The sequence below is a fragment of the Xanthomonas sp. WHRI 6108 genome, assembly GCF_040202385.2.
In the GTDB taxonomy this organism is placed as follows: Bacteria; Pseudomonadota; Gammaproteobacteria; order Xanthomonadales; family Xanthomonadaceae; genus Xanthomonas; species Xanthomonas arboricola.
Genome location: NZ_CP168198.1, coordinates 2,341,574 through 2,456,916 on the forward strand (window position 1 = coordinate 2,341,574; position 115,343 = coordinate 2,456,916).

At 64.7% G+C, this 115,343-nt stretch carries 46 protein-coding genes, 4 tRNA genes and 3 pseudogenes (2 of these 53 running past the window's edge); 15 read left to right on the forward strand and 38 right to left on the reverse strand.

What is annotated here, in order from left to right; genetic code table 11:
* Positions 1–117, reverse strand: partial view of an NmrA family NAD(P)-binding protein gene (locus tag ABQ039_RS10010; protein ID WP_349777797.1) — the start only. The gene continues 753 nt to the left of window position 1, outside the view; only the first 117 of its 870 coding nucleotides appear in the window; the start codon lies at positions 115–117; the stop codon falls past the left edge of the window.
* A 142-nt stretch (positions 118–259) separates the two neighbouring features.
* On the opposite strand from ABQ039_RS10010, the gene ABQ039_RS10015 reads away from it, so the two are divergent.
* Positions 260–1,135 carry a LysR family transcriptional regulator gene (locus tag ABQ039_RS10015; protein WP_184611964.1) on the forward strand — a complete coding sequence of 292 codons (876 nt, stop codon included), beginning with the start codon at positions 260–262 and terminating at the stop codon, positions 1,133–1,135.
* Positions 1,136–1,442: 307 nt separating this feature from the next.
* Here ABQ039_RS10015 and ABQ039_RS10020 read toward each other — a convergent pair whose 3' ends face one another.
* Positions 1,443–2,357 (reverse strand): universal stress protein, encoded by a 915-nt coding sequence (locus tag ABQ039_RS10020; RefSeq protein ID WP_046342773.1) that lies wholly within the window; start codon positions 2,355–2,357, stop codon positions 1,443–1,445.
* A gap of 14 nt (positions 2,358–2,371) precedes the next feature.
* Positions 2,372–3,313, reverse strand: a complete 942-nt coding sequence (locus ABQ039_RS10025) for a bestrophin family protein (RefSeq protein ID WP_226427848.1) — start codon at positions 3,311–3,313, stop codon at positions 2,372–2,374.
* A 184-nt stretch (positions 3,314–3,497) separates the two neighbouring features.
* Here ABQ039_RS10025 and ABQ039_RS10030 point away from each other — a divergent pair, with 184 nt between their 5' ends.
* From ABQ039_RS10030 to ABQ039_RS10050, 5 genes are all read left to right on the forward strand, one after another.
* Positions 3,498–4,937, forward strand: a complete 1,440-nt coding sequence (locus tag ABQ039_RS10030) for an ATP-binding protein (RefSeq protein ID WP_184611962.1) — start codon at positions 3,498–3,500, stop codon at positions 4,935–4,937.
* Positions 4,930–5,574 carry a response regulator transcription factor gene (locus ABQ039_RS10035; protein WP_065031359.1) on the forward strand — a complete coding sequence of 215 codons (645 nt, stop codon included), beginning with the start codon at positions 4,930–4,932 and terminating at the stop codon, positions 5,572–5,574. Before ABQ039_RS10030 ends, ABQ039_RS10035 begins: the two co-directional genes overlap by 8 nt.
* 282 nt (positions 5,575–5,856) lie before the next feature.
* Positions 5,857–7,215, forward strand: coding sequence for an alpha/beta hydrolase (locus tag ABQ039_RS10040; protein WP_184612047.1), 1,359 nt, complete (start codon positions 5,857–5,859; stop codon positions 7,213–7,215).
* Positions 7,212–8,741, forward strand: a complete 1,530-nt coding sequence (locus tag ABQ039_RS10045; RefSeq protein WP_184611961.1) for a GMC family oxidoreductase — start codon at positions 7,212–7,214, stop codon at positions 8,739–8,741. Before ABQ039_RS10040 ends, ABQ039_RS10045 begins: the two co-directional genes overlap by 4 nt.
* Positions 8,742–8,784: 43 nt before the next feature.
* Positions 8,785–9,588, forward strand: a complete 804-nt coding sequence (locus ABQ039_RS10050) for an SDR family NAD(P)-dependent oxidoreductase (RefSeq protein WP_184611959.1) — start codon at positions 8,785–8,787, stop codon at positions 9,586–9,588.
* A 283-nt stretch (positions 9,589–9,871) separates the two neighbouring features.
* On the opposite strand, the gene ABQ039_RS10055 is transcribed toward ABQ039_RS10050, so the two are convergent.
* On the reverse strand, positions 9,872–10,834 hold the full coding sequence (locus ABQ039_RS10055) for an RDD family protein (protein ID WP_349777796.1): 963 nt from the start codon (positions 10,832–10,834) through the stop codon (positions 9,872–9,874).
* Between the two features lie 1,252 nt (positions 10,835–12,086).
* Here ABQ039_RS10055 and ABQ039_RS10060 point away from each other — a divergent pair.
* Positions 12,087–13,295: a Shedu immune nuclease family protein gene (locus ABQ039_RS10060; protein ID WP_349777795.1), complete on the forward strand. Its 1,209-nt coding sequence runs from the start codon at positions 12,087–12,089 to the stop codon at positions 13,293–13,295.
* A 172-nt stretch (positions 13,296–13,467) separates the two neighbouring features.
* Here the strand turns inward: ABQ039_RS10060 and ABQ039_RS10065 are convergent, their stop codons facing one another.
* The 5 genes and pseudogenes from ABQ039_RS10065 to ABQ039_RS10085 form a co-directional block, all read right to left on the reverse strand.
* The gene (locus tag ABQ039_RS10065) at positions 13,468–14,097 is read right to left on the reverse strand and encodes an abortive infection family protein (protein ID WP_374057851.1); all 630 of its coding nucleotides are present in this window, start codon (positions 14,095–14,097) and stop codon (positions 13,468–13,470) included.
* Positions 14,098–14,311: 214 nt separating this feature from the next.
* Complete coding sequence (locus ABQ039_RS10070) at positions 14,312–16,105, reverse strand: hypothetical protein (protein ID WP_349777794.1); 1,794 nt, start codon at positions 16,103–16,105, stop codon at positions 14,312–14,314.
* Positions 16,106–16,151: 46 nt separating this feature from the next.
* Entirely contained in the window at positions 16,152–16,664 is a 513-nt protein-coding gene (locus tag ABQ039_RS10075) for an ABC-three component system middle component 2 (protein ID WP_349777793.1), read from the reverse strand.
* A complete protein-coding gene (locus ABQ039_RS10080) occupies positions 16,661–17,794 on the reverse strand; it encodes an ABC-three component system protein (RefSeq protein ID WP_349777792.1) in 1,134 nt (377 codons plus the stop codon). The genes ABQ039_RS10075 and ABQ039_RS10080 overlap by 4 nt, the downstream gene beginning before the upstream one ends.
* Positions 17,795–17,901: 107 nt before the next feature.
* Positions 17,902–18,579: pseudogene (locus ABQ039_RS10085) on the reverse strand (site-specific integrase); the annotation flags it as partial.
* 200 nt (positions 18,580–18,779) lie between these two features.
* On the opposite strand from ABQ039_RS10085, the gene ABQ039_RS10090 reads away from it, so the two are divergent.
* Positions 18,780–19,373: an integrase gene (locus ABQ039_RS10090; protein ID WP_349777791.1), complete on the forward strand. Its 594-nt coding sequence runs from the start codon at positions 18,780–18,782 to the stop codon at positions 19,371–19,373.
* A gap of 578 nt (positions 19,374–19,951) precedes the next feature.
* On the opposite strand, the gene ABQ039_RS10095 is transcribed toward ABQ039_RS10090, so the two are convergent.
* From ABQ039_RS10095 to ABQ039_RS10180, 18 genes and pseudogenes are all read right to left on the reverse strand, one after another.
* Positions 19,952–21,562, reverse strand: coding sequence for an MBL fold metallo-hydrolase (locus ABQ039_RS10095; RefSeq protein WP_349777790.1), 1,611 nt, complete (start codon positions 21,560–21,562; stop codon positions 19,952–19,954).
* The gene (locus ABQ039_RS10100; RefSeq protein ID WP_184627815.1) at positions 21,555–22,439 is read right to left on the reverse strand and encodes a thioesterase II family protein; all 885 of its coding nucleotides are present in this window, start codon (positions 22,437–22,439) and stop codon (positions 21,555–21,557) included. Before ABQ039_RS10100 ends, ABQ039_RS10095 begins: the two co-directional genes overlap by 8 nt.
* Positions 22,436–23,413, reverse strand: coding sequence for a TauD/TfdA family dioxygenase (locus ABQ039_RS10105; protein ID WP_349777789.1), 978 nt, complete (start codon positions 23,411–23,413; stop codon positions 22,436–22,438). Before ABQ039_RS10105 ends, ABQ039_RS10100 begins: the two co-directional genes overlap by 4 nt.
* 114 nt (positions 23,414–23,527) lie before the next feature.
* On the reverse strand, positions 23,528–36,916 hold the full coding sequence (locus ABQ039_RS10110; protein ID WP_374057852.1) for an amino acid adenylation domain-containing protein: 13,389 nt from the start codon (positions 36,914–36,916) through the stop codon (positions 23,528–23,530).
* A 92-nt stretch (positions 36,917–37,008) separates the two neighbouring features.
* Complete coding sequence (locus ABQ039_RS10115; protein ID WP_349777921.1) at positions 37,009–52,551, reverse strand: amino acid adenylation domain-containing protein; 15,543 nt, start codon at positions 52,549–52,551, stop codon at positions 37,009–37,011.
* Positions 52,552–52,553: 2 nt separating this feature from the next.
* Positions 52,554–63,626 carry an amino acid adenylation domain-containing protein gene (locus ABQ039_RS10120; protein ID WP_349777787.1) on the reverse strand — a complete coding sequence of 3,691 codons (11,073 nt, stop codon included), beginning with the start codon at positions 63,624–63,626 and terminating at the stop codon, positions 52,554–52,556.
* 19 nt (positions 63,627–63,645) lie between these two features.
* Positions 63,646–79,623 carry an amino acid adenylation domain-containing protein gene (locus ABQ039_RS10125; protein ID WP_349777786.1) on the reverse strand — a complete coding sequence of 5,326 codons (15,978 nt, stop codon included), beginning with the start codon at positions 79,621–79,623 and terminating at the stop codon, positions 63,646–63,648.
* Positions 79,616–82,828, reverse strand: coding sequence for an amino acid adenylation domain-containing protein (locus tag ABQ039_RS10130; protein ID WP_349777785.1), 3,213 nt, complete (start codon positions 82,826–82,828; stop codon positions 79,616–79,618). The genes ABQ039_RS10125 and ABQ039_RS10130 overlap by 8 nt, the downstream gene beginning before the upstream one ends.
* Positions 82,829–82,932: 104 nt before the next feature.
* Entirely contained in the window at positions 82,933–84,633 is a 1,701-nt protein-coding gene (locus ABQ039_RS10135) for a cyclic peptide export ABC transporter (RefSeq protein ID WP_184609495.1), read from the reverse strand.
* 3 nt (positions 84,634–84,636) lie between these two features.
* Positions 84,637–87,120 carry a penicillin acylase family protein gene (locus ABQ039_RS10140; RefSeq protein WP_184609493.1) on the reverse strand — a complete coding sequence of 828 codons (2,484 nt, stop codon included), beginning with the start codon at positions 87,118–87,120 and terminating at the stop codon, positions 84,637–84,639.
* 450 nt (positions 87,121–87,570) lie between these two features.
* Positions 87,571–90,735 carry an efflux RND transporter permease subunit gene (locus ABQ039_RS10145; RefSeq protein WP_102256596.1) on the reverse strand — a complete coding sequence of 1,055 codons (3,165 nt, stop codon included), beginning with the start codon at positions 90,733–90,735 and terminating at the stop codon, positions 87,571–87,573.
* Positions 90,736–90,793: 58 nt separating this feature from the next.
* Entirely contained in the window at positions 90,794–94,015 is a 3,222-nt protein-coding gene (locus ABQ039_RS10150) for an efflux RND transporter permease subunit (protein ID WP_349777784.1), read from the reverse strand.
* 22 nt (positions 94,016–94,037) lie between these two features.
* Positions 94,038–94,382 carry a hypothetical protein gene (locus ABQ039_RS10155; protein WP_184609488.1) on the reverse strand — a complete coding sequence of 115 codons (345 nt, stop codon included), beginning with the start codon at positions 94,380–94,382 and terminating at the stop codon, positions 94,038–94,040.
* 243 nt (positions 94,383–94,625) lie between these two features.
* Entirely contained in the window at positions 94,626–94,982 is a 357-nt protein-coding gene (locus ABQ039_RS10160; protein WP_260297275.1) for a 4'-phosphopantetheinyl transferase, read from the reverse strand.
* A gap of 84 nt (positions 94,983–95,066) precedes the next feature.
* Positions 95,067–95,387: pseudogene (locus ABQ039_RS10165) on the reverse strand (hypothetical protein); the annotation flags it as partial.
* A 435-nt stretch (positions 95,388–95,822) separates the two neighbouring features.
* A pseudogene (locus ABQ039_RS10170) lies at positions 95,823–95,969 on the reverse strand (SDR family oxidoreductase); the annotation flags it as partial.
* Between the two features lie 142 nt (positions 95,970–96,111).
* Positions 96,112–97,917, reverse strand: coding sequence for a transmembrane repetitive protein (locus ABQ039_RS10175; protein ID WP_184609484.1), 1,806 nt, complete (start codon positions 97,915–97,917; stop codon positions 96,112–96,114).
* A 13-nt stretch (positions 97,918–97,930) separates the two neighbouring features.
* A complete protein-coding gene (locus ABQ039_RS10180; RefSeq protein WP_024938663.1) occupies positions 97,931–98,530 on the reverse strand; it encodes an NfuA family Fe-S biogenesis protein in 600 nt (199 codons plus the stop codon).
* Positions 98,531–98,619: 89 nt separating this feature from the next.
* On the opposite strand from ABQ039_RS10180, the gene ABQ039_RS10185 reads away from it, so the two are divergent.
* The 3 genes from ABQ039_RS10185 (at position 98,620) to zupT (ending at position 100,485) form a co-directional block, all read left to right on the forward strand.
* Complete coding sequence (locus tag ABQ039_RS10185) at positions 98,620–98,976, forward strand: 4a-hydroxytetrahydrobiopterin dehydratase (protein WP_184609482.1); 357 nt, start codon at positions 98,620–98,622, stop codon at positions 98,974–98,976.
* Positions 98,973–99,395 (forward strand): energy transducer TonB, encoded by a 423-nt coding sequence (locus ABQ039_RS10190; protein WP_184378186.1) that lies wholly within the window; start codon positions 98,973–98,975, stop codon positions 99,393–99,395. Before ABQ039_RS10185 ends, ABQ039_RS10190 begins: the two co-directional genes overlap by 4 nt.
* 271 nt (positions 99,396–99,666) lie before the next feature.
* Complete coding sequence (zupT, locus tag ABQ039_RS10195) at positions 99,667–100,485, forward strand: zinc transporter ZupT (protein ID WP_016904561.1); 819 nt, start codon at positions 99,667–99,669, stop codon at positions 100,483–100,485.
* A 120-nt stretch (positions 100,486–100,605) separates the two neighbouring features.
* On the opposite strand, the gene ABQ039_RS10200 is transcribed toward zupT, so the two are convergent.
* Positions 100,606–101,592: an RluA family pseudouridine synthase gene (locus ABQ039_RS10200; RefSeq protein WP_046342788.1), complete on the reverse strand. Its 987-nt coding sequence runs from the start codon at positions 101,590–101,592 to the stop codon at positions 100,606–100,608.
* A gap of 410 nt (positions 101,593–102,002) precedes the next feature.
* On the opposite strand from ABQ039_RS10200, the gene ABQ039_RS10205 reads away from it, so the two are divergent.
* Positions 102,003–105,734 carry an Rne/Rng family ribonuclease gene (locus ABQ039_RS10205; protein WP_349777920.1) on the forward strand — a complete coding sequence of 1,244 codons (3,732 nt, stop codon included), beginning with the start codon at positions 102,003–102,005 and terminating at the stop codon, positions 105,732–105,734.
* A 587-nt stretch (positions 105,735–106,321) separates the two neighbouring features.
* On the opposite strand, the gene ABQ039_RS10210 is transcribed toward ABQ039_RS10205, so the two are convergent.
* The 3 genes from ABQ039_RS10210 to ABQ039_RS10220 all read right to left on the reverse strand — a co-directional run bounded on the left by ABQ039_RS10210 (position 106,322) and on the right by ABQ039_RS10220 (position 108,341).
* Positions 106,322–106,969 carry a response regulator gene (locus ABQ039_RS10210; RefSeq protein WP_024938667.1) on the reverse strand — a complete coding sequence of 216 codons (648 nt, stop codon included), beginning with the start codon at positions 106,967–106,969 and terminating at the stop codon, positions 106,322–106,324.
* A 209-nt stretch (positions 106,970–107,178) separates the two neighbouring features.
* A complete protein-coding gene (locus ABQ039_RS10215) occupies positions 107,179–107,940 on the reverse strand; it encodes a sulfurtransferase (protein WP_349777783.1) in 762 nt (253 codons plus the stop codon).
* A gap of 35 nt (positions 107,941–107,975) precedes the next feature.
* Positions 107,976–108,341 carry a DUF6164 family protein gene (locus ABQ039_RS10220; RefSeq protein ID WP_065031449.1) on the reverse strand — a complete coding sequence of 122 codons (366 nt, stop codon included), beginning with the start codon at positions 108,339–108,341 and terminating at the stop codon, positions 107,976–107,978.
* A 61-nt stretch (positions 108,342–108,402) separates the two neighbouring features.
* Between ABQ039_RS10220 and ABQ039_RS10225 the strand changes: the two genes are divergently transcribed.
* Complete coding sequence (locus ABQ039_RS10225) at positions 108,403–108,834, forward strand: FKBP-type peptidyl-prolyl cis-trans isomerase (protein WP_184609480.1); 432 nt, start codon at positions 108,403–108,405, stop codon at positions 108,832–108,834.
* Between the two features lie 11 nt (positions 108,835–108,845).
* Entirely contained in the window at positions 108,846–110,105 is a 1,260-nt protein-coding gene (locus tag ABQ039_RS10230; protein ID WP_184609478.1) for a TIGR03862 family flavoprotein, read from the forward strand.
* Here ABQ039_RS10230 and ABQ039_RS10235 read toward each other — a convergent pair.
* Positions 110,089–111,381: a nucleotide sugar dehydrogenase gene (locus ABQ039_RS10235; RefSeq protein WP_054592961.1), complete on the reverse strand. Its 1,293-nt coding sequence runs from the start codon at positions 111,379–111,381 to the stop codon at positions 110,089–110,091. The two genes, ABQ039_RS10230 and ABQ039_RS10235, sit on opposite strands and share 17 nt — an antisense overlap.
* Before the next feature lie 142 nt (positions 111,382–111,523).
* On the opposite strand from ABQ039_RS10235, the gene ABQ039_RS10240 reads away from it, so the two are divergent.
* Positions 111,524–111,607 (forward strand) — tRNA-Leu (locus ABQ039_RS10240).
* A gap of 538 nt (positions 111,608–112,145) precedes the next feature.
* On the opposite strand, the gene ABQ039_RS10245 is transcribed toward ABQ039_RS10240, so the two are convergent.
* From ABQ039_RS10245 to ABQ039_RS10270, 6 genes are all read right to left on the reverse strand, one after another.
* A tRNA-Gly gene (locus ABQ039_RS10245) sits at positions 112,146–112,221 on the reverse strand.
* 81 nt (positions 112,222–112,302) lie between these two features.
* Positions 112,303–112,376 (reverse strand) — tRNA-Cys (locus ABQ039_RS10250).
* A 68-nt stretch (positions 112,377–112,444) separates the two neighbouring features.
* A tRNA-Gly gene (locus tag ABQ039_RS10255) sits at positions 112,445–112,520 on the reverse strand.
* Between the two features lie 36 nt (positions 112,521–112,556).
* Positions 112,557–113,189 (reverse strand): CDP-diacylglycerol--glycerol-3-phosphate 3-phosphatidyltransferase, encoded by a 633-nt coding sequence (gene pgsA / locus ABQ039_RS10260; RefSeq protein ID WP_024938673.1) that lies wholly within the window; start codon positions 113,187–113,189, stop codon positions 112,557–112,559.
* Positions 113,189–115,045, reverse strand: coding sequence for an excinuclease ABC subunit UvrC (gene uvrC / locus ABQ039_RS10265; RefSeq protein WP_054592960.1), 1,857 nt, complete (start codon positions 115,043–115,045; stop codon positions 113,189–113,191). The genes pgsA and uvrC overlap by 1 nt, the downstream gene beginning before the upstream one ends.
* A protein-coding gene (locus tag ABQ039_RS10270) for a hypothetical protein (protein ID WP_167764190.1) crosses the window boundary here: on the reverse strand, positions 115,042–115,343 show its final stretch. Its footprint extends 1,117 nt past the window's final position; 302 of the gene's 1,419 nt are visible here — the last part of the coding sequence; its start codon lies beyond the right edge, outside the window; the stop codon is at positions 115,042–115,044. The genes uvrC and ABQ039_RS10270 overlap by 4 nt, the downstream gene beginning before the upstream one ends.

Consider the following 115,343-nt stretch of genomic DNA (forward strand, 5'->3'; position numbering starts at 1 on the left):
GAAAGTGCGCTTGCCGGGTTGGCGAACCAGTGCCTTGACCTTGGCGCCTGCGTCGGCCAGGCCCTGGGTGATCAGAGAACCGATGGTGCCGGTGGCACCGGCAACGAGAATGCTCATGTGAATCTCCTGCTATGGATGGAAGAGGTGTCAGTGCGACATGTCCGCCGCGACTGACGTTGCGGTGACGAGACGATAGGCCGTTGCACCCACAATACGAAGACGCGAAAATGTAGACGCCCAGTTTCAAATGTGGAACACCATGGATCTCAATGCATTGATCGATTTCGCGCTGGTCGCGGCGAACCAGGGCCTGGGAAAGGCGAGCCGTGCCAGTGGTAGATCCAAGGCGACCCTGTCGCGTCGCATCGCCGAGCTGGAGGAGCAGTTGGGAGTGCGACTGGTCGAGCGCAGCGCACGTGGCCTCAGGCTCACCGATGCCGGGCAGCTGCTGATGGAGCGCACCGAAGTGCCGTTGAGCGAGGTGGCCGAGGCCATGGCAGCCGCACGCGAGGGGCTCTCGAGCCCGCGCGGACGCTTGCGGGTGGCATCGCCGGTGCTGTTCTCGCAACTGGCGATGGGGCGCATCGGCGCAGAGTTCTGCGCCGCCTATCCGGAGATCGCGCTGGAGGTGGTGGCCGAGGACCGCACGGTCGATCTGGTGGAAGAGCAGTTCGATGTGGCCATCCGCATCAATCCCAGCCCGGACAGCAGCCTGGTCGGGCGCTGCTTCGCCAGAGATCGGCTGGTGGTCGTGGCCGCCCCCGGCATCGCCATGCCGACCGGCGGCGCGGTCACATCCATGCCCGCTGTGGTGATGTCGAGCTTCCAGCCGACCACATGGACGCTCGATGACGGGAGTCTGGTCCTGGAACCCATTCCACGACTGCGGTTTTCCTCGTTCCTGATGGTCCGCGACGCGGCGATGGCAGGCGGTGGCGTCGCGCTCATTCCGCAGTCGATCGCCTGGAATCAGCTCGCGCGTGGCGAACTGGTGCAGTGGGGCACCATCGCTGGCGCGGAGCCGGCGCTGTGGGTGTTGCACACGTCCAGGCGCCTGGCTGCCCCGAAGGTGCGCGCCTTCGTGGACTTCATGTGCGAGAGGTATCCGGACGCCTCGCTTGTGCTGAAGGGGTAGGGCGCTGCATCCAGCTTGTGCGCGCCACCATGTGTGGCAGCCAGCCTGGACGCGTTATCGCCTGGAAAGATCCACCACCGAGGTGCAGACAACGCTGCGAAAGTGCTGATCGATAAACCGATCAACACATGGATGGCAGGCGCGTTTGCGCGTCCTCGAACACGCCGGTGCGGGCACGCGCCGCCGCGTCGTGACGTCGGTAGAACCGCCTCGCGCTCAGGGATGCATGCCGCGATGAGGCAAGCCCTCCCTTGCACAGCTGACCACTGCAGATGCCCAGCCAGCCGCTCGCCGAGCACCCGGTCCCTCACACGCGCAAGAGCCGCCTGGCCAGGCTGCGGCCGGGCGCGGCGTCGGCGTGGTCGCCGCCAGCGCCCAGGATCGGGCGGCGCAGGTGGGGCGGCGGCAGGCAGATCAGCACACACGGCGTCTTTGCCAGTGCCGACTGCAGCGAGGAACGCCAGACGCCGCGGCGGACGACGGCGTCGTGTTCGACCACCAGCACATCGGCGCAGGCGCGTTTGAGCAGGCCGGCGATCTCGCGCCGCGGATTGCCGACGGCCACGTGGATGCGCACGCGCAGGTCCTCGTCGGGCAGCTGCTGGACCAGGTCGCCGAGCCAGCTGGCAGCCGCGTCTTCGCTCAGCGGCTTGTCGTTGAACAGGCTATCCACCAGCAGGCCTTCGCTGACTTCCGGCACGACGTGCAGCAGATGCAGGTCGGCGCCGCGGCGACGCGCCAGGGCGGCGGCATCGCGCAGCGATTCCAGGCTGGTTTCGCGGCCGGTGATCCAGCAGGCCACGTGACCGCCGACAGCACCATCGCGCGGGATCGCATCGGCATAGGGCAGGGTGAGCATGGGCGTGGCCACGCGTTGCAGCACCCGCGCGCGCAGCGACACATGCAGCGGGCGCGGCAGGCCGGTGCGCTCGGACGGCGGCATGATCAGCAGCGCGTCGTCGCGGCTGCGGCAGAATGAGACGATGCCGGCGGCGGCCGGGCCGCCGGCAAGTGCGCGCTCGCAGCCCGGGTAATTGGAGGCCTCGGCAAAAAACGCGTCCAGCGACTGCTGGGCCTGCGCACGCTTGCCCTTGGCGTGCACGTGCAGGATGGTCAGGCGTGCGCGCAGGCGGTCCACCAGTTGCGCCACGGTCGGGATGGCGGCATGGCAGGTCTCGGAAAAATTGGTGGCAAAGATCAGGTGGGTGGGGGTGGTCTGCATGGCTGGCTCCGTGGTCAGTAGATGAAACCGTCGATGGCGCGCACTTCGCGCAGCGGTACGCGCTGACCCAGCATTTCGCGCAGGGTGAGTTCGATGCCGCGCGACAGTGCGGTCATCGGGGTGTCGTGCACGGTGTTCTCGAACGGGTCTTCGATGGCGCTGCTGGCGCTGTCGATGGCGATCAGGGTGAAGCTGATCAGCACCGAGGCGATCGGCATGGCCAGGCCCATGCCGGCGATCAGGCCCAGCGGCACCAGCCAGCAATACATGTTCACCAGCGTGCGCGGCAGCGAGGAGAACTGCCGCGGCAGCGGGGTGTTCTTGATGCGCTCGCAGGCGCCCTGGATATTGGCCAGCGTGGTGAGGTTGGCGTCCAGCGACGACCAGCGCAGGCTGTCGAGCATGCCCCAGTCGCGCGCTTGCTGCAGTTGCTGGCCCAGCCGCAGGGTCAGCGCGTTGGGGATGTTGGCGTAGCCGCGCAGGTCGTCGGCGCGTGCCTGGCCGAGCAGCCCGGCCAACTCGGGAAACGGGTTCTGCCGGCGCAGGTGACAGCGCAAGGCGTGCACGAAGGCGACCTGGTGCACCACGATATCGTCGCGCAGTGCGGCTTGGCGTGGGTCGGCCGGGTCCACATCCAGCGCGGTCAGGGCCTGGCGTGCGATGGCGCGCGAGGTGTTCACCAGCGCGCCCCAGAGTTGGCGCGCTTCCCACCAGCGGCCATAGGCCGCATTGGCGCGGAACGCCAGGAAGATGGTGAGCGCCGAGCCGAGCTGGGCCAGCGGCAAGGCTTCGATCGACAGCCACTGCCAGCCGAAGAAGGTGTAGAGCACGGCCACGGCGCAGTCGAACGCCAGCAACACCAGCAGGCGCTTGTAGGTCTTGGGCCAGATGCGTCGCAACGGAAACGTATCGCGGGTGATCATGGGAGAGGCAACATCGACGTGGGGTGGATGCATTACACCCAGCCTCCACGGTCGTGTCTGCCATCCTTGCGCCAGCGTTGGACAGTGCGCGCACCGTCCGAACGATGCGGCCGGCCTATCTTTCGATAGGGTGAAATCCGCAGCCCTGGCCACGATGCTTTGACATTAACCATCGCAAGAGAGAAGCGGCATTGCAGCGCAGGTGCATGGGTAGGCAATGGACAGACTGAGGCTGCCATTCAAGTGGCGCGGACAGGTGGTCAAGCTCAATCGCGGCCCGACGCTATGGGCGTCGCTGGCGATGCTGGCCTCGCTGGTGTGGGCGGAGTGGTACTCGCACCTGGGCGTATCGCTGGGGCTGCTGTACATCCTGCCGGTGGTGCTGGCGGCCACGGTGCTATCGCGACGCGACATCGTCATCGCGGCGATTGCCTGTGCGGTGCTGCGCGGCCTGTTCGTCACCGACGAAACCCTGGTCGAACAGGCACTGCGCTTTTTCATGGCGACGGTTGCCTATGCCGGCTGCGGGTTGCTCGTGGCTGAAATCAGCCGCACCCGCCGGGTGATCCTGGCCCATTACGTGCAGCTGCGCGCCGAACAGCGGCTGCGCCGGCGGCTGGAGCGGCAATTGCGGCTGCTTGCCGAGAGCAGCCCGGCGGCCTTGCTGACCGTGGCCGGCGACGGCCGCATCGTGGCAGCTAACCGCGCCGCGCACGAGATCCTGGACATGGCCGAGGAGGGCGGGCTGGAAGGCCGCGCGGTGCGCGAGTTCCTGCCGCTGCTGGACGATGCGCTGAGCATGAGCGCCAACCTGGATGGCATGCGCACCTCCGCCAGCACCTGGGGCTGCCGCAGCGACGGCACCCGCTTCCCGGCCACAACCTGGTTCTCGGTCTACGAAGACAGCGCCGAGCGTCACCTGGCCGCGATCCTGGTCGACACCAGCGAGGAAGTGCGCGCGCGCGAATCGGCGCACTTCGACGATGTGCTGAAGAACAATCGCCTGCTGGCCGGCGCGGTGTCGCACGAGATCCGCAACCTGTGTTCGGCCGCGGGCGTGGTCACTTCCAACCTGGCGCGGCATCCTGCGATTGGCGCTGATCCGGATCTGGCCGCATTGCGTAGCCTGGTGGCGGCATTGATGGAGCTGGCGTCCTTCAACCTGCGGCGGCAGCTGCCCGACGACGCGCATGAAACGCGGCTGCAGACGCTCTGCAGCGAGCTGGATGTGATCATCCGTTCGGACTGGGAGGACGTCGAGGGCCAACTGGTGATCCAGATCGCGGCCGACTTCCCCTCGGTGCACGGCGACCGCCACGCGCTGTTGCAGGTATTGCTCAATCTGGCGCGCAATTCGCTGCGCGCGGTGCAGGCGCTGCCACCGCAACGCCGCCAGTTGATCGTCAGTGCGCGCCTGGAACAGGAGCGCGCGGTGCTGAGCGTGCGCGACACCGGGCCCGGCATCGCCGAGCCGGGCCGCCTGTTCCAGCCGTTCCGCAGCGACAGCGATGGCTCCGGGCTGGGGCTGTACATCTCGCGTGCGCTGATGGCCAACCAGGGCGGTCTGCTGCGTTACGCGCCCGGCGGCGAAGGCGCCTGTTTCGAGCTGCATCTGCCGCTGGCGCACGCAGCATATGCGGAGGCGCCGGATGGATGAGTCGCGGCGCGCACCGGTGCGCCTCTATCTGCTGGACGACCACACGCTGTTCCGCGAGGGCCTGCTGCGCCTGCTCGGTGCCGATGCCCGTTTCGAGGTGGTCGGGCAGTCCGGCGCATTGGCGCAGGCCATCGTACAGATCGCCTCGCTGATGCCGGACGTGGTCATCCTCGACTACGACATGGGCGAGTACAACGCGCTGGACTACATGCGGCGCCAGGCCGAGCAGGCGCGCCGTCCGGCCACGTTGGTCGTCACCGCCGGCCTGCCCGAGCGCGACGCACTGGCCTTGATCCGGCTCGGGGTGTCCGGCATCTGCCGCAAGGATGTTTCCACCGATGAACTGATCGACAGCATCCATGCGGTGGCGATGGGCCGGGTGCTGATCGACCAGCGTTATCTGCAATCGCTGGTCGCCCAGGGCACCCAGGAAAGCCGGCCCAGTTTTACCGACCGTGAGCGCGAAGTGCTGCGTGGCCTGCTGCGCGGGCAGTCCAACAAGTTGATCGCACGCCAGCTCGGCAGTTCGGAAAGCGCGATCAAGGCCACCTTCCAGCAGCTGTTCAACAAGCTCGACGTGCGCTCGCGCAGCCAGTTGGTGATGGTGATCCTGCAGGATTATCGCGACCTGGTGTGAGGCGTCTTGTTCCTTTGAAAGACATCGGGCCAGCGATGCAGGTGCACACGCTTATCCGTTGAACCCGATGCAGTTGCAACGGCACGCTGACAGATAGGGCGTGCGACAAGGCCGCATGTGTGACGCTGATCTGCCGCCTTGCAGGCATGCCGATCGGGATGCGATGGGTGGTGTTCCCGGACAAGCGACGAGCCTCACGTCATCACACGATGTCGGACTCATCTGCACGAGGCATGGACAAAGCGCCGGTCATCATGCGCGCCTGATGGAGAGAGGTGTTACATGGCGAAGCCGACGCTGTTCTTCCTGCACGCGCTTGGGTCCAGCAGCAACGAGTGGTCTGGCGTGATTGAGCGACTGGAGGCGCGTTTCGACTGTGTGGCGCTCGATATTCCCGGCTTTGGAGACGCGCCGCCGCTGCAGTCTGTCGACACCGCCGCACTGGTTACCTGGTTTGTCGATGAGGTGATCCGGCGGCAACCGACCTGCTGGTTTGCGGTCGGACACAGCATGGGCGGAAAGATTGCCACCCTGGCAGCGGCGCAGGCACGCGATGGCGTGGCCGGGCTTGCCGGCCTGGCCGGCGTGATCCTGGTCGCGGCATCGCCGCCAGCGCCCGAGCCGATGGAGGAGTCACGCCGGCAGACCATGCTGGCGTGGTTCGAAAAGGGCCATCCCACCCGACAAGAGGCCGAGCAGTTCCTCGACGACAACTGTGCGGCGAGGTTGCCTGCGCCTGTGAGGAACGCGGCTGTAAACGATGTGCTGCGAACCAGTGCAAAAGCATGGATCGCCTGGCTCTCATACGCCAGTCGTGAGGACTGCAGCGCGCAGGCCGGCTGCATGCACGTGCCGGCGTTGATCCTCGCCGGCAGCGAGGATGGCGACCTCGGCGAAGCCGCGCAAAGCACGTTGAACGCGCCGCATTATCACGCTGCGCAGCTCGCCGTCGTGGCCGACGCCGCGCACCTGATCCCCTACGAGCAACCGCAACACCTGGCGCAGCTGATCGCAGCGCATGTGGAGCGCAGCATGGACACGTGCCTGCCCGATGACTTCGTCAGGCTGCTCAATGCAGACCGGGTTGCCCCGCGCATGCGCAAGCTGCTGCTCAGCCGGCATGCCGGCCCACCCGCAGATGCGCAAGGCGTGCTGAGCCAGCATCAACTGGAGATACTCGGCGCAGTCGTTGCGCGCGTATTGGATGGTGAAAGCGATGCGCGCGCGATTGCACGGCGGATCGACGTCCAGCTTGCCGAAGGCGCAGGAGATGGTTGGCGCCATGCCGCGTTGCCACCCGATCGGCTAGCGATGCCGCTGGGGCTCGACACGCTCGACGCGCTGAGCAACGGCTTCGCTGGCCTGCCTGCGGAAACCCAGGACCATTGGCTGCGCGAGGTGTCGCGCGCGACGGCTGGCGATTCCTCGGCACATGGGCTGGATGCAGCGCAGCTGGCGCACTGGTTCGAGGATGTGCGCGCCGAAGCCGTGCGGACCTGGGTCAGCCTTCCCGCCACGATGGCGGCATTGGGATACGATGGCTTTGCGGTTGGCGGTGTCGGTATCGACAGCCTGGGCTATCAGCACACTGCAGCCGACCGGCAGGAAGCCTGGCAGCTTCCCGCCGAAGGCCTGCGATGAGCCGGGGCATCAACGACGCTGCGGTCGATGTGGTGGTGGTAGGCAGCGGAGCAGGCGGCGGCCCGCTGGCCGCACGGCTTGCACAGGCAGGTCTGTCGGTGGTGGTGCTGGAGGCGGGTGCGGCCTTCAGCCCCGCGGCCCATCTGCCCGATGAGCTGACCACCGGCATCTACTGGATGGAGGAGCGCCTGAGCGGCGGGCAGACGCCCACCGCATTCGGCGCCAACAATTCCGGTTCTGGCCTGGGTGGTTCGACGCTGCACTGGGGCGCCTTCTGCCCGCGTCCGGACAAGCGCGATCTGAGCCTGTCGACGCACACTGGGCAGCGCAGCATGGACTGGCCGATCGCGCATGAAGAGCTACTGTCCTATATCCGACGCGTCGAGGAGTTCATCGGCGTGTCCGGGCCGGCGCACTATCCGTGGGATCCCGAGCGCAACTACGCCTATGCGCCGCCGCAGCGCAATGCGTCGGCCAACGCGATGGAGCTCGGTTGCCGCACGCTCGGCATCACCGCCACCGACGCGCCTGCCGCGTTGGTGACCAGGGCGCATGCGCAGCCGCACCACGGCATGCGCGCGGCCTGCAACAACTGCGGCGCCTGTCATCAAGGTTGCAGCAATGGCGCCAAGGTGAGCGTCGATACCACCTGGCTACCGCTGGCGCGCGCGCACGGTGCCCAGTTGCGACCCGGCTGCCGGGTCATCGATGTCGAGCGCGATGCGCGTGGCATGGTCAGCGCGGTGGTCTATCAACAGGACGGACGCGAACTGCGCCAGCGTTGCACAAGCCTGTTCCTGTGCGCAGGCGGCGTGGAAACACCGCGCTTGCTGCTCAACCTGGGGCTGGCCAACTCCAGCGGTCAGGTCGGGCGCAATTTCATGGCGCATGTGGCCACCCAGGTGTGGGGGGAGTTCGATGCGGACATGCGCATGAACCGTGGCTACCCCTCGTCGCTGATCACCGAGGACATGCTGCGCCCGACCAATGCCGATTTCATCGGCGGCTATCTGGTGCAGAGCCTGGGCGTGCAGCCGATCACCCTGGCCAACACCCTGGCACGTGGCGCAGGCCTGTGGGGGAGGGAGCTCGTCTCGACCATGGCGCGCTACAACCGCCTGGCCGGCATCGGCATCAATGGCGAATGCCTGCCGCAAGATGCCAACCGGCTAAGCCTGTCCGACGAGTGCGATGCTTTCGGCCAGCGCAAGGCGCGTATCGACTTCAGCTACGGACCCAATGAACGCGCGATCGATGCCCACGCGCGCGCATCGCTGCACGCAATCTGGGAGGCGGCAGGTGCCCAACGCATCTTCGCCGCCGCCCGCTCCGCACACACATTGGGTACCTGCCGCATGGGCACCGATCCGGAGCAGGCCGTGGTCGACCCGGACGGCCGCGCATTCGACATCGCCAACCTCTACATCTGCGACAACTCGATTTTTCCAAGTGCGCTGGCAGCCAATCCCGCGCTGACGCAGATGGCACTTGGCCTGCGCACGGCGGAGCGTTTTCTCGCCCGCTAGTTGCGTGCCTACCACCACCTCTCTCTACCACCAGGAGTTCAGCATGGATCTCGGAATCAACAATCGGATCGCCCTCATCAGTGGCGGCGACTCGGGAATGGGCAAGGAGACTGCGCGGCAGCTGCTCGAAGCCGGCGTGCGCGTGGCGATCACCGATCTTCCGGACGGTACGCTCGACCAGGCAGTGGCCGAGCTATCGGCCCTGGGGCAGATCATCGCCATCGAGGGCGACGTCACGCGCGAGCAGGACGTCGCCGCCATCTGGACGCAGGTGCGCGAACAACTGGGCGACCCCGACATCTACATCAACGCGGCGGGCGTCACCGGCGCAACCGGCGACTTCCTGGAGGTCAGCGACGCTGGCTGGCTCGAAACGCTGGACATCAACCTGATGGGCGCAGTGCGCATGTGCCGCCAGGCCATTCCCGCGATGCGCCGCAATCAATGGGGCCGGATCGTGCTGTTCGCTTCGGAAGACGCCGTGCAGCCTTACGTGGACGAGCTGGCCTACTGCGCATCGAAGGCAGGAATCCTGAGCCTGGCCAAGGGCCTGTCCAAGGCCTACGGACCGGACAACGTGCTGGTCAATACGGTGTCGCCCGCCTTCATCGCAACCCCGATGACCGACAAGATGATGCAAAAGCGCGCCAGCGAAAACGGAACCACGTTCGAGCAGGCGATTGATTCGTTCCTGGACGAAGAGCGTCCCGGCATGGTGCTCAAGCGACGTGGCCGCCCGGAAGAAGTGGCCTCGGCGGTTGCCTTCCTGTGCTCCGAGCGCGCCAGCTTCATCAACGGTGCCGGGATCCGGGTGGATTCGGGATCGGTCTTTACCATCGCGGGTTGAGGCGGGCGTCGTTCCGAGATGCGGTGAGCTACTAAGCTGCCGCGTCCTTTCTCTGCGCGCGTTACCAGGTGCCGGTAAGTGGGCGCATGCGTAATCGGCTGTAGGAATACTGCAGCCACGTTGCCCGGGAAACCAGCTCGTTTCAGCGGAGTGGGGCGCCCACGTTCACGGCGACGCGTAGCCTGCAGGCTGGACTACCACCGGCGGCGCGCGGCCGCTCGAAGCCCCTCGATACCCCTCACACACCGCATCGCAGACATCGCCTTCGGCAAGGCAGAAGGCGCTACTTTCTGCTTCTCGCTGCGGCATCGCTTTCACCGGCCGCCGCCAACGCTTTCGGCGCGAACTGATACCCCATCGAGCGCCAGGACGATGCGATGCCCAGGTCATAGCCATAGACCAGCGTGACGTGGATGGCCGACATGGTGGCCGCCTTCTTGTCGTTGGCGAGGACGACCCTGGCAAGGTGCTCCGCCAACGCTTTGTCGTCGATGCGCCGTTCGGACAGGTTGACCTGCACAACCACAGATTCGACATTCGGCGTGCCAAACACCGTGTTGTGCACGATGCGCGCGGACTGCACGCCCGGCTCGGCACTGACGGCTTCATGGGCCGCCAGCAAGTCCTTGAAGTAGTCGCTCTGCGCCAGTTGCTCGGTAAACGCCGGAACTGCTGCGGCTGCGATCATCAACACAGCGACCACCACCAAGTGCACAGGCCACACCGGCATCGGCCTGACAGCGGCGAGCGGTGTCTGCGCAGTGACCACCGTGCTTCCCACCGCAAGGTCGTGCAACGACCGGCGGCCGCGGCGATTGAACAGATACAGATAAAGGATCGAGAGCGTCCCGCCGAAGATCAGCAGCGTCAACACATACTGCAGCGGCGAGAGCAACACATCGCGATCGAACTGTGCGCCGTTGAGGAAGAACGGGACACCCAATACCGAGTAACGCAGCAGCGATTGCGGAAGTGCCAGCAGGGCATCGTCCTTGCCAGCAACGCGCACGCCCAGCAGGCGCTTGCCCAGGGTCTGCCCCTTGCAAAGCACGCTGTTCATGACACCAAAGTAAGTCAGTGCAACGAAGAATCCGAACAAACGCCCATAACCCCCCATCCGCACGAACAGATCCAGCAACGCCCAGCCAACCAACGCGCCGGCCACGCCAAGCACCAGGCAATCGACCAAGAACGCAGCAGACCGCCGCCAAAAACCCGCCGCGCCAGGCGCAGTATCAACTTCCATGTAGTTCCCCGTAAGGTGTTCTCCCGGACGCGATGATGCCATGGTGCAGTCAAGGAGACCACGAGTCGGCAGCTTTACCTGGTGATTCCCCGACAGTAAACGGGCGTAGCTGAGGAGGACAGCTTGGGAGAAAATGTGGCTGTCGATTAGGAAGATTTATCGGTGGTAGGGCGGATGTCCGGGTTTGACTCATCCCCAACGAAGACGGAGCGACTAGAACCCCGAGCTCCGCGCCGCGCAACGTCATGGGCGCATGGAGCGGCCGCGGGGGTCAGAGGACGGAATTGGCGCCGCACGAGAGGCAGCCCAAAGGGTGGGAGCGCCGCTAACCCCGCTCCGAAGCCTCCGTGGCAAGATGCCCCCAAGGAAATGAGGGTTGGGATGCTGGGACGGAGAGTGAGAAGAATCCCTGATGTTCGTTGCGCTGACATGGCTCATCGGGACTATGCTCGGCAAAAGACGCCCAAGTCTTAGGTCCTAGTCGATCCGATGACGGAGGAGGCGCGCGCAAGCGCTGCGGCCTGGCAGGCAGCCCTCGATGAGAGGCACAAGAAATGGATCGAAGACGCGCTGGCCTTTGCCGGCCGGAGGGTTGGATTTCGGCATCCGCCGGCGAGTTAACATAAATGCTAAGGAGAGCAGGATGGCAATAAGACACACACAACGCGACGTCCACTGGAACTACTTTCTAGCGCTCGAAGAGGACCTCTTCACTGTCGCGCGATACGTCGAGTTTTCGTCGCGCAACATGGGGACCTACTCCCTGGAGTTCGCTAGACTGCTACTTACCGCTGCCTCTGAGGCGGACGTTATTGCCAAGCAGTTGGTCAAGCAGATCTCACCAGACGCCCGGGTCCGCAATATCGACGACTATCGAGCAGCGATTGTGCGGTGGTCGCCAAAGTTCACAAGGCAGCAGGTGACTTTGCCGCGCTATGGCCTATCCCTAAAGCCATGGACAAGCTGGAGCCGTGGGGCTTCGCCAGACTGGTGGCTTGCCAATAATGCAATCAAACACGATCGAGCTGTCAGCTTTCAGTCCGCGACACTCAAGAATGTGATCAACGCAATGGCGGGACTCTACCTACTCTTGCTGCACAACACTAGACAGGCGGGAGTCGGCGAGCTAAGGCCCGCTCCTCGACTTTTCGTGCCATCAGGCACGCTCGCGATGATTTCCACGTATCCAGACGGTCAAGTGCTACGCTTCGTGTAGGCGCACAGTCCGACGATTGCCTATGAGGCTGCGGTCATGTCAGATGACGAAGCAAACTATGTTGCAAACAAAGTGCCGGCCCGAATCTACGGCTCGCGCTCATTCGACGTGAGTGCATACACAATGGTCGATGGGAAGCCAGAGCGCGTAGTTCGTACCGCAAGATATCTTGACCGCGTCTTTCCTGATGTCGAAGGTGAGGTCCTCGCAATCGTGAAGGAGGAGCTCGTCCTCCGCGCTACGCCTACAGGCAAGAGGCAAGTAAAGCTGTTGGTTGTGGAAGATCCACGAAAGGTCCGATCGCTCTACCTCCAGTCTTTCGATATGAGTGACGGCAAAGATGTTCCGAGCCGGCGTAGTCACTTCGTGCTGAACGGAGCAGAGATCGATGATCTGTTAGAGATCGCAGCTTTGGCGGCAGAGGGCGACTTCCAAGTTAGCGGGAAGTTCCGAATCGGCGTAAACCAACTGCAACGTCTGGACTTGACTCCTGACGCCATTCGCGCCCTCGTCGGGAGCAACTCTGCTTTGATGGAAGAGGTGCTGCGAACGGAAGTCACGCAGCATGACATGGTCGCCGTTGCGTTTCGCCGCGCCCAGATAAGGCGATTTGAGCGCCTTCTCGTTGATGAATCGTACTTCGACAGCGAGAAAGAGCGTACGGGCTTAAGTGACGAGCGCGTGTGGCAAGCCTTCTTCGAAGAGAATCGGTGGATCTTCGGCGGCGCGCTCTTTCTTTCCTCAACGGGCGCTCTTGATGAGGGTAAGCTTGAGCGAACCGTAGCGGGTGCATCGGTGGCGGGCCCCGGAAAGCGTGCGGACGCGCTCCTTAACTCCAGAGGCAGAATCGGCGCACTTTGCTTCGTAGAGCTCAAAACTCACAAGACCCCGTTGCTTAAAGCAGGTCGTCCTTATCGGCCTGGAACGTGGCCTGTCTCAGATGAGCTCAGTGCCGCAGTGACTCAGGCACACAGAACGGTCCAGCTGGCTGAGCAATCAATCCAGAAACAGCTCAAGATTGTTGACGAGTTCGGCAATCCGACCTCCTGCGATGTTTTCCTGATACGCCCCCGATCCGTCGTTGTCTGCGGGGATCTCGCGGAGTTCAGGGGTGAGCACGGGATCAACTATGACAAGTACAGCTCGTACGAGCTTTATAGGAGACACCTGGAGCGGCCAGAAATAGTAACCTTCGACGAGCTCTTAGAACGCGCCAAGCTGCTTGTCGACGTGTCGCTAGCGTGACGCGGATGAGCGCGAGAACATGCCGATGATGTGGCGATCGCAGTGCTCGAGGGCAACGTGCTCTCTAAAGCTGGCGTGTCGCGCTCACTCATCACGTATCGGGCAGCTAAGCGCGCACGCCACTTTATTCGTCGCGGCTTGCGGTGAGGTACTTGTGGGAACTGTCTTCGGGCTACAGCGCATCAAGCATGAGCGCAGCAATGTTTCCCATCGACTCCACCGGGAAGCGCGCTTGAGCCTGTGTAACCGTGCTCAGCCAGGGGCGGCCGTGCCCGGTTCCTTGCTTGTTTCTTAGTGCGTTCAAAGCGCAGCCGAGTTCATAAGCGGCCCGCTCGACGCGCCTTTGCACTGGCTCGCCTGGAACTACTGGATCGCTGGGCGTAGCTAGCCCTAAGGCCGTGAATGCCTGTCCAAGCAGAGTAGGGAAGTTGGCTGTTTCTACGTACGAACCCCAGCGCTGCACCAAGGCATGCCCGGCGGTCGCCTCTAATAAGTCCTTAGCAGTACCGGCAACTAGGGGGCTATCAAGAGCGCCGCTACGGGCCCGCTCCGCGTGAGCCCGAAGTGCCACGGTTAGTTCCTTCGCGGTCAGCGATGATAGAACTTTGGGCTGGAGCGAGCCATCAGCCCCCAACTGCCAGCCCTCTAGGTCGAAAGCGGCTGACAGGTTGGCAATTGCATCCGCGCCACAATAGTTCGCGGAAGCTAGGCGAAAGCCTCCGTAGCCCTGAACCGTAGATAGCAGTCCGGTGACAAGAACCTCTCCGGAAGGCCTGTCGTGTGACAGCGCCCAGCTCAGCACTGCGCGAACTCGCTTTGACTTCCCGACAGGCTTTGATTGTCTGCCGGGATCTACCGAAGCCAGCCTTGCCTTATCGATCTGAAACTCGATGTCCGAGTGGCTTGGCTCGCGCTTATCGGTCTGCGAGTCATCTATTAGACGTGCGGCGGCTACGAGGATTGCGTCGTTTAGTGGGGGCGGTTCGACATGGGGTGGGCTTCTCCGATCGAGGCTGTTACCGAGGAATCAGTCCCACGCGCTCGCCCGGCTTGGCGGCGTCACCCGCAAACCACTGATAGTGGACCTTCTCGGCCACGTCTTTAGGGGGCTCCTTATTCTCGACGATGATCACTTGGATTCCGTCGTCGAGGTGCGTGAGCGATTCCCAAAAGGAGGCCTCGATTCCGGGATCAACTGGGCCATCGCCGGTAGAGCTAGACTTGCCCTTCTTGTAGCTCGTCAGCGGTGAATCAATAATCACCATGCCTGGGTGGGGCTTGCCCTTATTCTTGCAGTAGCGAAGAAGCCCTATCGCGAAAGCTGCATAGAGGACCGCGCGAACGCCCTTGCCATGCGATTGGCGCGATTGACCATCCACAACAATGTCGTATTCCTTCTGGTCAAAATCCACTCGCCCCGGACCGTTCCAGCTCCACTCGCCCAGAATGGTCTCAATCTCGGAGCAGAGGTCTCGCAGTGCCTTTGCGGGCAACTGTTCCCAGGCTCCCTTCTCTTGCTTGGTGTCCAACGCGGTCTCGATCTGTCGCTTGCGCTCGCTGAGGTTGCGAATCTGATCTCGCTCGCTACTGGCGCGCTCAAGTTCAATTCTCTGATTAACCAAATTGTCGAGACGGGCGGCGACTTCGGTGAAGGATGGAAGGACGGCCTCAGAAAGCCTATCTTCGATTCGCGATACGCTTGCCTTAGCCGCAGCGGCTTGCATGACCCGCTCTTGCATGCGTGAAGCCACGGCCTCAATAGTCGCCGCCAAGTCCGCGCGATGCCCGAGAATCTTTCCCGCTTCCGCCCGCGCTGACTGGTGGACGCTCTCTGCGGATGCTTCGGCGGAGTGTTCATGAACGCCGGCCATGACCTGATCGCAAAGAGGGCAACGCGTCTCCTGCAACTCCTTGAAGTAGTGAGCGCCCTCGGCCACGAAATCAAGGCGCTCCAAGTCCGAGGCATAGCGGCCATCAAGTAAGTGGTACCGCGACAGCAGCTCATCCAAGGCAATGATTTGGGACTCAGCCCGGTTCAGCTGGTCGGTGGACGCCTCTCGCTCTAAATGGAGATTTGTCCTTTCCTCGGTGATCAACGCGAGCTGGTCACTAATGCTGCTAATTACTTCCTCAATCTCGTCGGAAGTAGCGGGCCCCATAAGCTGGCGCTTCGCCGCGCGCTCTTCAAGAGGCGCTAGAAGTTCCGTGATAACGCCAAGTTGCGCAGTAGAGCGCGCCTTTACAAGCACCTGTTCTTCGCTGGTTACAATTCCTGCGTCATCTTTCCCTGAAAGCATGAAGGAAAAGGTGCGCTTGTGTGCGGTTTCACTAAAGCCACTCTTTCCAAGGACCGGCGAGCGTTCATCAATTACAGCGATCTCGTCGACCAAGAGAACGGGAAGGAACATGCGCATGGAAAGGCGCTGAGTCACTCCGCGATCATTCTTGCGGAGCACGGCCTCAGGGATCCCGGCGAAAGGAAAGAGGACAGACGAGATGTCTTTGCCGCCTTTGCCCGTTCCGCGTTTCGAAGTCGCGACTTCGGGTTGGGTTGCGCCAATGGATTCGAACTCGGATCGGTAGACGGCGATCCTTCCTCCGGCCAAGCTGCGTTTGAGTGTCAGGAAGTGTCCGGCGGAGTTCTCAAGCTCGACAAAAATATCCGAGTATGCCTCTGCCTCGGGGATTCGTTTCCTCAGTTCATCTGCACCGAAGACGTAGTCAATGCAGTGAAGCAGGTAGCTCTTTCCGGTATCAGACTCGCCCGCAATAATGTTTCCGCCCGGTTCAAAAGTTTCCGTGGCATCCATTAGGCCAGCGCCACGCAGTACGAGCTTTCGTAGCTGAAACATCGTTCTACAACTCCAAATCGCGTAGCGCCGTGAGCCGCTCAAACTCGGCTCCCCATTTGCCAACATTGGCCGACATGAAGGCGTTTAGCTCTTCGTCCGAATGGCTTCCGAAGTTCGATACGATCCACTCGGATCTATGGCGAAGTGCTTTGGCGTAGTCGGACTTGAGTAGATCCACAAATGCTGTGGTTAGCGCGGTCGCTCGGTACATGATTCCCGTGCGGTCGAAGCTCTTTATGAGCAACTCACGGGAGAACATCTGATTCAATCCGGCGCGCACCAAGTCACGTTTGACCAGTAGCTCTGTTCCACGAAGAGGCACAGCTGGATGCAGGCTGGGCGGCCCATCGAGTATGTCGCCAGAGTGAACAAGGAGATAGTCATATGAAACGAGCCGCTGGAGATCTGACGGCGCTCCATTGGTGGCGTTCAGAACAAAGAGCGTTCGAAGCCCGCACTCCAAGGGCGTGTTGAAAGGACGGGGGGATCGTGGTGAGGCTCGATTGTTGTTCATCATGTGCCGCACCACTTCAGCATGCCCTCGTTCGCCATCTGGTGACACATGCCCTCGCGGTCCTTTGCTTGCACATGAGGGGCCAACACGTGCCCACCAAGCTGAAGCGACTGCGCCGCCTTCACAGTGTCTTTGAGGCGATCTAATCCGGCCTGACCGGTTGTCGTGTACATGTAGTACAGGCCCTCACGGAACTCGACGAGCAGGGTTTCAAAGAACGCTGGATCGGCCATCTGATCGCGGGCCAGCTCTTTAAGGCCCTCAGCGCAATAGAAGGTAATGCGGGAGCGCTCAAAAATCCCCTTATAAGGCGCCAAATGTAAGAAGTCGCTGGGGTCGCTGATAGTTGTTTCCATGGCTTCCCCGATAACTTCGAACAACTGGGTGATGTAGCCGGACTCTGTCGGTACAACAGATGAAGGGGGCTCCGGCGGAGCCGGCCTTTCAATCAGCGGCGCACCGAATACGGTCAAGTGGTACCTGGTTTGTGCATGCTCGGAGATGAGTTCAAGCGGCTGCTTCGCTTTGAAGATGCTGAAATCAAACGAGGCAATGTGGTCTTTCATCTCTTCAGTGAGATCCACCGTCGCTTTGGAGGTGATTTCGCCCGCGCAGTGTTTGTCCCAATTCTCAGTTACGAAATCGCACAGCTTCTTTGGATCATCCAAGAGGTCCTGAAGAGTAGAAGTCGTGCCCTTATGCGTGACAAACCAATACTCTTCAGGCGATGTGTAGTCGCCCTTGAGCGTGTAATAGAGAACTTTGGCGATCTCACCGGCTGCGACGCCGGGTCCCAGACGGTCGCCGTAGTGCTTGCACTGATATAGCTTCCAGCGGCGCGGCTCTGTCACCGAGGGATCAAGCCACACGACCACGTCTCGTCCCTTGTCGCCGGCACCGCCGCGCTGCTGAACTTCAACGACCTCGACTTGCGTCGAGAGGTAGTCAGAGGCCCATTCAAGTGTGAAGCGCTCGAAATCTGCCGCGCTGAACTGAGCTAGCCGATCCAGCGGTTGTACGGGTAGTCCCGCTCCCACGCCAAGAAGGCGAGCATTGGCATTAGGCCAAGGGGTTGGCGGCGGTAGCGCTGATAGCGTCGCACCGGCTCCCTTGCCCGATTTACTTGAGGCCACGCCCCCCTCCCTTGGCCGTAGTACAAGTCCAGCAGCCAGAGGATAAGCCATTGAAGGAGCCAGGGTGCACATCAGTTAACGCGGGGCCCATAGTCCTCTCAGGGCAGTCAATCTTCCAAAAGCCGAGCAACGGGATTCGTCGTAGCGCCACCCGTCTGGAAGTAACCGATCACACTCGCAACCGCTCGGTGCTCGGTCATCGCCATGATGGCGGGCAGGGGTACGCCCTGACGACTGGCTTCGGTAACGAACCCGGACCGCAGGCTGTGCCCGCCAAAATCTCCCTCCAGCCCGGCCAGGCGCGCCCGCCGCTGCACGATCTCACCCACGGCGGCAGGGGACAGGGCAGGACCGACCCGCTGTTTCCACAGCCGCCGAAAGATCATCGCCCCCTCGATGATCCCGGCTGCGTCCAGCCAGTCCTGCAGGGCGAGGGCGGCCCGATCGAGGACCGGCTTGTCCGGCGCCGAGCTCGCGGTGACACCGGCCTACTGGGTCTTGCTGTGCTCCAGGCGGTAGATGTAGCCCGCCTCACCGATCCGGCGCAGGTCGCGCAGGTCGGCCGCGGCGATCTCGTTGCGCCGGCGCCCACCGCTGGCAAACCCAAAACAGAGCAGGGCGCGGTCGCGAATCCCTTCCAGACTGTCGTCGCAGGTGGCCAGCATCGCTTCCAGCTCGGCCAGGGTGATCGCGGTCTTCCTGCGCGGACGCTCACCACGTTTGACTGCGGCCCGAGTGGCACGGCTGAGTACGGTGCGGATCGCCGGTTGCTCGCAGGGGGTGGCAGGGTTTGGGTCCTCGCTTGGCAACAAACCGTCAGATCCGGATCACAACGGCCAACGTGCCTGAAGCAGTCGCGTCCTTGGCAGGGCAGTGGTGGACGTTGGCGCTGGACCACGCCCAAGTGCACGCTGATAAGACATTGGCTGCTGATCGTGCATACCTCCTAGACGCCCGAGAAACCTTAGAGCGAGATCGGCACACCATGCAGACCGACTTTGCCCGGCTGAAAAGCTCGACCCACGAGGCTCAGCAAGCGGAACAGCTCGCTGCCGCAAGGACCTCGGAGCTGGAGCGTCTTGTCGAGCAGCTTCACCGTCAGCTGGCCGAACTTGGCCAGCAGCGCGACGCCTTAGCTTTGCGTGCCACCGATGCAGAAGGCGCTAGTGAAATGCTACGGATCCAGCTCCAGGAATTGCAGGATGCGGCGCGTGCCGAGCGCGACACTTTGAGCCAACACATGCGCACCACTGAAGACCGGGCACATGCTGAGATCGACCGTGCGCGTCAGGAGTCCAAGCAGGCCAAGCAGCAGCTAGCTGCGAGCCGGCGAGAAGCGGCGCTGACTGAGCGCCAACTTGAGCAGGCGCTAGAGCGCGCACAAGGCAATGTTTCCGAGCTCCGCCAAGACCTCACGATCCAACAGGCACGCGCCGATGCGCTTGAGGCACAACTGGCCAAATTGAACGATCTGCCGGCAGCACTCGAAGCAGCTTGGCAGCAACATGTTGGACGGAGTCAGCCCAAGCAACCAGAACCTGTGCGCTCTAAGCGAAGTCGCGGCAAAGCGGCTCCCTGATGCCAAGCAAGGCATGGTGTCGTGCTGACTGCGCGGGGGAGCATCCAGGCCTTACTTAGGATCGTGTACCGCGAGAGAGAAAAACTCCTTACAACTCAATGAGTTGCATGATCCTAGCAAAAAGACACGAATTTAAAAAACTGACAAAATCAAAAGGGGCACAGTACGAGCAAAGACACAAATGCCGCCTTGAATACAATTTCGCATAATGTATATTATGTCATATTCTATTTCGTGTCTGGGCTTTGGTTGCTGCCGTAACCACGCAGCAATGTCCGCGGATCCAGCAAATCTAAGTCCCTTCTGACCCCCATATCCACTGGCAAGCGCGGTCCGCACCTGGCTTAGGAGCTGGCGGTGACGACGGGTTCATCTGTTGGCGATAGTCCTGGCCGACAAAGCCAGTCTTGCTTGAACTACGGTCACAGCACCCCTGCGCCGCTTCACAGGGCCTGGTGGCTCGATCAACCTGAAGAAAGCTCCTTCTTGCTTAATAGGCTAAGTGCGGTCGCTCAAATCCGATAAGGAAGTCATGATCTGAGAGCACCGGCGGCAGAAGCCTCCCGCGCGGACCTCGATCAACCGAGACCGAGATGGACGGTCTTCTTGCCGTACAAGCGTTCGGCCGGAATTCCCCTCCCCTCGCAAGCTTCGAGCATGCGTCCTGTTTCGACCATCTGCGCGGAATGCTCGTCGTACTCGATCCCCATGAAGTACTTGTACCAGGGCTCCAGCCCCAGCGCGTAGAGAAAAATCCGTGACGGCTGAAGCATGTCGGCGATACGTGCGGCTTGTTCGTAGCCAGAACCGTTGAGGCGACGCGACTCCTTGATCTTGCGGCTGACCAGTTTGGTGTGCAAGGCGCCGTACAGCCAAGTGTACGGGGCGCCGACACATTCCATGCCAATCGCCATGATATCCAGCGCGCCAAGTTGATCGGCGATGTGTCGGTACATGCGCGGCTCCAGGTTGGACGAATCGGCCGCCAACAGTATTCGCTTTCCGCCAAGCTCGACGAACCACGCGGCTTTGGTGCGCACGTTGAGGTCACCGTGCTCGCCCAGGAACGGGATGCTGACGATGCGTCCGCCCCGAACCGATAGTTCCTCCATGTCATCCATCTCGACTGCGTCGAAGCCAAATTGACGCAGCAGCAGGCGTAGCGAGGGATCGGCCAAGGTGCCGCCATTATTTCGCGGGACCAGCACCTTGCCGGTCTTGTGGCGCAGCTGCAGCAGCGTCTCCAAGTTGGCGTGGTCCTGATGATGGTGGGTGATGCAGATATAGTCGATGTGCGGCGGCAACTCACTAAAGCTGATGACGTCGTCGGCGAAGGATTCGCCACGTGAGGCGATCACCGGGTCGATCAAGATCGACACCTCGGCGGTTTCGATCAGAAAGCCGGCGTGGCCGAGATACTGCACACGTACGCCCTCTGCAACTGCCTGATGTTTCCGCTGTGGGGCTTGCGCGGTAAACAGCTCGCGATAATCGAGCCCGCCGCGCGTTGGACGATCGGCGAACAGTGCATCGACCTCCGCCGGGCCTAACGCTTCGGTACGTGCGCGGAACAGCTTATCGATCAGTGGATCGTTGTAGTCGGCTGCGAGCTGCAGATTGTCGCCGGCCGGCAACCTCGGCGTGCTCATTACGAACGGGCGATCGCCCTTGGCGTCGAGACGACCGAACAACAGATTCTGGAGTTGCGGTTTGTAATACCGGCTACGGTACAACAGGCCCTCGATCAACCGATAGGAGGGGCGGTGTTCCAGATCCATGGTCAGTTCAACGTAGCCCTTCAGCGATTCGGGTACACGCTCGTAGAGCGGCTCGACCGACTCGCCGCTGGTGTGTTCGCGCAACATCTCGTCCAGCTGACGCACGGCGTCAGACAGTTCGACTAAGTCGGCATGATCATTGTCGATTGTATCCACCATTGCGCGGATAGCGGGGAGCTGATCCTCGCTGCAGTCCAGGTACTCGGAGCCGGCCATCCCCGGCTGCTTGACTGCCATCATGTGCAGCTTATGGTTCTTGACGAACGAGTTCATGATTCGGCGATGGGTGTGGACCATGTGCCGCGCGCCAGTCACTGGCGGCAGCAGGTAGGGCCATGCATACCAGCCGTTGATCAGCGGTTCGAAATAAACGTCCTCGCGCAGGTACAGCGAGTCGGATGAATCAGACATGGGCATTGCCTTCCTGATGTTCTGACTGGTGTTCGAGCTTGTTTTCCTGCCGGTGCTCCGGCGTGCGGTGCGGGTTGTGCGATGCTGGATCGGGCGAGAGTCGTTCAGCGCCTGCGATCTGCTCACCGCGCAGCGTGCGTCCGACGAGCGCGATCAGTTCGTGCATGTACCTGTGAATGAAGAAATGACCGCCGGGCATGCGATGCAGAGTTGCCGGTCGCAACAGCTTCTGTTGCCAGGCGCGCGTGCGCTCGATCTCGAAACTATCCTCTTTGCCGTGCACCAGCGTCGTTGCGACATCCAACGGGACCGGGTGCTCGAACCGGTAGCTCTGGCCTTGAGCAAAGTCTGCGCGCAAGCCAGGCATTACCACCTTCAATAGCTCACGGTCGGCCAACACCTCTTCAGACGTGCCCTGCAGCTCGCGCAGCACCTGCACGAACGCTTCGTCGGGTATCCGAAGATAGTCACGTTCTTGGATGCGCGTCCATGGCGCGGGACTGCCGGTCAGGATCAGGTGCCGTGGCATGGGCAGGCCACGTTGCTGCAAACGGCACGCCAGTTCGAATGCGATCACCGCGCCGTTGCTGTGGCCGTAGAAGCTAAAGCTACGCTGCGCCAGCATCGGTTCGATTACCGGCATCAGCCCGTCTATCAGCGCCGCGATCGTCTGGCATGGAGGCTCGAGGATTCGTGCCCCCTTGCCTGGCGCCTGCAAGGCGAAGAGCTCGTAAGCATGGTCCAGCAGGGCTGGCCATTCGCGGAACAGATAAGGGTTGCCGCCGGCATACGGGAAGCAAAACAGCCGTTCCCCTGCGCTGGGTGCTGAGCACCGCACCAGCCAGGATCCGGGAGCGCGATTGGCTACCGCGTTCATGCGGCCGCCTCGTGCGGACGGGCCATGCCGACTAGAACCTGGCGGTTGCCGGCGAAGGTGCCGCGACCATGCGAATAAAGCATATTGTCGAGCAGGAGCAGATCGTTGCGTTGCCATTCGAACGCGATCTGGTGCCGCTGGTAGACCCCGCGCACTTGGTCCAGGGTCGCCGGGTCGATCGGCTCGCCGTCGCCGTAGTAGGTATTGCGTGGCAGCTCGCTCTCGTCCATGACGCTCAGCAGGCTGGCGCGCAGTTCCGGTTCCAAGTTGGTGACGTGGAACAGATGCGCCTGATTGAACCAGACCTGTTCTCCACTGTGCGGATGTGTCGCAGTGGCCTGATTGATCTGCCGTGTACGCAACCGTTCTTCATCGAGCCATTCCCATTGCAGACCGTTGGCTGCGCAGAAGGTCTCGACCTCGGTGCGGCTACTGGTCTGGAACACCTCGCTCCACGGGATGTCGATGTCCGAGTAGTTGCGTACATACATCACCCCATCGCGCTCGAAACGCACGCGCACGTCATCGGGAATATCAGCCAGTACCTTGCGGCTATCGCAGATTGGCGTTGCGCCGCCGTGGCTGGCCGGCATCGTGCAGAGAAAACCGATCCGCATCGCCCAGCGGTTCGAGTACGAGTTCTCGTTATGCTGGGGAATCACTTGATCAGGATGATACTCGGTTGCCGTATAGACACTGCCGCGTAGCTCGGTGCGCGGGGTGGACCGGTATGAGTATTGGATCAACTCTTCGCCAAACAGCGTCGTCAACACAGTACCGAACTGCTGGCTACCCAGAAAACGGAGCCCGCGGATCAGCAGCGCGCCATTCGCCTGGAGCAGGCGTTCGATCTGGCTTTGATTGTGCTCGGCCCAGTCGGTCACCCGCACCGTGCCGGTATCGACTTCCAGCAACAACCGGGTGCCCTGGATTGACTTCAGATCCTCGCATCCCACCTGACTCAGGTCTTGCATGTCTCTTTCCCCTAGCGGCCAGTTCCAAGTATCCAGTCCAGTGCGATACGCCAGCCGGAATTGTCGACGACGTCATTGCAGACAGCCAAAGCGCGGATAGACGTGAGCACGTGCTCATGCAGGCGCCGGATGCGGCTGCAGCGCATCGAGCAATGCAGCGGCCAGGGCGTCGACGTAGGCCTCCTGCAGCATGCTCAGATGTTCACCGGGCACCACGGCGTGTCGTGGCGGACGAAGGAAATGGCTGCAATCCTGCCGCGCCAGCTCGTCACCCGGCAACGCGATCGCACGCCCCCGCTCGGCACGCAGGTGCCAAGCCACGCCGCCAAATCGGGTGCTGGGACGATAGTCCAGCATGATCTGTCGCTGGGCCTGATAAACCTGCGCGAGTTGCACAACCACCGCGTGCGCAAGCTCCGGCACTGCCCCCTGCTGCTCCTGCAGCCACTCTCGACGCAGTTCCAGCACGCTGTCGAGGAGTATCAGCTGCACCTCGGTGCCCTCGCGTTCCAGCGTGCATGCCAGTTCGAACGCCAGCGCCGCGCCGAACGAATGGCCGACCAAGACGATGGGAGCACCGCCAATGGCTGCTTGTGCGCGTAGCGCCGGTAGGCAGACCTCCAGCATCGAGATCAAATCCTCGTGCGGCCGGTGCGCACCATCCAGTCCGCGCGGTTCGAACACCTGCATCTGGACCTGTTGACCGAGCGCGCGTGCCAGTGCCAGGTAAGACGCCGCCCCCAGGCCAGCGGCCGGCAACATAAACAGCGGGCGGCCGCCATCGCCGCCGAACGACACCCATGCAGTCCCCTGCTCGCTTTGGGTGGGATGGTCCTCGCGCAAGCGCTCGGCCAGCTCGCGTGGCGTGGGATGCTGGAACACATCGCGTACCGACAGCGTATGACCGAAACGCGCTTCCAGCATCGCAATCAGGCGGATCGCCAGCAGCGAGTGGCCGCCAAGCTCGAAGAAATTCGACGTGGCGCCGACCGGTACCGTTTCGCCCAGCAAGGCCGCCCATAGTGCCACCAGCGTGGCCTCGTCCTGGTCGGCCGGCGGTTCAACATCGGCTGCCAGGGCGAAGTTCGGTGCCGGCAGTGCGCGCAGGTCGATCTTGCGGTTGCTAGTTAACGGAATGCTGTCCACCGGCACGATCGCTGCCGGCACCATGTACTCAGGCAACTGTTGGCGCAGCATCGCCTTCAGGCCCAACACAAGCCTCATATCGGCGCTCTCCTCGCCATCGCGGACGACATAGGCGACCAATCGCCGTGTTACTCCGTCGCCACACGCGGTGACGACAGCAGCTCGGACGCCATCGGCCTGGCGCAAACGGGCTTCGATTTCCCCCGGCTCGATGCGGAAGCCGCGGATCTTGATCTGGCTGTCGATTCGGCCAAGGAACTCCAACTCGCCCGTCGCCAGCAGCCGCACCAGGTCACCGGTTCGGTACATGCGCATATGCGGCGCATCCGGGTCGTTGACAAAACGCTCTGTGGTCAGGTCTTCACGCCCCAGATAACCGCGTGCCAGTCCGGCGCCTCCCACCCAGAGCTCGCCGGCGACGCCGATCGGCTGGCGGCGCCCGTGCGCGTCGACCACTGCGCACGCGACGTTAGGCAGCGGCCGACCGATTGTGATCCGTTCGCCCGGGCGCACCTGCGCCGAGGTCGCGCAAACCGTGGTCTCCGAGGGGCCATAGGCGTTATGCAGCGGCACGTACTGCGACCAGGCCCAGGCGTCGTGCGGATCACACGCCTCGCCAGCGACGATCAGACAACGTAGCCCCCCGTGCGCGGCCGGCGACATCTGCGCGAGCAGCGCGGGTGGCAGGGTCGCATGCGTGATGCCGCCGTCCGCAAGCAGGCGCTGCAATGCGCGTACCGAGAGCCGCTCATCCTCATCGCAGACATACAGCGAGGCGCCGTGTGCCAACGCCATCAGCCATTCCCACGCGGCGGCATCGAACGAGATCGAGGCAAACGCCAGTACCCGGCTGTGGGGCGCAAGAGCGTAAAGCTCGTTCTGCGCATGGGCCAGGTTGACCATGCCGCGATGTTCGACCAACACGCCTTTGGGGGTACCGGTGGAGCCGGAGGTGAACACGACATAGGCCAATGCATCGGCAGCGATCTCGCGTTCCGGGTTCTGCGTAGATCGTCCGCCCAGCAGCGCGTCTCGTAAAGGCTCATCCAGCGGTAGCAGGCAGCGCTCGCCCAGGCACGGCAGCGCTTCGACCAGGTCCATGCGCGTGACCACGAATTCGGCGGCGGTGTCCTCAAGCATTGCCTCGATCCGCTCTTCCGGATACGCGGGATCCAGCGGCAGGTAGGCGGCGCCGGCCTTGAGGATGCCGAGGATGCCCACCAGCAGATGGGGGCCGCGATCCAGGCACAGGCCGATCACCGCCTCCGGTTGCACGCCCTGCTCCAGCAGGTAGTGCGCGACTTGGTTGGCGCGACGATTGAGCTCGCCGTAGCTCAGTGACTCCTCGGCACCGAGCACGGCGACGGCATCCGGATCACGACGCACGTGTTGCTCGAACAATGCATGCGCCGTGCTATGCGGATATTCGCGCCGCGATGGTCGGGTCAATGCCTGCAGAGCCTCCATCCCCTGACCGTCCAGCAACGGCAGCGAAGCCACCGTGGCATCTGGGTTGCGCGACAGCGCATCGAGCAACACGCACAAACTGTCCGCCAGCCGTTGCATCGTTTCCGGCGTAAACAGGCTACTGGCGAAGAGCCAGCTGAACTCGATGCCGCGGTCGCTTTCGCTCGCGTGCAATTCAATGTCGTAACGGGCAACGTCCTCGCTTGCGCGCGCATCGGACACGTCCAGACCCGGCATCGCGAACTGCGGCGAGGCCAGGTTGTGCAGGGTCAGGCTGATCTGGAACAGGGGCGAATGCCCGAGACTACGTGCCGGATTGAGACGGTCCACCAGGGTCTCGAACGGCAGATCCTGGTGTGCAAATGCCGCCAGCGTGGTTTCACGGGTGCGCGCCAGCAGCGTATGGAAATCCGGGTCGCCCGACAGATCGTTGCGCAGTACCAACGTGTTGATGAAGAAGCCCACCAGCGCCTCGGTGTCGGCATGAGTGCGACCGGCGACCGGCGAGCCGATCACGATGTCGTCCTCGCCGCTGTAGCGGCTCAGCAGAGTGCAGAAGGCGGCCTGGATCACCATGAACAGGCTGGCGTTGTGGCGGCGCGCAAGCGCGTGCAGGCGCGCCAGGCAATCGGCGTCCACGCGGGTACGTAGGCGGGTTCCGGCGAACTCGGGTTGTGCAGGACGCGGTAGATCCAGCGGCAGGCCGTGCACAGCGGGCAATTCGGCCAGCTGGCGCTTCCAGTAGTCCCACTGTCGGTCAAGGCGCGTGCCGTCGAGGATGCGTCGCTGCCACGCCGCGAAATCGGCGTATTGCAGAACAGGCGTTGGCAGCATCGACGGTCTGCATTCTAGCGCAGCCGTGTAGATCTCGGCCAATTCGCGCACCAGCACGCCGACCGACCAGCCGTCGCAGGCGATGTGATGCAAGGTAAGCGACAGCACGTGGCGGTCGTCGGCTTCGCGGCATAGCAGTGCACGCAGCATGAGGTCGCGTCCCAGATCGAACGGACGGGTGGCTTGTTCGCGCAGTAGCGCGCCTACCCGTTCGCCACGCGCCGCCTCGTCCAGTCCGCGCAGGTCGATCCGCTCCAGCACATGTGGAGGCACCGGCAACGGTTGCTGCACCGGCTCACCATCGTGCTCGGCGTAGACGGTGCGCAGGACCTCATGGCGTTCGACCAGACTGCGTACTGCGTGCGCCATGGCCTCGGCATCGAGCACGCCCTGCAGGCGGACGGCGGTCGGGACATTGAATTGGCGACTATCGCCGCCGAGGCGATCAACGAACCACAGCCGCCGTTGTGCAAACGACAGCGGCAAGGGGCGCTCACGGCCGACCGGTTCGATCCGCCCATCGCCGGCTGTGGCGGCCTGTTCCAGCCGCTTCGCCAGCGCCCGGATAGTGCCGTCCTCGAACACTGCGCGGATCGGCAATTCCAGGCCCAGCACGGCGGCAACCTGGGCTGCCATTCGGGTCGCCAACAGCGAATGGCCACCGAGGTCGAAAAAATTGCTTTCCACGCCGACCCGTTCGATTCCAAGCAATTCGCGCCAGATGTCAGCCAGCGCATGCTCGGCGGGCGTGGCGGGTTCGACATGCGCGGTTGCGTCTTGAATGGCCGGTTCCGGCAATGCGCGGCGATCGATCTTGCCATGGCGGGTCAGTGGCAAGGCCGCCAACGTTGCCCATGCCGACGGCACCATGTAGGCCGGAAGGCGGCGGCGCAATTGTTCACGCCAAGGCCCGATCGCACCGCCCTCTCCCGCCGCATCGGTCGTCGGCACGACCCAGGCCGCCAACTGCCGCGATTCGTCGGCACCGACCACCGCGGCCACCGCGTCGGCCACGCCGTCGCAGGCGCGTAGCGCGGCCTCCACCTCCCCCAGCTCGATCCGGAAGCCGCGCAGCTTGACCTGATGGTCATCGCGACCCAGGAACAGCAGGCTGCCATCGGCATGCCACATTGCGCGGTCGCCGCTGCGATACACCCGACCGCCGCCGCTCTGCACGAAGCGTTGCAAGGTCAGTTCAGGCTGGCCCAGATAGCCGCGTGCAAGACCCTTGCCGCCAATGCAGAGCTCGCCCGGCACGCCCATCGGCACGCGCTGGCCATGCCGATCCAGGACCTGCACCAAGACATTCGGCAGCGGTCGTCCGAGCGTAAGACGTTCGCCGACCGCGACGTCGGTCCCGGTGGCGGCGACGGTTGCCTCGCTCGGGCCGTAAGAGTTGACCACGCGGCAGCGCTGCGCCCAGCGCCAGGCCAGGCGTTCGTCGCAGGCCTCGCCGGCGACTACCAGCACCTCCGGCACGTGTTCCAGAGCCGGATCGAGCTGGGCCAGCAGTGCTGGCGGGATGGCGGCATGGGTGATCCGGTTACGGACCAGCAGGTCGGCCAGCAGCGCTGGCGCGTGCCGGTGCTCTTCATCGCAGATGTGCAGCTCGGCACCAGAGGTCAGCGCCATCATCCACTCCCACACCGCGCCATCGAAGCCGATGGATGCAAACGCGAGCACCCTCGACCCGGGACCAGCGCCGTACAACTCGGCCTGCGCCAGCGCCAGGTTGACCATGCCGGCATGCGTGAGCTGCACGCCCTTGGGTCGGCCAGTCGAGCCGGAGGTGTAGACAACATATGCCAGACGCTCGTCGCCTTCGCGGTCGTCGACTGGCTCCGGCAACGACACCGGGGACGCGGCGGCGCGCAAGGCGCGCAGGTCCCAACAACGGCACATGCTGTGCCATGGCGGCGGCGCCCCCGCACCGACCAAATGCACGACGCCGGCGTCTTCGAGCATCGCTGCGGCGCGTTCGGGCGCCTGAGTCGGGTCGATCGGCAGATAGGCTGCGCCGGTCTTGAGGATGGCCAGGACGCCCACCGGCATCGTTGCATCGCGCGGCGTGCTCAAGGCGACCACCTGACCGGGCCCGATTCCCGCCGCACGCAGGTGCAGGGCCGCGGCCTCAGCCCAGCGGTCCAGCTCCGCATAGCTCAGCGAGCAGACTGCATCGACTACCGCGGTCGCGTTGGGTGTCCGTCGCGCAGCCGCTTCGAACAGCGTCTGCGCCTGCAGATTGGGGCGCGCCGACACAGGACCGCACTCCAGCTCGCGTAGCCGCGCCAGCTCGGCGGTGCCACATACCGGCAGATGATGCACCGGCTGCGTTGGGTTGGCGACGATCGCATCCAGCAGGACTTCCAGACCATCGGCCAGGCGCTCGACGGTAGCGCGCTCGAACACACTTTCGGCCCAGCTCCAGGTGAGGTTTAGACCATCGCCGGTTTCGGCGGCCACCAGCGCCAGTTCGCCGTCAATGCCGGCCGCGCCAAGTTCCCACGGTTCGATCTCCAAGTTATGCAGGTTCAGTGCGGCGCGTTCGTGGTTCTGCAGCGCGAAGGCGATCTGGAAGAGCGGACCATGACTGGTCGCGCGTTCCGGTGCCAACGCTTCCACCAGCGCCTCGAATGGCGTCGCCTGATGCGCGAACGCGTCGAGTACCATTTCGCGATTGCGCTGCAGCAGTTCGCTGAAGCTTGGTTCGCCCGACAGATTGCTCCGCAGCACCAGCGTGTTGACGAAAAAGCCGATCAACGGCTCGACTTCGGCCTGCAGACGGCCGGCAATCGGTGTGCCAATGACGATGTCTTCGGTGTCGCTCCAGCGACCCAGCAACAATGCGAATGCGGCTTGCAGAGCCATGAATAGCGTGGCATCGCCGTCGCGCGCGATCCGCTGCAACCGCTCGACGCGGTCGCGGTTCAGTTGTCGCTGCAGGCGGCCAGCGGCGAATGCGCGTTGCGCCGGGCGCGGACGATCCAGCGGCAGCCCGTGCACCGGCGGCAGCCCATCGAGCTGACCGCGCCAATACGCCAGCTCGCGGGCAAGCGTCTCCTGATCGAAGGTCTCACGCTGCCATCGGGCGAAGTCGCCGTATTGCACCGGCAAGGGCGGCAGCGCGTTGTCGTCGCCTACGCGAAACGCTTCGTACAGGGTCACGAACTCACGCAGCAAGATGCCCTTCGACCAACCATCGGAGGCGATGTGGTGGGTATTGACCACGAGCACGTGATCGACCTGGTCCAGATGCGCCCACAGCGCACGCAGCATTGGCGCCGCGGACAGGTCGAACGGCGCGGTCGCCGCCTCGCGTATTGCTTCCTGCAACCGTGCTTGGCGGATGTCGCCATCGAGTTGGCGCAGGTCGACCCGGCGCAAGGGCGCTGGCATCGGCGCACGCACGATCTGATACGCCTGCTCGGCATTGCCGGCAAAACTGGTGCGCAGCACGTGATGGCGCTCGATCAGCGCATCCAATGCACGTTGCAGTGCCGTTGCGTCCAGCTCGCCACGAAGCCGCACTGCAATAGGCAGGTTGTAGTGCGCGCTGCCGCCTTCCAGGCAATCGAGGAACCATAGCCGCTGCTGCGAGAACGACAGCGGATACTCGCTTTGATCAACGACCGGGCACACAGGCGGCAGCGCCGCTGCGGCTTTGTGGTCGACGTAGGCCGCCAGTTCGCGCACGGTCGGATGCTCGAACACCGCACGCACCGGCACCCGCCGTCGCAGGCGTGCAGCGATGAGTCCGGCCATGCGCGTGGCCAGCAACGAATGGCCACCCAAGTGGAAGAAGTTCGCGCGGGCATCGATGGGGCCGCTTGCAAGCAGTTCGTCCCATAATGCTGCGATAGCCTGTTCTGTGGCGCCGGCCAACGGGACCTCGCTCGCCGATGCCTGCGGCGGCGGCAGTGCGCGACGGTCGATCTTACCGTTGGCGGTCAGGGGCATGCGTTGCAGCAGTACGAATTCGGAGGGCTGCATGTAATCCGGCAGCCAGCCACGCAGGCTTGCGCGTAGGGCCTCGCTCCACGTCAGCGGATCGGTTGGCGGCGATTCCGCAACGACATGGGCCAGAAGACGCGCACCGTCGCCCTCCCCCACCACGCTCACCACGACCTCCCTGACACCGTCCGCGCGCAGCAGGCGTGCCTCGATTTCGCCCAGTTCGATGCGGAAGCCACGCAGCTTGACCTGATAATCGGTGCGGCCCAGGCATTCGATGCTGCCGTCGTCCAGAACGCGGCCCAGGTCGCCAGTACGATAATGACGCAGCGTGCGGCCGGGAGCGATGTCGACGTCGACGAACCGAGCTGCGGTCATTTCCGCCTGGCCGAGGTAGGCGGCGGCGAGGTTGGCGCCGGCTACGCAGATCTCACCCGGCAGGCCGTGCGGCACTTCGCGCAGGCGCTCGTCGAGGATTCGGATCGAGGTTGCGTCAATCGGCCTACCGATCGGCACGAACGCGCGTTCTGGAATACCGTCGACAACCTGGAAGCTGACGTCGGACATCGTCTCGGTCGAGCCGTACAGATTGCACAGCACTGTATCGGGCAAGGTTTGGCGCAGGCGTGCGGCAACGTCGGATTTCAAGGGTTCGCCGCTGACGAACCAGTAGCGCAGTCCCTTCAGCCGTGCGGAGGCGCCCCCCAACTCGGTTAGCGCGCGCGCTAGCGATGGCGCTGTCACGATCCGGGAGACGCCCTGCGCCGCAAGCAGATCGGCGAAGGCCTCCAGATCGATGACGGTATCGGCCGGCACTACCAGCACCGGCATCCCGGCGGCCAGGGGCACGAACAATTCCCACACCGCGCGCACGAAGGCAGTACTGGTGATCAGGCAGGCAATCTCATCGTCGGCAACCGGGAAGCGCCGGTGCATCCAGCCGATCCGGTTGGCCAGCGCGCCGTGGGTACCGAGCACCGCCTTGGGCTGTCCGGTCGAGCCTGAAGTGAACAGAATGTGCGATGCATCGTCGGCGGCCATCGTCGGCCACGGACGCGCCGGTCGGGCGTCCCGCGGAGAATCGACGATTACGATCGGCATGGCGACGGCGAGGCGCGTGCGCAGATCGCTCCGCACCAGCAGGGCGCGGACCCGCGCCTCCCCAAGCATATAACCGAGGCGTTCATCGGGCAGCTCCACCGCTAACGGCACGTAGACAGCGCCGATCCGCAATGTCGCCAGTACCGCAACGGCATAGTCGATTCCGCGCGGCGCGAATATCGCAATTGCGTCGCCGCGGCCCAGGCCGTGCGCATCGAGTTCCTGCGCCAGCGCCTCGACCCGCTGTTCGAGCTCGCCGCGCGAGATTCGCGCGTGCTCGTCGATCAAGGCAAGCGCGTCCGGCGCCTGCATCGCCAGCACACGGATCTGCGCATGAGCAGCGCCGTCGAATGTCCGTTCCGGCTCCGCGCTCGACGCCTTCGGCGGTGTTGCGGGCGCCGGATTTGACTGCAGCGGCAGGTCGGAAATCCTCTCCGACGGATCGACGACTGCCGCCTCCAGCAGGCTTAGGAAGGCGCGGTTGAAACGGGCGATGGTCGCCTCTTCGAACAGCGAGGTGCGGTACGACCATTTCAGGACCAGGCGCTCTCCGACCACACGCGTGTACAGGGTCAGATCGGCCTTGGACAGGTCTTCTGCGTCATCGCCTTGCAACGGCGACACTTCCAGATCTTCCGGCGACTCCGGTGACGGCGCGCTGGCCTCGAAACCGTTGATCAGAATTTGCACCAACGGCTGATGGCTCAGGCTGCGCTCGGGTCTGAGCTCGTCGACAAGCATGTCGAAGGGAATATTCTGGTGGCTGTGTGCATCGAGCAGCACCTGCCGGTTGCGGCGTAGCAGTTCGATGAATTCCGGATCGCCAGACAGATCCGAACGCAGGACCACGGTGTTGATGAACAGTCCGACCAGTCCCTCGAGTTCGTGGCGTTCACGCCCGGCCATCGGCATGCCAACAACGATGTCGCTCTCGCGACCGATCCGGCGCAATAGCACTGTAAAAACACTGTGCAGCAGTGCGAACAAGGTGGCATCGTGCTGCCTGCAAAACGCGCGCAGGGCCGCGGTCCACGGCGCGTCCAAGACCTCGAACAAGGCGCGACCGGCAAAGGATTGGCGCGCCGGGCGTGGCCGGTCCAGCGGCAGGCCGTGCAGGACCGGCAGCCCGGCCAACTGCTTGGTCCAGTACGCCAGTCCACCGGCTTGGGCCTGCTGCGCCAGTTCGAGGCGTTGCCACGCGGCATAGTCGGCGTACTGAATCGGCAACGGTGGCAGCGCAGCCGGTTCGCCACGCCGATGTGCGGTGTAGCTGGCGAGGCATTCGCGTACCAGCACCTCGTTGGACCAGCCGTCGGAAGCGATGTGGTGCAGGGTCAGCAACAAGGCGTGGTCCTCGCTGCCCAGGCGGACCAACGTGCAGCGCAACGAAGGATCGCGCTCCAGGTCGAAGCCGCGCCGCGCCTGCCCACGTGCCAGCGAGGCCAGCTCGCGTTCGCGCTCCGCGGCGGCTAGCGCCGTCAGATCGACACGCTCGATGCGCAGCGGACGTGCAGCGTGTACGACCTGTACGGCGCCATCGTCGACGGCATGGTAGGTCGTGCGCAGTATTTCGTGGCGCTCGACCACGCTGTCCAGCGCCGTCTGCAGCGCGACCGGATCGAGCGCACCACGCAAGCGCAGCTGCATCGGCATGTTGTACTGGGCGCTGTCGCCTTCCAGACGATCGATGAACCACAACCGCTGCTGTGCGTAGGACAGCGGCAGCGGCTGCGAGCGGTCGGCCCCGGGGATCGTCTCGGCGGCTGTCTCCGGAATCGCCTCCAGCGCCGCCGCGAGGGCCTGCAGGGTCGGGTGTTCGAACAACATGCGCACAGGCACCCGCCGTCGCAGCAGCTTGCTGGCTTCGCCGACCACGCGCATCGCCATTAGCGAATGACCGCCCAGCTCGAAGAAATGGGCGCCGCGACCGATCGGTGCGAGTCCGAGGACACGCTCCCAGATCGCCGCCAGCTCTCGTTCTATGGGGGTCTCCGGCGCTGCCGAGTCGTCCCGGGAGCGTTCCGGCGCCGGCAGGCGTTTGCGGTCGAGCTTGCCGTTGGCTGTCAGCGGCAGGCTCTCCAGGGGTACGTAGACCGACGGCTGCATGTACGTCGGCAAGCGCGACGTGGCCACCGCGCGAAGCGCCTCTTCCCAGCCCTCGCCCGAGACACCGCTTACCCAGGCCACCAGGCGTGCCGTAGCCCCCTCCCCGTGCACCCCCACCGATATCTCGCGCACCTGCTCCCGCAGCGCCGCCTCGATCTCGCCCGGCTCGATCCGGTAACCGCGCAGCTTTACCTGCCCGTCCATCCGGCCCAGGAATTCCAGCGCCCCGTCCGCTCGCCAGCGTACCCGGTCGCCGCTGCGATACATTCGCCCACCCGCCTCGAACGGATCCTCCAGGAACCGCTCTGCCGTGCGTGCCGCATCGTTCACGTAGCCACGCGCCACGCCCGCACCGCCGATGTACAACTCGCCCGGCACCCCACGCGGCAACAACTGACCCGACGGCCCCAGCACGTAGAGCCGCGTATTGCTCATCGCTCGACCGATCGGCAGTGTGCCCTCGCCCGACAGCACTGCCTGGTCCAGCCGCTGCCATGTGCAGCCCACTACCGTCTCGGTCGGACCGTAGTGGTTCACCAGCCGCGCCTGCGGATACTTGGCCTGCAACGCACGCGCCAGCGACGCTGGGAACGCCTCGCCGCCGATCACGAACGCATGCGCGCCTGCACGTGGCGATGCGTCGGCCAGCTGCAGCAGCCCCTGCACGTGCGAGGGCGTCAGCCGCAGCAGCCATGCTCCGTCTGCCTGCTCCAGCCGCCGCGCCAGCGCCGGCAACTCCTCTCCCGCCGGCAGCAGCTCCACGCACCCGCCTACCAGCAGCGGCACGTACAACGACGGCACCGTCAGGTCGAACGCGTGCGAACTCGCCACCAGCGATCCATCCAGCGCCTGGTCGTAGTAACTCTCGCGCGCGAATGCGCAATAGTCGGCCAGCCCGGCATGGAACACCTCCACCCCCTTGGGTTCGCCGGTCGAGCCGGAGGTGTACAGCACGTAGGCAATCGCATCATCGGCCAACCTCGTCTCCAGCGGCTGCGCGGGGTACTCGCCAAGCCAGTCCGGATCGGTGCCGGCGCCGTCCAGATACAGCATGTCCACCCCGCCCAGCGAGGCTGGCGCAGAGCTGCTTTCGACCAGCACCACGCTGATGTTGGCGTCGGCGATGATCCGTGCCAGGCGTTCACTGCCCTGGCGCAGGTCCAGCGGCACATACGCAGCGCCGCTGGAGAGCACCGCCAGCAGCGCCACCGGCAGTGCCAGCCCGCGCTCCATGCAGATCCCAACGCGATCGCCTGGGCCAAGGCCCTGTTCGCGCAACGCGTGGGCCAGGCGGTTAGCGTGCGCGGCCAGGGTCGCGTAGTCGGTGCTCGCCCCGGTCTCGGTCGCGCGCAGTGCAATCGCCTGCGGGCTCCGCGCAGCCTGGGCCTGGAACGCGTCGATGAGGCCATGCGCGCGCGTGCGCGCCTGTGACCTGCCGCGGCCCAGCGCCAGCAACTGTTCGCGCTCCTGCGCGTCGATCAGCGCCAGCGAGTCGATCCGCTGCTGCGGATCGGATAGCAGTGCCGCAAGCACCTGCTGGTAGGCCTCAGCAATACGGTCGATGGTTGCGCCGTCGAACAGGTCCTTGTAGGTCCAGGCCAGGGTCAGCCCGTCGCGGCCTTCGCCGACACTGAGATCCAGATCGAAATGCACCTGCTCGACATTGTTGACGAATGGTTCGATCTGCAGCCCGGGCAAAGCAAGCTCTCCGGCCTCGTGGTTCTGGACCACGAATTTCACCTGGCACAGAGGGTTGTAAGCCATGCTCCGTTCGTGGCGCAGCGTGTCGTTGACCAGGTCGAAGGGCACATCGGCCGCAGCGAATGCATCCAGCGCAGTGGTGCGTACGCGGGCGATCACCTCCACCAGCGTCGGATTGCCTGACAGGTCGCTACGCAGCACAAGGGTGTTGATGAAGAAGCCGATCAGCGGCGCCAGCTCGGCGCGATCGCGGCCGGCGTGCGGCACCCCGACCACGACATCGTCGGTCGCGCCGAATCGACCGAGCACGATTGCCAGTGCCGCCTGCAGCAGCATGAACAACGAGGCCTCATTCGCCTTCGCCAGCATGCGCAGGGCCTCGGTCTGGCTGGCGTCGACGCGGCGACTGGATTGCCGTGCATCGAAACGCTGGCGCGCTGGTCGCGGACGGTCTAACGGCAGCGAGTGCACGACCGGCAGGTCCTCCAACTGGCGGGTCCAATAGGCCAGTCCGCGTTGCAGCACACCTTGCCCCGCTTCTTCGATCTGCCAGGCGGCAAAGTCGGCGTACTGGATCGGCAATGGCGGCAGCGGATCGTCGAGCCCGGCGACGCGATTGCGGTAGAGCGCGACGAACTCGTTGACGAGCACGCCGCTGGACCAGCCATCGGAAGCGATGTGATGCAGTGTCAGCAACACCACATGGTCCGCGTCGGCCAAGCGAATCAGCACGCAGCGCAGCATGAGGTCAGCTGAAAGATCGAATGGCCGCGCCGCTTCCTGCATCGCTAGGTCGCGCGCGCGCGACAGCGCGACCTCGGGCGCCAGCGCCGACAGGTCAGTCTGCGCTAGCGGGATCGGCGCAGGCGCCAGCACTTGCTGTACCGGTGCGTCGTCCTGGAATCGATAGACCGTACGCAGGATCTGGTGACGGGCAACGATGCGGTCGAGCGCTGCCTGCATCGCTTGTACATCAAGCTGGCCACGCAGGCGCATGGCGGTCGGGATGTTGTACTGGCGGCTGCCGCCTTCGAGCTGATCGATAAACCATAGGCGTCGCTGCGGAAACGACAGGGGGGCTTGCCTGGCGTCACGGCGCGGAATCGACACAAGGCTGCCTGCGCCGCTGTCGCTTTGCAGCCAGGTCAGGATCTCGGCTTTGTGGGTAACCAGCCGTTCGCGCAGCGCAGCGGTCAAGCGCTTATCCGGATCGTCCAGCAACAGCTTTCCATCGCGGGCCTTGACCCGAATTCCGCTGTCTACACACGCCTTCAATACTTCGCGAAAACTCATAGCTCGATAAGTCCCTGATCGCTACTGTCGGTGTTGTCCATCACCAAAGCGTCACGCAACGCCGTCTCGCCCAACCGTTCGTCAAGATACGTCGCCAGTGCCGTGATCGTGGTCTTCTCGAACACGTCTCGGATCGATAGCTCAATGCCGAAGTGCTGCTTGATCTCAGCCAGAACCTTCACCGCCAGCAGCGAGTGACCGCCGATCTCGAAGAAATGATCGTATCGCCCGATCCTCTCCACCGCCAGCGTCTGCTGCCAAATCCTGGACAGCACGCGCTCGCTGTCAGTGCGTGCCGGCTCGAACGCGCTCGCCGCCGTGGCCGCGCCGTCCGGTGCTGGCAATGCGGCGCGGTCGAGCTTGCCGTTGATCGTCAATGGCAAGGCGTCAAGCACGACAAAGGCAGCCGGTATCATGTAGGCAGCCAACGTGGCGGCGAGCCGCTCCCGCAAGTCTGCGATCTCCAACGTCACGCCAGGCGCGGAGACCACGTAGGCGACAAGACGACGATCGCCGCGATCCTCGCGCACCGCAACCACCGCCTCGTCGACGTCCGGGGCGGCAGCCAGCGCCGCTTCGATTTCGCCCAGTTCGATGCGGAAGCCACGGATCTTGACCTGCTGATCGTTGCGACCGAGATACTCGATCGAGCCATCCGACAATCGTCGGCCGAGGTCGCCAGTACGGTACAGCCGATCGTTGTCAGGTAGCGTCAGGAAACGTTCGGCGGTCAGCGCTGCGCGATTCAGGTAGCCACGTGCGACACCGCCGCCGCCGACATAGATCTCCCCGGTCATCCCAAGCGGCACCGGCTCACCACGATTGTCGAGCAGGCGCAGCGACAGATCCGCCAGTGGCAGGCCGATGGGACTTCCACTGCCGCCGCGTACCTCTGTCTCGCTGATCTCCCGGTAAGTCACGTGCACGGTGGTTTCGGTGATGCCATACATGTTGATCAAGCGTGTGCGATGCAGAGCGTTGCGCTCGATCCACGGCAGCAGCGCATGCAGCTCCAGCGCCTCGCCGCCAAAGATCACCATCCGCAGTTGGTGGTTGTGGCTCTGGTCCTGGGCGGCGGTCAATGCACGGAACGCGCTCGGAGTCTGGTTGAGCACGGTCACGCCCTCATCCGCCAGCAGGCGCAGGAATTCTTTCGGTGACTGCGCCACCGGCGCTGGCACGATCACCAGGCGGCCACCGTGCAACAAGGCCCCCCAGATCTCCCACACCGAGAAATCGAACGCGAAGGAATGGAAGAGCGTCCAGATATCGCGCGTTCCAAAGTCGAAGTGGCGCGCGCAGGCGGAGAACAGCCGAACCACGTGGCGATGTTCGACCATCACCCCCTTCGGTCGACCCGTCGAACCGGAGGTGTAGATAATGTACGCCAAATGCGTGGGATCCAGGCCCGGTACGCGCGGATCGTGTTCGTCCGCTGGCGCACCTGCCATGATCGTCAGCAGTGGACAGGACACGCCAACGTCCGCATCTGCTCCGTTGCCGGTGTTTTCGGCTGGCTCATCAACCAGCAGCGCGACCGGTGCGCTGTCTTCGAGCATGTAGGCCTGACGCGCTGCTGGGTAGGCCGGGTCGATCGGCACGTAGGCGGCACCGCTTTTCAGGACGCCTAACAGGCCGATTAGCATCGGCAGGCCGCGGGCCGCCCGAACCGCAACCCTGTCGTCCGGCTTCACTCCCAGGGTCAGCAGCCGGTGCGCGACCCGGTTCGCCGCGCGGTTCAACGCGTCGTAGCTCAGGCTGTGTCCCTGGAAGCGTAGTGCTTCAGCCTGCGGCGTGCGTCGTACCTGCGCCTCGAACAGCGCCGACAGGGTGTCGACGACCTCGAAGCGCTCAGCCGGTTGCTGCCACGCCTCAAGCTCGGCACGCTCGACAGCGTCGAGCAGGTCGATGCGGCAGCCGTCGCGCATGGCGGCCGGCAGTTGTTCCAGCACCCGTTGCATGTGGCCAATCGTCCGCTCAATCAGCCGGCTGTCGAAGGTCTCGCTGCGATAACCGAAACGGATCGTCAACCGACGGTCGAGCAGTGCGCTGAGCACCAGTGGATAACTGGTCTGCTCGCTGCTATCGGCGCGTTCGATCGTCAGTTGCGGCGTTGACGCATCCCTATCGCTGCGGTTCGCTTCCTCGACCGCATCCAATGGGTAGTTCTCAAAGGCCAGCAGGCTTTGAAACAACGGTATGCCCTGCACCTCCGACAAACCCTGGATCTCTGCCAATGGCAGGTAGCCATGCCCGCTGGCGCGAGTGAAGCCGTCGTGCAGCTTCGCCAGTGCCTGTTCGAGCGCTTGGCCATCGACGAAATCGACTCGTACAGGAATGGTGTTGATAAACAATCCGACCATGGACTCGATGCCCGCTACTTCGGCTGGCCGGCCCGCGACCGTCGCGCCGAATACCACGCTGTTCTCCCCGCTATAGCGGTGAAGCAGATAGGCCCAGGCCCACTGCACGAGCGTATTGGGCGTTGTGCGCAGTTCGCGCGCCAGCGCGCTGAGCGCTGCGGTTGCGGTCTCGTCCAGTTCCATCAGGCGTTCGCGGTAGCCAGCAACACCAGGCTCGGATGTCAGGCCGCGGCGATCGATGCTTAGCGGCGTCGGCGCCGAAATGCCGCCCAGATAGCCGCGCCAGAAGTCGCGCGCGACGTCGCGGTCACGGCTCTCCAGCCACGCGATATAGCGCTCGTAAGGCACCGCGACCGGCAGGCTTGGGCGCTCGCCAGCGATGCGTGCGCGATAACAGGCCATCACATCGCGGTACACCAGCGGCATGCTCCATCCGTCGAGCAATACGTGGTGGAGGCTCCACACTAGCAGATGGCGGTCTTCGCCCAGGCTCACCAGGGTCACGCGCATCAACGGTGCATGGGCGAAGTCGAAACCTCGCGCGCGATCGCTGGCCAGCAAATTTTCGATGCACTGCTGTTGCGTAGTCGCATCCATTCCCCTCCAGTCCTCTTGCCGCCATTGCAGTGGGGCCTGCTTCAACACCACTTGCTGCAGCGCCTCGCCCGCGCCGGCGAACGCAGTCCGCAAAATGTCATAGCGGTCCACCACGTCTTGCCAAGCGGCCTTGAAGGCATCGACCTCCAGCGGACCGCACAGCCGCGGATGCACCTGCACCACGTAGGCCGAGGCGTCCACCTGGGAGTGGAACCACAGACCGCGTTGCATCGGCGTCGCGGCGTACAGGCGGACCAGATTCGGATAGTCGTGCAGCACGGCATCCAGCGTCGATGCGTCGAGGTGCGCAAGTGGAAAGTCCGAGGGCGTGAAAGCGCCAACACCTGGCTCCTGGCAATGGGCGATGATCCGCCGCAATGCAGCCATCGCCGCGTCCAGCACCGCGCGTACTTTCTGCTCGTCGTCGCGACGTCCATCGAAGTCCAGCGAAAGTTGCAGGCAGTTGCCGAACACCATCGCGTTGATCGCGTAGCGTGCCGAACGTTGACGCGATGCACTGCCCTGCACGCCGGCTGGTTCCGGTGCGATCTGGAATGCACTACCGGGGGTGATCACCTGATCAAACTGACCCAGATAGTTGAATGCGAGCAGGCATGCTCCGCCGTCGTCGCGACCACGCAGGCCGTGCCCGATTCCACGGTGCGGGACGGCGCGACAGCTCTCCTTGACCCCTTTGATGACCTCGCCCGTCGTGCCGCCGTGCCAGCGCAGCGGGAGTGGGTACACACTGGTAAACCAGCCGACCGTGCCGGTGGTATCAAGGGTCGGGAACAAATTCTCGCGCCCGTGGCCTTCGATCAGCACGTCGAGCGCGCCGGCCCGCCCAGGATGCGGCAACGCCATGCAGACAGCTGCTAGCAACAGTTCGTCGACACGCGTGTGGTAAGCCGCATTGCAGGACTGCAGCAACGCGGCGGTTTCCGCATCGTCGAGCGTATCGGTCAGCACGCGGCTGTCGCCCAATCGGCCGTGGTCTTCGCGAGGTGCGGCTCCGGTTCCGTCGAGATGGGCATCCCACCAGGCAGCGTCGAGGCGGCCCGGTTGTGTCTCACGCCATTCCTGTAATGCTGCGCCCCATTGTGCGAAGGAGGAGGTTTTCGACGCCAGCGTCACCGTTCGGCCGTCGCGATGCAGCGACCACGCCTGTTCCAGGTCGGAGAGCAGGATGCGCCAAGACACCGCGTCGACGACCAAATGGTGCGCGACCAGCAGCAGACGACCCTCGCCTGCATCGGCCTGGAACCAGACTGCCCGGAACAACGGCCCCTGCGCCAGATCGAAGCCACGTTGCCAGCGGTCGCATTGCAGGACCAGATCCTCGCCCAACGGCTCCACCTGCGCAGCCTGCTCCAGCATTGCCGCGTCCCAGGGCCGGTAGCGGCCCTGCCAGGTGCCGTCGTCGTCGCGATAGAAGCACAGCCGCAGCGCGTCATGGCGCTTGTAGACGGCGGTAACCAGCACGCGCAGCGCGTCGGCGTCGAACGTTGCCGGCGCAACCAGCAGAAGCGCCTGGTTGAAGTGGTGGATCTGCTGGTCTTCGCCGGCCAGGAAATCTCGCTGGATCGGCAATAGCACTTGCAGGCCCTGCACCGCATCCTGCGGCGCATCGGCACGGGCCGCGGTACCGGCCACGGCGGCCAGCGCGGCGATCGTGCGCGCCTCGAACAGCTGGCCGGTGGTGATCGCGATACCGTCCTGGTTGGCACGCGCAACCACTTGGATCGCCAGGATCGAATCGCCGCCGCGTTCGAAGAAGTCGTCGTCAATGCCGACCTGCTCGACCCGAAGTACCTGCGCCCAGATGTCGGCCAGCGCCTGTTCGAGAGGATTGCGTGCAGCCACGAAGTGCGTCGCTGATGCGGTCGGCGCGGGTGCCGGCAGGCGACGCCTGTCGACCTTGCCATTGGCGGTGACCGGCAGACGCTCCAGCATCACCACCGCCGACGGCAGCATGTGATTGGGCAGGCGATGGGCCAGGCGCTGGCGTAGCGTGCGCGCCAGGTCCTCGCCGCCATCGGCGGCGATCACATAGGCGACCAGGCGTTGTCCATGGCCATCGTCGTCGCGGGCGATTACCACTGCCTCGGCGACATCCGGTTCGGCGGCGATCGCGGCTTCGACCTCGCCCGGTTCGACCCGGTAGCCGCGGATCTTGACCTGCTCATCAACGCGCCCAAGGAAACGCAGCTCACCGGACTCGCTCCAGCAGACCCGGTCGCCGGTGCGGTAATAGCGTACGCCCTCGCTCTCGACGAAGCGCTCGGCCGTTAGTGAGGTGCGGCCGAGATAGCCGCGCGCCAACGCGACGCCCCCCAGCCACAGCTCGCCCGGTACGCAGCGCGGCTGCAGGGCTCCGTCCTCGGCGCACACGCGAAGATGCACACCCGGCAGTGGCGCACCAAGTCGCACCGGTTTGCCGGCGACGACGCGCGCGCAGGTCGCTGCGACGGTGTTCTCTGACGGGCCGTAGGCGTTGAACAGCGGCATCCGCACCGCCCAGGTCCAGGCCAGATGTTCGTCGCAGGCCTCGCCGGCGACGATCAGCACCCGCAACGCGTAATCTGCCTGCGGGTTGAGCTGGGCCAGCATCACCGGCGGCAGGGTCGCGTGGGTGATGCGCTGCTCGACCAGCAATTCGGTCAACGCCTGCGCCGACAGACGGGTCATCTCGCTGCACAGATGCAGGCTGGCGCCTGCGCCCAACGCCATCAGCCATTCCCAGGCCGCGGCATCGAACCCGATCGAAGCAAAGCCCAGGACGCGGCTGTCGGGAGTGGTGGCATACAGGGCCTGTTGCGCATCGGCGAGGTTGGACAGGCCGCGATGCTCCAGCATCACTCCCTTGGGCCGGCCGGTCGAACCGGAGGTATAGACCACGTAAGCCAATCTGTCAGGGGTGGTGGCCACCGCCGGCGTCGAATCGGCAGCACGTGCGGCGATGCGTTCCAGCGCGACCACCGCGTGCCGGCCCGCCAGCGCCTCGCGCCCGGACGCATCGGCGAGTACCAAGCGTGCGCCGGCGTCCTCAAGCATGAAAGCGATCCGTTCGGCCGGATACGCCGGGTCGATTGGCAGATAGGCAGCTCCCGCAATCAACGCTCCGAGCATCGCCGCGATCGTGTCGGCGTGGCGCCCAGCGCAGATCGCAACGATCTGCTCCTGGCCAACCCCGCGACCAGAGATCTCTGCAGCGATTGCCATCGCCCGTGCGGCCAACTCGGCGTAGCGGGTCTGGTGCCCGTCGATTCCGATCGCGAGCGCATCGGGTTGACGCCGCGCCCAGTCGAGCACGCGTTCGTGCACTGCGTAGAACACCGGTGCGGGGGGCGCCACGGTCCCCAGCTTGAGCAAACCCGCTCGCTCCTCCTCTTCCAGCAGATCGACCGTATCGGCTTTCAGCGCGTCCGGCAACCGCCGCAGCACTGAGCAAAGGTGAGCGATCAGGCGGGTGGCGGCGGCCGGCGCGATCTGCTCGGCGCGGTAGCCAAGGCGCAGCGTCAATACCCGTCCCAGACTCGCGCTGAGGCTGAGCTTGTAGCTGGTGCGTTCGGAATGACCGCTGCTCTCCATGCGTAGGCCGGCGGTCTGCGGAGTCAGCGCCGGATCGGCCATCGCATCCAGCGGGTAGTTGTCGAACGCCATGATGCTGTCGAACAACGGCGAGCCGGGCGCGATCTCCGACTCGCGCTGGATCTGCGCCAGCGACAAATAGCCATGGTCGGTGGATCGCTGGAACTGTTCATGCAATGCAGCCAGAGACTCGCCGATCGAGCCGCCGTTGAAGTCCACCCTGACCGGCAGCGTGTTGATGAATAACCCGACCATCTCGCCGATCGCCGCCACGTCGACGTCGCGGCCGGACACGGTCGCGCCGAACACCACCTCACGCTCGCCGCTGTAACGATGTAGCAGCCAGGCCCAGCTCCATTGCAGCAAGGTGTTGACCGTGGTGCGGCGATGCTGGGCCAGCCCGCGCAGCGCCTGGCTGGCCGCTGCATCCAGTTCGACGGTGAGCTCGCGATGGCCGCTCTGGCCGCTGTCTTCGCCGCGGTCGATCGCCAGCGGCGTCGGTGCCTCGATGCCGGCCAGACGCTCGCGCCAGTAGGCGCGCGCTTGGGCCGGATTCTGGCGTCCCAGCCACGCCACGTATTCCTCGTAGGGCGCCGGCTCGGGCAACGGTGCGGAGGCGACTCCACGCAACGCCGCGTAGGCGTGCATGACGTCGCGGTAAACCATCGGCAGACTCCATCCGTCCAACAGCAGATGATGCTGCGTCCACAGCAGTTGCCAGCGCTCATCGCCTACCCGCAAGAGGGTTACCCGCATCAGCGGCGGAGCCTCCAGCGCGAATCCGATCGCGCGGTCGGCTTCGCGGAATGCGTCGAAGCGCGCGCGCCAGTCACTCTCGTCGAGACCGCGCCAATCCAGTTCCTGCCAAGGCAGTTTGACGTCGTCGGAGACGACCTGTAGCAATCCATCGCCGGCGGTGTGGAAGCCAGTACGCAAAATCGCATGCCGGTCGACGGTTGCCTGCCAGGCAGCGCGGAAGGCGGCCACGTCCAACGCGCCGCACAGCAGAGGATGGATTTGCACGACGTAAGCGGAACGATCCAGGGCCGCGTGGTAATGCAGCCCCGTCTGCATCGGCGTCGCCGGATAGGCGCGGCGGAGGCGCGGATAGCGCGCCTGCAGCGCGTCGACCGCTGCCTGGTCCAGTGACAGCAACGGAAAGTCCGAGGGGGTGAACCCTCCGCTGCCGGCCTGCAAACAATGCGTGATGACCGTACGCAGGCCATCGACGATGCAGTCGAGCAGGCGCGCCGCGCTGGCGCAATCGTCGCGCGCCGGATCGTGGCCGAGCGAGAGGCGCAGGCGGCTGCCGGCAACCAACCCACTCAATGACCAGCGCGCCGAACGCCGCCGCGTCGGCGCCACCTGCATACCGGCTGCGCCTTCGGCGGCGCGCAGACCGGCCTTGCCCTGCAAAACCTGGTCGACTTGGCCCAGATAGTTGAATTCGAATTCCGGCTCTGCCATCGCCCGCAACAACGTATCGCCGCGCAGGTCGCGTAGCACGCCAAAACCCAGCCCGTCGCCCGGCACGGCGCGGCAACGCTCCTTGATTGCCTTGATCACCTCCGATAGTTCGGTGGTGGCGGCATGCAGGGTCAGCGGATAGACGCAGGTAAACCAGCCGACGGTCTGGGTCAGATCGAATTCGCCGTCCGGCGCTGTGCGGCCGTGTCCCTCCATCCGCAGGGCCACTCGGTCGCAGCCACTCCATGCGCGCACGCCTAGATAGACTGCGGCCAGCAGGAGGTCATTGATGCGGGTACGGTAGGCGGCATTGCAGTGCTGCAGCAGATCGCGGGTGCTGTCCTCGTCCAGTACGTGGTTGATGCTGCGCGCAGTGCCATGGTCGCCATGGTCGGGCATTAATGCGGGAGCGTTCGCGTCCGTCCCAGCATCGCGCGCCTGCTCGCGCCAATAGTCCAGTTCGGCCGTGGCGGAATCACTTTGAGCCCAGTGCGTCAGCCGCTCGGCCCACTGCTGGAACGACCGCGTCTTCAGCGGTAACGTGATCGGCTCACCGGCACGCAGGCTCGCATGACCGCGTTCGATGTCTTCCAACAGGATGCGCCAGGACACACCGTCCACAACTAGGTGATGCGCGACGAGCAACAGGCGCCCCTCCTGGCCAGCCGGCGGCACGAAATGCACTGCGCGCAACAGCGGCCCGCGCTCCAGATCGAAGCTGCGCTGCCAGCGCTCGCAACGTGCGTCCAACCCGTCCAGTCCTGGTTCCAGCACGACCGCTGCATCCAGGAGTTCCGTGTCCAGCGGTGCATAGCGCGCGTGCGGCGTGCCGTCCACAAGCGTGAAGCGTAATCGCAGCGCGTCATGGCGGAGGTACAACGCTCGCATGATCGGCGCCAGCACGCTCGGATCGAAGTCGACTGGCGTAGTTAGCCAAATCGACTGGTTGAAATGGTGACGGTCGACCGGGTCGTTGAAGAATCCACACTGGATTGGCAGCAGGCGTTGAGAGCCTTCGCTATCGCCCTGCGGTACCGCCTGGGTCACGCCCTCCCGCACGCGCATTGCGAGGGTGGCGATGGTCTGTGCCTGGAACAAGTCGCGGGTGGTCAGCGCAAGGCCATTCTGGCTGGCGCGGGCCGCGACCTGAATCGACAAGATCGAGTCGCCACCCAACTCGAAGAAGTTGTCGTGGATGCCGACCTGTTCCACCTGCAAGATCGCCCGCCAGATCGAGGCCAGGGTACGTTCGGTCTCGTTCCGGGGGGCCTGATAGTCACCCACCGCCAGCGACGCGGCGTCCGGCTCCGGCAATGCGCGGCGGTCTAGCTTGCCGTTGGCCGTCAGCGGCAGCGCCTCCAGCGACACCAACGCCGAAGGCACCATGTAGTCCGGCAACTGTGTGGACAGTGTCTGCCGCCAGTCCGACACACGGCCCTGGCCGCCCACGACATAACCCACCAGACGACGCCCGCCCTGTTCGGTCTGCCCAATCGTTACCACCGCCTCGCGCACGCCCGGCAGCCGCTGCAGCGCCGCTTCGATCTCGCCCAGCTCGATCCGGAAACCGCGCAGCTTCACCTGGCCGTCGTTGCGACCGGCAAACACGATGGTCCCATCCGCACGCCAGCGCCCCAGGTCCCCGCTTCGGTAGTAGCGCCCCGGGCCGCCCAGCGGATCGGCCACGAACCTCGCAGCACTGAGCTCGGGCTGGTTCAGATACCCGCGCGCCACTCCCGCCCCGCCGATGTACAGCTCCCCGATCACGCCTACCGGCACCGCACGCCCCTGCCCGTCCACGATCCGGATCGTCGTGTTGCCGATCGGGCGACCGATCGGAATCGCATGCCCCGCCAGGTCTGCCAGGACGATCTCGTGGGTGGTGGCGAACGTCGTCGTCTCGGTCGGACCGTAGCCGTTGATCAGCCGCCGCGGGCGCTGCGACCGCGACAGCAGTCGTCCCACCGTGTGCACGTCCAGCGCGTCGCCTCCGATCAGCAACTGGTCCAGCTGCCCGAACGCGACTTCCAGCGCGTCCACGTAGGCGTTGAACAGTCCCACCGTCAGCCACATCGCACTGACCCCGAACCGCGCCAGTGCCGCCGACAGCGCCGCCGGATCCAGCACTGTCGCAGGATCGATTACCGCCACCCGGGCACCGTTCAACAACGGTGCCCACAGCTCCCAGCTCGAGGCGTCGAAGGCCGGGTTGGCGCAGTGCGCCACCACGTCGTGATCGCCCAGCGGCGCAAACCCGCCGTTGACCGCCAGCCGCAGCACCGCGCCCTGCTCGACCATCACCCCTTTCGGTGTCCCGGTCGAACCAGAGGTATACATCACATAGGCCAGATCGCTGGCCTGGCCTGCCACCACCGGCGCCGTATCCGGATAGCGGGCCCACGCCGATGGCGCCAGCGGCAGGGTTGCTTGGAACCCTGCGCCTTCCAGCGCCCGGTCGGACAGCACCACCGTCGCACCGCTATCGGCCACCAGGTCGGCCAGGCGGCCGATCGGTTGCTCGGGATCCAGCGGCACATAAGCCGCCCCGGCCTTGAGCACGCCCAGGAGCGCGACCACCAGATCCAGGCTGCGGGTGGCGATCAGCGCAACGCGCTGCTCGCGATCCACCCCATGCGCACACAAGCCGTGGGCCAGACGATTGGCGCGCGCATCCAGCTCGGCATAGCTGAGCGCGTGATCAGCATCGCATAGCGCGATCGCCTCGCCGCGACGGGCCGCGCAGGCGGCAAACACCTCGGCGATGGTGGACTGGGCCGGATACGCACGGGCGGTGGCGTTGAAGCCGTGGACCAGTTGCTCGCGCTCGCGCTCGGACAGCATCGGCAACGCCGCCACCGGCTGCCCTTCGGCGTCGGGCAGTGCCTGCAGCAGCCGCTGCAGATAGCCGGCCCAACGTTGGATCGTTGCCGCGTCGAACAGGTCGGTGGCGTATTCGAGTACACCGCGAATACCACGCGCGTCGTCGGACAACGACAAGGTCAGATCAAAGCGCGTGCTGGCATGGGCCTGTTCGAGACTCGACAGGCTCAGCCCTGGCAACTTGCCTGTGGCCCCTTTGGGTGTGTTGTCGAACGCCAGCGCGACCTGGAATAGCGGGCTGTAGGCCAGCTGCCGCGAAGGTTTGAGCACATCGACGATCTGTTCGAACGGGACGTCTTGATTGGCCAGCGCGGAGAGCACGCCGGTTCTGACCTGCTCTAGCAACACCTGCACCGGGGCGTCGGCGTCGACCCTCACTCGCAGCGGCAAGGTGTTGACGAAGAAGCCGATCAGCACCTCGAGTTCTGGTGTCGGCCGGTTGGAAACCGGGCTGCCGATCACCACTTCGTCCTGCCCGCTCAGCCGCGAGAGCAAAATTGCCCATGCCGCGATCAGCGCCATGTAGGTGGACGCGCCATGCGTTCGCGCCCAATCGCGCAGACGTGTGCTCGCTGCCTCGCCCAGTTCGAAGGGCAACATCGCCCCAGCGTGCGAAGGCTGCCGGGGACGTTCGCGATCGGTCGGCAGTTCTAGCAGCTCCGGCGCTCCGTGCAGGTGCTCCCGCCAGAAGGTCAGTTGCGCTTCCAACGCGACATCATCGATCCGGCCGCGCTGCCAAGCCGCGTAATCGGCGTATTGCAGCGGCAGCGGCGGCAGGGGGTCGGACGCGCCCTTGACGAAGGCACGATACAGCGCGCTCAGCTCTTGGGTCAGGATGCCGTTGGACCAGCCATCGGACACGATGTGATGCAGGGTCAAAAACAGCGCATGCTCATGTGCGCCAAGGTGCACCAGACGCGCCCGGATCGGGCACCCAGCGCCTAGATCGAACGGAGTGAGTGCTTCCTCGCGTGCAATTGCGGCCAGGGCTTGAATGCGCGCCTCCGGGTCTAGCAGGCTCAGGTCGTCCTTACGCAGTGGCAGGCCTTCGTCCATGGGCGCGATCCATGGGGTCGCGCAACCGTCGGTCTCGGCGAAGCGCATGCGCAACACCGCGTGTCGCGCCACGATGCGGTCCAGTGCCGCTTGCAGTGCCTGTAATTCCAACGGCCCCTGCAGATGCAATGCCGAAGGCATGTGATATGCCGCCGACGCGGCGCGGTCGAGCCGATCGAGAAACCACAACCGCTGTTGGGCCAACGATAGTTGCGGCGGCTGCGCCGGATCGATGGGGACCGGCACCGTCGTTGATACCGCTGCGGCGGTTTCCAGGAAGGCGGCCAACCGTGCCGGAGTCGGATGCTCGAACACCGCGCTGACCGGCACCTGCCGCTGCAACTGGGCCGCCACCCGTGAGGCCAGCCGCGCTGCCAGCAGCGAGTGCCCACCCAACTCGAAGAAGTTGTCGTGGATGCCGACCCGTTCCACCTGCAAGATCGCGCGCCAGATCGAGGCCAGGGTACGTTCGGTTTCGTTCCGGGGGGCCTGATAGTCGCCCACCGCCAGCGACGCGGCGTCCGGCTCCGGCAATGCGCGGCGGTCCAGCTTGCCGTTGGCCGTCAGCGGCAATGCCTCCAGCGACACCAACGCCGAAGGCACCATGTAGTCCGGCAACTGTGTGGACAGTGTCTGCCGCCAGTCCGACACACGGCCCTGGCCGCCCACTACATAGCCCACCAGACGACGGCCGCCCTGTTCGGTCTGCCCAACCGCCACCACCGCCTCGCGCACGCCCGGCAGCCGCTGCAGCGCCGCCTCGATCTCGCCCAGCTCGATCCGGAAACCGCGCAGCTTCACCTGGCCGTCGTTGCGACCGGCAAACACGATGGTCCCATCCGCACGCCAGCGCCCCAGGTCCCCGCTTCGGTAGTAGCGCCCCGGGCCGCCCAGCGGATCGGCCACGAACCTCGCAGCACTGAGCTCGGGCTGGTTCAGATACCCGCGCGCCACTCCCGCCCCGCCGATGTACAGCTCCCCGATCACGCCTACCGGCACCGCACGCCCCTGCCCGTCCACGATCCGGATCGTCGTGTTGCCGATCGGGCGACCGATCGGAATCGCATGCCCCGCCAGGTCTGCCAGGACGATCTCGTGGGTGGTGGCGAACGTCGTCGTCTCGGTCGGACCGTAGCCGTTGATCAGCCGCCGCGGGCGCTGCGACCGCGACAGCAGTCGTCCCACCGTGTGCACGTCCAGCGCGTCGCCTCCGATCAGCAACTGGTCCAGCTGCCCGAACGCGGCTTCCAGCGCGTCCACGTAGGCGTTGAACAGTCCCACCGTCAGCCACATCGCACTGACCCCGAACCGCGCCAGTGCCGCCGACAGCGCCGCCGGTTCCAGCACTGTCGCAGGATCGATTACCGCCACCCGGGCACCGTTCAACAACGGTGCCCACAGCTCCCAGCTCGAGGCGTCGAAGGCCGGGTTGGCGCAGTGCGCCACCACGTCGTGATCGCCCAGCGGCGCAAACCCGCCGTTGACCGCCAGCCGCAGCACCGCGCCCTGCTCGACCATCACCCCTTTCGGTGTCCCGGTCGAACCGGAGGTATACATCACATAGGCCAGATCGCTGGCCTGGCCTGCCACCACCGGCGCCGTATCCGGATAGCGGGCCCACGCCGATGGCGCCAGCGGCAGGGTTGCTTGGAACCCTGCGCCTTCCAGCGCCCGGTCGGACAGCACCACCGTCGCACCGCTGTCGGCCACCAGGTCAGCCAGGCGGCCGATCGGTTGCTCGGGATCCAGCGGCACATAAGCCGCCCCGGCCTTGAGCACGCCCAGGAGCGCGACCACCAGATCCAGGCTGCGGGTGGCGATCAGCGCAACGCGCTGCTCGCGATCCACCCCATGCGCACGCAAGCCGTGGGCCAGACGATTGGCGCGCGCATCCAGCTCGGCATAGCTGAGCGCGTGATCAGCATCGCATAGCGCGATCGCCTCGCCGCGACGGGCCGCGCAGGTGGCAAATACCTCGGCGATGGTGGACTGGGCCGGATACGCACGGGCGGTGGCGTTGAAGCCGTGGACCAGTTGCTCGCGCTCGCGCTCGGACAGCATCGGCAACGCCGCCACCGGCTGCCCTTCGGCATCGGGCATTGCCTGCAGCAGCCGCTGCAGATAGCCGGCCCAACGTTGGATCGTTGCCGCGTCGAACAGGTCGGTGGCGTATTCGATCGCGCCGCCCACGCTGCCATCCGCATTTTCGACAAAGGTCGCAGTCAGATCGCAATGCGCGCTCTGGTGGGGCATCGACACCGACTGTACGTCCAGGCCAGGCAGCACCAAACCGCGGCCGCCGGGCGTGTTGTCCAGCGCCAGCATCGTCTGGAATACCGGATGGTGGCCGAGATCGCGCACCGGCCGCAGTTCTTCGACCACTTGTTCGAACGGCACATCCTGGTGGTCATAAGCGCGTAAGGTCGCATCGCGCACCTGAGTGATCAGTTCGGCAACGCTGCTAGCCGCCGCCGGGTTGACACGCAATGCGAGCGTGTTGACGAAGAAGCCGACCAGGGTCTCGGTCTCGCGTCGCTGACGGTTGGCGACCGGGGTGCCGATCACCACCTCACCCTGCCCGCTCAGCCGCGACAGCAGAACCGACCAAGCGGCCAGCAACGCCATGAAGAGTGTCGCGCCATGCGCAGAGGCCCAGTTGCGCAACAGCTGCGCCTGCTCCGGCGCCAGGCGCAACGGCAGGCTGGCGCCACGGTGACTTGGGCGCGCCGGCCGTGCCCGATCGCCAGGCAGCTCCAATAGCGCCGGCGCATCGCGCAAGCCTTGGCACCAAAATCGCAACGAGGCGTCGAGGCTGCCATCGGCCAGTCGCTGCTGTTGCCAACAGGCGTAATCGGCATAGGTCAGGCTCGGCGCCGGCAAGGGGTTGTCGCGGCCTTCAACAAAGGCCGAGTACAACACGGCCATGTCCTGCACGAGCAGCCCCATCGACCAGCCGTCGCCGGCGATGTGGTGTGTAGAGAAAAACAGAACATGATCGTCCTCACCCATATGAGCCAGTGCGACCCGCAACAGCACGTCCCCTGACAGGTCGAAGACGGCGCTGGCCTGCGCCTGCAGCAGTGCGTCCAGCGCGCTTGAGCGCGCTCCCTCTTCAAGCCCATCCAGTGCGTGCCGAACCATGGTCAGCGATGTCGCCGGCAACACACGCTGTACCGGCTCTCCGTCGTGGTCGGCATAGACGGTACGCAGGATCGCATGTCGTTCCAGCAGCGCTTCCAGCGCACGCTGCAATGCGGCCACGTCAAGTCGGCCGCGCAGGCGCAGCGCACCGGGCAAGTTGTATTGCGGGCTGCCGCCACCAAGGAGATCAACGAACCACAACCGACGCTGCGCGAATGACAGCGGGTAGCACGACGCCTTCGCTGCCGGTTGGATCGCAGCTAAGGCACCATTGCCGCGGCCACGCTCGAGAACGGCGATCAACGCGTCCTTGTGCGAACGGATGGCGTCCGCCAACTCCGGCGTGATCGCGCCGCGCGGCGCATTGCTGCGCAAGCGTCCTTCTTCGACAGAAAGCATGACCTGCCGTCGGCCGAGTTCATGCAGCAACGCGGCCAGATCCATGCTCACCATTCGGTCATCTCCATTGCGTCGTTCTCTTCCACCGTACCCGTTGCGACTTGTGCCCCAGCCGCAGTCAACGCATCGATCCAGGCCGCCAGCTCGACGATGGTCGAGCGAGCGAACAGATCGGCGATGCGCAGTTCGCAATCGAATTCGGCCTGCAGCGCGACCACCACCCGGGTCGCGAGCAGTGAGTGCCCACCGACCTCGAAGAAAGTACGGCGGGTGCCAACCGATTCGCGTTCGAGCACTTCGCACCAGACCCGGTGTACGCGGGTTTCGGTCGCCGTCTGCGGCAAAGTGTCGCTTTGATCCAGGCTCCAGTCGGGGGCCGGCAAGGCGGAACGATCGACCTTGCCATTGGTAGTCAACGGAAGTCCCGGCAGCACCACGATCGCCGCCGGCACCATGTAATCCGGCAGCACGGCTACCAGCGAAAGACGCGCCTGCAATGGATCGAAATCCTCGCCAGCCACTGTGTACGCGACGAGTTGACGGTCGCCGCGCTCATCTTCGCGAGCGACCACGACTGTCTCGCGCATACCCGGAAGTGCCGCAAGCGCCGATTCGATCTCACCCAGCTCGATACGGAAGCCACGCAACTTGACCTGAGCGTCACGACGGCCAACGAACTCGACGGTTCCGTCAGGCAACCAGCGACCGAGGTCGCCGCTGCGGTACAGGCGGCCATGCGCGCCGGTGTCGACGAAGCGTTCGGCAGTGAGCTCTGGCTGATTCAGGTAGCCCCGGGCCAGCCCGTCGCCACCGATCCATAGCTCTCCGACCACACCGATCGGCACCGGCTGCATCCGCTCATCCAGCAGATGTACGGTGGTATTGGCGATTGGCCGCCCGATTGGAATCGCACGCTCGCCATCGACTGCTCCAGTGATCGCATAGGTCAGCGCAAACGTGGTGCTTTCGGTCGGTCCATAGCCGTTGACCAGTCGTGCCGGCGCATACGGCGACTGCGCCAACTCGGCGATCCGACGCGGGTCGAGTGCATCGCCGCCCACTAGCAAGTGGCCCAGCTGTGCCAAGGCCGGTCCAAGCACCGGCAGATGGCTGTTGAACAGTCCCACTGTCATCCACATCGCGGTGACGCCGGCACTCAACAGCGCGTCGCGCAAGGCCGCAGCATGCAGGACGGTCTGCTGGTCGAAAACGACCACGCGCGCGCCTTGCAGCCAGGCCGACCAGATCTCCCAGGTGGATGCATCGAACGCTGGGTTCGAGCAATGGGCGACGCGATCAGCAGGCGAGAGCGGCGCAAAATCGGTGCCAAACACCAGGCGCACAATGCTTCGGTGTTCGACCATGACCCCTTTGGGCTGCCCGGTAGAGCCGGAGGTATACATCACGTAGGCAAGTTCGCGGCCACTGGCTGGCTGGCGCGCAAGATTGAGCTGCGACTCATGCGACCACGCCTCTTCGTGCAGCGACAGGCGTTGCCCCACCCATGCTGCTGCGTCATCTGCGGCAAGAACGGCAACCGGCGCAGCGTCCTCGAGCAGATAGCTCACGCGCGCGTCCGGCTGGGCCGGATCGATCGGCACATAAGCACCGCCTGCCTTGAGCACTGCCAGCATCGCCACCAGCATCGCGACACCGCGTGGTGCCACGATCGCGACCCGTGCATCTGTCACAACGCCGCGCTCGCGCAGACCATGGGCGATGCGGTTGGCGCGGGCATTGAGCGTCGCGTAGTCCAGCATGATTCCGTCGGCCTGGACCGCGATCGCATCGGGCGTGCGCGCAGCCTGCGCCTCGAACAGGTCGGCCAGCGAGCTATCGTGAGGATACGGCGCGCGAGCGCCATTCCAGACAGCGATCGTCGCGCGCTCAGCAGCATCGTGCAGCGCCGGCTCGCGTCCTGCGGCAACCGCTGCGGGCAGATCCTCGAGCACCCGCCCCAGATGCGCGACCAGGCGGCCGATGGTGGCCTCGGCGAAGTGCTCGGCGCGATAGCCCATGCGCAGCAGCAAGGTGTCTTCCAGCACCGCAATCAGCGTCAGGCGGAAATGGGTGAACTGCGGTGCCGAATCACGCTCGATTCGCAGCTGGCCCGGCAGGGCTGCCGCTTGGTCGCGGGCATCGGTCGGCAGATTCTCGAACACCAGCAGGCTGTCGAACAGCGGCATTCCGCCGGCCTCCAACTGGATCTGCGGAAGCGGCAGGAAACCGTGCTGTGTGCTTTCGACAAATTCGGCATGCTGGCGCGCCAGCATCGATGCTGTATCGGCGTCGCGGCCAAAGCGCACCGCCACCGGTACAGTCTGAATGAACAGCCCGACCATCGATTCGATGTCCGGCACCTCCGCCGGGCGCCCCGACAAGGTGGTGCCGAACACGACCTCGTCCTCTCCGCTGTAGCGATGCAGCACATAGCCCCAGCTCCACTGCAGCAGGGTGTTGAAGGTGACCTTCAAGCGTTGCGCCATCGATTCCAGTGCACGCGTGGCCGCCACCGACAGACGCAACCGGCGCTCGCGGGAACCGTGTTCGCCGTCGGTAGGCAGACGGTCCACTCCCAGCGGGGTCGGCAGCGACAGTCCCGACAGTGCTGCGCGCCAGTAGCTGCGCGCCGCGTTGGTGTCCTGGCGCGATAGCCAGGCGATGTAGTCGCGGTACGCGGCCGGCGCCGCAAGCGTATCCGGGCGACCTTCGCTCAGTGCGACATAGCGCTCCAGCACATCGCGATAGACCAGCGGCCCGCTCCAGCCGTCGAGGGTGATGTGGTGCTGGGTCCACAGCACGCGATGGTGATCGTGGCCCAGACGGAACAGCGTCAGCCGCAGCAACGGTGCGTTGGCGAAGTCGAAGCCGGCGTCGCGGTCGGCGGCCAGGAAGGTGGCAAAGCGCGCCTCCTGCTCGGCTGGTGCCAGATCGCGCAGATCTTCTTCGCGCCATGGCAGCTGGACCCGATCGAGCACGATCTGTTGCAGCGTTCCGCCGGCCTCGGAGAACGCGGTGCGCAGGATGTCGTGGCGGGCCAGCGTGTCTTTCCAGGCGCGGCGGAACGCTTCTATGTCCAGGGGACCGTGAAGGGTCGGATACGACTGCACCACGTAAGCGGAACGTTCGAGCTGACTGTGGAAATGCAGGCCCGCCTGCATCGGCGTTGCCGGATACACCTGCGCGATCGCCCCATAGCGGCGCTGCCATGCGTCCAATTGCGCCTGGTCGACCGTGGCCAAGGGAAAGTCCGACGGCGTGCGCGTGCCGGCTCCGGGCGTGCTGCAATGATCGATAACTCGGTCCAGACCTTGCACGATCGCCTCGATCAGCGCTTGCGCCGTTTCGTCGCGATACTGGGCACGGCTGTAATCCAGCACCAGCGTGAGTTCGCCGCCGAACACACGTCCGGTCAAGCCAATCCTGCGCACCCTCCGGCGACGCGGGCTGACCTTGTCACCCACACCTTCCGGCGCGGCCTGGAAGGCAGTCTCCTCGTTGATCACCTGATCGAACTGGCCGAGGTAGTTGAACTCCAGGTCGGGCGGACCGAGCCGTCCGGCAGCCTCGACGAGTTCCGGGTCGTTGCCCAGCTGATGGGCGATGCCGAACCCGATGCCGTGATCGGGAACCTCCCGATACTGCTCCTTGACCGCCTTGATGACCTCGCCTACCTCGTCGCTAGCCGCGCTGATCACCAACGGATAGATGCCGGTGAAGTAACCAACGGTTTGCGTGACATCGAGCTCGTCGAACAGGTCCTCGCGACCGTGTCCTTCCATGCGCACGCGGAATGCGCTCGCGCCACTCCACGCGCGCAGTCCGAGGTAGACGCCCGCCAGCAGCAGCTCGTTGATCTGGGTCCGGTAGGCGGCCGCACAGTCTTGTTGCAGCCGACGAGTACGCGTCGGGTCGAGGCTGGCAGTCACCAACGCGTTATCGCTCATTCGCCCGACATCCTCGGTGCCGAAGTCGTTCGGCCACGGCTCCACGTGGAGTCGGCACTGGCGCAGCCAAAACGACCGTTGCGCCGCCTGCCGCGACGAACCCACATGCTCGAGCAGGGCTTGACCCCATTGTTGGAACGAGGACGTCTTGGCGCCCAGTTCGATCGCTCGACCGGCCACGGCCTGGCCGTAGCCGCGCTCGATATCGGCGAGCAGGATTCGCCAAGACACCCCGTCCACGACGAAGTGCTGGGCCAGCAGCAAGAGACGCCCACTCTCGCCCGCACGGGCAGGCGCGAAATGGACCACCCGCAGCAGCGGCCCCCGCGCAAGATCGAAGCAGCGTTGCCAATGATCGCAACGCGCCGTCACGAACGCGGTTGCGTTGGTTTCGGGTAGGCGTTCGCGCACAATCGTTGCCGACAGCATTGCCTCGTCCAATGGCGCATACCAGGCCTGCCAGTCGCCATCGCGCTCGGCGAAGCGTAGGCGCAACGCATCGTGACGGCGATAGACCGCCGCCACCACGTCCCGCAGGATCGCTTCATCGACATCTGCAGGTGTCCTCAGCAGCACCGCTTGGTTGTAGTGATGGCGGTCCGTCTCGTCCAGGCCGATCAATAAGCGGTGCACCGGCAACAGCACCTGCCCACCTTCGATCGCCTGCTGCGGCGCCACGGCTGCAGGCGCGTCCAGCGTGGCGGCCAGCGCGGCCAACTCGGCCACGGTCTGGGCGACGAACAGATGGCGGGTAGTGAGCGCCAGCCCGGCCCTGTTCGCGCGCGATACCACTTGGATCGCCAGGATGGAATCGCCGCCGATCTCGAAGAAGTTGTCGTGCACGCCGACCAGCTCCAGCCGCAGCGCTTCCTGCCAAATCGCCACCAGCGTGATTTCATGTTCGTTGCGCGGCGCGACGTGCACGGCCTGGGACTGGTAATCAGGCTCCGGCAGTCGGCGCAGGTCGATCTTGCCATTGGCGGTCAATGGCAGCGCATCGATCGCTACGAATGCCGCCGGCATCATGTAATCGGGGAGATGCCGTTTGATTCGCTCACGTAATGCGCGCACCAGCAGCGCTTCGTTGACCTCTGCTTCGTTGGCGACGGCTGGCACCACGTAGGCGACCAAGCGACGCAGAGCGCCGTCGCCACGGACCGCGACCACGGCCTCGGACACGCTCTCGTGGGCGCGCAGCAACGCGGCGATCTCACCCGGCTCGACACGATGTCCACGAATCTTGATCTGGCCGTCGACGCGCCCGAGGAACTCCAACTCACCCTGCGCATTCCAACGCACACGGTCGCCGCTGCGGTACAGACGGCCACCGTCGGCGGCGAGTCCATCGATGAAGTTGAGCGCGGTCAGTGTTTCGTTCCCCAGATAGCCGTCAGCCAGGCCTGGACCACCGATGTAGAGCTCACCAGGCACGCCGACCGCCACCGGCGCGCCCTGTGTGTCGAGGACGCGTAATTCGACGTTTGGAAGGCCGCGGCCCAGGGTCAGCGGACGGCCGGGCACCACCTCCGCGCTGGTCGCAGCAACGGTGATCTCGGACGGGCCATAAGAATTGACCACGCGACAACGCTCGGCCCAGGCCCAGGCCAAGCGTTCGTCGCAAGCCTCGCCGGCGACGAACAGCACGCGCGGCGCCGGTGTAGAACCGATATCCAGTTGCGCCAGCAACGCCGGCGGTATGGCCGCATGGGTGATCTCGGCCGTGCTCAACAAACGTGCCAGTCGTGCTGGCGAGCGCCGGTCTTCTTCCGCGCAGACATGCAGGGCCGCGCCATTGGCCAGCGCCATCAGCCATTCCCAGACGGCTCCGTCGAAGCTCACCGACGCGAATGCCAGCACGCGGTCGCCCTCGCCCACCTGATACAGCTCGCGCTGCGATAGGGCCAGATTGATCATGCCGCAGTGCGGCACGATGACGCCCTTGGGGCGTCCAGTCGAGCCGGAGGTGAACACCACGTAGGCTGGATCCTGCGGACGCACGCCTGTCTGCGGGGCACCCGGATCGGCCGCGTCGGATGCGCCGAACAAGGCGTGGGCGAGAGCGCCATCGACCGGTACCACACTGTGCTCGCCCAACGCCGGGACCGCTTCCAGTACGCCCTGCTGGGTCAATACCAGTGCCGGCGCGGCATCCTCCAGCATCGCGGCGATACGCTCTTCGGGATAGGTCGGGTCGATCGGTACGTAGGCGGCGCCCGCCTTGAGGACAGCCAACAGACCTGCAAACAAATCGTGTGACCGCTCCATGCACACGCCAATCCGGGCCCCTGGCCCGATCCCCTGCGCATGCAAGAACGCGGCTATTCGGTTCGCGCGGCGGTCCAGGTCGGCATACGTCCACGCGTGGCCGTCGCAAACCACCGCTGCTGCGTACGGTGTCGCGCGCGCGCAGTGCTCGAACAACTGGTGCGCGCACAGTGCCGGACGCGGCAGGAGCGATGGTGCGCCGAGCGCAAGCACGCGCGCAGCATCGTCGGCTGACATCGCCGCCGACGCGAGCAATGGCGCCTGCGGATCCTTGGCGGCGGCCGACAAGCACGCCAGTAGCGCGTCGGCCAGGCGTTCGACGGTCTTGGCATCGAACAATTCGGTCGCATACAGCACGGTCATGTCGAAATCGTCGCCCCGATCGCGCACATGCAGTTCCAGATCGAAGCGCGACACGTCGATACCGGACTCCAGACCGCCCACGTTCAGGCCCGGCAGCGCGAGGTCTGCAACTTCGTCCTGGTGCATCGTGAAGCTGATTTGGAATATCGGGCCGTGGCCGAGACTGCGCGGTGGATTGACCGCCTCCACCACCAGGTCGAAGGGAATGGCCTGGTGTGCGAATGCATCCAGAACGGTGGTCCGGACGTGGCCTAGAAGTGTCTCGAAGCTTTGCGCAGTGTCCACGTGGGTGCGAATGGCCACGCTGTTAACGAAGCATCCGATCAGTGGTTCGGTGGCCGAATGATGGCGTCCGGAGACCGGCGAGCCGACCACCACATCGTCTTCGCCACTCCAGCGCGCCAGCACTGCGGCGAATGCCGCGTGCAGCAGCATGAACGGGGTCGCTGCGCGCGCCCGGGCAAGTTCGCGCAGGCGAGCGGATAGCGATGATTCCAGTCTGCGTTCGATCCGGCCGCCGGAAAAGGTGCGCTGTGTCGGCCAGGGTCGATCCAGCGGTAGGCCATGCACGGGCGGTGCCCCCTCCAGGCGCTCGCGCCAGTAATCCAGCCCCTGTTGCAGTCGCGCCTGGTCCAACACGCGTTGCTGCCACAAAGCGTAGTCCCCGTACTGCACCGCCAAAGGTGGCAAGGCCGGCCGGCGTCCTTCGCAGGCGGCGGCATACAGTTCGACGAACTCCTTGACCAGCAATGCGCTGGAGCCGCCATCGGAAGCAATATGATGCACCGTCAGCACCGCGACCCATTCCTGTTCGTCGATACGCAATAGCGCCGCGCGCAACAACGTGTCGGTCCCCAGGTCGAACGGCCGTTCGACTTCCTCGCGTATCCGTGCGGTCAACACTGCCTTGCGTTGGCTGACCGCGCTTTTGCGCAGGTCATGGAGTTCTAACGGCGCGTCAGCCAGGTCGACGACCTCGCACCGCCCATCACCATCGCCGGCCAGGAAGCGCGTGCGCAAGACCTCGTGGCGGGCCACGATACCGTCCAGCGCAATCCTGCAGGCCTCCATGTCCAGATCACCGCGCAGGCGCAGCGTCACGGCGATGTGGTATTGGCGGCTGCCGCCCTCGACCTGGTCGAGAATCCACAAGCGCTTCTGCGCGTGCGACATCACCGGCGCGGTGCCCGGCGGGCGCGGTCGCAATTGGATGCGCTGCTCGCCGTGGCTGTCGACGTGGGCGGCCAGACGACGCACGGTCGGATGCTCGAACAGGGCGCGCAGGGGCACGCTGCGCTCCAGTCGACGACCGATATCGGCGATTGCCCGGGTGGCCAGCAGTGAGTGACCACCGAGGGCGAAGAAATCCTCGTCCAGGCCGATCTTCGCGTGACCGAGGATGGCGCACCAGGAGTCGTGCAGGACCTGCTCGCTGACAGTCGTCGGCGGGGTCAACTCGTGTTTGGCCCCGGCATCGCTCCGCCATGCCGGCAACGCCGCGAATTCGCGCTTGCCGTTGACGGTCAGCGGCATTCGCTCGATCCAGACCACCGCTTCGGGCAGCATGTAATGCGGTAATTCGAGAGCTAACGTCGCACGCAGGCGCGCATCCTCCATCACTGGCGCGCCGTCGGCAGAGACCGCATAGGCCACCAGACGCCGATCGTGGTCGTCGCCGACAGCGACCACCGCGGCATCCTGCACGCCCGGCAGCGCCATCAGACGCGCTTCGATCTCCGCAGGCTCGATCCGATACCCGCGAATCTTCAGCTGCGCGTCGTCGCGACCGAAAAAACGCAAGCGGCCATCGACGCCCCAGGCCGCAAGGTCGCCGCTGCGATAGGCGCGGCAGCCATCGGCCTTGACGTAGAAACCACCGGCGTCGGCGCCGCCCCGATAGCCTTGGGCCAACTGCGGACCGACGATATGGAGCTGTCCGCGCACGCCGATTGGTACCGGCTGTCCATGGCGGTCGACGACGTCAATGCGCATGCCAGGGAACGGCCGCCCGATCGGCACCCCGTCCTCACTGGGCAATGCATCGGCAGGCCCAATGGCGTGGACCATGCAGCCGACCGTGGCTTCGGTCGGTCCGTACTCGTTGACCACCGTCGCCTTCGGTGCGACACGTTCGCGGAATCGGGCCAAGGTCGAGGTCGATAATGCTTCGCCACCGACGACCACGCGATGGGGCGCCTGTCCCGGGACCGTGGCCAGATTCGCCAACGCCTCCAGATGTGCAGGAGTGAGTTTGAAAAGCAGCGGTTCGGTGCCGACCATCAGGCTGGCCAGTATGGCCAGCGAGGCGTGCGGATCGGGTGGCAGCAAGTGGACCGGGCGACCGGTGGCCAGGGGCAGGATGAGCGAGGTGACGGTGGCGTCGAACGCGAGCGTGGTCGCAACTACGCCGGCAGCCAGCGCATCGGCGTCATAAAGGCATCGCGCACGATCCAGATAGTGCGCCAGCGCGGTATGACCAACGACAACGCCCTTGGGACGGCCGGTCGAGCCGGAGGTGTAGATCAGGTAGGCGGTGACGCCAACCGCATGCTTCGGTCTGCTGCTGGGGGCAGCGGTCGCGCGCGCAGCTGCCAGCGCGTTGACATCGATGACCGCCATGCCGCTCGGGCAATGGACCGCTTTTGCCACCTCGGCGCGCGCGGTCAGCATCGCGGCGGGCGCGGCGTCGATGAGGATCGCGGCGATGCGCGCTGGCGGTGACGTTGTGTCGACCGGCACATAGGCGGCGCCAGCCTTCCATGCGCCCAGTATCGCGGCCACCATCCAGGCATCGCGCTCCAGCAACAGGACGACCCGGTCGCCCTCGCCGACACCGGCCACGCTCAGTGCATCGGTCACTGCATCGGCAGCGGCGCCAAGCTGCGCCCAGCTCCATTGCTGGTGGCCGGCGATCACTGCCACCGCGTCGGATCGCGCGTCGCAATGGCGCTGGATCTGCTTCAACGCCGTCTCGGGGACAGCCTCGGAGACTGCCCGACCAGCAGCCAGCGCGACCATCTGTTGGCGACCGGACGCATCCAGCAGATCCAGCGTACTGACCCGGACGGTATCGTCAAAGGCCATTGCCCGCAGCAAGCAATCAAAGTGGCCTAGCCAGCGGTCGATGGTGGTGCGATCGAACAGGTCGCAGGTGTACACCAACTCGCCACAGAAGCCGCCCGCTTCATCGGCCAGTGCCAGCGCCAGGTCAAATTGCGCGCTGTGCCGCGGCGGCTGCAGCGCCTCTACCCGCACGCCCTGCAGGTCGGGTGCGGAGGCGCCTGCGCCGGATACGGTAAGGCTGGTCTGGAACAGCGGTGAGTGGCTGAGACTGCGCTGCGGTCGCAGCGCATCAACGACCTGCTCGAACGGCACATTTTGATGGGCGTAGCCGTCCAGGGTCAGCTCGCGGACCCGGCTCAGCAGGCCTGCCACAGACGGATCGTCTTCCAGATGCACATGCAACGGCATGGTATTGGCGAAAAAGCCGATCAGTGGTTCGACCTCCGGTCGCTGACGATTGGCGACCGGGCAGCCGACCACGACCGAGTCCTGGCCCGAGAGCCGGTGCAGCAAGGCCGCCCAGGCCGCCAGGAGGACCATGAATGGCGTCACCCGATGGCGCCAGGCCAGGTTGCGCAGCGCGTCGCTAGTCCCCTGGTCGATTCGCACCGGCACGCGTTCGCCGGTATAGCGTTGGTGCGCCGGCCGCAGACGGTCACTCGGCAGTTCCAGCAGCGCTGGTGCGCCTGCCAGATGCTGTTTCCAGTAGCTGATCTCCGTCTGCAAACGCGCCTGGTCCAGGCGTTCGCGCTGCCATGCCGCATAGTCGGCGTACTGGATGGACGGCAACGGCAGCGGATCGGGCTGGCCAGCGACGGTTGCGGCATAGATTGCGCCCAATTCGCGCACCAGCACCGCGTTCGACCAGCCGTCCGAGACGATGTGATGCATCGTGACCACCAATACGTGCTCCTCCTCGCCGGTATGCAGCAGGCGCATGCGCAGTGGTCCGCCGGTAACGAGATCGAACGGTGCCTCGCCCTCGTCGCGCAGGTGCTCCCATATCCGCGATGCGGCATCCTCGCCGCGCAGGTCGAACAGCGGCAACGGTGGCACCGCGTGAGCCGGCAGGACCCACTGCACCGGCTCGCCGTCCTGATCGACGAAACAGGTCCGCAAGACCTCGTGGCGTTCGACAATACGAGCCAGCGTCAGCCGCAGCGCGTCCACGTCGAGGGCGCCGCGCAAGGCCAGCGCCGCGCCGACGTGGTAGGCGGCGCTGGCGGCCGGGTCGAGCTGGTGCAAGAACCACAGCCGCTGTTGCGCGAACGACAGCGGCGCTGGCCGCTGCGGCTGCCCGCGTCGGGGAATCGCCTCCGCGATCGGTAAGACAGCACTATCCGAGAGGAATGCGATGAGGGCGTCACGGTTCTCGCGCAGCAACGCGACCGCACGTGGTGAAATATCCGCTGAGGCCGAACGAGTTTTGAGCCGGTCCTGGTCGATGAAAGGAAAGACGCCTTCGGCGTTGAGCAACGTCACGATCTCTGCAGGCCGCATCTCACCACTCCATTTCGATGTGCGTTGCGTCCGTTACGGCACCGGAGAGGTTCTCGCTGCGGATACGCTGATCGCTCACCAGCCGTGCCAGCGAGCGAATATCGGGATTTTCGAAGAGACGTCGCAGCGGCAGTTCGATCCCGAACTCACGCTGCACATCGTTGATGACGCGCATCGCCAGAAGCGAATGACCGCCGAGCGCGAAAAAATCAGCGGTCGCGCTGACCCGCTCCAGATCCAGCGCCTGCGCCCAGATGCGCTCGAGCAGGCATTCAATCTCGCCTTCTGGCGCGCTCCAGGGCAACTCGGCAACGGACGGCGCCGGCAGACGTTTGCGATCGAGCTTGCCGTTGGCTGTCAGCGGCAGGCTCTCCAGGGGCACGTAGACCGACGGCTGCATGTACGTCGGCAAGCGCGACGTGGCCACCGCGCGAAGCGCCTCCTCCCAGCCCTCGCCCGAGACACCGCTTACCCAGGCCACCAGGCGTGCCGTAGCACCCTCCCCGTGCACCCCCACCGATATCTCGCGCACCTGCTCCCGCAGCACCGCCTCGATCTCGCCCGGCTCGATCCGGTAACCGCGCAGCTTTACCTGCCCGTCCATCCGGCCCAGGAATTCCAGCGCCCCGTCTGCTCGCCAGCGTACCCGGTCGCCGCTGCGATACATTCGCCCACCCGCCTCGAACGGATCCTCCAGGAACCGCTCTGCCGTGCGTGCCGCATCGTTCACGTAGCCGCGCGCCACGCCCGCACCGCCGATGTACAACTCGCCCGGCACCCCACGCGGCAACAACTGACCCGACGGCCCCAGCACGTAGAGCCGCGTATTGCTCATCGCTCGACCGATCGGCAGTGTGCCCTCGCCCGACAGCACTGCCTGGTCCAGCCGCTGCCATGTGCAGCCCACTACCGTCTCGGTCGGACCGTAGTGGTTCACCAGCCGCGCCTGCGGATACTTGGCCTGCAACGCACGCGCCAACGACGCCGGGAACGCCTCGCCGCCGATCACGAACGCATGCGCGCCTGCACGTGGCGATGCGTCGGCCAGCTGCAGCAGCCCCTGCACGTGCGAGGGCGTCAGCCGCAGCAGCCATGCTCCGTCTGCCTGCTCCAGCCGCCGCGCCAGCGCCGGCAACTCCTCTCCCGCCGGCAGCAGCTCCACGCACCCGCCTACCAGCAGCGGCACGTACAACGACGGCACCGTCAGGTCGAACGCGTGCGAACTCGCCACCAGCGATCCATCCAGCGCCTGGTCGTAGTAACTCTCGCGCGCGAATGCGCAATAGTCGGCCAGCCCGGCATGGAACACCTCCACCCCCTTGGGTTCGCCGGTCGAGCCGGAGGTGTACAGCACGTAGGCAATCGCATCATCGGCCAGCCTCGTCTCCAGCGGCTGCGCGGGGTACTCGCCAAGCCAGTCCGGATCGGTGCCGGCGCCGTCCAGATACAGCATGTCCACCCCGCCCAGCGAGGCTGGCGCCGAGCTGCTTTCGACCAGCACCACGCTGATGTTGGCGTCGGCGATGATCCGTGCCAGGCGTTCACTGCCCTGGCGCAGGTCCAGCGGCACATACGCAGCGCCGCTGGAGAGCACCGCCAGCAGCGCCACCGGCAGTGCCAGCCCGCGCTCCATGCAGATCCCAATGCGATCGCCTGGGCCAAGGCCCGCAGCCACCAGCCGATGTGCCAGGCGGTTGGACAAGCGCCCGAGTTCCGCATAGCTGAGCGTCGCTGCACCGGCACGCACCGCGGGCGCGTCCGCACACCCACGTACCACCTGCGCGATCGCCAGCGGCAGCGGTTGCCCGCGTCCCTGCGCACGATCCGGCCCTGTGCCCAGCGTCAGCAATTCGCTGCGCTCATCCGCATCGAGCAGGGTGTATTCGCTCAGCTTCCTGCTTGGATCGGCGGCGATCTGTGCCAGCAACGACACCCAAGCGTCGGCCATTCGTCGCACTCTTTCGGACGAAAACAGCTTCGGAGCAGCCAGCCAGTCAAGCAACAGGCCATCGTCGCACTCCTCGGCGCCGATCTGCAGGTCGAACTTCGCCAGTGCGGCTTCTTGCTCCTGCACGGTGATGGACAGCCCTGGCACGTGCAGATGCACGCGCTCGTTGTTGCGCATGTTGAACTGGATCTGGAACAGCGGCGCATGCAGCAGACTGCGAACCGGATTCAGCTCCTCGACCAGCATGTCGAACGGAACCTCGGCATGGCCATAGGCTTCCAGATCGGTGCTGCGCACCCGCGCCAGCGCGGTTTCAAAATCGGGGTCGCCGGACAGATCACTGCGTAACACCAGGGTGTTGACGAAAAAGCCAATCATCGGCTCCAACGCGACGTGGCCGCGCCCGGCTACCGGCGTCCCGATCGCCAGATCGGTGCCGGCGCCGAAGCCGGCCAGCACGGCCGCCAACGAGGTATGTAGCAGCATGAACAGACTCGCGTCGTGGCGTCTGGCCAAGTCGTGCAGCGCCTGCAGAGTTGTCACCTCGAGCCGCACGGCATAGCGTTCGCTGCCTCCAGCTGCAGCCACCGAGCGTGGCGCATCCAATACCAATGAATGGGTCGGCGGCAAATCCTCCAGCTGCCCGCGCCAATACCCCAGTTGGGTTTGCAGCGCCGGACCATCCAGGCGCTGCCGTTGCCAGGTGGCATAGTCCGCATACTGGACACGCAGCGGCGGCAGGTGCGCACCGGCGTAGATCGCCATGCATTCGCGCACGAGCACTGCGTAGGACCAACCGTCGAAGGCAATGTGATGTGCGGTCAGCCACAGCAGGTGCTCGTCGTCGGAGATCACCGCCAACCGTCCCCGCAGCATGTGATCCCGGCCCAGGTCGAACGGATGCGTCGCTTCCTCGGCAGCAATCGCCAGACAACGTCCGTCACGGATGGTCGGCTCCATCCCGCGCAGATCGTCGATCGCAAAGGGCAACCCATCGCTATCAGCGATCCGCTGTACAGGTTCTCCATCAATCTCGCCATAGGTCGTGCGCAGCACTTCGTGGCGAGAGACAACCGCGCGCAGTGCCGCATGCAGGCGCTCGACATCCAGACGACCGCGCAGGCGCAGGGAGCCGCTCATGCGATAGGCGTCGCTGCCTTGCAGGCGGTCGATGAACCACAGCCGCCGCTGTGAGTACGACATCGGCAAGCGTCCATCGCGTGGCGCCGGTTCAATCGACGTCGCCTCTGGCGGTGGCAGCGCAGCCGATTCGGTGTCCTGCGCATCCAGCCAGGCGGCGACCGCCGCAGGAGTTGCGCCTTCAAAAACCACGCGCACTGGAAGAGTCCGTCCCAATCGCGCCGCGACCGCGCTGGTCATCCGCATTGCCAGCAACGAATGACCACCGAGCTCGAAGAAGTTGTCCTCGACACCGACCCGTTCGACGCCAAGCAGCTGTTGCCAGATGTCCGTGAGCGTGCGCTCGGTGTCAGTGCTCGGCTCGACATGGCCACGGGTGACCTGGGTTTCCTGGCCGCAGTCCGGTAGCCGGCGGCGATCGATCTTGCCGTTGGCGGTCAGCGGCAGCCTGTCCAGGCGCACATAGGCAGATGGCAACATATGTGCGGGCAGCCGCACCGCTAGGTGGTCATGCCAGCCAATCGCCTCGTTTTCGGCGCTGGCGACGTACGCGACCAAGCGTGCGGCGCCAGCCGCGTCGCGACCCAGCAGCACCGCGGCTGCTTCAATGCCGGGCACGGCCGCCAGTGCGGCCTCGATCTCGCCTAGCTCGACCCGATGGCCACGCAGCTTGACCTGTTCGTCAGCGCGACCGAGGTATTCCAGGCGCCCGTCATCGCACCAGCGGCCCAGATCGCCGCTTCGGTAGAAACGCCCGCCGTGCAGTTCGACGAAGCGTTCGGCGGTTAGCTCGGGGCGCCGCCAATAGCCCCGAGCCAGGGCCGCGCCGCCGATGTGGATCTGGCCGCGCACGCCAACTGGCACCGGTGCACCGAAGGCGTCCAATACACGAACCTGCACGTTGGCCAGTGGCCGGCCGATATGCGGAGCGACCGCAGACTCGATCCGCGCGCAGCTGCTATCCACCGTGCATTCGGTCGGGCCATAGACGTTCAGCGCCAGCGCATCCAGCGCCGCCAGCGCCCGCCATAGCCGCGGTGCGATCGCTTCGCCGCCGACCAGCCATGTCCGGGGTCCTCCCTCCTTCACGTCGGGCAAGCCATGCACCAGCAGGGCCTCCAGTTGCGCAGGAGTGGTATCGCAGACATCGATGCGTTCGTCGCGCAGGAACGCGCGCAACGCCTCTGCGTCGCGGCGGACCGCTGTCGGCACCACCACCACGCAGCGCCCGGATAGCCACTGCACGATGCCCTGCAGCGAGGCATCGAAGGACACGCCGGCATTGAGGGTGACCCTCGCCGTTGCCGGACAGGCTGGTGCGAGCCACGTCTCCAGTGCCTGCCACAGATTGACCACGCTGGCGTGCTCGACCATCACCCCCTTGGGCTGGCCGGTCGAGCCGGAGGTATAGATCACGTAGGCCAGATGCTGCGGCCGCAGCCCCGGCACCTGCGGGTTGTCCTCGCTTGCCGGTTCGTCCGACGCGATCGCCAACTGCGGGCAAGCGGCCGGCCCGGCGACGCCGATCGCATCGACCAGCAATGCCGCCGGTGCACTGTCGGTCAGCATGTAGTCCTGGCGCGCCTGTGGGTAAGCAGGATCGATCGGCACGTAGCCGGCACCGCTTTTGAGGATGCCCAGCAAACCAATCAACAGCTCCAGCCCGCGCTCGGCCCGGATCGCGACGCGGTCGTCCGGCTTGACCCCCAGAGCCAGCAACCGGTGCGCGACCCGGTTCGCCGCCCGGTTCAGCCCCGCGTAGCTCAAGCTGCGTCCTTCAAAGCGCAGCGCCTCGGCCTGCGGTGTGCGCCGTACCTGCGCCTCGAACAGGGCCGGCAGGGTCAATGCCGGCCACGACCATGCAGCATCGGGTAGGCTCCAGGCCTGCAACTGGGCCAGCTCCTGTTCTGGCAGCCACGGCAGCTGCGCCACCGCGCAGTCTTCGGTGGTCGCCATTGCCTGCAGCAGCCGCTGCAGATAGCCGGCCCAACGCTGGATCGTTGCCGCGTCGAACAGGTCGGTGGCGTATTCGAGCTCGCCAGTCAGTGCGCCGGCGTGTTCGTTCAACGCCAGCGACAGGTCGAACTGGGTCGTGGTGCGCGGTTGTGGCTGCGGTTGCAGACGCACCCCTGGCAAGGACAGCTCACGTGCGCCCGGCGTGTTGTTCAGCGCCAGCATCGTCTGGAACACCGGGCTGTGGCCCAGGCTGCGCTCCGGCCGCACGTGCTCGACCACCTGGTCGAACGGCAGTTGCTGATGCGCAAACGCGTCCAGCGCTTGCGCCTTCACCTGCATCAACAGCGTCGCCGCATCCGCCATGCCGTCCACCGGCACCCGCAGCGCCAGCGTGTTTACGAAAAAGCCCGCCAGCCCCTCAAGCTCCGCACGTGGGCGGTTTGCCACAGGCGTGCCGATCACCACCTCCTCCTGCCCACCCAGCCGTGACAGCAACGCTGCCCAGCCGGCCGTCAAGGCCATGAACAAGGTCGCTCCGTGGCGCGAGGACCAGCTGCGCAGTGCCTGGACCAGCTCAGGCTCCAGGCGTAGCGGCAGACTCGCACCGCGATAGCTTTGCACCGGCGGACGCGGACGATCGGTCGGCAGTTCCAGCAGCGACGGCGCGCCAGACAAGGTCTGCTTCCAGTGATCGATCTGACGCTGCCAGACCTCACCAGCGAGCTGGCTGTGCTGCCAGGCCGCATAGTCGGCATATTGCAACGCCAGCGCTGGCAAGGGATTGGCCGCACCCTCGGCAAAGGCGCGGTACAACACCCCCAGCTCGCCGACCAGCACCCCCACCGACCAGCCGTCAGAAATGATGTGGTGCTGGGTTAGCAGCAACACATGGGTGTGCGCGTCCAGACGCAACAGGCGACCACGCACCAGCGGGCCGGCGGCAAGATCGAATGGTGCGGTAGCGGCCTCACGGGCGTGGGTGGCCACCGCCTCCGCGCGCTCATCGGCCGGCAGCAGCGACACATCTAGCTCACGTAGCGCAAAGCCGCGATCGGCCGGATCGATCACCTGCTCGGGCTCGCCATCGCGCGCCAGGAAACGGGTGCGCAAGCTCTCATGCCGCGCCACCAGCGCATCGAGCGCGGCGCGTAATACTGCAACGTCAAGCTCGCCTTCCAGGCGCAGCGACACCGGCATGTGGTAAGCCACACCGGCGGCGCCGTCGAGCTGGGAAAGGAACCACAGCCGACGCTGAGCCAGCGATGGCGGCAACGGGCGCGAACGGTCGACCACCGCGATCGGCGCCGTGTCGGCGTCATCGGCTGCATCCAGGTACCGCGCCAACGAACGTGGCGATGGGTGCGCAAAGAGTTCACGCAACGGAACTTCCCGGTGGAACGCGGCACGCAAGCGCGCGACCGCCTGGACCGCGGTCAGTGAATGACCACCCAGGACGAAAAAGTCATCGTCACGGCCGATCATTTCGATCTTGAGCAGTTCGCTCCAGATGGCTGCAATGCGCTGCTCGCATGCGCCCTGCGGCTGCTCGTGGAGGGTGGCGTCCCGGGAGCGTTCCGGCGCCGGCAGGCGTTTGCGATCGAGCTTGCCGTTGGCTGTCAGCGGCAGACTCTCCAGGGGTACGTAGACCGACGGCTGCATGTACGTCGGCAAGCGCGACGTGGCAACCGCGCGAAGCGCCTCTTCCCAGCCCTCGCCCGAGACACCGCTTACCCAGGCCACCAGGCGTGCCGTAGCACCCTCCCCGTGCACCCCCACCGATATCTCGCGCACCTGCTCCCGCAGCACCGCCTCGATCTCGCCCGGCTCGATCCGGTAACCGCGCAGCTTTACCTGCCCGTCCATCCGGCCCAGGAATTCCAGCGCCCCGTCCGCTCGCCAGCGTACCCGGTCGCCGCTGCGATACATTCGCCCACCCGCCTCGAACGGGTCCTCCAGGAACCGCTCTGCCGTGCGTGCCGCATCGTTCACGTAGCCGCGCGCCACGCCCGCACCGCCGATGTACAACTCGCCCGGCACCCCACGCGGCAACAACTGACCCGACGGCCCCAGCACGTAGAGCCGCGTATTGCTCATCGCTCGACCGATCGGCAGTGTGCCCTCGCCCGACAGCACTGCCTGGTCCAGCCGCTGCCATGTGCAGCCCACTACCGTCTCGGTCGGACCGTAGTGGTTCACCAGCCGCGCCTGCGGATACTTGGCCTGCAACGCACGCGCCAGCGACGCCGGGAACGCCTCGCCGCCGATCACGAACGCATGCGCGCCTGCACGTGGCGATGCGTCGGCCAGCTGCAGCAGCCCCTGCACGTGCGAGGGCGTCAGCCGCAGCAGCCATGCTCCGTCTGCCTGCTCCAGCCGCCGCGCCAGCGCCGGCAACTCCTCTCCCGCCGGCAGCAGCTCCACGCACCCGCCTACCAGCAGCGGCACGTACAACGACGGCACCGTCAGGTCGAACGCGTGCGAACTCGCCACCAGCGATCCATCCAGCGCCTGGTCGTAGTAACTCTCGCGCGCGAATGCGCAATAGTCGGCCAGCCCGGCATGGAACACCTCCACCCCCTTGGGTTCGCCGGTCGAGCCGGAGGTGTACAGCACGTAGGCAATCGCATCATCGGCCAGCCCCGTCTCCAGCGGCTGCGCGGGGTACTCGCCAAGCCAGTCCGGATCGGTGCCGGCGCCGTCCAGATACAGCATGTCCACCCCGCCCAGCGAGGCTGGCGCCGAGCTGTTTTCGACCAGCACCACGCTGATGTTGGCGTCGGCGATGATCCGTGCCAGGCGTTCACTGCCCTGGCGCAGGTCCAGCGGCACATACGCAGCGCCGCTGGAGAGCACCGCCAGCAGCGCCACCGGCAGTGCCAGCCCGCGCTCCATGCAGATCCCAACGCGATCGCCTGGGCCAAGGCCCTGTTCACGCAACGCGTGGGCCAGGCGGTTAGCGTGCGCGGCCAGGGTCGCGTAGTCGGTGCTCGCCCCGCTCTCGGTCGCGCGTAGTGCAATCGCCTGCGGGCTCCGCGCAGCCTGGGCCTGGAACGCGTCGATGAGGCCATGCGCGCGCGTGCGCGCCTGTGACCTGCCGCGGCCCAGCGCCAGCAACTGTTCGCGCTCCTGCGCGTCGATCAGCGCCAGCGAGTCGATCCGCTGCTGCGGATCGGATAGCAGTGCCGCAGCCAACGCCTCGACGACGCGAACCAGATGCCCGGCCAGCGCCGGGCCGTCGATATCACCGATGCTCAGCGAGGTCAGGCCGAAGCCGGTTCCGTCATCGTCCACCGACATCGTCAGTGGATAGTTGTTCCGCGCTTGAGCGCCGCCAACCCGTATGCCCTCGCCCAGCGATGAAACAGCATCGGCATCGGTCTGGCTGCTGTGCTGACGATAGTTCAACAGCACGGTAAACAGCGGTATACCCGCCGCGACCGCACTGCAGCGCTGAGCCAAGGCAAGCGAGGCATGTTCGTGAGCGAGCAGTTCGGCTAGACGCAACCGGGTTTCGTCGAGCGCCTCGGCGACGCCGCGTCCGGCCAGATCCAAACGCAGCGGCAAGGTGTTGATGAACATGCCAACGGTGCGCCCTGCCTGGGCCATCCCCTGCAGGCGACCGGTCAGCACTGTGCCAAAAACTACGTCGCTGCGGCTGGCATGCTCGGACAGCACGCGCGCCCATGCTGCATGAAACAGAACCGATGGCGCCGTGCCCCCGGCCGTGGCAGCGCGACGGATCAGCGCGACGACGTCGTCCTCGAGGCGCAGGACCGACTGGCGGATCGCGGCGCCGTCATGGCGCACGTCGACGATACCGCCGATTGCGGTGGTTTCATCGACGCTGCCCAGGCGTTCGCGGAAATACGCCTCGTGCACGCTGTCGTGGACAGCGCCAGTGCGGGCGATAAAGTCGCGATAGGGCGCCGGCGGCGGCAATGCCGACGCATCGGTGAGCAACAAGTTGTGCACCTCATCCAAGATCACTCCCATGGCCACCGCATCAGACACGATGTGGTGCCACAGCACGGTCAGGATCAAACCGTCGTCGCCGGTATCGGCATGACGCCACAGTTGCAGCAACGGCGCGGCGCTCAGGTTCATGCGTACGGCGCCTGGAACGCCGTCGAACACGGGCAGCGACACCTCGCGCAACACGACCTGCACAGGCCGTTCCAGTGCCTGCCAGAACAAGGCCGTGCGCAGCACGTCGTGGCGTGCGACCACCGTCTTCAGCGCGTCGATGAAGCGCTCCATGCGCACGATGCCATCGAATTCCAGACTTACCCGCAGGACGTAGGGGTCGGCCGCGTCCTCGGCGTGCAGCAGATGATGAAACAGGATGCCATCCTGCAAAGGCGCAAGCGGATAGATATCCTGCACATTGGCCACGCCGCCCGGGACCGTGTCGATAATGCGGTCGATCGAAGCCTGAGACAGCGCTACCAGCGGCAGCAGGTCAGGGGTGATCGCGGTACGACCCGGCTCGATCAGGTTCGGTGGCACTGGCTGCGTAGTCCCGCGCGATACCTGTGCGGCGAGATCGGCCAATACCGGCGATAGGAACAGATCGCGAACGGGGAGCTCGATGCCCTCGCCTGCCAGGCGCTCGATCATGGTGATCGCCAGCAGTGAGTGACCGCCAAGCTCAAAGAAATTGTCACGGCGACCGACTTGCTCCAAGCCGAAAAGCCCGGCCCAAACCCGCGCGATCGCAGATTCGACCGCGCCTACCGGCAATTCGTGTTCGGAGTTCGTCCTGGCAGAAGCGTTCGGCACCGGCAGCGCGGCACGGTCGATCTTGCCTGACCGGGTCAGCGGAAAGTTTTCCAGCAAGACGTAGCAGGAAGGCAACATATAAGCAGCGAGCTTTTCGGAAAGCGCCGAATGAAGCATCTGCTCTGATGGCGCGTTGGCCTCCGCGGCAACTACATAAGCAACCAGTCGGCTCGCGCCAGACGCATCGTCATGCAGCAGCACGAGCGCGTCGGCGACTCCGTCGCAGCGGCGTAACGCGTACTCGATCTCACCAGGCTCGATGCGGAAGCCACGGAGTTTGATCTGCGCATCGCGGCGGCCTGCATAAGCGATGTTGCCATCGCCCAGCCAGCAACCGAGGTCGCCGGTGCGGTACAGGCGCGCGTCGCCGGCTGCGTCCTGATCATGCACAAAGCGCTCTGCAGTCAGCGTAGGCTGCCCGAGATATCCACGTGCAACTTGCACGCCGCCAATATGGATCTCACCAATCACGCCCTGCGGCACCGGAGCACCGCAAGAATCGAGAATGCTGATCTTGAGGCCTCGCAGCGGACGTCCTATGGGCACCTGGCTTTCGCACTGGGGCACGCTTTCCAGGGCGATGGACGTCGCATACACGGTCGCTTCGGTCGGCCCGTAAGTATTCAGTACGGTGGCGTACCGCGCGGAAGGGTGCGCGAACCAGCCCGCCAGCGCACCGCGTTCAAGCTTTTCGCCACCGACCACGACCAAACGTACCTGCTCTGGCAGGGCAGGACGGCGTTGCGGAGCCTGCTGCGCCCAGACGTGGAAAAACGCGGTCGGCAAATCGAGGATGGCGATACGTTCGACGGCGAGGAGTTCCACAAAGTGCGTGTCGGGCGACACCATCCAGGAAGGCCGTACGACTACCGTTGCCCCGGACACCAACGCCGGAAAGATTTCCTCAATCGAGGTATCGAACGAACACGAGGCGAAGTGCAGCACGCGATCGCCCGGCTGAAGACGACAGCTTGTCGCATGCGTGCGCACAAACGCAGCGACGCTGGCGTGCTCGACCATCACCCCCTTGGGCTGGCCGGTCGAGCCGGAGGTATAGATCACGTAGGCCAGATGCTGCGGCCCCAGCGTCGGCACCTGCGGGTTGTCCTCGCTTGCCGGTTCGTCCGACGCGATCGCCAACTGCGGGCAAGCGGCCGGCCCGGCGACGCCGATCGCATCGACCAGCAATGCCGCCGGTGCACTGTCGGTCAGCATGTAGTCCTGGCGCGCCTGTGGGTAAGCAGGATCGATCGGCACGTAGCCGGCACCGCTTTTGAGGATGCCCAGCAAACCAATCAACAGCTCCAGCCCGCGCTCGGCCCGGATCGCGACGCGGTCGTCCGGCTTGACCCCCAGGGCCAGCAACCGGTGCGCGACCCGGTTCGCCGCCCGGTTCAGCCCCGCGTAGCTCAAGCTGCGTCCTTCAAAGCGCAGCGCCTCGGCCTGCGGTGTGCGCCGTACCTGCGCCTCGAACAGGGCCGGCAGGGTCAATGCCGGCCACGACCATGCAGCATCGGGTAGGCTCCAGGCCTGCAACTGGGCCAGCTCCTGTTCTGGCAGCCACGGCAGCTGCGCCACCGCGCAGTCCTCGGTGGTCGCCATTGCCTGCAGCAGCCGCTGCAGATAGCCGGCCCAACGCTGGATCGTTGCCGCGTCGAACAGGTCGGTGGCGTATTCGAGCTCGCCAGTCAGTACGCCGGCGTGTTCGTTCAACGCCAGCGACAGGTCGAACTGGGTCGTGGTGCGCGGTTGTGGCTGCGGTTGCAGACGCACCCCTGGCAAGGACAGCTCACGTGCACCCGGCGTGTTGTTCAGCGCCAGCATCGTCTGGAACACCGGGCTGTGGCCCAGGCTGCGCTCCGGCCGCACGTGCTCGACCACTTGGTCGAACGGCAGTTGCTGATGCGCAAACGCGTCCAGCGCTTGCGCCTTCACCTGCATCAACAGCGTCGCCGCATCCGCCATGCCGTCCACCGGCACCCGCAGCGCCAGCGTGTTTACGAAAAAGCCCGCCAGCCCCTCAAGCTCCGCACGTGGGCGGTTTGCCACAGGCGTGCCGATCACCACCTCCTCCTGCCCACCCAGCCGTGACAGCAACGCTGCCCAGCCGGCCGTCAAGGCCATGAACAAGGTCGCTCCGTGGCGCGAGGACCAGCTGCGCAGTGCCTGGACCAGCTCAGGCTCCAGGCGTAGCGGCAGACTCGCACCGCGATAGCTTTGCACCGGCGGACGCGGACGATCGGTCGGCAGTTCCAGCAGCGACGGCGCGCCAGACAAGGTCTGCTTCCAGTGATCGATCTGACGCTGCCAGGCCTCACCAGCGAGCTGGCTGTGCTGCCAGGCCGCATAGTCGGCATATTGCAACGCCAGCGCTGGCAAGGGATTGGCCGCACCCTCGGCAAAGGCGCGGTACAACACCCCCAGCTCGCCGACCAGCACCCCTACCGACCAGCCGTCAGAAATGATGTGGTGCTGGGTCAGCAGCAACACATGGGTGTGCGCGTCCAGGCGCAACAGGCGACCACGCACCAGCGGGCCGGCGGCAAGATCGAATGGTGCGGTAGCGGCCTCACGGGCATGGGCGGCCACCGCCTCCGCGCGCTCATCGGCCGGCAGCAGCGACACATCGAGCTCACGTAGCGCAAAGCCGCGATCGGCCGGATCGATCACCTGCTCGGGCTCGCCATCGCGCGCCAGGAAACGGGTGCGCAAGCTCTCATGCCGCGCCACCAGCGCATCGAGCGCGGCGCGTAATACTGCAACGTCAAGCTCGCCTTCCAGGCGCAGCGACACCGGCATGTGGTAAGCCACACCGGCGGCGCCGTCGAGCTGGGAAAGGAACCACAGCCGACGCTGGGCCAGCGATGGCGGCAACGGGCGCGAACGGTCGACCACCGCGATCGGCGCCGTATCCTCAGCGTCAGCTTGTTGTAGATAGCCCGCCATGCGCACGATGCTTGGATGACTGAACACCGCGCTGACCGGTACCTGCCGCTGCAACTGGGCCGCCACCCGTGAGGCCAGCCGCGCTGCCAGCAGCGAGTGCCCACCCAACTCGAAGAAGTTGTCGTGGATGCCGACCCGCTCCACCTGCAAGATCGCCCGCCAGATCGAGGCCAGGGTACGTTCGGTTTCGTTCCGGGGGGCCTGATAGTCGCCCACCGCCAGCGACGCGGCGTCCGGCTCCGGCAATGCGCGGCGGTCCAGCTTGCCGTTGGCCGTCAGCGGCAGCGCCTCCAGCGACACCAACGCCGAAGGCACCATGTAGTCCGGCAACTGTGTAGACAGTGTCTGCCGCCAGTCCGACACACGGCCCTGGCCGCCCACGACATAGCCCACCAGACGACGGCCGCCCTGTTCGGTCTGCCCAACCGCCACCACCGCCTCGCGCACGCCCGGCAGCCGCTGCAGCGCCGCCTCGATCTCGCCCAGCTCGATCCGGAAACCGCGCAGCTTCACCTGGCCGTCGTTGCGACCGGCAAACACGATGGTCCCATCCGCACGCCAGCGCCCCAGGTCCCCGCTTCGGTAGTAGCGCCCCGGGCCGCCCAGCGGATCGGCCACGAACCTCGCAGCACTGAGCTCGGGCTGGTTCAGATACCCGCGCGCCACTCCCGCCCCGCCGATGTACAGCTCCCCGATCACGCCTACCGGCACCGCACGCCCCTGCCCGTCCACGATCCGGATCGTCGTGTTGCCGATCGGGCGACCGATCGGAATCGCATGCCCCGCCAGGTCTGCCAGGACGATCTCGTGGGTGGTGGCGAACGTCGTCGTCTCGGTCGGACCGTAGCCGTTGATCAGCCGCCGCGGGCGCTGCGACCGCGACAGCAGTCGTCCCACCGTGTGCACGTCCAGCGCGTCGCCTCCGATCAGCAACTGGTCCAGCTGCCCGAACGCGACTTCCAGGGCGTCCACGTAGGCGTTGAACAGTCCCACCGTCAGCCACATCGCACTGACCTCGAACCGCGCCAGTGCCGCCGACAGTGCCGCCGGTTCCAGCACTGTCGCAGGATCGATTACCGCCACCCGGGCACCGTTCAACAACGGTGCCCACAGCTCCCAGGTCGAGGCGTCGAAGGCCGGGTTGGCGCAGTGCGCCACCACGTCGTGATCGCCCAGCGGCGCAAACCCGCCGTTGACCGCCAGCCGCAGCACCGCGCCCTGCTCGACCATCACCCCTTTCGGTGTCCCGGTCGAACCGGAGGTATACATCACATAGGCCAGATCGCTGGCCTGGCCTGCCACCACCGGCGCCGTATCCGGATAGCGGGCCCACGCCGATGGCGCCAGCGGCAGGGTTGCTTGGAACCCTGCGCCTTCCAGCGCCCGGTCGGACAGCACCACCGTCGCACCGCTATCGGCCACCAGGTCAGCCAGGCGGCCGATCGGTTGCTCGGGATCCAGCGGCACATAAGCCGCCCCGGCCTTGAGCACGCCCAGGAGCGCGACCACCAGATCCAGGCTGCGGGTGGCGATCAGCGCAACGCGCTGCTCGCGATCCACCCCATGCGCACGCAAGCCGTGGGCCAGACGATTGGCGCGCGCATCGAGCTCGGCATAGCTGAGCGCGTGATCAGCATCGCATAGCGCGATCGCCTCGCCGCGACGGGCTGCGCAGGCGGCAAACACCTCGGCGATGGTGGACTGGGCCGGATACGCACGGGCGGTGGCGTTGAAGCCGTGGACCAGTTGCTCGCGCTCGCGCTCGGACAGCATCGGCAACGCCGCCACCGGCTGCCCTTCGGCGTCGGGCAGTGCCTGCAGCAGCCGCTGCAGATAGCCGGCCCAACGCTGGATCGTTGCCGCGTCGAACAGGTCGGTGGCGTATTCGAGCTCGCCAGTCAGTGCGCCGGCGTGTTCGTTCAACGCCAGCGACAGGTCGAACTGGGTCGTGGTGCGCGGTTGTGGCTGCGGTTGCAGACGCACCCCTGGCAAGGACAGCTCACGTGCGCCCGGCGTGTTGTTCAGCGCAAGCATCGTCTGGAACACCGGGCTGTGGCCCAGGCTGCGCTCCGGCCGCACGTGCTCGACCACCTGGTCGAACGGCAGTTGCTGATGCGCAAACGCGTCCAGCGCTTGCGCCTTCACCTGCATCAACAGCGTCGCCGCATCCGCCATGCCGTCCACCGGCACCCGCAGCGCCAGCGTGTTTACGAAAAAGCCCGCCAGCCCCTCAAGCTCCGCACGTGGGCGGTTTGCCACAGGCGTGCCGATCACCACCTCCTCCTGCCCACCCAGCCGTGACAGCAACGCTGCCCAGCCGGCCGTCAAGGCCATGAACAAGGTCGCTCCGTGGCGCGAGGACCAGCTGCGCAGTGCCTGGACCAGCTCAGGCTCCAGGCGTAGCGGCAGACTCGCACCGCGATAGCTTTGCACCGGCGGACGCGGACGATCGGTCGGCAGTTCCAGCAGCGACGGCGCGCCAGACAAGGTCTGCTTCCAGTGATCGATCTGACGCTGCCAGGCCTCACCGGCGAGCTGGCTGTGCTGCCAGGCCGCATAGTCGGCATATTGCAACGCCAGCGCTGGCAAGGGATTGGCCGCACCCTCGGCAAAGGCGCGGTACAACACCCCCAGCTCGCCGACCAGCACCCCTACCGACCAGCCGTCAGAAATGATGTGGTGCTGGGTCAGCAGCAACACATGGGTGTGCGCGTCCAGACGCAACAGGCGACCACGCACCAGCGGGCCGGCGGCAAGATCGAATGGTGCGGCAGCGGCCTCACGGGCGTGGGCGGCCACCGCCTCCGCGCGCTCATCGGCCGGCAGCAGCGACACATCGAGCTCACGTAGCGCAAAGCCGCGATCGGCCGGATCGATCACCTGCTCGGGCTCGCCATCGCGCGCCAGGAAACGGGTACGCAAGCTCTCATGCCGCGCCACCAGCGCATCAAGCGCGGTGCGTAATACTGCAACGTCAAGCTCGCCTTCCAGGCGCAGCGACACCGGCATGTGGTAAGCGGCCGAGGCGGTGGCGTCGAGTTGGCATAGGAACCACAGTCGGCGCTGGGCCAACGACAATGGCAGCTCCGCATCACGCGGCCTCGCAACGATCGCGTCGTCGTCCGCATCGCGCGTGCGCGTCGCACGGCGCGTGCGGTTAAGCAGGATTGCCTGCATAAGACGCTGGCGCTCGTCGAGGGACTCAGTCATCGATTGCTTCCTTGCTTAGTATCTCCCTGAGCTCATCCTCGCTGAGCCCATCCAGCTCGGCGAGCATCGACTGCATGTCCTGGCTCGCCAATGCCGCAGCCTGCGCCACGGCGACTCGTTCAGCCATGTATCTCAGTTCCGGGGCGTCGAACAACTCCGCCAGGGGCACCGTAACGCCGAACTCGCTTCGCAGGCGTGCAGTCAGTTGCATTGCCAGCAGCGAGTGACCGCCGAGATCAAAGAAATTGTCGTCGCGACCAATGCGGGAGACCCCAAGTAGTTCCCCCCAGATCTGAACAATCTGCTGTTCGATCTCGCCGGTGGGTGCGCGATAGGCGCGGTCGCTGGAAAATTCCGGTATCGGCAACGCGGCGCGATCGATCTTTCCATTTGGAGTCAGTGGCAGCCGCTCCAGCGGGACGAACCCCGCCGGCACCATGTGCGCCGGCAGCGACACGGCCAACGCGTCGCGCAACGAGTGCGGCGTCACGTGAACCTGCGGGCTCACGACAACATAGGCAACCAGCCGCTGGTTTCCGGTCGCATCGCCGCAGGCGACCACCACGGTGGCCTCGACGCCGTCGAGGCACAGCAGCGCCGTCTCGATCTCCCCGAGCTCGATCCGGAAGCCGCGAATCTTGACCTGGTGGTCGGTGCGGCCGCGGTACTCGATATTCCCGTCGGCAGTCCAGCAGCCGAGATCGCCAGTCCGATACCAGCGGCCGCCCTCGACAAAGGGATCGCTGCCGAAGCGCTCTTCCGTTAGATCGGGACGGCCGAGATAGCCGCGCGCCACGCCTGCGCCTCCGATATAGATCTCGCCCTGCACTCCAATCGGCAGCGCTTGTTCAGCGCGATCGACGATGTAAATCCGGGTGTTGTCGATCGGGCGTCCGATATGGGCTGCAAATGCGTCGCCGCGCCCGATCCGCACGCCCGTCGAATAGGTGGTGGTCTCGGTGGGTCCATACAGGTTATGCACCGTCTGCGCTGAGGAACCGGCAAAGATGCGCTCCACCAGTTCGGCACGCAGTGGCTCGCCGGCCACATTGACCCGCCGTACCGATGCCGGCACTGCTCGGGCGTGCAGCAGCGCCGACATCCCCGAGGGCACCGTATTGATCAAACTGACCGGGCCGCACGGCGCTTCGAGCACATCGCGGACGATCTCCAACGTACCGCCCGCTGCCAAGGTCGCGAAGATTTCATAGACCGCCAGATCAAAGCTGATCGAGGTCGCGAACAAGGTGTGCGCGAACGCGTCCGTTCCACCATCGCGCAGTGCCCAGGCGATGAAGTTGCAAGCATTGGCATGTTCGATCATCACGCCCTTCGGCGTTCCAGTCGAACCGGAGGTATAGATGACGTACGCCAATCCATTGGGAGGCACGTGCGGTAATGGCCACGGCACTTCCTGCGCTAATGTCGCATCGTCGATGTCCAGCGCTGCCAGGTTTGCCGGCAGCGCAGCGGCCAGCGCCGCAGTGACAATGCACACGCGTGCACCGCAGCTACCCAGGATGGCGGCTATACGCTCTTGCGGGTAGGTAGGGTCAAGCGGCACATAGGCAGCCCCCACCTTCAGCGTCCCCAACACTGCAATAATCAGCCCAGGCCCACGGGGCAGCTGGATTGCGACACACTCCTGGGCACCCACTCCAATGCGTTGCAGGCGCGCAGCGACGGCGTCAGAGCGTCGGTCCAACTCGCTGTAGCTCAGGGTCTGCGCACCTGATCGCAAGGCGATCGCCTCAGGAAACGTGCGGGCGCTGCGCTGGAACCAGCCATGCAAGGTCTCAGGGCCTTGCTGGTCGACGCGCGTTGCATTGAAGGCCTCCAGCACCTGGATGCGCTCGTCGGCGCTCAGCAACGGCAATGTCCGTACCTGTGCGCCCGGATCGGCGAGCATTGCCTGCAGCACAGTTTCGAAATTAGCCGTCATCCGCGCGATAGCGCCGGCATCGACGCGAGTCTCATCGTGTATGAAATCGCAGCGCACCCCATGTTCGAACTCGATCGCATGGACTGCCAGCGCCATCCTGTCCAGCGCAACACGTTGCTGGATCGGGAATGCACTCAGCGCAACCTCGCCCCACCGCGTGATTGTCTCGCCCTCACGGCGAGGATTCCATAACTCGGTCAGCGGGCCTGATTCGCGCGCATTCTGGAAAACCAGACTGGCATCGAAGGGGGTGCCACCCAACTCGAGACGACGGATCAGGGTGGAGATTGGATAGTCCTGGTGACGTACGCTTCCGCGCACCGCCGCGCGCGCGCGCTCAACAACGTCTGCTACACGACTGTCATCGCCGAACCACGCACGCAACGTGACCATGTTGACGAAATCACCGACCACACCACGCCACGCAGCTCTACTGCGACAAGGCATCGGCGCGCCGACCGAAATCGTGGAATGGCCGCTATAGCGGTGCAACAGGATTTGCAACGCGGCCAGCAGCACACTGAACAGGCTGGCATCGTGATCGGCGGCGAAGCAGCGCAAGCGTTGGCACAGTTCGCGACTCAGCAATAGCGTGTGCGCCCGCTGCACACCGCCACCGCCACCGCCAACATCGGCTGCGGGCAATTCAAGAGGAGACTGCGGCCGACCCACTATGTCACGCCAATAGGCCAGTTGACGTTCGCACGCCGGACCTTGCAGCCATTGCTCCTGCCAGTTTACGTACGCGCTGTAATCGTGCTCGTCCGCACCTATCTTGCCGATCGTCTCGACGTCGGAGCCCAACGCAGCAGATAGCTCACCGAGTAGTCGCCAATATGACCAGCCATCGCAGATGAGGTGATCCAGTGCCAACAGTAGAACCGCACCGCCCGCACAGCGGCGATAGAGGCAGGCACGCAGCAGCAATTGCTCGTCTTCAAAAGCGCGCCAGGCATCCTCGCTCACACGCCGCTGCAGCGTTTCCAGATCCATCTCGCGCGCGTCGAATTTCTCCAGGATTTCTCCACGAGGCTCAGTGATTGTTTGCTCAACATGACCCTCCTGATGACTGCAAAAACGTGCGCGCAACATTGGATGACGCGCAACCAACGCATCGATCGCCGTCGCTAGCCGACCTGCGATCGTGTCGGTATCAAGCGCTACCACGAATACATTGTTGTGATCACCGCGGGAAGCGGGATTCAACTGATACTGAAACCAGCGCGCCTGTTGGCCTTGTGAAAGAGGGAAACGTCGAGACATCCTTGTATTCCTTTCACGCTGTAATCCCCGCCCGCCCCGACTCGTCCCTACCCGAGTCGCCCTATTGAACGTTGGCTCCGGCCGCAAACGGGAGCGGCTACATTTCAGTTCTCAGTCTCAGCCACCAGCGGATCTGATGTCCGTACATCCGGGCTGCCAATCATCATGCCGTCCCCCATCACCACGACTCGATCTGCACCGGTGAAGTAGCGATCGTCGTGCGAAATCACAACCACTGCCTTGCCGCGCGTCTTTAGTGATTGCAGAATCTTGCCATAGAACACCTGCTTGAAAGTCGGATCCTGGTCCGCTGCCCACTCGTCGAACACATACAGCGACGCATCCTCCAGAAAACCCACAAGTAATGCCAAACGCCGGCGCTGTCCATCAGAAAGAGAGAGCGTACTGAAACGACCCTCCGCAAACCGGACCTTGCCAGACAGGCCCAACAACTCAAGGTACTGCTCGATCTCAACCTTTGCGGCATCGCCATCAATTCCCAGCGGACGGTCGAACAGATAATAGTCTGAATAGATGGCGCAGATTCCATTGCGGAATCCGCTGACAGTATCAGCATCGACAACAACGTCGTCAAACAGCACCTCGCCAGAGGCGGCGCGGTAGTGCAAGCTCAACAGTTTGGCCAGCGTCGATTTTCCCGACCCATTACCGCCGACAATAAACACGATCTCGCCACGGTTGATTTCCAAGTCGATCGGGCCGATATGGAACCCAGGCTCTTCGCCCCGCCCCGGATACCGATAAACCACCTGCCGCAGCCGCAGGTGCTGCCAGTCCCGGCGAGGTGCGCTTCCTTCTGCGGCGTCCTCGCGGGCAAGTTGCCCGAACAGCTCGTGGATCTTGCGTTGAGCGACCCTTGCCATGCTCAGCTGCGGCACGAAATTAAGCAAGGCAGCGACCGGGGCAGTAACGTACAGAAGGGCCATGATCACACCGGCCAGCGTGCCACTCCCGATAGCGTGATAATTGACGAATACGAATGCAATTGCGCCAATCACAAACAGCACGATCAGGTTGCCGTAATTCTGCGCCACGGCCATGACGCTCATGCCGGTCTTGGCGCTATTTCGAACCAGCCGTTCGTTCACTGCAAGCACATTCGCTGCATAGTCCTGACGTTTTGCGTGACTGAGCTTGAGTTCCTTGGCGCCGTGTACGAGACCCCGGATGCCTTCGTGGAGATGGTCAAGATGACCGCGTGCACGGACGAGATAACGGCGCGCAATCAACATCGGCAGCTGGTAGGTCAGCACACCCAGTGCGATGCAGCTGAGCACAAACCAGAACACGCTGGGGCTGAGAAACAGCAGGAAGCCAAGCACACCGGCCAATGTCACCGCGTTCGTCAACAGATCCGGCAGCAAGCGCGCGCCGGCGACAATGACCGGCACATCGGCAGTGATCGATGCCACTAGCCTGGCGAGGCCGACTCGCTCCAACTCGGCGATCGGCGCCTGCGAGATGCTTGTATACATGCTATTGCGCAAGTCAGTAGTCACATCCAGCGCTACGCGGGAGAGGATCACTTGCGACGCGGTGCGCGCGACCAAAATGAACACGCAATTGGCCACGAACAAGGCAGCAAATCGGTAATGCGACACCTGCCAACCGAAGAGCCTGACAGTTTCCGGCTCGGTCGTGGAAAATGCCGCCGGACCTTGATCGAGCACGGTCATCACCAACGGAATGACCATTGTGTATGCCATCCCGGCCAAGGTACCCAACACCATTGCGATGAACACCTTGTTGGGTGCACGCCGGGAAAATGAAGACAGGATGCTCATCGATCAATGCCCCGCCTTTTTTGCAGACTGCGCGGGTTCGAGCCAGAGTCGGCGGCGATCATCGCTCGTAGCGGTCATCGGGAGGTAGCGCACATCGCGAAACCCCTCGACCATGTCGTCGTAATGTGGGCTCATCGCGTTGGAGGACTGCCCGGTAGAATTCATTTGCAAGTGTGTAACAGCGGCAGGCGACAGCGAGAAGATCTGGCGGAAACCAGCACCAAACGTCTGCTCGTACCGACCGCTATCGCCCAAGGTGTAGTCGGCAACGTTGAGCGTATCGGGTGAACCACCGTTGGATATTCTCCGCTCGAACCAGACCTTGGCTACATTGACCGCACTAAAGGGCACGTGGCGATAGACCGTTTCATGGACGTCTCCCCATGCCCAGCCATCACTACTATCGCCGGCCATCTTGCGCAACTCACTGAGCGCGTCGTCGAGTGCGGCGCCGGTGACATCAGCGCAGGGTACCGGCTTGCTGTCCTCCAGGTCGCGGCACCACTGGCCCGACTGTCCAGACAACATCGCGGCAACGGTATCTGGATCGATTCCGTCGATCATTCCCTGCAGCACGCGACTCTGCCGTGCACGGTTCCAATACCCCTGGAATGCGGCGCCGACCAGACGGCGCTTGAGCTGACGCAGCCAAGCATTGAATAGAGTAGCCGCGTGGCTGTCTCGATCCATGCGCCCGTTCCAGTCGCGTAGCGTGTCGTGGGCCCACCGCTGCGCTCTATCGCCCGGCGGATAATTCAACAGAGCCTTGGAAAGCCGCACTGCGGAGGCGCTGTATTGATCGGCCTGCATGCGCTGCATCAACGCCACATCGACCGGTTTACCGGCGGAAACAGCACCAGTGATCATCTCTTCAATTCGCCTCTTTCGAGTCGGCGGCGCCCAGTCGTTGGAAATCAGCCAGCGATAAGAGGGAGGCGTAGGATCATCATTGGCCGAGGCCACGAAGCCTGACGGCGGATCGTAGACATGTGGCATCTCCTCATACGGGATGCGACCAGTCCAAACGTATTCATCGTTCCATCCAGGTGCCGGCGCGCCGCCATCACCTGCCGCGCGTACCGGAATACGTCCTGCCGCCAGATGGCCGACATGACCGGCGCGGTCCGCATACACCATGTTCAAGGCGGGTGCGACCAAATACGCGAGCGATTTGTCGAACTCGCTCCAATCCTGTGCATAGCCGATCCGGTAGAAGGCTTCGTAAGAAGTATCGTCCTTGTCCAGAGCGGTCCAGCGCAGAGAGGCTGGCTGCTCAAACACCTGGAACATATCGTTGATGATCGGGCCGTGCCGCGTGGAACGTACGCTGATTCGCAGTGGTTTGATCGGAGCGTGCAGAAACGAAGGGAAACTCTCCCGAACCTTGATAAGCTCCTCACGTTGCAGGAACGGTACCCACTTCCCATTGGCGAGATAACGCGACGCATCGTCGGGCTTGGCTTGTTCCAGATAGATGTCCTGGCTATCTGCCATCAGGTTGGTGCCTCCCCACGCAATGCTGGCATTGCGTCCGAATACCACGACGGGCAAGCCGACCAATGTTGCGCCGGAAACATCGAGGTGATCGCCTTTGAGTGCGGCCATATACCAAAGCGATGGCATCTGCAAACCCAGATGCGGATCGTTGGCAAGCAGCGCCGAACCATTACCCGTCAGACGAGACGACACCGCCCATGCATTGCTGCCGACATAATGCCCCCCAAGTCCGGTGTTTTGTTCCAGCTTTGAGAAGAACTCGAGCATTTGCACGCAGCCCTCCACTGTCATTGGGTCGAACGCAGAGCTCGATGCGAGATCCGGCTTGTTTGCGATGCGCATCGGATCGTCGGCGGCGTCAGGGAACAGTGTCTGCAAGCGCTCGGTATCGAGCAGTTGGGCTGCGAGCATACGGTCGATTTCTCGACGGTAGTTGCCCCCCAAATCAAGCGCGAACACCTTTGACCAAGCTAGCGAGTCATAAACGGTCCAGGGGTCAGGCCGAATTCCCAGCGCAACGAACTCCACAGGAAGGGCCGTGCGTGCGTCGAGCCATGCGTTGATGCCGTCGGCATAGGCCTGCAAAGAATCGCGTGCCTCCGGGCTCAGCGCATCCCAGGCCTCGTGCGCCGAACGCATCAGTCCGAGCGTGCGAAACCAGATGTCCTGTTGCACTGCATCCTTGCCGAGCAACTCGCTCAAGCGGCCCTGCGCCATCCGCCGCTGCAGTTCCAACTGCCACATGCGGTCCTGCGCATGCAGATAGCCCACGGCGAAATAGGCGTCGCGATCACTGCGCGCTACCACGTTGGGCACTCCGTAACCGTCACGCTCAACGCTGACGGGGGCACGCAATCCTTCTACTTCAAGACGGCCCTGCTCGTTTGGAAGGCTTTCATGCAGGCGCCACCATCCGGCGGACACCGCGACTACAAGCGGACCTACGACAAAAAACAGGATACGAGAAAGCAGTGGGTGCTTTTTGAGCATCGAACATCCTGTCCTGTCTTAGCAAGGAAACGGTGAACTGGTGTAGATCGCTGCTAACGCCAACGCACGCGCGGCCCAGACCTAGAGGACCTTACATGGTGCGCTAGAAGCGTCCCCACTCGCTTCTTCATGCACGTGCGAAACCCCTGACAAGATCCTCAAAAAAAAAGAGGACGTCAAGCGTTTCACGCGTAGTTCCGAATACTGACTGGCCCGCGATCACTCGAAGTATGAATTGTTAGAAATCGCCTAGGAGCACGGGCCTGAATTGGCAGTCTGTCACGGCTATGCCTCGTTCGGAGGTCCCGCGCACGACGATGCAAGGACCTCTTCCGTTCCGTTATTCAGAACACAGCACCCTCCGCTGAACGCGTGTGATGCTCAATTCCGGACAGCATTGGAGATCATTCAGAGGACTTGATCGGCCCATTCCGTACCAGAAATGGTGTATCAGACACCCTCACCACTGGCCGCGATCCGGCTACGGCGTAACTTGCGCAGGCGTTCACGTACGCGTACGCGTTTGTGCAGCGCACGATCATGCAGCCACAGATAGATCGCAGGGGTACTAAGTAGTGTTAGCAATTGCGACACGATTAGCCCCCCGAGGATGGCGATACCCAAGGGGCGACGCATCTCTGAGCCAACACCAAACCCGATTACCAGGGGCAGCGCGGCTCCCATGGCCGCGAGCGTCGTCATCGTAATCGGACGAAAGCGCACCAGGGCGGCCTCCGTGATCGCAGCCACCGGATCGAGTCCGCGCTCGCGCTCGGCGACTAATGCGAAGTCGACCATCATGATGGCGTTCTTTTTGACAATGCCGATGAGCATGAGTACCGCAATCACGGACATCAGGGTCAGTTGGGTCTGCGTCACGAGCATTGCCAGAAATGCTCCCATGCCTGCCGCAGGAAGTGTCGACAGAATTACGAGTGGATGGAAGAGACTGTTGTAGAGCACGCCCAACAGCACATACATGAGAACGATCACCGCAATCAACATGGTCGCGGCACCCACGACCGCTTCCATCAACTTTTGATTGGTGCCCGCGTAGTCGTCCTGGACGCCGGGGGGAAGGGGCGTCTTGGCGATCAGCTCGTCGACAACACGAATTCCTTCGATCTGGCTGACTCCAGGGGCCACGTTGTAGCTGATGCTCGATGACTCCAACTGGTTGTAATGCATGACACTGGAGGGGGTAATCGCGGGCTTGATCGTCGCGACCGCCGATAACGGAACCATTTGCCCGGTACCTGTGCGCAGGTAGGTTTGCAGCAACTGCTCGGGTCCCGAGGCACGCGCCTGTTCGGAGGTCAGCACGACGCGGTATTGATTGATGTGCGAATAGATCACCGATACCGGCCGCTGACCGAATGCGTTGTAGAGCGCGTCATCGACATCGGCCATCGAAACGCCCATCCTGGCCGCAGCCTGCCTGTCGACAACCACCGACTGCTGTTTGCCGACGCCATCAAAACTTGTTTCCACGGCACGCAGCTGCGGCATGGCCCGTAAGCGCTCGGCCAGCTTCAACGTTGTTTCCTGCAAGCTTACGCCTGCCGAACTGGTGAGCTGAAGCTGATACTGCCCTCCCCCGGAACGGGTATCGCCACCTCCGCCGAAAAACTGCACAGCATTCATGACTACCGCCACCTCCGGCAGGCGTTTATATGTCTCGTTGAGACGGGCGATCACCTCGGCGACGCCAGCGTGTCTTTCACTGATCGGATAAAGCTCGACGTAAAGACTTGCGGAGCGACCTCCGCCTGCATCCAGCCCGCTGCCGTTAAGCACTGCGGTCACCTCGCGAACGGCTGGATCAGCCCGCATGATGGCAGCCACGCCACGCACATCTGCTGAGAAACGATCGGAGGCCACATTAGCGTCGCCGCGGACCATGGCTTGGATCATGCCCAGATCCTCTTCCGGCATGACTCCGCCACCTGCGGTCATCGCGACGGCGGCGCCCAGTACGCCGGTCAAGACAATCAAGCATATCGGCTGCCAGCGCATCAGCCGCCGATGGCGCATTGCCCAGCCCAGCGTTCGTCGATAGACGTTCAGAACGACGTCGTCCATTCTCTGCAGCGCTGCAACCAGGCGTGCGGTTGTCTGGCCACTGGCGGACTCTGCTTTCAGATCCAAGTACTTTCCGCACAACGCGGGCGTCACTGTTAGAGAAACTACCGCGCTTACAATGATGGCCGCTAGCAGGGTGACCGAGAACTCCCGCACCAATGTGACAAAAATGTTGTTGCCAAACACCATCGGCGCAAACACCGCGACGAGCGACAACGTAATTGAAACGATGGTAAACCCGATCTCTCGGGTACCGCTGAGTGAAGCCGCTAGCGGCGAATGCCCGAGCTCCATGTGCCGAACAATGTTTTCAATTACGACGATTGCATCGTCGACCACAAAACCGATCGCAAGCACAAGAGCAATCAGCGACAATGTGTTGAGCGAAAAATCCATGCACCACATCGCGATGAAGGCACCTGCCAGCGACAACGGCACGCTTGCCATCGCGATCAAGGTCGGACCGACCCTACGCAGAAACAACAGCATTACTGTGGCCACCATCAGAATGCTGAGCAGCAGAGTGAACTCAACCTCGTGCAGGCCACTTTTGGTGGTCTGGGTGAGGTCGAAGATCGGATGAACGGCGACATCAGCGGGCATGATGGAGCGCAACCCTGGCAGTGCCGCTCGAATCGCTTCCACGGTCGCCACCGAGTTGGCGTCCGCGCGCTTGCTTATTTGCATCACCACCGTGCGTTGGCCGTTGTACCAGGCCCCCTGAAACGCGTCCTCCTGGCCATCGTAGACACGGGCCACATCGCCCAGCTTGATGGGCGCGCGACCACGCACTGCGATGACAAGTCCGGCAAAGTCCGCCGCGCGCATCAACGCGGATGTGGTGACCAGCAGCAACTGTCGCGGGCCCTGTTCCACCGCGCCCAGCGCCGACGAGGAATTAGCCGCAGCCAGGGCATTCTTGACCTCATTGGCAGTGATGCCCTTGGCCGCTAACGCATGGTTGTCCAGCTCGACGCGCACCGCACGCGGCGATCCGCCCGACAACTGGACTGTTGCCACGCCGTCAACACGCGCGACGGCAGGTTTGGCTAGATTGTCGGCTACGTCATAAAGCTGGTCAGGGGCCAGCGTTGGCGAGGTCAGTGCCACGAGCAGCACAGGCAATTGCGCAGTGTCAAACTTAAAATACTGCGGTGGCGTCGGCATGCCCGCAGGCAGATCGACCAACGAAGTGTTGATCGCCGCCTGCACCTCGCGGGCTGCCGAGTCGGCATTGATACCGAACTCGAACAGAATCTGTATCTGGACAGAGTTCTCGCCTGCGATGCCAACCATTTGCTTGACCCCTGGGATCCGGCCCAGATGGCGCTCCAAGGGGGTCATCACGGTATTGGCCATGGTCTCTGCACTGGCGCCAGACATCTGCGCAGCTACCGCCACCGCGGGGAGATCCAGCGAAGGCAACGCGGCCACACCAAGCAGGAAGTACGACCACAGACCCACCAGCACGAGGCCGACCCCCGCCAAGGAGGCGCCAATCGGGCGGCGGATGATCGGCGCGAACAAATTCATACGCCGGCACCGCGTTCAACGCGTGCGAGGGCTTGCATGCTGCGATGCGCATCCCTCTTCATGCGTGTACCACCGGGGCTTGCGTGCGCTGCTGTCGGCGCCGCCGCAGCCACGCCTGATAGCGCTCCATGTACAAATAGATCACCGGCGTGGTGTACAGGGTTACCAACTGCGACACCAACAGTCCCCCGACGATCGACAGACCCAGGGGACGGCGCAACTCGAAACCGATACCGGTGCCCAGCGCCAGTGGCAACGCACCGAGCAGCGCTGCCAGGGTGGTCATCATGATCGGACGAAAACGCAACAGGCAGCTGCGGCGGATCGCTTCGTGCGGACTGGCGCCGGCACGCTGCGCCTCGATCGCAAAATCGACCATCATGATGCCGTTTTTTTTTACGATGCCGATCAACAACACGATGCCGACAATGCCGTCGACCGACAGGCTCAACCCGCAGACCATCAATGCCAACAATGCGCCGACCCCTGCTGGCGGCAGCGTCGAGATGATGGTGATTGGATGGATATAACTTTCATAGAGAATGCCGAGGACAATATAGATCACCACTAGCGATGCCAGCAGAAGCCAGATGACATCGGTCTGGCTCTGGGTAAACTCGGCCGCCTTGCCGACAAACTGGCCGTGTACCTGAGACGGCCAGGCCAACTGCTTGCGTACCTGTTCTACCGCACTGACCGCATCGGAGAGCGAATGGCCTGGAGCAATATTGAACAAGATCATCGCCGCCGGTAGCTGCTGCTGATGACTGACTACCAGAGGCGTGCTAGTAACTCTCGACTTGACCAGTGACGACAGCGGAATAGTGCCTCCAGCACCCACGGGGATACCGGTATCGCGGTTGCCGATACCGGTGGCCGTGGAGGAATTGCTGGAGGCAAGCTGGCCGAATGCGGTTGCATTGCTGCCGACCAAGGCGCCGGACCCGTTTGAAGCGACTGCAAGTTGCTGCAGCAACGCCTTCTGCGTGCGGAATTCAGGAGCCACCTCCAAGACCACGCGATACTGGTTGATCTCGGTGAAAATCGTCGAAATCTGCCGCTGTCCAAATGCGTTGTAGAGCGTATCGTTGATACTCTGCATCGGCACGCCGAGCAGGCTGGCATTTTCTCGGTCCACGCTCAGCTCTAGCGCGCCTCCCTGATTGGACAAATTATTGTCCACATCGGCGAGCTCAGGACGCGCGCGTAGCGCCTGGGTCATCCGCTCGGCCTCAACGGCCACTTCTTCCGCGTCCATGCCAGACAACGCGTATTGATACTCGGTGGGGGCCACTCGGGTATCAAGGGTGACATCCTGTACCGGCTTGAGATACAGGGCCACGCCCGCAACATCAGTGGTAGAGCGTCGAAGACGCGGCAGGATCTCGTCAAGGCTCTGGCGCTCGCCGCGCTCTTTGAGCACGATTGAGATCCGGCCCTGGTTGAGCGTCGGATTCATGCTTCCTGCTCCAACGAAGGCGGCAACTGCAGCGACGGCCGGGTCGCTTCGCAGTGCCTGGGCTACCGCCAGCGTTCGCTCGCGCATCTGTGCAAAGGCAATGCTCTGATCGGCTTGGACAACGCCCACGATCAGGCCCGTGTCCTGTTCGGGGAGCAGGCCTTTCGGTATCGCCACGTACAGCAACACCGTCAGTACAACCGCCATCCCTGCCGCACCCAGGGTCCACTGTGGATGCGCCAACACCCAATCGAGACTGCGCTCATAGGCTGCGACCATGCGGCTCCATACGCTGGAGCGATTGTCACGGCCGTCGCGCCCACGAGAAGCCTCGCTCTCCGGCAGCCCATCGGGCTTGAGCAGGTAAGCGCACATCATTGGCGTCAGCGTCAGGGACACCACCATCGATAGCACCACCGCAATGCTCAGCACCCAGGCGAACTCGTGGAACAGGCGTCCGGTCACCCCCGGCATCATCAACAAGGGCAAGAACACCGCGACCAGCGACACAGTGAGAGAAAGTACCGTAAAGCCTATCTGACGCGCGCCAATTTCAGCCGCTTCCTGCCCGCTCTTGCCCTGCTCTATGTAGCGCACGATGTTTTCGATCATCACGATTGCATCGTCGACAACAAAGCCGGTTGCCACCACCAATGCCATTAGCGACAAGTTATCCAACGACATGTCGGCAAACGCCATTACCGCAAAGGTGCCAGCCAGCGACAGCGGTACTGCAACTGATGGGATCAACGTTGCCCATAGACGGCGCAAAAAGGCAAAGATCACGGCCACTACCAGCCCAATGGTCAGCAGCAACGTAAACTGTACTTCGTGCACTGATGCGCGAATGGTCTCGGTTCGATCGGAGAATATCTCCAGTTGCACGTCGGCAGGCAGCAGGCTGCGCAATTCGGGGAGCAGATCCCGAATGCGCTCGACGGTCTGCACGATATTGGCGCCAGGCCGCCGGCGCACCTCCAACAACACGGCCTCCCTGCCGTCTGCCCATGCTGCGAGCTGGTCGTTCTCGATGCCGTCGATGACATTGGCAACGTCGGCAAGCCTGACCGGCGCGCCATTTTTGTAGGAGACGATGATCTCGCGGTAATCGGCGGCATCGACCAATTGGTCGTTTGTACTGATGCTGTAGGACTGGGTGGCCCCATTGAGTGAGCCCTTCGGCGCATTGACGTTGGCGCGAGTCAGGGCCGCACGCAGGTCTTCTAGCGTCAGCCCCATGTTGGATAACTGAGCGGGATTGACCTGCACTCGCACCGCCGGCCGCACATTGCCGGCAATCAAAACCAAGCCAACGCCCTTCACCTGCGACAGCCGTTGGGCCAGGATTGAATCAGCGAAGTGACTGATCTCGCGTAGCGGCCGGGTGTCAGAACCCAGTTTCAGTGTGATGATCGCTACGTCAGCCGGATTGACCCGGTTATAGACCGGTTGGTAGGGCAATGAGGACGGCAGCGTGGCTTGGCGGATCGCTGCCTGCACGTCCTGTGCGGCGACATCAATGTCGCGATCCATGGAGAATCGCAGCGTCACCGTGGATAGACCGGCCGATGAATCAGAGGTCATTAGTTCCAATCCGGAGATCTGCCCAAACTGGCGTTCCAACGGAGTGGTTACCAGCGCGGCCATCGTCGTTGCATTGGCGCCGGGGTATTGGGTCGTCACAACCAGACTGGGGACATCAATTTCAGGTAGCGCTGCCACTGGCAACTGGCGATAGCCGAGAAAGCCCAGCATCAGTACGCCCGCCATCAACAGCACCGTGGCGACCGGACGGCGGATAAAGATCGACGAGAAGCTCATGGAAAACTCGTCCGAGGAAGCGTCAATGGCGATTCCGCCGGATTGGGGCACTGCCAGCCCCCTTTTTTGCGGCGGAGGCCGTTGTGGCGACCCTGCGATCGGCGTTGAGCCGGAAGTGACCATCGACAGCGACGCGCTCACCCTCCGTCAGGCACGCGGCGGTCTGAATCTTGGCACTGTCGATCTCGACACCGGCGCGCACCGGCTGGCTGCTCGCCTCAATCGGGATGACTGGAACTGGAGCCCTGCTCTCGCCGGCGGCGTCCGTTGCGTTCTCAGTGCTGCCCTCCCCCGCCACGGCTAGTTTTACCGCAGCCACCACCACCACCGCCACCGACAACAACGCCACCTTGGCCAGCCTGCGCATGTACAACTCCCTACCTTGAGCGAAGATTAGGCAAATCTCACCAGTCAGAGCAATGCACTAAAATCAAACTCGCCCACCGGCTGCAGGACCAGGGACGCAGGACAGTTATTCGACAGCGGGCAGTTGCCTTCGGAATGAGGCCTCGGCCCATGGTGCGATACAGTTATCTACCACACTGTTCATCGTAACCGACCCAGAAGACAGGGTGAAGCCGCCCCCGCAGTCTTTGCGCCTCATGCGCTGCTAGAGCGCAACTGGAGTCTGACGCGCCAGCGCCGCAGCGGACACGTACGCTTCCTGTAGCAGGAAGCGCACTGGTACGACCGTCCCCCGCATCCAGTCCGGGCTCCAATGCTCGCTCAGCTGCAAGCTCAGCTCCTTGTCGTTGGCATCGACCAAGCGCGCAGCGGAAAATTCCATGAAGCGTCTTGTCGATGGGTAAAGCGCCTTGAATAGCGCCTCCTTGGCCGAAAACAGCAGTGTCAGTGCTCGCTCCGGCGGCAGCGCGACCAGAAGTTCCAGCTCTGCCTGGCTTGCAATGAGGCGACAGATTTGCCCGGCCTGATCTGCATTGATCCAATGCTCCACGTCCAGGCCCAAGGCCGTCCCTGGAGCGCGAGCGACAACTGCAGCTGCTGCGATGCCATCTGCGTGACTGATTGAGCCGGTCCATCCGGGCGGCCAGATGGGGAGACGATCGCTTCCCCGCGGGAGCCAACAGCCAGCTTCAGCACCTGCGGCCGCTAGCGCGCGCTCGGCGCAATAACGTCCAGCCAGGTATTCAGTAATCCGCTTGGGACTAACCTGTCGCATGTCGGCCGGAAGACGATCGGCAAACGCTGCAAATGGCATTTCGCCCTCGAAGCCGACAGCATGCCAAAACATCGTGAAGCCTGCGCCTGACCTCAGCAGCGGGCTCAACTCACTTGCTGGGCGGTCGCGGTAGTATGAATGTATTTCCGTCCCCGCGATCGGCTCCGCTCCGACATCAAACGGCGCTGTCATTTTTTGTGAATGCTCTGATGAGATTCTGCTGCCGATTCAAAATTGACTGCTTTCCGGTCGCCATACTACCGATAAATGCTTGGAGCCTTCTAGTCCGCTTGCGTTGCTGATTGCCCGAAGAGATTAAGGCATGAGGCGAGCCATCTCGGCTGACCCAATCAGCGCAACCAGCAGGACGAAGAATCCTCGACACTTGGATGATGCCTACGGCGGCGAGCGCAACCTTGCAAGGTCAGTCATCGATCCAATGCAAGCCCTTCTGTTGTTGCTTTGAATACCATGCAGGACCAGCCGTCATGGCAGATGGCAATCGACGGTGTAGAACGGCCTCACCCAGGTTGCGGCGCCTGATTGGAGCACGTACGCCCAGGAGTGGAGATCGGACATCGGGGAATATTCAATCGACACTGCTTCCGAGCGTTTGCCTCGCCCGGCTCAACTGGCGATGGCAAACACCGAGCCTGAGTCTATGCACACGCCGGCCCCATCGATGAAGCTGGCCCGCTCCGAATACAGGAATACGACCAGCGAGGCCATTTCCTATGACCGACCGAGCCGCCTGAGCACGATCCCTGAGCGCTCATAGAACCATTCGATGTGGGAATCGAACTCGAGGAAGAGCCATGCCTCGTACTGACCAGGGCATAGCTCGACGCGTATGCCAGTCGCGGAGAATGGGCAATAAGGATATTGAAGCGATAGAACTCTGGTGAGCTCATCTCTCTTAAAGAGTACGCTTGCGCATCCCGACATCCTCCTGCAGCTCCCGCTTGAACGGCACATCCGGCGGCGGTCTGGCTGTTGCCGGTTGATCGTTGAGGTTCGGGTCGCTCAGGCCGCAGCCGCCGCCGAACTGCAGCAACGACACCACGCAACTGATCTTGGTGGTCGTGCCCGGGATCGGGATTTCGATCTTCTTCAGGCCGCGCCGCACCCATTCCTGCAGCAGCGACTGGTTCGGCATCCAGTACTTGTCCAGCGAGGTCGGCGTGTAGCCGTACGGCGGACGTTTGAGCCAGGTGCCGCCCTGGGCGATCTGGTCGCGGGTCCAGGTATCGGTTTCGCTGCCCGGCGGTCCGCGATCACCGGCGCCGTTGCCGGCATCGCCGGCTCCGGCGGCGACGTGAACGCTGCCGTCTGCGTTGAACATGCCGTTGCGTGCTCCATTGGCGCCTGTGGTTTCGCCGGCGCGACGATGGTCGGATTTGCTCCAGTCGTCCGCGTTGGCCGCGACATCCCAGCCGCCGCTGCGGTCTGCTGGCGCCGGGCCGGCATTGCTGGTCGCCGGCTTGGCTGAGGATGCGGCTGCCGCCGTGGTGCTGCTGGGTTGCGCCGATCGCGCCGAATTCGCCTGTGCCTGATTGGGCTGCGTGGAGGCCGCCGATGGCTGGGTTGCTGCAGCTACCGACGTCGACGATGTCGGCGCTGGAGTCGCCGGCGTCTGCTGGGATGGCGCGGCCGGTGCCGGCTGGGGCGTCGGGTCCGGCACGCTTGGCAATTCGGCCGTTCGAATGGCCACCTCAGGCATGCGCACCGTCGGTGTGATCTCGCGGCTGCGCACCGATGGCGCAACGACCTGGGGCCGGTCCGGCACGACGACTTCCCGCTCGCGCACCGTCGGTGCGTTGGCAGTGCGCATCGCGACGGTCGCGGCGGGACGCTGCAATTCGCGCAGCTGCGGCTGCTCGGTCACGGTCTGGATATCGCGCTGACGCACCTCGATCTGCGGTGCGGCCGGCGCGACCGGACGCGGCGCCACCGTGATCGTCGGCGGTGGCGGCACGACGAAGTCGTTCGTGGCCACCGGTGTTTCGGTGACCTGTAGCGGCGATTCGATCGTCACCGGCGGCACCGGTACGGTCACGCGTGGCACCTCCGGCGCTATCGGTTCGCTGGCAGCGGCAGCCACCGGTTCCGGCGCGATGTCCTGGGCCTGGGCTGTGCTTGAAGGAGGGTCGACGGACTCGACAGGCGCAGGCGCCAACGGCGCTGCGCTTGGCCTGCCGGTCGCAGCGGATGCACTGGATTGTGACGCCGAAGCCGCATCGCCCGAGGCGGCCTGCGCAGCGTCAGCGGGCTGCCCTTGCCCACCGCCCTGCTCTGCCGCACCGTCGCCGATGAAGGTCATGCGCACCCGTGATTCGTCGCCGGTCTGGGTGTCATCCGGCGCCCAGCGCACCGTGACGACCCAAATGAGCAGTGCGATGAAGCCAAGATGGATCAACAGGCTGCCGAGCAGCGCCAGCCAGTGCTGTGGTCGCTGGTCTTTCGGTCGCGGCTCCCAGTGCTGCCACCACAGGCTGCGAAATGCCTGGAACGGCGACAACAACGCCACGCCAGCACCTGCAGGCGGCGCTGGCCGTGCCAGCAGCACGCCCATCACCTGGTCATCGTCGAACGCAGCCGCCGGCCCGATGCGACTGCTCATCCAGGTTGCCCAGCCGTAAGGCAGGCCGGTGCGCCGATCCAGGATGAGCTTGCCCGGCATGCGCGCGCGCAGTGCCTGCAGCAGATCGGCGGCCGTGGTCACCGGTGGCGGGGAATCAGGCCGCGCTGTCGCGCGGGATATACGGCGCGTCGCCGGTGGCGTGGTCGGTCGCGTCGCGCACCGCAATCACGCCGGGCACGCGCCCCATCAAGGTCTTCTCGATGCCCTGCTTCAAGGTCACATCGGCCATGCCGCAGCCGTGGCAACCGCCGCCGAAGCGCAGCAGCACGACACCCTCTGCCGAGACCTCCTGCACCGCCACGCGGCCGCCATGCGATGCCAGCTGCGGGTTGATCTCGTTCTCCACCACCCAGCGCACACGTTCCACCATCGATGCGGACTCGGCCGGCGCTTCGCCCTTGATCTTGGGCGCCTTGATGGTGAGCTGCTGATTGCCGGTGGACTGGGTGACGTAGTCGATCTCGGCGCCATCCACCCAGGGCACGCTGGCGGCGACGATATATAAGGTGAAGCCGTCGCAGTCGATCGCCCATTCGTCGCCGCTCAGGTCCGCCGGTTCGGCGAACTCCAGCCGGGCGTCGGCGCGCGGGGTGCCCGCATCCACCGCGCTCAGGCGCACGCCCATGCCGGGCACGCCCTCGCGTTCGATGAGCTTGCGGAAATAGGTTTGGGCTTTGTCGGATATCTGGATCATGCGGGTTATTCTACCGCTCAATGCGCCTGCGCTCATGGAACACCGTGATCCTGAGTGAACGCGCTGTCCGCCACCCCTGCGAGACTGTCATGACCGATCTGATTCCCCTGGAACAGGCCCATTGCCTGCCGCGCAAGGGCAGCGACCACAAACTTGGCGAAGCGCGTCTGGCTGAACTGCTGCCGCAGGTGCCGGGCTGGGAGCTGGCCGAACTGGGCACGGCGATCACCCGCACCTTCCGCTTTGCCGACTATTACCGCACGCTGGCCTTCGTCAACGCGCTGGCCTGGATCGCCCACCGCGAAGAGCACCACCCTGACCTGGGCGTGCATTACGACCGCGTGGTGGTGCGCTATTCCACCCACGACGTCGGCGGATTGAGCGAAAACGACTTCATCTGTGCGGCCAAGGCCGCCCAGCTTTACGATCAAGGAGCCACCCCATGACCCTGTCTCGCGCTGCCCTCGCCGGCCTGTTCATTGCCGTCGGCATCAGCGGGTGTGGCAAGTCGTCGCAGCAGCCCGCCGCACCGGCGGTGGCACCGACCGAACTGGCCGCCTTGAAGACCCCGCCGCCGGAATACTCGCCGCAGCTGGCCTGTGCCGGCATCGGCGGCACCGCCGTGCTCCGGGTCGTGGTCGGTGTCGAAGGCACCCCGACCGACGTCTCGGTATCGCAAAGCAGCGGTCAGCCGGTGCTGGACGAAGCCGCGCAAAGCCGCGTGCGCGAATGGAAATTCCGGGCCGCCACGCGCAATGGCCAGGCAGTGCCGCAGACGATCCAGGTACCGGTCGCGTTCAAGCCGCCGGTGCCGCGCCCCGACGAATGCTTCGCCATCGAAGAGCGTGCGCGTCGAGGCGGTTAAGCCGCGTTCGATGTAACACGCGCACAAGCGCGGCCGCGCCGGCGCGCAGCACGCAAGGCTGAGCACGGCGAACGGCCCGCATCAGCTCCAGCTAGCCACGGTGCACGCCTCATGCCAGCGTGCACGCGTCAGGGTTATCGCGCCAGACACCACGCCTTCGTCATCCAGGCATGGCCATCCTGCAGCCGCAGTGTGGTCATGCGCAAAGTGCGCAGCAGCAGTCGCCACGCTCCCCGCCGAGTACGTTCTATTCCACGAGGTCGTGCGTCACATGCTCGAAGTGTCATCCCACAATGTCTGGACCGCGTTTGCGGTCACGCTGGCCGCTGGCCTGGCGACCGGACTCGGCAGCCTGATGGTCGTGTTCTCCAAGAAGCCCAACCCGCGCCTGCTGGCGTTCGGGCTGGCATTTGCCGGCGGTGCGATGGTGTATGTGTCGCTGTCGGAGATTCTCAACAAGTCGATCGCCTCGTTCTCCAACGCCTACAACGACAAGCTCGGCTTCACCTTCGGCACGCTGGCGTTTCTGGCCGGCATGCTGCTGATCATGGTGATCGACCGCCTGGTGCCCAACCCGCACCAGAGTCTGTCCAGCGATGATCCGCTGTTCCGCGACGACAACCGTGCCTATATCCGCCGGGTCGGCTTGATGACCGCCATCGCCATCACCGCGCACAATTTCCCCGAAGGCCTGGCGACCTTCTTCGCCACGCTGGAAAGCCCCGCGGTCGGCATGCCGCTCGCGTTCGCCATCGCGATCCACAACATTCCCGAGGGCATCGCCATTGCGGTGCCGGTGTACTTCGCCACCCGCAACAAGTTCTACGCCTTCGGCGCCAGCCTGCTCAGCGGACTGGCCGAGCCGATCGGCGCCGGCATCGGCTATCTGGCCTTGTCCAGCGTGCTGTCAGAAGCGGTGTTCGGCACGGTCTTCGGCCTGATTTCCGGGGTGATGGTGTTCCTGGCGCTGGACGAATTGTTGCCGGCGGCCAAGCGCTACGCGCAGGGCCACGAGACGGTCTACGGCCTGGTGGCCGGCATGGGCACACTGGCGATCAGCCTGGTGTTGTTCCGCTTCGCCACGCCTTAACGCCCGGCCGAACCGCAGCCGCGGTGCCGGCACGACCATCGGCTCGACCGCCAGGACACATCGGCGAAGCGCTGGCGGCCACGACCGGGACGGATGCGTCGCCGCGGCGCAATGGCGGCCTCAGCGCCCCAGCCGGTCCAATGCCTCGGCCAGTTCCGGCGCCAGCGGCGCGCTCAACACATAGGGCGTCTTGCCGGCATCCAGCGCAAATTCCAGCGAAGCGGCGTGCAGGAATAGGCGCTTCAGGCCGAGCTGGTCGCGCAGGCGCTTGTTGACCTCCGCTTCGCCGTACTTGTCGTCGCCGGCCACCGGGTGCCCCAGGTGCTGGGCGTGCACGCGGATCTGGTGGGTGCGGCCGGTTTCGATACGGACCTCGCAATACGAGTGCCCGCCGCGTCGCTCCAGCAGCTTGAAGTGGCTCAGCGAGGGCTTGCCGATCGCATTGACCTGCACATGCCGCTCGCCGCCCTGGCGCAGCCCGATGTGCAGCGGCGCATCGACCGTCATCACCCCGTCGGGCATGCGGCCGACCAGCAAGGTCAGATAGCGCTTGGTGATGCCGCGCCCTTCGACACGGTCGTCCTCGCGCATCAAGGCCTGCAGCTCGGTCAGCGCCGAACGCTTCTTCGCCACGATCAGCAGGCCGGAGGTATCGCGGTCGAGCCGGTGCACCAGTTCCAGGGTCTGGTTGGGCCGCAGGGCGCGCAGGGTTTCGATGGCGCCGAAGCTGATCCCGCTGCCGCCATGGCTGGCGACCCCGGACGGCTTGTTGAGCGCCAGCAGCCGCGCGTCCTCGAACACGATCGCCGCTTCCAGCCGCGCCAGGAACGATGCCGGTGGCGCCGCCTTGTCGCCCTCCTCGGTCACGCGCACCGGCGGGATCCGCACTTCCTCGCCACCCTCGAGCTTGCGCTCGGCCTTGGCCCGCCCGCCGTTCACGCGCACCTGTCCGCTGCGCACCAGCTTGTAGATCAGGCTGCGTGGCGCGCCCTTGAGCTGGCCGAGCAGGAAATTGTCCAGCCGCTGCCCGGCACGGTCTTCCGGAACTTTGAGAATGCGCACGCCCACACGGTCGGTGGGCGGCTTGGGGGTCTGGGGGTCGGTCATCCGGCTCTTTATTCTGTTACACTCGGCGAGCGAGATAAGGGTTTGATTTCGTTGGAAGTTGATTGGCCAGAAGCCTGCCTTCCGATGATTCCGGCACAGTGCGCGACCACCGCCCCCGGGGCGGCCATGTTAGCGGCTCACCGGCCTGCCCGGCCATCGCCGGCGGTTTTTGACCGTCGCGCTGAACATGTCCCGTGCGCTGCCCCGGTTCGTCCGGACGCGGCTGCCGGCCCTGAAACACCTATAAAACTTAAGACAAGCGCTCCCGCGGCCTGCCGTGGTGTTGCAGCGCTGGAAACCCTGGTCAGGCCTGTCCGCGCGTTGCGCGAAGGGCCGACAAGCTGTTCCAGAGGCGAAACGTCACGGCGTTCCGCGCGGTAGAGCGCGAGAGGAACGCAACAATGAAGCGAATGCTGATCAACGCAACGCAGGCCGAAGAGCTGCGCGTGGCGATTGTGGACGGCCAGACCCTGTACGACATCGACATCGAACAGCCGTCCAAGGAACAAAAGAAGTCCAACATCTACAAGGGCCGTATCACCCGGCTCGAGCCCTCGCTGGAGGCGGCGTTCGTGGACTATGGCGCCGAGCGCCATGGCTTCCTGCCGCTGAAGGAAATCTCCCGCGACTATTTCCAGGCTGGTGTCGACCACAACAAGTCGACCATCCGCGAGTTGCTGCGCGAGGGCCAGGAGATCGTGGTGCAGGTCGACAAGGAAGAGCGTGGCAACAAGGGCGCCGCCCTGACCACGTTCATCTCGCTGGCCGGCCGCTACATGGTGCTGATGCCCAATTCGCCCAGCGCCGGCGGCGTCTCGCGCCGGATCGAGGGCGAAGACCGTGCCGCGCTGAAGGAAGCGCTGGACAAGCTCGACATCCCCGACGACATGGGCGTGATCATCCGCACCGCCGGTGTCGGCCGTGACGCCGAAGAACTGCAGTGGGATCTGGATTACCTGCTGCAGACCTGGAAGGCGATCGCCGAGGCGGCGCTGAGCAAGCCGGCCGCGTTCCTGATCTACCAGGAATCGCGCCTGATCATCCGCGCCCTGCGCGACTACCTGCGCGCCGACATCGGCGAAATCCTGGTCGACACGCCGGAGCTGTATGCCGACGCCCAGGAGTTCATGCAGCAGGTGATGCCGCAGAGCCTGCGCAAGCTCAAGCACTACACCGACGACATTCCGCTGTTCAACCGCTTCCAGATCGAATCGCAGATCGAAGGTGCCTACGAGCGCAACGTGCGCCTGCCGTCGGGTGGCTCGATCGTGGTCGATCAGACCGAGGCGCTGACCGCCGTCGACGTTAACTCCTCGCGCGCCACCAAGGGCAGCGACATCGAAGAAACCGCCTTCCAGACCAATCTGGAAGCGGCCGAGGAAGTGGCCCGCCAGTTGCGCCTGCGCGACTTGGGCGGCCTGGTGGTGATCGACTTCATCGACATGTCCTCGACCAAGCACCAGCGCGAAGTGGAAAACAAGCTGCAGAACGCGCTCAAGTACGACCGCGCACGCGTGCAGTTGGGCCGCATCTCGCGCTTCGGCCTGATGGAAATGAGCCGCCAGCGCCTGCGCCCGAGCCTGGGCGAATCCAGCCAGATCGTGTGCCCGCGCTGCGACGGCCATGGCCGCATGCGCAGCGTCGAGTCGCTGTCGCTGTCGATCATCCGCGTGGCTGAAGAGCACGCCATGAAGGAAAACACCGGACAGGTGCTGGTCCAGGCCCCGGTGGAGATCGCCAACTACCTGCTCAACGAAAAGCGCAGCGCGCTGCGCGAGATCGAGCAGCGCCACGAGTCGCCAATCATCATCGTTGCCGACGAGCAGCTGCACACCCCGCACTACGAGGTCACGCGGTTGCGTGAGAACGAGCTGGGCGAAGACAGCGGCAAGCCGAGCTACCAGCGCGGCACCCCGCGCAAGCTGCCGGTGCATGCGCTGACCAAGGCACAGTTGAATATCCCGGCTGCGCCGGCAGTGACCTCGATCAAGCCGAGCCAGCCGGCTCCGCTACGTGAAGAGGCCCCTGCCCCGGTTGCCGCTGCACCGGCTCCGGTCGCACCGCTGCCGCTTCCCGCGCCGGTCACCGGTGTGGTCGGCTGGCTGAAGCGCATCTTCGGCGGCGTCGAGCCGGTCGCGCCTGCGCCCGAGTCGACCCAGCGTCCGCGTCAGAACGATGCCGGCCGCAGCAGCCGCAACGAGCGTGGCGATCGTGGCGGCCAGCGTCGCGACGGCCGCGATGCCCGCAACGGTGGCAACGGTGGCAATCAGCACCGCGGCAATGGCGGCAACGGCAATGGCGCCAACAAGGAGCGTCGTGACGAGCGCCGTCAGCCGGCCAATGGCCAGGCTGCGCAAAACGGCGGTCAGGCGCAGCAGGTGCAGGTGCCCAAGCCGCCGCGCAACGAGTCACCGCAACAGCCCAAGCAGCAGGCCCAGCAGCAGAAGCAGAAGCCGCAGAACCAGGCACCGCGCCCGCCGCGTGCAGCTGCGCAGCAGCAGGACGGCGCGCCGTCCGAGCGGCAGCAGCGCCCTGCGCGTCAGGAAGAAGGCACTGCCTCGGCGCAGACGCTGACCTCCACCGCTGCAACCGCAACGACTGCCACCGTGGTCGCGGCAATTGCCGACACCGCAGCACCCACAACGCCGGCAGCGGCAGCTGCGGCCACCCCGGCGCACCCGGTCGAGGTCATCGTGACCGAGTCGCACGCCGATCGCGGTACCGATGCAAATGCGGAGGGTCAGCCGCCGGAGGCAGCAGGCGATGATGCGGCAAATGGCGAGGGCGGCAGCCGTCGTCGTCGCGGTCGTCGCGGTGGCCGTCGTCGTCGTCGTGGCGCTGGCGCAAACGGTGAAGGCGGTACCGGCGTCGATGGTCTGGAGACGGACGATCTGGACGGCGATGCCGAAGGCGATCTCGATGGCGACAACGAGAGCGACGAAGCCGGTGCGCAGGTCCACACCTCGGCTGCCCCGCGCGCCGGTCAACCGGAGTTCGACTTCGACGATGACGCGACCACGCCTGCGGTATCGGTACGCGCCAAGCCGGAATCCAGCGCTCCGGCCGCAGTGAAGCCGCGTCCGGTTCCGAAGGAACGTGCGGAAGCACCGCTGGCGGCTGACACGACGTCGACCACGGCGCCGGTTTCCAATGCCACGCCGTCGTTCGAGCAGCAGGCTGCAACGCCGTCAGTCACCGCAGCCGAGCAGGCAGGTGGCAATGCATCGGCGGCCTCCGCGGCACCGGGTGCAACCGCCTCGGCCAGCAACACGGCGTCGGCTGCATCGGCACCGGCTGCGCAGGCTTCTGCCGTTGCATCGACGACCCCGCAAGCGCCTCAGGCTCCGGTTGTTGCGCAGGAATCAGCGAGCTCGCTGGCTCAGGCGCCGGTTGTCGCTTCGGCTCCGTCCGCTGCCTCGACGCAGGTTGACACCTCGGCTCCGGTCGCGACGCCAGCTGCGGCTCCTGCTGCTCAGCCGGTCGAGCGTGCGGCTCCTTCGGTCGTGCGTTCGCCCGAGCCGGCTGTGCAGTCAACGTCGGTGCCGTCGGCATCGTCGGCATCCGCCGACGCTGCAGCGCCTGCGGTTGCTCGGCAGGAACAGGCAGCACCGGCTGCAACTGCGGCAGCAACGCAAGCGGAGCCGGCGAAAACCGACGCAGCGCCGGCAGCCGTCAGTGTGCCCAAGCCGGTCGCTGCTGCGCCTTCCAGCGCGCAGGCAGACGTCGTGACATCCAGGCCGCCGCATGCCGAGCCGTCAACGGCGGCAAGGCCGGCTGCCGATGTTGCTGCGACGTCCACCGCCACGGTGCCGCAGACCTCGCCGGCTGCCGATGCTGCGCCGGCACGCAAGCCGTACGCTCCGGTGCAGACCACGCTGCTTGACGCATTGGCTCCGGCCGACGCAACAGCAGCAGAGACCGCGACATCGACGCAGGCCGAAACGCCGGTGCCGTACAAGGCGCCTGAGCGGCCTGCAGCGGTCACGCCCGTGCTGTCTGCAGACGCCAACGAGCACACTGCCGGCAAGCCGAAGCCGACGGTCGTCGTGTCCGAGGCAGCAAAGCCGGCAGATGCAGCGCGCAATGGCGATGACGCGCAGGAGCAGCAGGACGACACCAACAAGCCGCGTGGCGATCACTGATCGTTTCCCAGCCGGTTGAACCCGCCTGCATGAATCCAGGCGGGTAGTGTCAGACAAGGCGGCCTTCGGGCCGCTTTGTTTTTGCGTGCGGCAGTGTCATGCCGATGCTAGATGACCAGGCTTTGCAGGGATCGCAACGAAACGGTTGCCGCGCTCGCAGTCGTACTTGTCCCAGGCGCTGTTCCCGCCGCTTCAACGAACGACGGGGCGATTGCCGCCAAAGTCAGGACTCAGGCAGAAGCCAGCCCCATCGTGGCCCTGCGCCGTAACTGCATCCACGCCAGCAGACCGAAATGTCCGCTGCTGCGCATCGGCAACCGCTCGCCATCGGATGCAGCGGCATCCAGACCGATTCGATCGCTCTGCTCCAATGGCGCGGCGCACTGCGCTGTAGCGACACGTCGTCATCGGCAGCCGTCGCAAGCGAAGCGCCTCTCGGGCAGTGAATGCCGAAGAGCGCGCGCGCGTTCGCTTGCACGCCGGAGTGCAGCTCCCGCGCAAAACTAGCGTATGCCTGTTTTCATCGACGCGTTGTGCAGCAGCATCTGACGGCTGTGTCTGCGAGCGCGAAAATCCGAAGGCGCGGTTTACAAGGTCCGCGCCGGATCGGTCAGGCCGTACTGATTGGCCAGACGCGCCAGGGCGATGTTGTCCTGGATGCCGACCTTCTCGAACAGGCGCGCCTTGTGCGTGTTGATGGTCTTGGCGCTGAGGTTCAAGCGCTTGGCGATGTCTTCCTGGCGCAGACCCTGGGTCAGCAACAGGGCGACCTCCAGTTCGCGCGGCGATAGCGCGTCGAAGGGCGAGCCGCCCCCTTCCAGGTTGGACAGGGCCAGATTCTGCGCAATGGTATTGCCGAGATAGCGCCGGCCCAGGGCGACTTCGCGCACCGCACGCAGCAACTCCTGCGCATCGCCGCCCTTGCCGACATACCCCGATGCGCCGGCTTCGAGCAGACGCTTGGGCAGTGGGCCGTCTTCCAGCACCGAGACGATGATGACGCGGGTGCCGTAATCGCCCTTGACGATGCGCTCGGTGATTTCCAGGCCGCTGACACCGGGCAGGTGCAGGTCGCACAGCACGATCTCGGGCTTGAGCTGGCGGATTTGCGGCAAGGCCGCTTCCCCGCTCTCCGCTTCTCCCACCACATCGATGTCCACTTCCTTGGACAGGATCATCTTCATGCCGGTACGCACGAGTGCATGATCGTCGATCAGAAAAACTCTGATGGTCATCCTTGTTGTCCTCGCTGTGCGGCTGGCTGGTGCAGCCTATCTCCGTGAATAATTCAGGGCAAGCTCGATGCAACGTATTACGTTCGAGTCAGAACGCGAAGTACTCTGCCGCCACGCGTCATGGTAGGCATTGCGTGCACTATCGCGGCGTGATCGGATGATGCGAGCGGGCCCAATACGCGAACATCGGGCATTTCACTCGCGCTCGGTCAGATTTTTCCTGCTTCGGTGCTGCGCTCGGCATCCACCAATGGGCGCAATTGCGCATCGAGTGCAACGCGTTCGTCGAACACGAAGCAGCGGCCGTCATAGCCTTCGCCACCGACTTCTTCGAAATAGCCGAGGATGCCGCCTTCGAGCTGCAGCACGTTGTCCATGCCGTCGGCCTGCATCCACAACGCCGCCTTCTCGCAACGAATGCCGCCGGTGCAGAAGCTGACCACGGTGGCGTCGGCCAACGCAGCGCGATGCGCTTCCAGCGCCGCCGGCAGGTCGGTGAACTTGTCGATCGGCAACGTCAACGCGCCCTGGAAGGTGCCGTGCGCCACTTCCTGGGCATTGCGCGTATCCAGCAGCACCAGCGGGCGGCCGCGATCGTCGCGCCCTGCCCGCATCCACTCGCGCAGCGTGGCGGGCGTCACCGCAGGCGCACGGCCCTGCAGCGGCGAGGCATCGTCGCGGCGAAAGCTGATGATCTCCGGCTTGACCTTCACCTTGAGCCGCGCGAACGGCTGCAACGCGCTCAGGCTGTACTTGATGCGCATCTGCGCAAAGCGCGCATCGGCCTGCAGCCACGCATAGAACGTGTCGATCTGCTCGGCTTCGCCGGCCAGAAACAGGTTGATCCCTTCTTCGGCCACCAGCACCGATCCCTTCAAGGCCTGCTGCCCGGCGTGTGCCAGGACGCTGTCGGCGAGCGACTGCGGGTCCTGGATGGTGACGAATTGGTAGGCAGCGGTATTGGTGATCATGCGGCCATTTTAAGCCGATGCGGCCGCAGGTGCGATCAGCCGCGCAACAGCAGGAACGGCAGCAGGACCAGCGAGGCGACAACCAGCATGCCGATCAACGTGGCGATCACGAACAACGGCCGCTTGCGCAGCAGCGCGCCGAAGGTTTCGGCCGTGCCGGCAGCGAGCGCATCCTGGCGCTGCGCACGCGCCACGGCACCGCGTTGGGCCTGATACGCATCCATCAGCGCCTTGGCGCGCGGGTGATCGGCATCGTCGCTGAGCCAGATGCCACCGGCGGAGATGCCCCAATTGCTGGGCCGGGTTTCGTAGATCTGCACCAGATGCTCGCGCATCAGCGCCCGCACCTCGTCGGCTTCGTCATCGGGAACATTGCGCAGATTGAGCAGCAGCTTGGCCATGGGCGCGATGATACCGGGAGCCAGGTGCGATAATGACGCACTCCCTTTGCTGGACCATCCCATGCGCCTTCTGTTGACGCTTTGTGCTGCCCTGCTGCTCGCGGGCTGTGCGCCTGCCCTGCCGCCGTCCGGCGGCACCATCGCCACGTTCGAGCGGATCGACCGCAACGTCGGCACCGGTGCCGAAGCCACACCGGGCGCGCTGGTCACCGTGCACTACACCGGCTGGCTGTACGACGAAAAAGCCGCCGACAAGCATGGCAAGAAGTTCGACAGCTCGCTCGACCGCGCCGAGCCGTTCCAGTTCGTGCTGGGCGGCCATCAGGTGATCCGCGGCTGGGACGAGGGCGTGGCCGGCATGCATGTGGGCGGCAAGCGCAGCTTGATGATTCCGCCCGCGTACGGCTATGGCGACAACGGCGCTGGCGGCGTGATCCCGCCCGGCGCATCGCTGGTGTTCGATGTGGAATTGCTCGGCGTGCAGCCGCGCTGAAGGGCTGAGCAATGACGGATGCGAGCAAGCGGCGGCTGGCCATCATCGGTGGTGGACCGGCCGGCCTGATGGCGGCAGAGGTGGCATGTGCGGCAGGCCTTGCGGTCGACCTGTACGAAGCCAAGGGTTCGGTGGGGCGCAAGTTCCTGATTGCCGGCAAGGGCGGCTTGAACCTCACCCACTCCGATCCGATGCCGTTGTTTGCGCAGCGCTATCGCGAGCGCAGCGAGGCCGTTGCATCGTGGTTGCAGCAGTTCGATGCGGATGCGCTGCGCGCCTGGGCGCGCGACCTGGGCGTGGAGACCTATGTCGGCAGTTCCGGGCGCGTGTTCCCGATGGATCGCAAGGCCGCGCCGCTGCTGCGTGGCTGGGTACGTCGACTCAAGGAACAAGGCGTTGTGTTTCATGTGCAGCACCGTTGGCTTGGCTGGAGCGATGACGGTGGCTTGCGTTTCCACTCGCCCACCGGTGATGTCGAACGCACCGCAGATGCGGTGGTGCTGGCGCTTGGTGGCGGCAGCTGGCCGCAGCTCGGCTCCGATGGTCGCTGGCAAGGCGTGCTGCAGGATCGCGGCATTGCGGTGGCGCCGCTGGTGCCGGCCAACTGCGGCTTCGACATCGCCTGGAGCGCGCACTTTGTGCAGCGGCATGCCGGTGCGCCGCTCAAGCCCGTGGTCGCACACTGGCAGGATCGCAGCGGCACACCGCAGCAACTGCAGGGCGAGTGCGTTGCGACCTCCACCGGCATCGAGGGCAGCCTGATCTATGCGCTGGCTGCGGATCTGCGCGCGCAGATCGATGCCGATGGCGTCGCCGAGCTGGGCCTGGACCTGCTTCCGGGACGCTCGCTGGAACGCATCAGCGCCGAACTGGAAAAACCGCGCAAGGGACGCAGTTTCAGCGAGCATCTGCGCCGGCAGGTCGGCATCGACGGCGTCAAGGCCGCCTTGCTCTACGAACACCTGGGCAAACAGGCGGGCGACGATCTTGCGCTGGTGGCGCATACGCTCAAACGCCTGCCGTTACGCCTGTTGCGACCGCGACCGCTTGCCGAGGCGATCAGCTCGGCCGGTGGCGTGCAGCTGGAGGCGCTGGATGCGCAGCTGATGGCGCGCGCGCAGCCTGGCGTGTTCTGCGCCGGCGAGATGCTCGACTGGGAAGCACCGACCGGCGGCTATCTGCTGACTGCCTGCTTCGCCAGTGGATTACGTGCCGCGCATGGCGCGGTGCAATGGCTGCAGCAGACCGACCGCGCTACAGACGATCGCTGACCGCCTCGCGCGGCCACACTGATTTGACGTCGTAAATCACCGCACCCGGTTTGCCCAGTGCGGCAATACGCTGGGTGTCGTAGTCGCGGTATTGCGCATGCGCGACTGCCAGCACGACGGCGTCGTACGCACCCTCGTCCGCAAGCTCGCACAACTGCACGCCGGCGTGTTGCAGCGCTTCTGCGGGGTCGGCCCACGGGTCGCAGGTGTCGACCTGCACGCCAGCGGCTTGCAGCAGCTGCACCAGCTCCAGCGCGCGGCTGTTGCGCAGGTCCGGGCAGTTCTCCTTGAAGGTGGCGCCCAGCACCAGCACCCTCGCCTGCGCAAGCACCACGCCACGCGTGGCCAGCATGCCGCAGACGCGCTCGGCCACGTGCCGGCCGACGCGGTTGTTGACCTGGCGCGCGGTGTGGATCAGGTCCGGGTGATAGCCCACGCTTTCGGATTTGTGCATCAGGTAATACGGATCCACCCCGATGCAGTGACCACCGACCAGGCCGGGGCGGAACGGCAGGAAATTCCACTTGGTTCCGGCGGCTTCCAGCACGTCCAACGTATCGATGCCCAGCTTGTCGAAGATCAAGGCCAGCTCGTTGACCAGTGCGATATTGACGTCGCGCTGGATGTTTTCCACCACCTTGGCGGCCTCGGCCACGCGCATCGACGGTGCCCGCCAGGTGCCGGCAGTGATGATGCTGGCGTACAGCGCGTCGACCGCATCGGCGGCTTCTGCGGTAGAGCCGGAGGTGATCTTGCGGATATCGCGCAGACGCCGCTGGCGGTCTCCCGGGTTGACGCGCTCGGGGCTGTAGCCACAGAAGAAGTCGTCATTGAAACGCAGCCCCGATGCGGCTTCGAGCAAGGGCACGCAGACTTCTTCGGTAGTGCCCGGGTAGACGGTGGATTCGTAGATCACCAGGTCGCCGGGTTTGAGCGCAGCGGCGATCAAGGTGGTGGCACTGCGCAGCGGTTCCAGGTCGGGCTGCTCGAAGCTGTCGATCGGTGTCGGCACGGTGACGATGAAGATGCTGCACGCAGCCAGGTCCGCAGCATTCGCGGTGTAGCGCAACCGGGTGGCGGCAGCCAGCTCGGTGTCGTCCAGCTCCAGCGTGGCATCGTGGCCGTCGCGCAGCTGCGCGACCCGCTGCGCATCGATGTCGAAGCCCAACGTATCGCGTTGCTCGCCGAACGCGACGGCCAACGGCAGGCCGACATAGCCCAATCCAATCACCGCGATGCGGGCCTGCTGCGGAGCGAGTAGCGTGGTGCTGGACATGCGGTTCCTTCGATCGTGCGCAGCCGGTTGCTGCGCGCCTGCGCGGTGGGAGCATAGCGCAGGCAACCATCGGACCATGAGTGCGGCGAACTGGCGACGCGGCGATTCACAATCGGCGCGCAATCAGGCACGCTATCGCAATGCCCGGGTGGCGAAACTGGTAGACGCAAGGGACTTAAAATCCCTCAGCTGCAAGGCTATGCGGGTTCGATTCCCGCCCCGGGCACGCTCTAGTGGCACTGTAAGTGCGCAACGCCATCGACGCGTCGACAAGCCTTGCCTGCTGCGATGTCGCAGCGCTCTCGCATTGAGCAGTCCAGCCTCTGCGTTGCGCTTGCAAGTGCATGACGCGCCCTCAGCCCGCTCCCCTGTCTCGCACATCACCGCAATCCTCAGCGCCGCGCAGGCTGAGGTGGAACAGCGCGAGCAGATTGGTGATCACGGCTGCGATAGACGTGGACAGCGATGCCAGACGAGATGGAACGGCGCGCCATTGCATAGCATGCAGGCCGCAGTGCCCTTCCGTGCGCCTGGAGAGCACCAACCGCAGCATCCACGCAGTGCCACGCACAACGATGCGATCTTGTTTACGACAGAAGTCCTGGCGCCAGCGGAGCACCAGGCGCAATGCGCATCTGGCATCAAGCACGCCGCGCTACGTCAGCGAGAAGAAGGCCAAGAGTTGCCCTCCTCAAGTGCTAGCCCGACACCAGCATCGACCAATAAAAAACCCCGTATATCGTTCGATATACGGGGTTTGAATTTGGAGCGGGAAACGAGACTCGAACTCGCGACCTCAACCTTGGCAAGGTTGCGCTCTACCAACTGAGCTATTCCCGCGTGGAGCAAAATTGTACAGCTTGTTACTTCGTTGCGCCAGTCCTGTCGTCGTTGCCGACGCATGAAACAACGCATGCAATGTGGAGGCCTGGGCCGGAATTGAACCGGCGTACGCGGATTTGCAGTCCGCTGCATAACCACTCTACCACCAGGCCGAAACATCAAACCCAAGGCATCCTGCCTTGAAACAACGAGACCTCCGGCAAGGGGCCTTGTCTACATCTGGAGCGGGAAACGAGACTCGAACTCGCGACCTCAACCTTGGCAAGGTTGCGCTCTACCAACTGAGCTATTCCCGCTTGGGAGGCGAAATTCTACAGCGAACAGCATCGCTGTCAACTATTGCTTTCGACTTTTTTCGGTTTGCTGGTGATCGCGGCTTTTTCGTCGGCGCGCAGGCTCGGCCAGGCGGCCTGCAGGTACTGGAATCCGGACCACAGCGTCAGCAATGCGGCGATCGCCAGCGTCCAGTATCCGGCGCGGAAAATCAGGTTGCCGAACCAGATTCCGTGCGTGGGCATCTGCCCCGGCGTCACCGAATACAGCAGACACAGCAGCGCGACCATCTGTGCGGTGGTCTTGACCTTGCCGATCACCGCCACCCGTACCTTGGCGCGCTGGCCGATTTCGGCCATCCATTCCCGCAGGGCGGAGACTGCGATTTCACGGCCGACGATGACCGCCGCCCAGAATGCCATCCATGGTGTGGGGTGGCCCTGCACGATCAGGAACAATGCCACTGCGACCATCAACTTGTCGGCCACCGGGTCCAGGAACGCGCCAAAGGCCGAATACTGGTGATAACGTCGCGCGACCCAGCCATCCAGCCAGTCGGTGATGGCGGCCAGCGCGAACACGCCGGCGGAGGCGAAATTGGTCCAGGTGTACGGCAGGTAGAACACCACGACCAGCACCGGGATCATCACGATCCTCAGCAGTGTCAGCCACGTGGGGATGGTCAACTTCATTACGGACTCGACTCGCCTGCCGCATCGGGAAGCGCCAGCCCGTGCAGGTTAGCGTAGATTCGCGCGGCAAGTGCGGCATTGACGCCCTCCACCCGTGCAATCTCGGCTTCGCCGGCGGCCTTGAGCCCGACCAGGCCACCGAAATGCTTGAGCAGGCTCGCGCGTCGGCGCGGACCGATGCCGGGGATATCCTCGAGTTTGCTGGTCATGCGCGCCTTCTGGCGGCGGCCGCGGTGACCGGTGATCGCAAAGCGGTGCGCCTCGTCGCGCACCTGCTGGATGAACTGCAGTGCCGGCGATGCCGCACCCGGCCGCAGTTCGCGGCCGTCGGCCATGATCAGCGCCTCGTGCCCTGCCCTGCGCTCCTCGCCCTTGGCCACGCCGACCAGCAGCACATTCTCGATGCCCAGATCGGCCAGCGCGCCCTTCGCCTGTGCGAGCTGACCGGCGCCACCGTCGATCAGCAGCACATCCGGCAGCACGCCGTTTTCTTCCACCGCGCGTCGAAAACGCCGTTCGATGGCCTGACGCATCGCCGCATAGTCGTCGCCCGGCGTGATTCCGGAAATATTGAAGCGCCGGTATTGGCCGCGCACCGGGCCGCTGGCATCGAACACCACGCACGAGGCCACCGTCGCCTCGCCCATGGTGTGACTGATGTCAAAGCACTCCACCCGCCTGACCTGCTCGGCCAGCCCCAGCATCTCGCGCAATGCCTCGCTGCGCGCATGCTGCGCGCTCTGGCTGGTGAGTTCGGTGACCAGGGTCAGCTGTGCGTTGCGTGTCGCCAGCAGCAGATAGCCGGCACGCTCGCCGCGCACGTTCCACTTCAACGTCACCTTGTATTCGGCGGCGGCGCTGAGTGCGGCCTCGATCAGCTCGGCATCGGGAATTTCTCGATCGAGCAGGATCTCGCGTGGCGGCGAATGTTCGGCGTAGTACTGCGACACGAACGCAGCCAGGATTTCGTCCGCGCTGTCTTCGCCGTTGGTCTTGGGAAAGAACGAGCGCGTGCCCAGGTTGCGGCCGTCGCGAAAACTCAGCAGCAGCACACAAGCTTGGCTGGCTTGCGTGGCGCAGGCCAGCACGTCCAGATCCGCCGCGCGGCCGTCCACGTACTGGCGGTTCTGCATGCTGCGCAGCGAGGAGAGCAGATCGCGCAGGCGTGCGGCGCGCTCGAACTCCAGCGCCTCGCTGGCCTGCTGCATCGACTGCATGATCTCTTCGCCGAGCTGGTCGCTCTTGCCTTCCAGAAACATGGTGGCGCGGCGTACCGATTCGGCGTAATCGGGCGCGGCGACCAGCTCCACGCAGGGCGCGCTGCAGCGACCGATCTGGTATTGCAGGCACGGCCGCGAGCGGTTGCGGAACACGCTGTCTTCGCAACTGCGCAGCTTGAACAGCTTGTGCATCAGGCTCAGCGTTTCGCGCACGCCGGTAACGCCGGTGTACGGGCCGAAGTAGCGCCCCTGCACGGCACGCGGGCCACGATGCAGGGCGATGCGCGGCCACTGCTCGCGGGTCAGCAGCACGTAGGGATAACTCTTGTCGTCGCGCAGCGACACGTTGTAGCGCGGCGACAGCGACTTGATCAGCTGGTTTTCCAGCAGCAGCGCTTCGGCTTCGCTGCGGGTCACGGTGACGTCCATCCGCGCGACCTGCGACAGCATCGAGGTCAGCCGCGCATTCTTCGGCGTGCCGTTGAAATAGCTGCCCACGCGCTTGCGCAATGCACCGGCCTTGCCGACATACAGCAAGGTGTCGTCGCCCGCGTACATGCGGTAGACGCCGGGCGCGGTGCTCAATTGCGCTGCAAACGCCTTTCCATCGAAATCGGATTGGGGCCTTGCGTTCATTCTTCTATCGAAACATCGCGCAGTTCGCCGCTCGCCAGGTCGTAGCGCAACACGGCATGGGCATCGGTCTCGGCAATCCACACCGCGCCGGCGGCGGCCGCCAGCCCGGCCGGGCCATGCAGGCGGCGTGGCAGCGCGACCGTGGTCAGTTCGCCGCCACCCAGACGCAGGCAGCGCAGACGGCCGTTGCCGGTGTCGGCGATCCACAGCATCGGCGAATCGGCCGCCAGCGCGATGGCTTGCGGAAACTGCAGCCGCGCAGTGCCGCGCGGGCCGTCCTCGTCGCCGAACTGCCAGG

Bases quoted from the DNA above. Each gene is read 5' to 3' on its own strand.
- ABQ039_RS10015 (WP_184611964.1), top strand. From the start codon at position 260: ATGGATCTCAATGCATTGATCGATTTCGCGCTGGTCGCGGCGAACCAG.
- ABQ039_RS10020 (WP_046342773.1), bottom strand. From the start codon at position 2,357: ATGCAGACCACCCCCACCCACCTGATCTTTGCCACCAATTTTTCCGAG.
- ABQ039_RS10025 (WP_226427848.1), bottom strand. From the start codon at position 3,313: ATGCATCCACCCCACGTCGATGTTGCCTCTCCCATGATCACCCGCGAT.
- ABQ039_RS10030 (WP_184611962.1), top strand. From the start codon at position 3,498: ATGGACAGACTGAGGCTGCCATTCAAGTGGCGCGGACAGGTGGTCAAG.
- ABQ039_RS10035 (WP_065031359.1), top strand. From the start codon at position 4,930: ATGGATGAGTCGCGGCGCGCACCGGTGCGCCTCTATCTGCTGGACGAC.
- ABQ039_RS10040 (WP_184612047.1), top strand. From the start codon at position 5,857: ATGGCGAAGCCGACGCTGTTCTTCCTGCACGCGCTTGGGTCCAGCAGC.
- ABQ039_RS10045 (WP_184611961.1), top strand. From the start codon at position 7,212: ATGAGCCGGGGCATCAACGACGCTGCGGTCGATGTGGTGGTGGTAGGC.
- ABQ039_RS10050 (WP_184611959.1), top strand. From the start codon at position 8,785: ATGGATCTCGGAATCAACAATCGGATCGCCCTCATCAGTGGCGGCGAC.
- ABQ039_RS10055 (WP_349777796.1), bottom strand. From the start codon at position 10,834: ATGGAAGTTGATACTGCGCCTGGCGCGGCGGGTTTTTGGCGGCGGTCT.
- ABQ039_RS10060 (WP_349777795.1), top strand. From the start codon at position 12,087: ATGTCAGATGACGAAGCAAACTATGTTGCAAACAAAGTGCCGGCCCGA.
- ABQ039_RS10070 (WP_349777794.1), bottom strand. From the start codon at position 16,105: ATGGATGCCACGGAAACTTTTGAACCGGGCGGAAACATTATTGCGGGC.
- ABQ039_RS10075 (WP_349777793.1), bottom strand. From the start codon at position 16,664: ATGATGAACAACAATCGAGCCTCACCACGATCCCCCCGTCCTTTCAAC.
- ABQ039_RS10090 (WP_349777791.1), top strand. From the start codon at position 18,780: ATGCAGACCGACTTTGCCCGGCTGAAAAGCTCGACCCACGAGGCTCAG.
- ABQ039_RS10095 (WP_349777790.1), bottom strand. From the start codon at position 21,562: ATGTCTGATTCATCCGACTCGCTGTACCTGCGCGAGGACGTTTATTTC.
- ABQ039_RS10100 (WP_184627815.1), bottom strand. From the start codon at position 22,439: ATGAACGCGGTAGCCAATCGCGCTCCCGGATCCTGGCTGGTGCGGTGC.
- ABQ039_RS10105 (WP_349777789.1), bottom strand. From the start codon at position 23,413: ATGCAAGACCTGAGTCAGGTGGGATGCGAGGATCTGAAGTCAATCCAG.
- ABQ039_RS10115 (WP_349777921.1), bottom strand. From the start codon at position 52,551: ATGGATCTGGCCGCGTTGCTGCATGAACTCGGCCGACGGCAGGTCATG.
- ABQ039_RS10125 (WP_349777786.1), bottom strand. From the start codon at position 79,623: ATGACTGAGTCCCTCGACGAGCGCCAGCGTCTTATGCAGGCAATCCTG.
- ABQ039_RS10130 (WP_349777785.1), bottom strand. From the start codon at position 82,828: ATGTCTCGACGTTTCCCTCTTTCACAAGGCCAACAGGCGCGCTGGTTT.
- ABQ039_RS10135 (WP_184609495.1), bottom strand. From the start codon at position 84,633: ATGAGCATCCTGTCTTCATTTTCCCGGCGTGCACCCAACAAGGTGTTC.
- ABQ039_RS10140 (WP_184609493.1), bottom strand. From the start codon at position 87,120: ATGCTCAAAAAGCACCCACTGCTTTCTCGTATCCTGTTTTTTGTCGTA.
- ABQ039_RS10145 (WP_102256596.1), bottom strand. From the start codon at position 90,735: ATGAATTTGTTCGCGCCGATCATCCGCCGCCCGATTGGCGCCTCCTTG.
- ABQ039_RS10150 (WP_349777784.1), bottom strand. From the start codon at position 94,015: ATGAGCTTCTCGTCGATCTTTATCCGCCGTCCGGTCGCCACGGTGCTG.
- ABQ039_RS10155 (WP_184609488.1), bottom strand. From the start codon at position 94,382: ATGCGCAGGCTGGCCAAGGTGGCGTTGTTGTCGGTGGCGGTGGTGGTG.
- ABQ039_RS10180 (WP_024938663.1), bottom strand. From the start codon at position 98,530: ATGATCCAGATATCCGACAAAGCCCAAACCTATTTCCGCAAGCTCATC.
- ABQ039_RS10185 (WP_184609482.1), top strand. From the start codon at position 98,620: ATGACCGATCTGATTCCCCTGGAACAGGCCCATTGCCTGCCGCGCAAG.
- ABQ039_RS10190 (WP_184378186.1), top strand. From the start codon at position 98,973: ATGACCCTGTCTCGCGCTGCCCTCGCCGGCCTGTTCATTGCCGTCGGC.
- zupT (WP_016904561.1), top strand. From the start codon at position 99,667: ATGCTCGAAGTGTCATCCCACAATGTCTGGACCGCGTTTGCGGTCACG.
- ABQ039_RS10200 (WP_046342788.1), bottom strand. From the start codon at position 101,592: ATGACCGACCCCCAGACCCCCAAGCCGCCCACCGACCGTGTGGGCGTG.
- ABQ039_RS10205 (WP_349777920.1), top strand. From the start codon at position 102,003: ATGCTGATCAACGCAACGCAGGCCGAAGAGCTGCGCGTGGCGATTGTG.
- ABQ039_RS10210 (WP_024938667.1), bottom strand. From the start codon at position 106,969: ATGACCATCAGAGTTTTTCTGATCGACGATCATGCACTCGTGCGTACC.
- ABQ039_RS10215 (WP_349777783.1), bottom strand. From the start codon at position 107,940: ATGATCACCAATACCGCTGCCTACCAATTCGTCACCATCCAGGACCCG.
- ABQ039_RS10220 (WP_065031449.1), bottom strand. From the start codon at position 108,341: ATGGCCAAGCTGCTGCTCAATCTGCGCAATGTTCCCGATGACGAAGCC.
- ABQ039_RS10225 (WP_184609480.1), top strand. From the start codon at position 108,403: ATGCGCCTTCTGTTGACGCTTTGTGCTGCCCTGCTGCTCGCGGGCTGT.
- ABQ039_RS10230 (WP_184609478.1), top strand. From the start codon at position 108,846: ATGACGGATGCGAGCAAGCGGCGGCTGGCCATCATCGGTGGTGGACCG.
- ABQ039_RS10235 (WP_054592961.1), bottom strand. From the start codon at position 111,381: ATGTCCAGCACCACGCTACTCGCTCCGCAGCAGGCCCGCATCGCGGTG.
- pgsA (WP_024938673.1), bottom strand. From the start codon at position 113,189: ATGAAGTTGACCATCCCCACGTGGCTGACACTGCTGAGGATCGTGATG.
- uvrC (WP_054592960.1), bottom strand. From the start codon at position 115,045: ATGAACGCAAGGCCCCAATCCGATTTCGATGGAAAGGCGTTTGCAGCG.